The 109,846-nt window shown below is 66.5% G+C and carries 118 protein-coding genes, 4 tRNA genes and 1 pseudogene (2 of these 123 only partly in view); 64 read left to right on the plus strand and 59 right to left on the minus strand.

What is annotated here, in order from left to right:
• The 12 genes and pseudogenes from BM337_RS13970 to BM337_RS14025 all read left to right on the plus strand — a co-directional run.
• Positions 1 to 289, plus strand: the 3' end of a protein-coding gene (locus BM337_RS13970) for an isopentenyl phosphate kinase (RefSeq protein ID WP_089817268.1). Its footprint begins 485 nt before the window's first position; only the last 289 of its 774 coding nucleotides appear in the window; its start codon lies beyond the left edge, outside the window; the stop codon is at positions 287 to 289.
• 52 nt (positions 290 to 341) lie between these two features.
• Positions 342 to 1,649, plus strand: coding sequence for a midas domain-containing protein (locus tag BM337_RS13975; protein WP_143117724.1), 1,308 nt, complete (start codon positions 342 to 344; stop codon positions 1,647 to 1,649).
• Positions 1,650 to 1,999: 350 nt separating this feature from the next.
• Entirely contained in the window at positions 2,000 to 3,346 is a 1,347-nt protein-coding gene (locus BM337_RS13980; protein ID WP_089817270.1) for a ribonuclease J, read from the plus strand.
• Position 3,347: 1 nt separating this feature from the next.
• Positions 3,348 to 4,388: a geranylfarnesyl diphosphate synthase gene (idsA3, locus tag BM337_RS13985; protein WP_089817271.1), complete on the plus strand. Its 1,041-nt coding sequence runs from the start codon at positions 3,348 to 3,350 to the stop codon at positions 4,386 to 4,388.
• Positions 4,389 to 4,836: 448 nt separating this feature from the next.
• Positions 4,837 to 6,567: a glutamate--tRNA ligase gene (locus BM337_RS13990; RefSeq protein WP_089817272.1), complete on the plus strand. Its 1,731-nt coding sequence runs from the start codon at positions 4,837 to 4,839 to the stop codon at positions 6,565 to 6,567.
• Positions 6,549 to 7,361 (plus strand): annotated as a pseudogene (locus BM337_RS13995) (alpha/beta fold hydrolase); the annotation flags it as partial. The gene BM337_RS13990 and the pseudogene BM337_RS13995, both read left to right, overlap by 19 nt.
• A 123-nt stretch (positions 7,362 to 7,484) precedes the next feature.
• A complete protein-coding gene (locus BM337_RS14000) occupies positions 7,485 to 7,823 on the plus strand; it encodes a 4Fe-4S dicluster domain-containing protein (protein WP_089817274.1) in 339 nt (112 codons plus the stop codon).
• A gap of 145 nt (positions 7,824 to 7,968) precedes the next feature.
• Positions 7,969 to 8,850, plus strand: coding sequence for an electron transfer flavoprotein subunit beta/FixA family protein (locus tag BM337_RS14005; protein ID WP_089817275.1), 882 nt, complete (start codon positions 7,969 to 7,971; stop codon positions 8,848 to 8,850).
• A 2-nt stretch (positions 8,851 to 8,852) separates the two neighbouring features.
• Positions 8,853 to 10,514: an electron transfer flavoprotein subunit alpha/FixB family protein gene (locus BM337_RS14010; protein ID WP_089817276.1), complete on the plus strand. Its 1,662-nt coding sequence runs from the start codon at positions 8,853 to 8,855 to the stop codon at positions 10,512 to 10,514.
• On the plus strand, positions 10,507 to 12,177 hold the full coding sequence (locus BM337_RS14015) for an FAD-dependent monooxygenase (protein WP_089817277.1): 1,671 nt from the start codon (positions 10,507 to 10,509) through the stop codon (positions 12,175 to 12,177). Before BM337_RS14010 ends, BM337_RS14015 begins: the two co-directional genes overlap by 8 nt.
• Positions 12,178 to 12,207: 30 nt before the next feature.
• On the plus strand, positions 12,208 to 12,582 hold the full coding sequence (locus BM337_RS14020) for a DUF8055 family protein (RefSeq protein ID WP_089817278.1): 375 nt from the start codon (positions 12,208 to 12,210) through the stop codon (positions 12,580 to 12,582).
• A gap of 86 nt (positions 12,583 to 12,668) precedes the next feature.
• Positions 12,669 to 13,400, plus strand: a complete 732-nt coding sequence (locus tag BM337_RS14025; protein ID WP_089817279.1) for a GNAT family N-acetyltransferase — start codon at positions 12,669 to 12,671, stop codon at positions 13,398 to 13,400.
• Positions 13,401 to 13,472: 72 nt separating this feature from the next.
• Here BM337_RS14025 and BM337_RS21215 read toward each other — a convergent pair whose 3' ends face one another.
• Genes BM337_RS21215 through tmcA form a run of 3 tightly spaced genes read right to left on the minus strand, consistent with a single transcriptional unit; the run spans position 13,473 to position 16,409 of the window.
• Positions 13,473 to 13,634 carry a DUF8014 family protein gene (locus tag BM337_RS21215; protein WP_177227538.1) on the minus strand — a complete coding sequence of 54 codons (162 nt, stop codon included), beginning with the start codon at positions 13,632 to 13,634 and terminating at the stop codon, positions 13,473 to 13,475.
• A 34-nt stretch (positions 13,635 to 13,668) separates the two neighbouring features.
• The gene (locus BM337_RS14030) at positions 13,669 to 14,160 is read right to left on the minus strand and encodes a DUF456 family protein (protein WP_089817280.1); all 492 of its coding nucleotides are present in this window, start codon (positions 14,158 to 14,160) and stop codon (positions 13,669 to 13,671) included.
• Positions 14,157 to 16,409, minus strand: a complete 2,253-nt coding sequence (tmcA, locus tag BM337_RS14035; protein WP_089818142.1) for a tRNA(Met) cytidine acetyltransferase TmcA — start codon at positions 16,407 to 16,409, stop codon at positions 14,157 to 14,159. The genes BM337_RS14030 and tmcA overlap by 4 nt, the downstream gene beginning before the upstream one ends.
• 329 nt (positions 16,410 to 16,738) lie before the next feature.
• On the opposite strand from tmcA, the gene rpl7ae reads away from it, so the two are divergent.
• The 5 genes from rpl7ae (at position 16,739) to BM337_RS14060 (ending at position 19,047) form a co-directional block, all read left to right on the plus strand.
• Positions 16,739 to 17,101 (plus strand): 50S ribosomal protein L7Ae, encoded by a 363-nt coding sequence (rpl7ae, locus tag BM337_RS14040; protein ID WP_089817281.1) that lies wholly within the window; start codon positions 16,739 to 16,741, stop codon positions 17,099 to 17,101.
• Between the two features lie 10 nt (positions 17,102 to 17,111).
• Positions 17,112 to 17,339, plus strand: coding sequence for a 30S ribosomal protein S28e (locus BM337_RS14045; RefSeq protein ID WP_089817282.1), 228 nt, complete (start codon positions 17,112 to 17,114; stop codon positions 17,337 to 17,339).
• A 2-nt stretch (positions 17,340 to 17,341) separates the two neighbouring features.
• On the plus strand, positions 17,342 to 17,821 hold the full coding sequence (locus BM337_RS14050; RefSeq protein WP_089817283.1) for a 50S ribosomal protein L24e: 480 nt from the start codon (positions 17,342 to 17,344) through the stop codon (positions 17,819 to 17,821).
• Positions 17,821 to 18,285 carry a nucleoside-diphosphate kinase gene (ndk, locus tag BM337_RS14055; protein ID WP_089817284.1) on the plus strand — a complete coding sequence of 155 codons (465 nt, stop codon included), beginning with the start codon at positions 17,821 to 17,823 and terminating at the stop codon, positions 18,283 to 18,285. The genes BM337_RS14050 and ndk overlap by 1 nt, the downstream gene beginning before the upstream one ends.
• Positions 18,286 to 18,807: 522 nt before the next feature.
• Positions 18,808 to 19,047: a glutathione S-transferase N-terminal domain-containing protein gene (locus BM337_RS14060; protein ID WP_089817285.1), complete on the plus strand. Its 240-nt coding sequence runs from the start codon at positions 18,808 to 18,810 to the stop codon at positions 19,045 to 19,047.
• Between the two features lie 24 nt (positions 19,048 to 19,071).
• Here BM337_RS14060 and msrB read toward each other — a convergent pair whose 3' ends face one another.
• From msrB to BM337_RS14110, 10 genes are all read right to left on the minus strand, one after another.
• On the minus strand, positions 19,072 to 19,482 hold the full coding sequence (gene msrB, locus BM337_RS14065; protein WP_089817286.1) for a peptide-methionine (R)-S-oxide reductase MsrB: 411 nt from the start codon (positions 19,480 to 19,482) through the stop codon (positions 19,072 to 19,074).
• Between the two features lie 46 nt (positions 19,483 to 19,528).
• Positions 19,529 to 19,717 carry a Trm112 family protein gene (locus BM337_RS14070; protein ID WP_089817287.1) on the minus strand — a complete coding sequence of 63 codons (189 nt, stop codon included), beginning with the start codon at positions 19,715 to 19,717 and terminating at the stop codon, positions 19,529 to 19,531.
• 743 nt (positions 19,718 to 20,460) lie between these two features.
• Positions 20,461 to 20,534 (minus strand) — tRNA-Thr (locus tag BM337_RS14075).
• Positions 20,535 to 20,560: 26 nt separating this feature from the next.
• A complete protein-coding gene (locus tag BM337_RS14080; protein WP_089817288.1) occupies positions 20,561 to 21,028 on the minus strand; it encodes a GNAT family N-acetyltransferase in 468 nt (155 codons plus the stop codon).
• 102 nt (positions 21,029 to 21,130) lie between these two features.
• The gene (locus BM337_RS14085; RefSeq protein WP_089817289.1) at positions 21,131 to 21,718 is read right to left on the minus strand and encodes a CBS domain-containing protein; all 588 of its coding nucleotides are present in this window, start codon (positions 21,716 to 21,718) and stop codon (positions 21,131 to 21,133) included.
• An 81-nt stretch (positions 21,719 to 21,799) separates the two neighbouring features.
• Positions 21,800 to 22,561, minus strand: coding sequence for a GTP cyclohydrolase III (locus BM337_RS14090; RefSeq protein ID WP_089818144.1), 762 nt, complete (start codon positions 22,559 to 22,561; stop codon positions 21,800 to 21,802).
• Between the two features lie 217 nt (positions 22,562 to 22,778).
• Positions 22,779 to 23,078 carry a DUF5785 family protein gene (locus BM337_RS14095; RefSeq protein WP_089817290.1) on the minus strand — a complete coding sequence of 100 codons (300 nt, stop codon included), beginning with the start codon at positions 23,076 to 23,078 and terminating at the stop codon, positions 22,779 to 22,781.
• 43 nt (positions 23,079 to 23,121) lie between these two features.
• Positions 23,122 to 24,438 carry a CARDB domain-containing protein gene (locus BM337_RS14100; protein WP_089817291.1) on the minus strand — a complete coding sequence of 439 codons (1,317 nt, stop codon included), beginning with the start codon at positions 24,436 to 24,438 and terminating at the stop codon, positions 23,122 to 23,124.
• Positions 24,439 to 25,066: 628 nt separating this feature from the next.
• A tRNA-Ser gene (locus BM337_RS14105) sits at positions 25,067 to 25,149 on the minus strand.
• A 77-nt stretch (positions 25,150 to 25,226) separates the two neighbouring features.
• Entirely contained in the window at positions 25,227 to 25,949 is a 723-nt protein-coding gene (locus tag BM337_RS14110; RefSeq protein WP_089817292.1) for a glycosyltransferase family protein, read from the minus strand.
• A gap of 96 nt (positions 25,950 to 26,045) precedes the next feature.
• On the opposite strand from BM337_RS14110, the gene BM337_RS14115 reads away from it, so the two are divergent.
• The gene (locus BM337_RS14115; protein ID WP_089817293.1) at positions 26,046 to 26,480 is read left to right on the plus strand and encodes a CBS domain-containing protein; all 435 of its coding nucleotides are present in this window, start codon (positions 26,046 to 26,048) and stop codon (positions 26,478 to 26,480) included.
• Position 26,481: 1 nt separating this feature from the next.
• Here the strand turns inward: BM337_RS14115 and BM337_RS14120 are convergent, their stop codons facing one another.
• The 5 genes from BM337_RS14120 to BM337_RS14140 all read right to left on the minus strand — a co-directional run bounded on the left by BM337_RS14120 (position 26,482) and on the right by BM337_RS14140 (position 31,792).
• Positions 26,482 to 27,108, minus strand: coding sequence for a uracil-DNA glycosylase (locus tag BM337_RS14120; RefSeq protein ID WP_089817294.1), 627 nt, complete (start codon positions 27,106 to 27,108; stop codon positions 26,482 to 26,484).
• A gap of 79 nt (positions 27,109 to 27,187) precedes the next feature.
• Entirely contained in the window at positions 27,188 to 28,387 is a 1,200-nt protein-coding gene (aroC, locus tag BM337_RS14125; protein ID WP_089817295.1) for a chorismate synthase, read from the minus strand.
• 182 nt (positions 28,388 to 28,569) lie between these two features.
• Positions 28,570 to 29,862: a 3-phosphoshikimate 1-carboxyvinyltransferase gene (aroA, locus tag BM337_RS14130; protein ID WP_089817296.1), complete on the minus strand. Its 1,293-nt coding sequence runs from the start codon at positions 29,860 to 29,862 to the stop codon at positions 28,570 to 28,572.
• Between the two features lie 62 nt (positions 29,863 to 29,924).
• A complete protein-coding gene (locus BM337_RS14135; RefSeq protein ID WP_089817297.1) occupies positions 29,925 to 30,794 on the minus strand; it encodes an ABC transporter permease in 870 nt (289 codons plus the stop codon).
• The gene (locus BM337_RS14140; protein ID WP_218155572.1) at positions 30,791 to 31,792 is read right to left on the minus strand and encodes an ABC transporter ATP-binding protein; all 1,002 of its coding nucleotides are present in this window, start codon (positions 31,790 to 31,792) and stop codon (positions 30,791 to 30,793) included. The genes BM337_RS14135 and BM337_RS14140 overlap by 4 nt, the downstream gene beginning before the upstream one ends.
• Before the next feature lie 239 nt (positions 31,793 to 32,031).
• On the opposite strand from BM337_RS14140, the gene BM337_RS14145 reads away from it, so the two are divergent.
• From BM337_RS14145 to BM337_RS14155, 3 genes are all read left to right on the plus strand, one after another.
• Positions 32,032 to 32,418 carry a CBS domain-containing protein gene (locus tag BM337_RS14145; RefSeq protein WP_089817299.1) on the plus strand — a complete coding sequence of 129 codons (387 nt, stop codon included), beginning with the start codon at positions 32,032 to 32,034 and terminating at the stop codon, positions 32,416 to 32,418.
• Between the two features lie 60 nt (positions 32,419 to 32,478).
• Positions 32,479 to 33,654: a M24 family metallopeptidase gene (locus tag BM337_RS14150; RefSeq protein ID WP_089817300.1), complete on the plus strand. Its 1,176-nt coding sequence runs from the start codon at positions 32,479 to 32,481 to the stop codon at positions 33,652 to 33,654.
• A 73-nt stretch (positions 33,655 to 33,727) separates the two neighbouring features.
• Positions 33,728 to 33,940 carry a ribbon-helix-helix domain-containing protein gene (locus tag BM337_RS14155; protein ID WP_089817301.1) on the plus strand — a complete coding sequence of 71 codons (213 nt, stop codon included), beginning with the start codon at positions 33,728 to 33,730 and terminating at the stop codon, positions 33,938 to 33,940.
• 14 nt (positions 33,941 to 33,954) lie between these two features.
• Here BM337_RS14155 and BM337_RS14160 read toward each other — a convergent pair whose 3' ends face one another.
• Together BM337_RS14160 and BM337_RS14165 are read right to left on the minus strand one after the other, a co-directional pair.
• A complete protein-coding gene (locus BM337_RS14160; protein WP_089818146.1) occupies positions 33,955 to 34,365 on the minus strand; it encodes a JAB/MPN domain protein-containing protein in 411 nt (136 codons plus the stop codon).
• A 36-nt stretch (positions 34,366 to 34,401) separates the two neighbouring features.
• Positions 34,402 to 35,082 carry a hypothetical protein gene (locus BM337_RS14165; protein WP_089817302.1) on the minus strand — a complete coding sequence of 227 codons (681 nt, stop codon included), beginning with the start codon at positions 35,080 to 35,082 and terminating at the stop codon, positions 34,402 to 34,404.
• A 131-nt stretch (positions 35,083 to 35,213) separates the two neighbouring features.
• Between BM337_RS14165 and BM337_RS14170 the strand changes: the two genes are divergently transcribed.
• On the plus strand, positions 35,214 to 35,900 hold the full coding sequence (locus BM337_RS14170) for a VOC family protein (protein ID WP_089817303.1): 687 nt from the start codon (positions 35,214 to 35,216) through the stop codon (positions 35,898 to 35,900).
• A 27-nt stretch (positions 35,901 to 35,927) separates the two neighbouring features.
• On the opposite strand, the gene BM337_RS14175 is transcribed toward BM337_RS14170, so the two are convergent.
• Positions 35,928 to 36,233 (minus strand): DUF5779 family protein, encoded by a 306-nt coding sequence (locus BM337_RS14175; RefSeq protein WP_089817304.1) that lies wholly within the window; start codon positions 36,231 to 36,233, stop codon positions 35,928 to 35,930.
• A 96-nt stretch (positions 36,234 to 36,329) separates the two neighbouring features.
• Positions 36,330 to 36,653, minus strand: a complete 324-nt coding sequence (locus BM337_RS14180) for a hypothetical protein (protein ID WP_089817305.1) — start codon at positions 36,651 to 36,653, stop codon at positions 36,330 to 36,332.
• A gap of 199 nt (positions 36,654 to 36,852) precedes the next feature.
• Here BM337_RS14180 and BM337_RS14185 point away from each other — a divergent pair, with 199 nt between their 5' ends.
• The 7 genes from BM337_RS14185 to leuD all read left to right on the plus strand — a co-directional run bounded on the left by BM337_RS14185 (position 36,853) and on the right by leuD (position 44,117).
• Positions 36,853 to 38,064 (plus strand): LeuA family protein, encoded by a 1,212-nt coding sequence (locus BM337_RS14185; protein WP_089817306.1) that lies wholly within the window; start codon positions 36,853 to 36,855, stop codon positions 38,062 to 38,064.
• Positions 38,065 to 38,439: 375 nt separating this feature from the next.
• A complete protein-coding gene (ilvB, locus tag BM337_RS14190; protein WP_089817307.1) occupies positions 38,440 to 40,203 on the plus strand; it encodes a biosynthetic-type acetolactate synthase large subunit in 1,764 nt (587 codons plus the stop codon).
• A gap of 11 nt (positions 40,204 to 40,214) precedes the next feature.
• The gene (gene ilvN, locus BM337_RS14195) at positions 40,215 to 40,802 is read left to right on the plus strand and encodes an acetolactate synthase small subunit (protein ID WP_089818148.1); all 588 of its coding nucleotides are present in this window, start codon (positions 40,215 to 40,217) and stop codon (positions 40,800 to 40,802) included.
• Complete coding sequence (ilvC, locus tag BM337_RS14200) at positions 40,795 to 41,844, plus strand: ketol-acid reductoisomerase (RefSeq protein ID WP_089817308.1); 1,050 nt, start codon at positions 40,795 to 40,797, stop codon at positions 41,842 to 41,844. Before ilvN ends, ilvC begins: the two co-directional genes overlap by 8 nt.
• Positions 41,845 to 41,848: 4 nt before the next feature.
• A complete protein-coding gene (locus BM337_RS14205) occupies positions 41,849 to 42,085 on the plus strand; it encodes a DUF7989 family protein (RefSeq protein ID WP_089817309.1) in 237 nt (78 codons plus the stop codon).
• Complete coding sequence (leuC, locus tag BM337_RS14210; RefSeq protein WP_089817310.1) at positions 42,082 to 43,503, plus strand: 3-isopropylmalate dehydratase large subunit; 1,422 nt, start codon at positions 42,082 to 42,084, stop codon at positions 43,501 to 43,503. The genes BM337_RS14205 and leuC overlap by 4 nt, the downstream gene beginning before the upstream one ends.
• On the plus strand, positions 43,500 to 44,117 hold the full coding sequence (gene leuD / locus BM337_RS14215) for a 3-isopropylmalate dehydratase small subunit (RefSeq protein ID WP_089817311.1): 618 nt from the start codon (positions 43,500 to 43,502) through the stop codon (positions 44,115 to 44,117). Before leuC ends, leuD begins: the two co-directional genes overlap by 4 nt.
• Before the next feature lie 53 nt (positions 44,118 to 44,170).
• Here the strand turns inward: leuD and BM337_RS14220 are convergent, their stop codons facing one another.
• Positions 44,171 to 45,127 (minus strand): hypothetical protein, encoded by a 957-nt coding sequence (locus BM337_RS14220; RefSeq protein WP_089817312.1) that lies wholly within the window; start codon positions 45,125 to 45,127, stop codon positions 44,171 to 44,173.
• Positions 45,128 to 45,450: 323 nt separating this feature from the next.
• On the opposite strand from BM337_RS14220, the gene BM337_RS14225 reads away from it, so the two are divergent.
• The 4 genes from BM337_RS14225 to pfkB all read left to right on the plus strand — a co-directional run bounded on the left by BM337_RS14225 (position 45,451) and on the right by pfkB (position 51,411).
• Positions 45,451 to 47,352: an ABC transporter ATP-binding protein gene (locus tag BM337_RS14225; protein WP_089817313.1), complete on the plus strand. Its 1,902-nt coding sequence runs from the start codon at positions 45,451 to 45,453 to the stop codon at positions 47,350 to 47,352.
• On the plus strand, positions 47,349 to 49,307 hold the full coding sequence (locus BM337_RS14230; protein ID WP_089817314.1) for an ABC transporter ATP-binding protein: 1,959 nt from the start codon (positions 47,349 to 47,351) through the stop codon (positions 49,305 to 49,307). Before BM337_RS14225 ends, BM337_RS14230 begins: the two co-directional genes overlap by 4 nt.
• A 97-nt stretch (positions 49,308 to 49,404) precedes the next feature.
• Positions 49,405 to 50,385, plus strand: coding sequence for an isocitrate/isopropylmalate dehydrogenase family protein (locus BM337_RS14235; protein WP_089817315.1), 981 nt, complete (start codon positions 49,405 to 49,407; stop codon positions 50,383 to 50,385).
• Positions 50,386 to 50,502: 117 nt separating this feature from the next.
• Positions 50,503 to 51,411 carry a 1-phosphofructokinase gene (gene pfkB / locus BM337_RS14240; protein WP_089817316.1) on the plus strand — a complete coding sequence of 303 codons (909 nt, stop codon included), beginning with the start codon at positions 50,503 to 50,505 and terminating at the stop codon, positions 51,409 to 51,411.
• 18 nt (positions 51,412 to 51,429) lie between these two features.
• Here pfkB and BM337_RS14245 read toward each other — a convergent pair whose 3' ends face one another.
• A complete protein-coding gene (locus BM337_RS14245) occupies positions 51,430 to 52,554 on the minus strand; it encodes a carbohydrate kinase family protein (RefSeq protein ID WP_089817317.1) in 1,125 nt (374 codons plus the stop codon).
• A 119-nt stretch (positions 52,555 to 52,673) separates the two neighbouring features.
• Between BM337_RS14245 and BM337_RS21220 the strand changes: the two genes are divergently transcribed.
• Positions 52,674 to 52,823, plus strand: a complete 150-nt coding sequence (locus tag BM337_RS21220) for a DUF7557 family protein (protein WP_177227541.1) — start codon at positions 52,674 to 52,676, stop codon at positions 52,821 to 52,823.
• On the opposite strand, the gene BM337_RS14250 is transcribed toward BM337_RS21220, so the two are convergent.
• Positions 52,820 to 53,263, minus strand: a complete 444-nt coding sequence (locus BM337_RS14250; RefSeq protein ID WP_089817318.1) for a DUF5799 family protein — start codon at positions 53,261 to 53,263, stop codon at positions 52,820 to 52,822. The genes BM337_RS21220 and BM337_RS14250 overlap by 4 nt on opposite strands.
• A gap of 94 nt (positions 53,264 to 53,357) precedes the next feature.
• On the minus strand, positions 53,358 to 53,753 hold the full coding sequence (locus tag BM337_RS14255; protein ID WP_089818150.1) for an OsmC family protein: 396 nt from the start codon (positions 53,751 to 53,753) through the stop codon (positions 53,358 to 53,360).
• A 192-nt stretch (positions 53,754 to 53,945) separates the two neighbouring features.
• Here BM337_RS14255 and BM337_RS14260 point away from each other — a divergent pair, with 192 nt between their 5' ends.
• On the plus strand, positions 53,946 to 54,662 hold the full coding sequence (locus BM337_RS14260; protein ID WP_089817319.1) for a TMEM165/GDT1 family protein: 717 nt from the start codon (positions 53,946 to 53,948) through the stop codon (positions 54,660 to 54,662).
• A 58-nt stretch (positions 54,663 to 54,720) separates the two neighbouring features.
• Positions 54,721 to 55,620, plus strand: a complete 900-nt coding sequence (locus BM337_RS14265; RefSeq protein WP_089817320.1) for an NAD(P)-dependent oxidoreductase — start codon at positions 54,721 to 54,723, stop codon at positions 55,618 to 55,620.
• 72 nt (positions 55,621 to 55,692) lie between these two features.
• Here BM337_RS14265 and BM337_RS14270 read toward each other — a convergent pair whose 3' ends face one another.
• A complete protein-coding gene (locus BM337_RS14270) occupies positions 55,693 to 56,409 on the minus strand; it encodes a metal-dependent hydrolase (protein WP_089817321.1) in 717 nt (238 codons plus the stop codon).
• Between the two features lie 65 nt (positions 56,410 to 56,474).
• Positions 56,475 to 56,762 carry a hypothetical protein gene (locus BM337_RS14275; protein WP_089817322.1) on the minus strand — a complete coding sequence of 96 codons (288 nt, stop codon included), beginning with the start codon at positions 56,760 to 56,762 and terminating at the stop codon, positions 56,475 to 56,477.
• Positions 56,763 to 56,847: 85 nt separating this feature from the next.
• Between BM337_RS14275 and BM337_RS14280 the strand changes: the two genes are divergently transcribed.
• On the plus strand, positions 56,848 to 57,969 hold the full coding sequence (locus tag BM337_RS14280; RefSeq protein ID WP_089817323.1) for a S1C family serine protease: 1,122 nt from the start codon (positions 56,848 to 56,850) through the stop codon (positions 57,967 to 57,969).
• A gap of 42 nt (positions 57,970 to 58,011) precedes the next feature.
• Here the strand turns inward: BM337_RS14280 and BM337_RS14285 are convergent, their stop codons facing one another.
• The 3 genes from BM337_RS14285 to BM337_RS14295 form a co-directional block, all read right to left on the minus strand.
• On the minus strand, positions 58,012 to 58,815 hold the full coding sequence (locus tag BM337_RS14285; protein WP_089817324.1) for a hypothetical protein: 804 nt from the start codon (positions 58,813 to 58,815) through the stop codon (positions 58,012 to 58,014).
• A complete protein-coding gene (gene priS / locus BM337_RS14290; RefSeq protein ID WP_089817325.1) occupies positions 58,812 to 59,978 on the minus strand; it encodes a DNA primase small subunit PriS in 1,167 nt (388 codons plus the stop codon). The genes BM337_RS14285 and priS overlap by 4 nt, the downstream gene beginning before the upstream one ends.
• Positions 59,979 to 60,640: 662 nt before the next feature.
• Positions 60,641 to 61,120 (minus strand): GNAT family N-acetyltransferase, encoded by a 480-nt coding sequence (locus BM337_RS14295; RefSeq protein WP_089817326.1) that lies wholly within the window; start codon positions 61,118 to 61,120, stop codon positions 60,641 to 60,643.
• Positions 61,121 to 61,366: 246 nt separating this feature from the next.
• Between BM337_RS14295 and BM337_RS14300 the strand changes: the two genes are divergently transcribed.
• Both BM337_RS14300 and BM337_RS14305 read left to right on the plus strand, forming a co-directional pair.
• Entirely contained in the window at positions 61,367 to 62,464 is a 1,098-nt protein-coding gene (locus BM337_RS14300) for a DoxX family protein (RefSeq protein WP_089817327.1), read from the plus strand.
• An 82-nt stretch (positions 62,465 to 62,546) separates the two neighbouring features.
• A complete protein-coding gene (locus tag BM337_RS14305; protein ID WP_089817328.1) occupies positions 62,547 to 64,007 on the plus strand; it encodes an RtcB family protein in 1,461 nt (486 codons plus the stop codon).
• On the opposite strand, the gene BM337_RS20700 is transcribed toward BM337_RS14305, so the two are convergent.
• The gene (locus BM337_RS20700) at positions 63,911 to 64,468 is read right to left on the minus strand and encodes a type IV pilin N-terminal domain-containing protein (RefSeq protein ID WP_177227543.1); all 558 of its coding nucleotides are present in this window, start codon (positions 64,466 to 64,468) and stop codon (positions 63,911 to 63,913) included. The two genes, BM337_RS14305 and BM337_RS20700, sit on opposite strands and share 97 nt — an antisense overlap.
• Positions 64,469 to 64,559: 91 nt before the next feature.
• Here BM337_RS20700 and BM337_RS14315 point away from each other — a divergent pair, with 91 nt between their 5' ends.
• On the plus strand, positions 64,560 to 65,411 hold the full coding sequence (locus tag BM337_RS14315) for an eIF2B alpha/beta/delta subunit family protein (protein WP_089817330.1): 852 nt from the start codon (positions 64,560 to 64,562) through the stop codon (positions 65,409 to 65,411).
• Position 65,412: 1 nt separating this feature from the next.
• On the opposite strand, the gene BM337_RS14320 is transcribed toward BM337_RS14315, so the two are convergent.
• Entirely contained in the window at positions 65,413 to 65,610 is a 198-nt protein-coding gene (locus BM337_RS14320) for a DUF8106 domain-containing protein (protein ID WP_089817331.1), read from the minus strand.
• Between the two features lie 202 nt (positions 65,611 to 65,812).
• Here BM337_RS14320 and BM337_RS14325 point away from each other — a divergent pair, with 202 nt between their 5' ends.
• On the plus strand, positions 65,813 to 66,898 hold the full coding sequence (locus tag BM337_RS14325) for a mechanosensitive ion channel family protein (protein WP_089817332.1): 1,086 nt from the start codon (positions 65,813 to 65,815) through the stop codon (positions 66,896 to 66,898).
• Positions 66,899 to 66,971: 73 nt separating this feature from the next.
• Here the strand turns inward: BM337_RS14325 and BM337_RS14330 are convergent, their stop codons facing one another.
• Together BM337_RS14330 and BM337_RS14335 are read right to left on the minus strand one after the other, a co-directional pair.
• Positions 66,972 to 67,376: a universal stress protein gene (locus BM337_RS14330; protein ID WP_089817333.1), complete on the minus strand. Its 405-nt coding sequence runs from the start codon at positions 67,374 to 67,376 to the stop codon at positions 66,972 to 66,974.
• A gap of 37 nt (positions 67,377 to 67,413) precedes the next feature.
• A complete protein-coding gene (locus BM337_RS14335; RefSeq protein ID WP_089817334.1) occupies positions 67,414 to 68,769 on the minus strand; it encodes a bifunctional metallophosphatase/5'-nucleotidase in 1,356 nt (451 codons plus the stop codon).
• 96 nt (positions 68,770 to 68,865) lie between these two features.
• Here BM337_RS14335 and BM337_RS14340 point away from each other — a divergent pair, with 96 nt between their 5' ends.
• The 7 genes from BM337_RS14340 to BM337_RS14370 all read left to right on the plus strand — a co-directional run bounded on the left by BM337_RS14340 (position 68,866) and on the right by BM337_RS14370 (position 72,601).
• Positions 68,866 to 69,105 carry a DUF5816 domain-containing protein gene (locus tag BM337_RS14340; protein ID WP_089817335.1) on the plus strand — a complete coding sequence of 80 codons (240 nt, stop codon included), beginning with the start codon at positions 68,866 to 68,868 and terminating at the stop codon, positions 69,103 to 69,105.
• Between the two features lie 88 nt (positions 69,106 to 69,193).
• Positions 69,194 to 69,499: a DUF7116 family protein gene (locus tag BM337_RS14345; RefSeq protein WP_089817336.1), complete on the plus strand. Its 306-nt coding sequence runs from the start codon at positions 69,194 to 69,196 to the stop codon at positions 69,497 to 69,499.
• Positions 69,500 to 69,531: 32 nt separating this feature from the next.
• Positions 69,532 to 70,068: a mechanosensitive ion channel domain-containing protein gene (locus BM337_RS14350; RefSeq protein WP_089817337.1), complete on the plus strand. Its 537-nt coding sequence runs from the start codon at positions 69,532 to 69,534 to the stop codon at positions 70,066 to 70,068.
• Between the two features lie 59 nt (positions 70,069 to 70,127).
• Positions 70,128 to 71,042, plus strand: coding sequence for a metal-dependent hydrolase (locus tag BM337_RS14355; RefSeq protein ID WP_089817338.1), 915 nt, complete (start codon positions 70,128 to 70,130; stop codon positions 71,040 to 71,042).
• 41 nt (positions 71,043 to 71,083) lie between these two features.
• Positions 71,084 to 71,701, plus strand: a complete 618-nt coding sequence (locus tag BM337_RS14360; RefSeq protein WP_089817339.1) for a hypothetical protein — start codon at positions 71,084 to 71,086, stop codon at positions 71,699 to 71,701.
• Positions 71,698 to 72,357 (plus strand): DUF2238 domain-containing protein, encoded by a 660-nt coding sequence (locus BM337_RS14365; RefSeq protein WP_089817340.1) that lies wholly within the window; start codon positions 71,698 to 71,700, stop codon positions 72,355 to 72,357. The genes BM337_RS14360 and BM337_RS14365 overlap by 4 nt, the downstream gene beginning before the upstream one ends.
• 40 nt (positions 72,358 to 72,397) lie before the next feature.
• The gene (locus BM337_RS14370) at positions 72,398 to 72,601 is read left to right on the plus strand and encodes a dodecin (RefSeq protein ID WP_089817341.1); all 204 of its coding nucleotides are present in this window, start codon (positions 72,398 to 72,400) and stop codon (positions 72,599 to 72,601) included.
• Positions 72,602 to 72,644: 43 nt separating this feature from the next.
• Here the strand turns inward: BM337_RS14370 and BM337_RS14375 are convergent, their stop codons facing one another.
• From BM337_RS14375 to BM337_RS14385, 3 genes are all read right to left on the minus strand, one after another.
• A complete protein-coding gene (locus tag BM337_RS14375; RefSeq protein WP_089817342.1) occupies positions 72,645 to 73,010 on the minus strand; it encodes a HesB/IscA family protein in 366 nt (121 codons plus the stop codon).
• Between the two features lie 64 nt (positions 73,011 to 73,074).
• Positions 73,075 to 74,346 carry a histidinol dehydrogenase gene (gene hisD, locus BM337_RS14380; protein ID WP_089817343.1) on the minus strand — a complete coding sequence of 424 codons (1,272 nt, stop codon included), beginning with the start codon at positions 74,344 to 74,346 and terminating at the stop codon, positions 73,075 to 73,077.
• Between the two features lie 67 nt (positions 74,347 to 74,413).
• Positions 74,414 to 75,079 (minus strand): DnaJ domain-containing protein, encoded by a 666-nt coding sequence (locus BM337_RS14385; protein ID WP_089817344.1) that lies wholly within the window; start codon positions 75,077 to 75,079, stop codon positions 74,414 to 74,416.
• Positions 75,080 to 75,203: 124 nt separating this feature from the next.
• Between BM337_RS14385 and BM337_RS14390 the strand changes: the two genes are divergently transcribed.
• The gene (locus tag BM337_RS14390; RefSeq protein ID WP_089817345.1) at positions 75,204 to 76,034 is read left to right on the plus strand and encodes a CPBP family intramembrane glutamic endopeptidase; all 831 of its coding nucleotides are present in this window, start codon (positions 75,204 to 75,206) and stop codon (positions 76,032 to 76,034) included.
• A gap of 80 nt (positions 76,035 to 76,114) precedes the next feature.
• Here BM337_RS14390 and BM337_RS14395 read toward each other — a convergent pair whose 3' ends face one another.
• From BM337_RS14395 to asd, 3 genes are all read right to left on the minus strand, one after another.
• The gene (locus BM337_RS14395; protein WP_089817346.1) at positions 76,115 to 77,266 is read right to left on the minus strand and encodes a hypothetical protein; all 1,152 of its coding nucleotides are present in this window, start codon (positions 77,264 to 77,266) and stop codon (positions 76,115 to 76,117) included.
• Between the two features lie 399 nt (positions 77,267 to 77,665).
• Positions 77,666 to 79,027, minus strand: a complete 1,362-nt coding sequence (locus BM337_RS14400; RefSeq protein WP_089817347.1) for an NAD(P)/FAD-dependent oxidoreductase — start codon at positions 79,025 to 79,027, stop codon at positions 77,666 to 77,668.
• Positions 79,028 to 79,137: 110 nt separating this feature from the next.
• Complete coding sequence (asd, locus tag BM337_RS14405; protein ID WP_089817348.1) at positions 79,138 to 80,175, minus strand: aspartate-semialdehyde dehydrogenase; 1,038 nt, start codon at positions 80,173 to 80,175, stop codon at positions 79,138 to 79,140.
• 185 nt (positions 80,176 to 80,360) lie between these two features.
• Between asd and BM337_RS14410 the strand changes: the two genes are divergently transcribed.
• The 3 genes from BM337_RS14410 (at position 80,361) to BM337_RS14420 (ending at position 82,320) form a co-directional block, all read left to right on the plus strand.
• Positions 80,361 to 81,404: a tyrosine--tRNA ligase gene (locus BM337_RS14410; protein WP_089817349.1), complete on the plus strand. Its 1,044-nt coding sequence runs from the start codon at positions 80,361 to 80,363 to the stop codon at positions 81,402 to 81,404.
• A 6-nt stretch (positions 81,405 to 81,410) separates the two neighbouring features.
• Entirely contained in the window at positions 81,411 to 82,082 is a 672-nt protein-coding gene (locus tag BM337_RS14415; protein ID WP_089817350.1) for a class I SAM-dependent methyltransferase, read from the plus strand.
• Positions 82,083 to 82,249: 167 nt separating this feature from the next.
• Positions 82,250 to 82,320: transfer RNA gene (locus BM337_RS14420), tRNA-Gly, on the plus strand.
• A 43-nt stretch (positions 82,321 to 82,363) separates the two neighbouring features.
• Here BM337_RS14420 and BM337_RS20705 read toward each other — a convergent pair.
• Together BM337_RS20705 and BM337_RS14425 are read right to left on the minus strand one after the other, a co-directional pair.
• Positions 82,364 to 82,786 (minus strand): hypothetical protein, encoded by a 423-nt coding sequence (locus BM337_RS20705; RefSeq protein WP_143117726.1) that lies wholly within the window; start codon positions 82,784 to 82,786, stop codon positions 82,364 to 82,366.
• Positions 82,787 to 82,929: 143 nt separating this feature from the next.
• Complete coding sequence (locus BM337_RS14425) at positions 82,930 to 83,748, minus strand: HD domain-containing protein (RefSeq protein ID WP_089817351.1); 819 nt, start codon at positions 83,746 to 83,748, stop codon at positions 82,930 to 82,932.
• 692 nt (positions 83,749 to 84,440) lie between these two features.
• Between BM337_RS14425 and BM337_RS14430 the strand changes: the two genes are divergently transcribed.
• Entirely contained in the window at positions 84,441 to 84,686 is a 246-nt protein-coding gene (locus tag BM337_RS14430) for a twin-arginine translocase TatA/TatE family subunit (protein ID WP_281244914.1), read from the plus strand.
• 77 nt (positions 84,687 to 84,763) lie between these two features.
• A tRNA-Arg gene (locus BM337_RS14435) sits at positions 84,764 to 84,837 on the plus strand.
• A gap of 339 nt (positions 84,838 to 85,176) precedes the next feature.
• Here BM337_RS14435 and BM337_RS14440 read toward each other — a convergent pair.
• Complete coding sequence (locus tag BM337_RS14440) at positions 85,177 to 86,073, minus strand: halocyanin domain-containing protein (RefSeq protein WP_089817353.1); 897 nt, start codon at positions 86,071 to 86,073, stop codon at positions 85,177 to 85,179.
• A gap of 267 nt (positions 86,074 to 86,340) precedes the next feature.
• On the opposite strand from BM337_RS14440, the gene BM337_RS14445 reads away from it, so the two are divergent.
• Both BM337_RS14445 and BM337_RS14450 read left to right on the plus strand, forming a co-directional pair.
• On the plus strand, positions 86,341 to 86,703 hold the full coding sequence (locus BM337_RS14445) for a winged helix-turn-helix domain-containing protein (protein ID WP_089817354.1): 363 nt from the start codon (positions 86,341 to 86,343) through the stop codon (positions 86,701 to 86,703).
• Positions 86,700 to 87,002 carry a DUF7521 family protein gene (locus BM337_RS14450; protein ID WP_089817355.1) on the plus strand — a complete coding sequence of 101 codons (303 nt, stop codon included), beginning with the start codon at positions 86,700 to 86,702 and terminating at the stop codon, positions 87,000 to 87,002. Before BM337_RS14445 ends, BM337_RS14450 begins: the two co-directional genes overlap by 4 nt.
• A gap of 42 nt (positions 87,003 to 87,044) precedes the next feature.
• Here BM337_RS14450 and BM337_RS14455 read toward each other — a convergent pair whose 3' ends face one another.
• A complete protein-coding gene (locus BM337_RS14455) occupies positions 87,045 to 87,716 on the minus strand; it encodes a metal-dependent transcriptional regulator (protein ID WP_089817356.1) in 672 nt (223 codons plus the stop codon).
• 129 nt (positions 87,717 to 87,845) lie between these two features.
• On the opposite strand from BM337_RS14455, the gene BM337_RS14460 reads away from it, so the two are divergent.
• Complete coding sequence (locus tag BM337_RS14460; RefSeq protein WP_089817357.1) at positions 87,846 to 88,334, plus strand: metal-dependent hydrolase; 489 nt, start codon at positions 87,846 to 87,848, stop codon at positions 88,332 to 88,334.
• Positions 88,335 to 88,339: 5 nt separating this feature from the next.
• Here the strand turns inward: BM337_RS14460 and BM337_RS14465 are convergent, their stop codons facing one another.
• The gene (locus BM337_RS14465; RefSeq protein WP_089817358.1) at positions 88,340 to 88,588 is read right to left on the minus strand and encodes an MTH865 family protein; all 249 of its coding nucleotides are present in this window, start codon (positions 88,586 to 88,588) and stop codon (positions 88,340 to 88,342) included.
• A gap of 127 nt (positions 88,589 to 88,715) precedes the next feature.
• Between BM337_RS14465 and BM337_RS14470 the strand changes: the two genes are divergently transcribed.
• On the plus strand, positions 88,716 to 90,059 hold the full coding sequence (locus tag BM337_RS14470; RefSeq protein ID WP_089817359.1) for a PQQ-dependent sugar dehydrogenase: 1,344 nt from the start codon (positions 88,716 to 88,718) through the stop codon (positions 90,057 to 90,059).
• 9 nt (positions 90,060 to 90,068) lie between these two features.
• Here BM337_RS14470 and BM337_RS14475 read toward each other — a convergent pair whose 3' ends face one another.
• The 4 genes from BM337_RS14475 to BM337_RS14490 all read right to left on the minus strand — a co-directional run bounded on the left by BM337_RS14475 (position 90,069) and on the right by BM337_RS14490 (position 92,042).
• On the minus strand, positions 90,069 to 90,290 hold the full coding sequence (locus BM337_RS14475) for a DUF8143 family protein (protein WP_089817360.1): 222 nt from the start codon (positions 90,288 to 90,290) through the stop codon (positions 90,069 to 90,071).
• Positions 90,291 to 90,293: 3 nt separating this feature from the next.
• Positions 90,294 to 90,512, minus strand: a complete 219-nt coding sequence (locus tag BM337_RS14480; RefSeq protein ID WP_089817361.1) for a zinc ribbon domain-containing protein — start codon at positions 90,510 to 90,512, stop codon at positions 90,294 to 90,296.
• 75 nt (positions 90,513 to 90,587) lie between these two features.
• Positions 90,588 to 91,178 carry a DJ-1/PfpI family protein gene (locus tag BM337_RS14485; protein ID WP_177227546.1) on the minus strand — a complete coding sequence of 197 codons (591 nt, stop codon included), beginning with the start codon at positions 91,176 to 91,178 and terminating at the stop codon, positions 90,588 to 90,590.
• Positions 91,179 to 91,250: 72 nt separating this feature from the next.
• A complete protein-coding gene (locus BM337_RS14490) occupies positions 91,251 to 92,042 on the minus strand; it encodes an HAD-IIA family hydrolase (RefSeq protein WP_089817362.1) in 792 nt (263 codons plus the stop codon).
• A 133-nt stretch (positions 92,043 to 92,175) separates the two neighbouring features.
• On the opposite strand from BM337_RS14490, the gene BM337_RS14495 reads away from it, so the two are divergent.
• Positions 92,176 to 93,813 carry a potassium channel family protein gene (locus tag BM337_RS14495; protein WP_089817363.1) on the plus strand — a complete coding sequence of 546 codons (1,638 nt, stop codon included), beginning with the start codon at positions 92,176 to 92,178 and terminating at the stop codon, positions 93,811 to 93,813.
• 51 nt (positions 93,814 to 93,864) lie between these two features.
• Here BM337_RS14495 and BM337_RS14500 read toward each other — a convergent pair whose 3' ends face one another.
• The 3 genes from BM337_RS14500 to BM337_RS14510 are packed head-to-tail and all read right to left on the minus strand — an operon-like array spanning position 93,865 to position 97,669.
• Positions 93,865 to 94,953 (minus strand): ABC transporter permease, encoded by a 1,089-nt coding sequence (locus tag BM337_RS14500; RefSeq protein ID WP_089817364.1) that lies wholly within the window; start codon positions 94,951 to 94,953, stop codon positions 93,865 to 93,867.
• Positions 94,946 to 96,772, minus strand: coding sequence for an ABC transporter permease family protein (locus BM337_RS14505; protein WP_089817365.1), 1,827 nt, complete (start codon positions 96,770 to 96,772; stop codon positions 94,946 to 94,948). The genes BM337_RS14500 and BM337_RS14505 overlap by 8 nt, the downstream gene beginning before the upstream one ends.
• Complete coding sequence (locus tag BM337_RS14510) at positions 96,773 to 97,669, minus strand: ABC transporter ATP-binding protein (protein ID WP_089817366.1); 897 nt, start codon at positions 97,667 to 97,669, stop codon at positions 96,773 to 96,775.
• Between the two features lie 167 nt (positions 97,670 to 97,836).
• On the opposite strand from BM337_RS14510, the gene BM337_RS21415 reads away from it, so the two are divergent.
• Positions 97,837 to 97,980 (plus strand): DUF8011 family protein, encoded by a 144-nt coding sequence (locus BM337_RS21415; protein ID WP_218155573.1) that lies wholly within the window; start codon positions 97,837 to 97,839, stop codon positions 97,978 to 97,980.
• A 220-nt stretch (positions 97,981 to 98,200) separates the two neighbouring features.
• On the opposite strand, the gene BM337_RS14520 is transcribed toward BM337_RS21415, so the two are convergent.
• The 4 genes from BM337_RS14520 to BM337_RS14535 form a co-directional block, all read right to left on the minus strand.
• On the minus strand, positions 98,201 to 98,443 hold the full coding sequence (locus tag BM337_RS14520) for an HVO_2901 family zinc finger protein (protein WP_089817367.1): 243 nt from the start codon (positions 98,441 to 98,443) through the stop codon (positions 98,201 to 98,203).
• 284 nt (positions 98,444 to 98,727) lie between these two features.
• Positions 98,728 to 99,597 carry a succinate--CoA ligase subunit alpha gene (sucD, locus tag BM337_RS14525; RefSeq protein WP_089817368.1) on the minus strand — a complete coding sequence of 290 codons (870 nt, stop codon included), beginning with the start codon at positions 99,595 to 99,597 and terminating at the stop codon, positions 98,728 to 98,730.
• Positions 99,594 to 100,745, minus strand: coding sequence for an ADP-forming succinate--CoA ligase subunit beta (gene sucC / locus BM337_RS14530; RefSeq protein ID WP_089817369.1), 1,152 nt, complete (start codon positions 100,743 to 100,745; stop codon positions 99,594 to 99,596). Before sucC ends, sucD begins: the two co-directional genes overlap by 4 nt.
• A gap of 152 nt (positions 100,746 to 100,897) precedes the next feature.
• On the minus strand, positions 100,898 to 101,368 hold the full coding sequence (locus tag BM337_RS14535) for a DUF5793 family protein (RefSeq protein WP_089817370.1): 471 nt from the start codon (positions 101,366 to 101,368) through the stop codon (positions 100,898 to 100,900).
• A 107-nt stretch (positions 101,369 to 101,475) separates the two neighbouring features.
• Between BM337_RS14535 and BM337_RS14540 the strand changes: the two genes are divergently transcribed.
• The 4 genes from BM337_RS14540 (at position 101,476) to BM337_RS14555 (ending at position 106,974) form a co-directional block, all read left to right on the plus strand.
• A complete protein-coding gene (locus BM337_RS14540; protein ID WP_089817371.1) occupies positions 101,476 to 101,985 on the plus strand; it encodes a DUF7549 family protein in 510 nt (169 codons plus the stop codon).
• 111 nt (positions 101,986 to 102,096) lie between these two features.
• Entirely contained in the window at positions 102,097 to 103,728 is a 1,632-nt protein-coding gene (locus tag BM337_RS14545) for a type II/IV secretion system ATPase subunit (protein ID WP_089818155.1), read from the plus strand.
• Between the two features lies 1 nt (position 103,729).
• A complete protein-coding gene (locus tag BM337_RS14550) occupies positions 103,730 to 106,165 on the plus strand; it encodes a type II secretion system F family protein (protein WP_089817372.1) in 2,436 nt (811 codons plus the stop codon).
• A 62-nt stretch (positions 106,166 to 106,227) separates the two neighbouring features.
• Positions 106,228 to 106,974, plus strand: coding sequence for an MBL fold metallo-hydrolase (locus BM337_RS14555; protein ID WP_089817373.1), 747 nt, complete (start codon positions 106,228 to 106,230; stop codon positions 106,972 to 106,974).
• Positions 106,975 to 107,023: 49 nt separating this feature from the next.
• On the opposite strand, the gene BM337_RS14560 is transcribed toward BM337_RS14555, so the two are convergent.
• Both BM337_RS14560 and BM337_RS14565 read right to left on the minus strand, forming a co-directional pair.
• Positions 107,024 to 108,130: a DNA topoisomerase IV subunit A gene (locus tag BM337_RS14560; RefSeq protein ID WP_089817374.1), complete on the minus strand. Its 1,107-nt coding sequence runs from the start codon at positions 108,128 to 108,130 to the stop codon at positions 107,024 to 107,026.
• Between the two features lie 2 nt (positions 108,131 to 108,132).
• Positions 108,133 to 109,846: the 3' portion of a DNA topoisomerase VI subunit B gene (locus BM337_RS14565; RefSeq protein ID WP_089817375.1), read on the minus strand. Its footprint extends 710 nt past the window's final position; only the last 1,714 of its 2,424 coding nucleotides appear in the window; the start codon falls outside the window, past its right edge — the gene reads right to left on this strand; the stop codon is at positions 108,133 to 108,135.

The following is a 109,846-nucleotide window of genomic DNA, read 5'->3' on the forward strand; positions in this document are numbered from 1 at the left end:
CGAACTCGTCGTCGAACTCGCTCCAGCAGTGGGGGCAACCCGGGTGGGCGTCTGTTCGACCGTCCCCGGCGTGCTTGACGGTGAGGACGCCGTCGTCGACCGGATCGGGTCCTTCGACGAGGTCGCCGACGTCCTCGGTGCGAGTGACGCGACGGACGTCACCGGGGGGATGGCGGGGAAGGTCCGCGCCCTCCTGGAGCTGGGGGTCCCGGCCCAGATTTTCGCTCCCGACGCCCTGGACGCCTTCGTCGCCGGCGAGTCGCCGGGAACGACCATCGAGACACGGTAAGTCGGTCGAGCGGGCGTAACATATTTGACCGACGTTGGTGATTGTCACAGACATGGTAGCTGTAGGGCTCCCCGGCGTGTTCACGTACGGGGCCAAATTTCTGGGATACCTCGTCGCCGTCGTCGTGGCGGCCGGCGTTCTCGTCGCCGCCGGTGTGGCGCTGGCGGCGACTGCCGGCCTGAATCTGGCGGCTCCGTCACTCGGGTCTCTCGCGACGGGAAGCGCCATCGCGGGTGCGGTACTCGCACTGCTCGGTGTCGTCGTCGGCCTCTCGGGGCTGTTCGGCCTCGTGCACAAACTGCTCGCGGACGCGGTGGCCGTCGCCGTCGCGTCGAGTGCAGCGTCGACGGCGTCGACCAGCGAGGACGCGACCAGCGAGGACGCGGCCGACGAGAACGATACCGACGAGGAAACGGCGACCGGCGAGGACGCGGAATCCATCGACGCTGACCAGCCCGCGGTCGCCGCGGATGCCGAAGAGACGCCCCTCGACGGCGGAGACAGTACCGGGACTGTCGCCGATGATCCGGCGACGGACCGACCCGTCGACGACGGCGTCGCTGGAAATCGCCCGGCTGCAGAGTCGAACGCTCCTGCAGCGCCCGGTGCACAGCCTGGTATCGACGAACCGTCTACCGCTGACGATTCGGGCCAGCAGCCCGCTGACGACGCTGTGTCGTCCCCGTCGCGCGCGGACGTCGAGAGCCACCCTCACGCCGACGATTTCGTCGACGAGTCCTCCCCCTCCGGTGACTGGACTGACTCGAAGTACGCGACCGGGACTCGTCAGGAGGGGATTCCGGCGGAGCAAGCGGCGTCCGCCGACACCGCGGCCGGTGACGACGGCGTCTCTACTGGTGAGGGTTCTACCGGTGTCGAAGACCAGGACCGCGCCGAGTGGACGCCGCCAGACCCGGCAGAGTTCGAACAGTCGACAGACGAGACGCCGGCCGACGGAACGGCGCACACGCCAGAGGACGAAACCGCAGTCGCCGACGTCGAGTCCCAGCCCGAAGACGAGGTCAGAACGTGGGACGACGTCCAGAGCGCTTCCGACGGGAACGGCATCGAGACGGAACGGGAGACGACGGACGTCGGCCAGACCGAACCCGCCGCCAGTGAGCCGACGGACGCTGTCGACCTCCCGGACGACGACGGCTCTGACGGTCTATTCGCGCAGGACGAACCCAACGTTGCCGAACCGGAGCCGGACGAAACCGGCGACGACGACGGTGCGACTCCTGCAGTCGACGAAGATGACGAAGACGACGACCTGACCCTCGCCGACGAGGGCGTGTCGTCGTTCGAAGTCGATGGCGACGACGACCCGCTCGGAGATCGGCTCTCGGGCGGCGACTGAACCACGCGACGGTTCGCTGTTTTCCGGATCTGTCCCGTCGAATCTGGCCGCTCCTGGCCGGTGGAAATTTCCGTCGCCGGAACCACCAGCGTTTTTATCACCCGCCCACGTAGCCCTTCGTAACCGAGCGCACGGCCGTCCGTGGATGCGGGAGACGGCCGGCGGACGACGGACGCTTCCGTCACGGGGATCACCGGATCCCCGGCCCAAGCGAACGACTCGGGGGCTACGGGTCGACCCGGACGGCCTCCGAGTTCGGTGGACGCGTCGCGTGCAACGCGCACCGACCCGTCCACTGTCGTAGCGTCGGACTCCCCCGCAGGCGGACGGCTTCCCTCGGACCTACAACCATGGAAGTCGAAATCGCGACAATCGGCGGTTACGAAGAGGTCGGCCGACAGATGACGGCAGTCCGTGCCGGAGACGACGTGGTCGTCTTCGACATGGGCCTGAACCTCTCGAAGGTACTGATTCACGACAACGTCGAGACCGAGCGGATGCACTCGCTCGACCTCATCGACATGGGCGCCATCCCGGACGACCGCGTCATGTCCGAACTGGAGGGCGACGTCAAGGCCATCGTGCCGACCCACGGTCACCTCGACCACATCGGCGCCATCTCCAAGCTGGCACACCGCTACGACGCGCCCATCGTCGCCACGCCGTTCACCATCGAACTCGTCAAACAGCAGATCAAGGGCGAGGAGAAGTTCGGCGTCCAGAACGACCTCCAGAAGATGTCCGCCGGCGAGACGATGCAGATCGGCGAGCGGACGGAACTGGAGTTCGTCAACGTCACGCACTCGATCATCGACGCGATCAACCCCGTACTCCACACGCCCGAGGGCGCGGTCGTCTACGGCCTGGACAAGCGCATGGACCACACGCCGGTCATCGGCGACCCTATCGACATGAAGCGCTTCCGCGAGATCGGTCGCGAGGGCGAAGGCGTCCTCTGTTACATCGAGGACTGTACCAACGCCGGCCGGAAGGGCCGCACCCCCTCCGAGTCCGTCGCCCGTCGCCACCTCAAGGACGTCATGACGAGCGTCGAGGACTACGACGGCGGTATCGTCGCTACCACGTTCTCCTCCCACATCGCCCGCGTGAAGTCCCTCGTCGAGTTCGCCGACGACATCGGCCGCCAGCCGGTGCTGCTCGGCCGCTCGATGGAGAAGTACTCCGGCACCGCCGAGCGACTCGACTTCGTCGAGTTCCCGGAGGACCTGGGCATGTACGGCCACCGCAAGTCCGTCGACCGGACGTTCAAGCGGATCATGAACGACGGGAAGGAGAACTTCCTGCCCATCGTCACCGGCCACCAGGGCGAACCGCGCGCCATGCTCACCCGGATGGGCCGTGGCGAGACGCCGTACGAACTCGAGAACGGCGACAAGGTCATCTTCTCCGCCCGGGTCATCCCGGAGCCCACGAACGAGGGCCAGCGCTACCAGTCCGAGAAACTGCTCGGCATGCAGGGCGCGCGTATCTACGACGACATCCACGTCTCCGGGCACCTCCGCGAGGAGGGCCACTACGAGATGATCGACGCGCTCCAGCCACAGAACATCATCCCGGCCCACCAGGACATGAAAGGGTTCGCGCCGTACGTGGACCTCTGTTCCAGCCAGGGCTACGAACTCGGCCGTGACCTCCACGTGACCCAGAACGGGAACATGATCAAGCTCACCGAGTAGGATGACAGAACTTCAACAGCAGGTCGAAGACGCCATCGTCGCCCGTCGCGAGCGGGTCAACGACGCGATACCGGAGGAGCTCCCGGTCACGCGACCGGAGAAGCTCTACGAAGCGGCGCGCTACCTGCTGGACGCGGGTGGGAAGCGGCTCCGACCGACGATGTTCCTGCTCGTCGCCGAGGCGCTGGCCGATGTCGAACCACTCTCCGAGGACTACCGCTCGTTCCCGACGCTGGACGGGGACGACGTGGACGTGATGGCCGCGGCCGTCGCCGTCGAGACCATCCAGTCGTTCACGCTGATCCACGACGACATCATGGACGACGACGACCTGCGCCGGGGCGTTCCGTCTGTCCACCGCGAGTACGACCTCTCGACGGCCATCCTCGCCGGCGACACGCTGTACTCGAAGGCCTTCGAGAACATCCTGGAGACCGGGGCGGAGGCCGAACGCTCCGTAGCTGCGGTCTCGGAACTCGCCTCTTCGTGTACCAAGATCTGCGAGGGCCAGTCCTTCGACATCGCGTTCGAACAGGCCGACGAGGTGACGACCGAGGAGTACCTGGAGATGGTCGAACTGAAGACCGCCGTGTTGTACGGCGCTTCGGCGGCCATCCCTGCAATGTTGCTCGGCGCCGACGACGAGACGGTCGAGGCGGTCCACGGCTACGGCCTCGACGTCGGCCGCGCGTTCCAGATCCAGGACGACCTGCTCGACCTGACGACGCCCTCTGAGAAACTCGGCAAGCAGCGCGGCTCCGACCTCGTCGAGAACAAGCAGACGATCATCACACTCCACGCGCGCCAGCAGGGCGTCGACGTGGACTCGCTGGTCGACGCCGACTCCGTCGAGACGGTCTCGGAGGAGGCAGTCGAGGCCGCCGTCGGAGAGCTCGAGGACGCAGGCAGCATCGAATTCGCCCGCGAGACGGCTCACGACCTCATCGACAGCGGGAAGGGGCGGCTGAAAGTGCTCCCCGACAACGAATCGCGACGGCTGCTCGAAGGTATCGCGGACTACCTGGTCGAGCGCGAGTACTGAATCACCCGGTCGTTCCGTTCTCTCCCGTTTTCTGCGGGTCCGTCGTGTTCGTCAGTGGTCACGCTGGCTTCGTCAGGCAGCGTCCGTACCCGTTGCGAGCGAGATCACTCACCCCTGCGTCGATGGAGGGTCGATGTCGTCAGCGGTGGTCGATCCGCTCTCACGTGCGTCCAGCAGGGTGGCCCAGGGTGGGAAGGCCACCGCCGGACGCATCCTAACAGACACGCTGCGACGAGATAAACGGGGGACGTCGTTGCATCAGTTCACTGCGTTCGTTTCGTTTCTCCACTACAGTTTCGACTGTTTCACGGACGGCTCGGCGACCGTTTCGATCGTTACGGGGATGCTAAGGCCGTTCACGGCCGTCGGTTTCCGGAGATTTGACGGATCGTTCGACCCGCGTCGGAACCCGAACCCGTTTTCACTCCGGCAGGCGACGGTTCCGCTAATGGACGACGATCTCAAAGACCGCGTGCGCGAAGCCGCCGAGGCCGACGCGCTCCTCAACGCGGTCAAACACGACAGCGAGGCGCAGGTCGGGGCGATCATGGGGCCGCTGATGGGCCAGAACCCCGAGTTCCGCGAGCACGGCGACCAGATTCCGGGGATCGTCGCGCCCGTCATCGAACGCGTCAACGGGATGTCCGCCGAGGAACGCCGCGACCGCCTCGCCGAACTCGCACCCGAACGTCTCGAAGAACTCGAGAGCGAGGACGAGGGCGAGGACCACCCGCTCCCCGACCTCCCGGACGTCGAGGCGTACGACGAGATCAAGATGCGCGTCGCCCCGAACCCGAACGGTCCGTGGCACGTCGGCCACGCCCGGATGCCGGCGGTCATCGGCACCTACGCCGAGTGCTACGACGGTTCGTTCGTCTGTCGATTCGACGACACCGACCCGGAGACCAAGCGGCCGGACCTCGACGCCTACGACCAGATCCTCGACGCCATCGACTACCTCGGCTTCGAACCGAGCGAGGTCATCAAGGCGAGCGACCGCGTCGAGACGTATTACGAGCACGCGCGGGAACTTATCGAACTCGGCGGCGCGTACACGTGTTCCTGTTCGGGCGAGACCTTCTCCGATCTGAAGAACTCGGCCGAGCCCTGTCCCCACCGGGACAAGGACCAGGAGACGATCCGCGAGGAGTTCGAGGCCATGGTCGATGGCGAGTACAGCTCCGGCGAGATGGTGCTCAGGGTGAAGACCGACATCGAGCACAAGAACCCGGCGCTACGGGACTGGGTCGCCTTCCGGATGATCGACACGCCCCACCCGCGCGAGGAAGCCAGCGACTACCGCTGCTGGCCGATGCTCGACTTCCAGAGCGGCGTCGACGACCACCTCACTGGCGTCACCCACATCATCCGTGGCATCGACTTGCAGGACTCGGCCAAGCGCCAGGGGTTCGTCTACGACTACTTCGACTGGGAGTACCCCGAGGTCATGCACTGGGGCCACGTCCAGATCGACGCCTACGACGTGCCGATGTCGACCTCTTCCATCATCGAACTGATAGAGGCCGGCGACCTGACGGGCTGGGACGACCCGCGCGCGCCCACCATCGCCAGCCTCCGTCGGCGTGGCATCCGCGGCGAGGCCATCGTCGACGCGATGGTCGAACTCGGCACCTCCACGTCGAACGTCGACCTGGCGATGTCATCCATCTACGCGAACAACCGGGAGCTCGTCGACGACGGCGCTCCGCGGGCGTTCTTCGTCCGTGACGACCCCGACTCCGGTGGCCTCGTCGAACGGCAGGTCGTCGGCGGTCCCGACGTCGCCGAACCGCCGGTCCACCCGGACCACGAGAACCGTGGCACTCGCGAAATTCCGGTTTCGGGTGCTGTCGTGCTGGAGGGCGACGACCTGCCGGCTCACGACGAGCGCGTCTGGCTGAAAGGGTTCGGTTGCGTCCGCCACACCCGCGACGCCCTGGAGTTCACCGGCGACGACATCGACGTCGTCCGCGACGGTGACGTCGACGTCGTCCACTGGGCACCGGCCGACGGCCCCCGACTTCGGCTCAGGACGATGGAGGGGGACGTCGACGGCGTGGCCGAACCCGGAATCGTCGACGCGGACGTCGACGACGTGGTCCAGTTCGTCCGGATCGGTTTCGCACGGCTCGACGACCTCGAGAGCGACCCCGCCGTCGCCTACTACGCACATCCCTGATCCCACAGATGAGTCCGCCACCAGACGAAATCACGGTTCATCGTGACCTCCCGTTCCACGAGACGCCAGAGCGGACGCTCCACGTCGACCTGTTCGAGCCCGTCGAATCGGGACCAAGTCCGACGATACTGTTCGTCCACGGCGGCGCGTTCGTGGAGGGAGACAAGGACCAGCTAGAGCGGTACGCGCGCGAGTTCGCCGGACGCGGGTACGTCACCGCCACGTGCCAGTATCGGCTGGCCGACGAGGCGACGTTCCCGGCGGCGCTCGTCGACGTGAAGGCCGCCATCGAGTGGCTCCGGTCGGAGGGCGAGGGCCACGGCGTGGACGGACGTCGAATCGGTGCCGTGGGCTGGTCGGCAGGCGCCAACCTGGCGTCGCTGGCCGCGGTGACGGCGGACGAACCGGGCTTCGAGCCGGAGGTGTACCCCGGCGTCTCCTCTGAGCTCCAGGCCGTCGTCGGCTACGCCGGCGTCTACGACTTCGAGTGGTGGGACGACGACCCGGAACCCCATCTGAACTATCTCGGTGGGGCTCGCGAGGAGCGGCCGACGGCCTACGATCTCGCCTCGCCGGTCGGGCAGGCCACCTTCGAGACGCCCCCGACGCTCCTGGTTCACGGAACCGAGGACGACGTGCTCCCGATCGAACAGGCCGACCTGTTCTACCGGGACCTCGATTCGGTCACTGAGGCGCGCTTCGAACCACTCGAGGACGCTGGCCACGGCTTTCCGACGGACGCCTTCGACGAGACCGTCGAACTCACCGCCGAGTTCCTGGGCGCGCACCTCTGACGGCGCCAGGGCTGTGACCGACGCTACGACGATGGCGACCGACACTGTGACCGATGCCACGACGACCAGCGACACCCCCTGTCAAAAGCTTAAGTAGGCTCCCGTCTCTGTGTCTAGATATCAATGGCCATAGATCCGGAGTTCGAGGACAACTACGAGGAAGTCGAGCGCCACGAGGGGCATCGGGTGTGGACGCCCGACGGTGAGGACCCGACCGAGGAGAAACAGGGCATCCACGGCACCCACGTCGCCGTCGACTTCGACATCTGCATTGCCGACGGCGCGTGCCTGGAGGACTGTCCGGTCGACGTCTTCGAGTGGGTCGACACGCCCGGCCACCCCGAGTCGGAGATCAAGGCCGACCCGACCCACGAGGACCAGTGCATCGACTGCATGCTCTGTGTCGACGTCTGTCCCGTCGACGCCATCGACGTCGACCCGAGCCGCGCTGGCCGGATCTGACGCGGATCTGTTTCTCGCCGTTCGCCGCTCGGTAGCTACTGCTACCCGTCCGCCGGGACGATTCGAGGGCCTCTCAGCGGAAAACGAGCACAAAAGACTATTACCGAGCCGTTAGTCACCACTCCCCACGAGGCATTTGATATCGATGCGCACGGTAGTACTGACGAAAGGCGTTCCCGACTTCCGCGAGGGGCAGGTCTCCTTCGACGAGGACGGCCACCTCGAGCGCGGGAAGACGCCGACGGTGATGAATCCGAACGACAAACAGGCGCTCCGCGCAGCGCTCCAGACCAGGGTCCGCCACGGTGGGACCGTCTCGCTGATGAGCATGGGGCCACCGGGGTACAAGGAGGTTCTCGAGGAGGGGATGCGCGACGTCTACGCGGACGACCTCTACCTGTTCTCGGACCGCGAGATGGGGGCGGCCGACACCTGGGCGACGGCGATGACCATCGCCACCGGCATCGAACACCTCGGCGAGGAGCCGGACCTGATAGTCGCCGGGTTCAAGACCGCTGACGGGGAGACCGGACACACCGGTCCACAGACCAACTGGTGTTTCGACATCAACGAGAACCTCGCCGACCGACCGCTGATCACCCACGTCATCGCCATGGACGTCGACGAGGAGGCCGGCACCGTGCGGGCGAAACGACTCGTCGAAGGTGACGTCTCGGAGATCGAGACCGTCGAGGCCGACCTCCCGGCGTTCGTCGTGACCGACGGCGAGTTCGAGCCGAGCTACCGGACGGCCAGCCAGCGCCTGACGTACAAGGACTTGCGCGAGGAGACCCAGGCGCGGGCGGACGATCTAGACCTCGAGGAGGACGTCACGGTCTGGAACCACGAGGACCTCAACCTGGACCCGGACTTCATCGGTCTCGACGGCTCTCCGACCATCGTCTCCGGCGTCGATCCCATCCCGAAGGCCCCGTCCGAACGGGAGGCCCAGGTGGTCGAACCCGGCGACGAGGAGGGGATGAACGACGTACTCGAGGCGGTCACGCCGTACGCAGGGGGTGACTGACCGTGGTCGACATCGACCCGACCGAACACGAGATCGCGGACCTCGGACCGGAGGTCAACCAGATCGACGACGTCGACGAACTCGAGGCGATGCTCGCCCTGGAGCAAGACGGCGAGGACCGCCAGCCTGTCAAGACGCTCATCGAGAGCCGGATCGAGACGCTCGAGGCGGACGACGAGGCGGTGGACCCGGAGACCGTCGACCTCACCGACCTGACCATCGCCGACGTCGCGAACCTCGTCCGCGACGTCGACGACGTCGACGTGCTCGAGGACATGCTCGAGCGCGAGGCGGGCGGCAACGACCGGAAAGGCGCGAAACAGCAGATCGAGAACCGCATCGACGCACTCGAGGGGAGCGGCGACGAGGAGCCGACCGAAGTCGAGTACGTCCCGCCGGAGGAGAAGTACCCCGACCTCGACCATCCGACCGCTGACAAGCAGTACGTCGAGGGCGTTTCGGGAGAGACCTACCGGGACATGTGGGTCTACTGCGAGACCCAGCAGGGCGAACTGATCGACGTCTCGAAGGAGATGCTCGGGAAGGCCCGCGAGTTGATGGACGAGTACAACAGCGACTCGGACGCCGAGGGGGCCTACGGCGGCGACGAGGACGGCGAGCCCGAGGACGTCGTCGCCGTCGTCATCGGTAGCGACGTCGAGGGCCTGGCCGAGGAGGCCGTCGCCTACGGCGCCGACCGCGTCGTCTACCACGACGACGAGCGCCTCGAACGCTTCCGGCACAAGCCCTACACCGAGATATACGCGCACATGTGCCGGGACTTCGAGACCGATTGGCGCGACTACCACGAACCCCGGTACAACGTCTTCCCGGCGACGAACAACGGCCGCGACCTCTCGGCACTCGTCCAGGGGGAACTCGACTCGGGGCTCGCCTCCGACTGCTCGGACCTGTACATCGAGAACGCGATGATTTCGAACCCGGCCAAGACCGGGACGCCGGGCGAGTCCAGAGAGTTCGAGCGCGTCCTCCACATGCCACGGCCCGACTTCTCCGGGTTCGAGTACTCGACGATCCTCTGTATCGACAAGCCACACCGGGACTTCCACCCGCAGGGCGCCAGCGTCATCCCCGGTGCGTTCGACCTGCCCGAGCCGGACCCCGACCGCGAGGGCGAGCTCGTCGAACACGACATCGACCTGCCCGAGGAGTGGTTCCAGGTCGAGATTCTCGAGGCCGACCAGCTAGACGAGGGCGTCGACCTGACTGGTAACGACGTCGTCGTCGCACTCGGCCGCGGTATCGGGGACGACCCGACGGCGGGTATCGAACTCGGGGTCGACCTCGTCGACCAGTTCGAGAACGCCGACCTGGGCTTTTCACGCGGCGTCCTCACGGCCTCGTACCAGTTCGCCGGCCACGTCGAACAGTACGTGACCATGGATCGCCAGATCGGCGAGTCCGGCCAGGTCGTCGAACCGGACGTCTACATCGCCGCCGGCATCTCGGGTGCGATACAGCACAAGGTCGGGATGGACGAGTCGGACACGATCATCGCCATCAACAACGACCCGGACGCCGACATCAGGGACTTCTCGGACTACTTCGTCCAGGGTGACCTGTTCGAAGTGTTGCCCCGCCTCACCGAGGCCGTCGAGGCGGGAGAACTGAGCGCGGTAGCGCAGGAGGCGAGTGATGACTGAGACAGACGACTACGAACACTACGAGGCCGTCGTCGTCGGGTGCGGACCCGGCGGCGCGGCGGCGGCAGCGGCACTGGCCAACAACGACGTCGAGACCCTGGTCCTGGAGCGGGGCGTCGACGCCGGGTCGAAGAACGTATCGGGTGGACTCGTCTACGCCGAGGAGTCCTCGCCGTACACCATCGACGACCTGTTCCCCGACTTCCGCGAGGAGGCGACGGAGCGACCCACCACGGAGAACTACATCCACAACGTCGCTGGCGACCAGGTGGCGAGCTTCGACATCTCCTCGCTGCACCACCGCGACACGGAGTGGGCCGACGCCGTCCTTCGCCGGAAAATGGACTCCTGGCTGGCGGAGCAGGTCCACGAGATGACCCGGGAGACCGGCGGTGGTCTGCTGACCGAGGTCCGCGTGAACGGACTCCTGCGAGAGAATGGGGAGATCGTCGGCGTCACGACGTCGGAACTCGACCCGATCAAGGCGGACCTCGTCGTGGCCGCCGACGGCGTCAACTCCGAACTCGCCCGGGACGCGGGACTGATGGACTGGGAGGACCCCGACGAGTGGTTCCAGGGGGTCAAGGCCGTCGTCGAGATGGATCCGGCCGAGATCAACGAGCGCTTCGGTATCGAGGACGACGAGGGCCACGCCCACCTCTTCTCCGGCGACCTGTTCGAGGGCGTCCGCGGCGGCGGCTTCCTCTACACGAACGAGGACTCGCTGTCCATCGGGACCGTCTTCCACCTCGACTCCATCGCGGAGGAGGAAGCCGAACCACACGAACTGCTCGACAACCTGCTCACGCACCCGCTGCTGGCCCAGTGGCTCGGCGACGACTACGAGGAACTGGAGTACTCCGCGAAACTCGTCCCGGACTCGAAGAAGGCGGCCCACCCCTCGCCACACCAGGACCGGCTCGTCCTGGTCGGCGACGCCGCCGGCCAGATGCAGGCCCAGGGGCCGATCATCAAAGGGATGAACCACGCCGTCACGGCGGGCGCGCTGGCTGCGGAGGCGTTCGTCGACGCGAAAGCCAGGAACGACCCCCACGCCGCCGGGCAACTGTACGAACAGAAGCTCCGCGACGAGGGCGTGATGGAGAAGCTCCGACCGCGGAGCTACCGCACGCTCGGCAGACTCGCTGAGGCCGGTCCCATCTCGAAGGTGACCGACGCCGTGGCGGACTCCGCCATCGGCCGCGCCGGCGTCAACCTCCTCGGACCGGGTATCCTCGAACGCCTGTTCTCCTCGCCGCGGATGATGGCGGTGATGCCGGACACCCGGACGCCGTACGTCACCATCCCGACGATCATCGCGGAGGAGCTCGGCGAGCGCGTCGACGCCCACAGCGCGGTCGAGCCGCCGGAGCTCGACGACCGCATCGGCGACCTGACCTACGACGTCGGTGACCCGCACATCCTGTTGCAGGACAACAGCTTCGAGGCGTCGGGAACGGCCGTCACCGCCTGTCCGGTCAGCGCGAAGGACTTCGGCGGCGGCTGCTACCGCGACGAGCACGTCAAGACCAACGGGAGCGAGGAACACCTCGTTAGTCTCGACACCCAGCCCTGCGTCGAGTGTGGCACCTGTGCCGTCGTCGCCGACACGCACTGGGAACACCCCGACGGCGGCAAGGGCGTCGAGTACAAACAGGGCTGATCGCGGCGAACGCGCCCCGGAGCACGCTTCATGGAAACCGACGATGCAGTCGAGGAACGTATCGACGAGCTCGCGGCCGCCGCCAGCGACGCCCGCGAACGGTTCGACTCGCCCGCCGACCCGCCGGACGAGGACGAGGCGATGCGTCTGGTCCGGGAGGGGTTCGGTCCGACGGCGTCGCTGTTCGTCGAGATCAGAACCGGTGGGCGGTCGGTGCACCTTCCACCGGCACCGTACGACCGGCTGGAGGGCGCGATGAACGACTGGCTGGCGCTGTACGCGCGCTGTTACGGCGTCGACCTGGACGCGGACTACGAGTTACGGAACGCTGCGCAACTGCTGGTCGACACGCACAACGCCCGTGACGTCGCCCAGATTCTCACGGGCGTCCCGGAACGAGCGTGACGGCCGCGTTCGAGTCACTCCGAACCACCCGGACCGCGAGTCGATCGTGACAAACAGTTAAGTATAGTCGAGTGTTACCTAATGTCATGGAGCTCGCCGAGCCACCGCAGTTCGACCACAGGGACCGCAAGGACGTCTACGAGTACGTGGAGAGCCACGGCTCCGTCGACCCCGAGGAGATGCGGACGTCGTTGCACATGGAGCCGCGACCGTTCGGCCACCACGTGGCGATCCTCAAACGCGACGGCGTGCTCGCGGAGGTCGACGGGGAGTTACGGATCGCCTACGAGGAGACGGCCGAGGAGGAGTTCGACGAGGACGGCGTCGAGTTCGTCATCCGGCAGGCCCGCCAGGAAGACCTCACTGGGCTAGTGGGCGCCATCCGGGAGGCCATCGGCGGGAAAACCTACGTCGACGCCGAGACGGTCGCCGACGTCGTCGACAACGAGGGGGTGCTCCTCCGGCACAACGAACTGGAGTCGCGCATCTTCTTCGTCGCCTCCGTCGAGGACGAGGTCGTCGGCTGGGTCCACCTCAAACACCCGGAGATCGACAAACTCTCCCACACCGCGGAACTGACGCTGGGCGTCCTCGAACGCTATCGCGGCCACAGCATCGGGAGCCACCTGCTCGAACGCGGCCTGGAGTGGGCCGGGTCGCAGGGCTACGAGAAGATATACAACTCCGTCCCCTCGACGAACGAGGAGGGCATCGAGTTCCTCGAGAGCCACGGCTGGGAGACGGAGGCCGTCCGCCCGGACCACTACAAACTGGAGGGCGAGTACATCGACGAAGTGATGCTGGCCAAACAGCTGTAAAACCGCCAGCGCTGGACGGGTCAGTCGGCGAGTCCCTCGTTTTCCGCGGATGTCACTGCTTCCGAGCGACCGTTACGGCCAGGCATCTTCGTGACCGTCCATCGGTTCCGGGACGACGCCGTCCTTCTGGGCCCACGTCCGTGCGTGCCCGGGACAGACGCGGACGTTCGCGTCCCACGGAATGTGCAACTCGACAGCGGCCTCGGCATCGCAACCCTCCTCTTCGCACTCCATGGGTCAGTTTCGAACGCGCGACCCTTATCGCTTCTCAGAACGCCCAGACGGCGACCATCGCGAGGAGGATGCTCCCGGTGAGGAGCGCCTGGACGACGGCCGAGCCGAGCATCGCAGCGGTCGTGATGGCCGCCGCCTTCGCGCTGGCACGGGCGTCCTGCTGGCGGTAGAACTCCAGTGCGAACACGGTGCCGGCGACGCCCAGCACCAGCCCGATGGGGCCGAGTCCGGTCGCGAAGAACAGGATCAACCCGACGAGACCGGCCGCGATAGCGGTCTTCGTCGACGCGCCGCCGACCTTCGCACCGACGACGCCGCCCAGCCAGTCGACGGCCCACGTCACGAACCCCGCGACGACGAGCAGCGCGAGGACGAGGGTACCGGGTTCGGAGAAGCCGCTGCCCCACCAGTAGACGAGCACGCCGGCGATAGAGAACGGTGCGCCCGGTAGCTGTGGGGTGACGCTCCCGACGACGCCGGCGATCAACAAGACGAACGCGGCGGCGAGGACGAGCAGATCCATCATCGGTCGTCGAGTTCCTCCATTGTCAGGTCGTCGGCGTACAGGCGTACCAATCTTTCGACGGTTCGGGCCACGGACCGCATACACTCCGCGGTGGAGACGAACTCGAACTCCTCACCGACCCTCTCCCACTCGTGGCCCTGGAGGACTTTCCGGACGAGGGCGCGCTCCTCGTCGGGCGACAGGGCGCTCGGGTCGGCGGGGTCGACGAGGTGACGGAGCGTCAGCCGACGGAACGGCGACGGGTTCGTGTCGAACGTCGTGGCGCCGCCGGGGACGCCCGCGACGACGCGCCACTCCCACGCCGAGAGGTCGAGCGACGGCGTCCCGCCCGCCGACGCGAGCACGGCACGCGCGACGTCGGGGTCCAGGTCGTCGACCGGGTCCGAGAGGACGCTCGCGACGCGGTCCAGGAACCACCCGCCGTGGCGTTCGGCCAGGTCGGCCCCTGCTTCCGAACACGGGTCGAGCATGATGGCCGAGTACTCGCCGCTGGCGTCGTTGCGAGTCGTCGAGAGGTGAACCGTTCGAAAGCCGTTCGCGTCCCAGAACCGGACGAGTTCGGGCGTCGCGCCGTAGCCGACGCCGAGCCAGTCGACCGACTCGGCGACCTCCCCCCTGATCTCCGTGAGCAGTCTCGACCCGATCCCCCGCGACTGGACGGCGGGATGGGTTGCGATACGGAGGACGCGCTGGCCGACCGGGACGGCCGCCGCTTCGTCGCGGAGCTGGGTAGTCAGGACGTCGGGGATCATGTTGCCTCGCACGCGCCTCCCCTCGTACATCTCCGCGCGTAAATCGGTCGGCAGGTCCCCCTCGCGGGCGAGCAGGGCGACGGAGACGACGTGGCCGTCGTGAGTGAGCGCCCGGGCGCTGACGTTCGGCGCGTCGAGCAACCGGGCCAGGTCGTCGGGTTCGGTCCGGTAGTGGGCGAGGACGAGCAGGCCGAACGCCTCGCGGAGGAGGTGTTCGTCGGCCAGCAGGTCTGCTGGCGAGAGTCGTCGATAGTCGACGGACGCCGGCGCCGCGTCTTCGACCAGCGGATCGACCGCCGGTCGCGCGTCGAGCATGAGCGCCCGGAACGCCCAGGACTCGACCGGGTCCCCGGCGGCGTACCTGATCGGTGTGGTCATCGCGACGTCGGTAACGACGTGGTCGCTATCGGTCAGTCGATCACGGAAACGAACCGAGAAGCCCCGGCCCGCGCCCTCGTACCCGTGGACGGTCGTCGTGAACGCCACGTTCGGCGCGTCGAGGAACCGCTCCAGGACCCGGACGGGCAAGGCCGCTGCTTCGTCGACGATTACGACGTCGGGGTCCTCCGGCAGGGCCGTCGCTTCGTCCGGCAATTCGAATCTGACTCGTCCCGCCGGGGTCTGGAGGTGCTGTGGCGCGTCCTCGTGGTCGACTCCCCGGAGCGCTCCCTGGTCCTCCAGCAGTTCGACGGCCCTGGCGAATACCTCACTGGCGCTCTTGTACTGGGGGGCCGTCACCAGCACGTCTTTACCGTCCAGGGCGAGACTCGCAGCGGCGAGGCCGGCAGCGCTCGATTTCCCCCGGCCCCGGTCGGCTTCGACGACGAGGGCCTGTTCGTCGGCAGTCGACTCTCCGTCGCCTCGAAACCGCTCGAACGCGCGAACGGTGTCGACCTGGTCCTCGGTGAGGCAGGCGTCGTAGGCGGCCGCGGGGAATTCGTGGTCCGCAGGCGGGGCGGGCGGACCGGGTCGGACCCGTGGGGCAGGGTCCGTCAGCCCGTCCGTCTCGACGGACCCGGTGTCGGCGTCGACGAGTGCGATGCCGGGGTGAGCGCGGACCGTCTCGACGACGCGTCGCCGGAAGTTCCCGGTGACGTCGTCGACGTCGAAGGGCGGGACGGCCAGCGTCTCGTCGAACTCGTCCCGGCGCTCCGGCCAGCTATCGAGCGGTGGCGTGAGAAGTATCAGGAGTCCGCCGCCGCCCACCGCACCGACCGACGCCCCGAGCGCGTTCGGCCGGAACGAGTCGTGTGCGTCGAGGACGACCGCGGTTCGCGTCCGTCCGAGCAGTGTTCCCGCGTGGACAGGATCGAGGCGTTCGCAGTTCAGGAACGCCTCGGAGCCGACGAGCGACGTCTCGGCGAGGGGAACCTCGGCGGCCGAGAGCGCGCTTCGGGCCGCCTCGCGCGTCGCGTCCGGGGACCCGGCCAGGACGAGCACCCTGCGCTCGCCCGTCCGCCGTGCCTCGTCCCGTACCGCGCGTGCGAGGTCGTTCATGCTGGTGATTCCAGCGTGGAGCGCCATGGGCGTGACGGTCCGCTGTACGACCGGTACTGATCAGATCGTATCCGGGCGCTTCCCTGGCGTGTCCCGTCGTGACACGCCGTACGGCGTTTGAAAGCGCTTTTAAGGAGTGATGTGCAACCGTGGTATACAGCCTGCGCCGGGTTGATGAAGCTCCCAGCCTTCTCAAGGACTATGCCGTCCGTCGCGGACGGAGGCGGGAACGCGCCCCGGTCTCCGCACGCCTCACGTGGAGGTCCCGGACAACCGCGCTCTCGCACTGGCGGGGGAGCCCGAGCCCGTGTGCAGGAGGTGATCCACCAATGCCAGTATACGTAGATTTCGACGTTCCGGCCGACCTCGCAGAGGACGCCCTCGAGGCCCTCGAGGTCGCACGGGACACAGGGACGGTAAAGAAAGGTACCAACGAATCGACCAAGGCCATCGAGCGCGGCAACGCCGAGCTCGTCGTCGTCGCCGAGGACGTCCAGCCCGAGGAGATCGTCATGCACATCCCCGAGCTGGCCGACGAGAAGGGCGTCCCCTTCCTCTTCGTCGAGTCCCAGGACGACGTCGGTCACGCCGCCGGCCTGGAAGTCGGCAGCGCCGCCGCGGCCGTCACCGACGCCGGTGAGGCCGAGGAGGACATCGAGGACATCGCCGGCAAGGTCGAGGAACTCCGGTAAGTGATAAACGATGAGTGCTGAGGAATCCGAAGACGGAGGGTCCACGCCCGCCGAGGTCATCGAGGTCGTGGGCCGCACCGGGATGCACGGCGAGGCCATGCAGGTCAAGTGCCGCATCCAGGAGGGCTCGAACCAGGGCCGTATCATCACGCGCAACGTCCTCGGGCCGGTTCGCGAGGGCGACGTGCTCCAGCTTCGCGAGACGGCTCGCGAGGCCGACACCATCGGAGGACAGTAACGATGCCGCGATCCAGAGAATGTGACTACTGCGGCGCCGACATCGAGCCCGGCACCGGGACGATGTTCGTCCGCACGGACGGGACGACCGTCCACTTCTGCTCCTCGAAGTGCGAGAAGAACGCCGACCTCGGCCGCGAGGCGCGCAACCTCGAGTGGACCGAGGCCGGACAGGCCGAAGGCGGTGCCGCCGAGACCGAGACAGCGGCAGTCGCCGACTCCGAGGCCGACGCGGCCGTCGAGGACGAGGAAGCAGCGTCGGACGAAGCCGAATCCGAGGATGACATCACCGAGGACGTCGACTCGGACGAACCCGAGGAGGACGTCACCGAGGACGAGGCCGACGAAGACTCCGACGAGGCCGAAGCTGACGAGGCCGATGCGGACGCCGACGAGGCCGAAGCTGACGAGGCCGACGAAGACTCCGACGAAGCGGCTTCCGACGAGGAAGACGAAGAGGAGACCGAGGAGGCCGAAGCCTGATGGCCGACCGCGAGCGAACCTTCGTGATGGTCAAGCCCGACGGCGTCCAGCGCGGCCTCATCGGCGAGGTCGTCGGCCGTCTCGAGGACCGCGGCCTGAAGATGGTCGGCGGGAAGTTCATGCAGATCGACCAGGATCTGGCCGAGGACCACTACGGTGAACACGAGGGCAAGCCCTTCTTCGAGGGCCTCGTGGACTTCATCACCTCCGGTCCGGTGTTCGCGATGGTCTGGGAGGGCCAGGACGCCATCCGCCAGGTCCGCCGTATGATGGGTGAGACCGACCCCGCCGAGTCCGCGCCCGGTACTATCCGTGGCGACTTCGGCCTCGACCTGGGTCGCAACGTCATCCACGGCTCGGACCACGAGGACGAAGGCTCCAACGAGCGAGAGATCGGCCTGTTCTTCGACGAGGACGAACTCGTCGACTGGGAACAGGCCGACGAGACCTGGCTGTACGAGTAGTCCGGTCTCGAACCCGTTTTTCGCGGTTTTCATCTTTCGGTGCCGAACGGACTCCAGCAGTGGCGTCTCTCTCTGGACGATGAGTCCTTCAGGTCGTCGCGTGCGGTCGTACGTGTCCGAGCGACAGCGAGGACCGCACGGCGAACCCGCGCGAGGTCTTCGCGAGCGCAGCGAGTCTTTCAGTGGATGACCGAAGGAACGGAGTGACTGAGAGAATCGGCTGGGGAGGCCCGTGGATGTGGTAGTTCGTTTCCTGGCGGACCTCGCCCTTTCAGTCCACCAGGAGAGCAAGCTCTCCTGAACCCTCGTTCGCTTCGCTCACGAGGACACCAGGACAGTACCGCACGACGGCCACGCACCTCCCCAGCCGATTGCGGTGCTCACTTCGTTCCGCTCCTCATCCCTCGCGCGGATCCGACGTGCGGCCTCCACTGACGTTCCGGCACGCACGACCGCACGCGCCACCCCGGGTGTTGACGGATCGCCGAAAACCCCTTTCCACCCCCGTTCGATGGTATCACCATGAGCTTCACGCTCTACGAGCTAGACGGCTGTCCGTACTGCGAGAAGGTCCACGAACGCATGCAGGAACTCGACCTCAACTACGAGAGCGAGTGGGTCGAGGGGCTCCACTCGAAGCGCGACGAGGTCAAGCGCGTCTCCGGCCAGCGCGGCGTGCCGGTCCTCGTCGACGAGGACGCGGGCGTCACGATGGCGGAGTCCGAGAAAATTCTGGAGTATCTGGAGCAGAGTTACGCCTGAAAGAGCAGCTCGCGCGACTACGAGTTACTCTTCCGGGTCGAAGTCGAGCGCGGCTCCGTTGATGCAGTAGCGCTTGCCCGTCGGTTCGGGGCCGTCGTCGAAGACGTGGCCGAGGTGGCCACCGCAGTTGGCACAGACGACTTCGGTCCGGTCCATTCCGTGGCTGGTGTCGCGGCGCGTCTCGACGTTGCCTTCGTCGTAGACGTCCGAGAAGCTGGGCCAGCCGGTACCCGACTCGAACTTCTCGTCGCTCTCGAAGAGCACCGTGTCGCAGGCGGCACAGGTGAACGTGCCCTCGTCTTTCACGTCGATGAGGTCGCTGCTGAACTTCGGCTCCGTCCCGGCTTCCCGGAGGATGCGGTACTCCTCGTCGGTGAGTCGTTCGCGCCACTCCGCGTCGTCCGTCGGCAGGTCGTCCGCGTCTGTTTCGCTCATGGGCCAGCGTACGTTCTGGAGGAGTATATACTGCGGGCTCTTCTGGTCACGGGTCCCTGCCAGCGTCGTCCCAGCGCTGGTCGACCAGTTCTTCGAACGGGTAGGATCGACCGCAGGCCCGACAGTACGCCGTCTCGGTCGTCTCGGCGGCCGAGAGGCTCGTGTGCCCGCTGGGGCAGACGATGCGGTACTCCGAGTCGAGTTTCTCCCGGATCCGGTAGCCGTTATTCGACATCGAGTGTACCTCCGCACGAGAGCGTCGTCACCGGTTCGTACCGACCGATGGCCTGGCATCGCGGACACGGGGTCGACGGATGCGCGAGCGGGGAGCGAAGGCGATCGCGAGCAATCGTGTGCAGCACGAACTCGAATCCGCTCACACAGCAGCGGTGCCGCACTCGCGGCACCTTTCGACGAGCGTCACACATTGGCCGCCGCCACGCGTCGGCAGTTATCCGCGGCGGCCAGGGCGGCCGTCTCTCACCGGTCGACGGCGTCCACGCCGTCCTGCGTCGCCCGCCAGCCGCCGTCTCCAGCGCTATCGTCGTCCGCCCGCGGACCTGCCGTCGTTCGGCCGTGGTCGCAGCTGCGTCGATACTGGTGCCCATCCGTACGGAAGTGGATGGCGAGTAGCGACTAAGTGGCCAGCCTAGGGCGGAGCGGAAGTGAAACTAACAGACGGCGGGGAACTGGTCACTCGTTCGGGACGTTTTCCGGCCGTCGTCGTGTCCGCTCGCCGACGGCGGCTGGTCCCGTCGCGAGCACTGTCGCTCAGCGACGTATCGAAAACTCCACGCGGCCAAGGAGGAGGCACGGCCGCGTAGGGTGTGGGGGTGGGGTGGTTTGTCGGGCGGATCGAATCCGCCAACGACACGTTGGGGCTCCGGACTGATACGAAGCAAGCCAAACTGTTTTGGGTCTGTTCGGACGCCGCCGACAGACCCACGGATAGCTCTCCGATTCGTATTCGGCGAGAGAAGCCAGGGGTGGGATTTGAACCCACGAACTCTCGATTACAAGTCGAGTGCTTGAACCACCCAAGCTCCCCTGGCGCACTCGACGATAGCACACACTCCGTTTAGAGGGTATCGCTTTCGACCGGCTTCTCCAGTTCGACGCGGTGGGGTTCGTACCCGTGGCGACGATAGAACCGACGGGCGTCCTCGTTGGCGGCCATCACGTTGAGCGCGACGCGGTCGACACCGCTGTCGGCGAAGCGCTCCTCGGTCGCGGCGAGCAGGCGCGTCCCGATTCCCTGTCGCCGGTAAGGCGGAGCGACGTAGAGGTTCTGGACGACGCCACGCTGGACGTCCTGTTCGTACTGCCCGGACTCGACGGTGAACATGACGAAACCGGCCAGTTCCCCGTCCTCGCGGGCCACCAGCAGTTCGTCGGCGACGATCCGCCGGAGCGTCGCCTCCCTGACCGTGGCCCGGTTGCGCTCGGGGGCAATGTGGGAGTCGTACTCGCGCTGCCCACGCGCGAGCGAGACCCACTGGTCGACGACGGCGTCGACGTCGTCGACCGTACCCGTGGTTATCTCCATCGGCCCGTATCGCTCCGGGATTCGACCGGACCCGTCAAAGGCGTTGTCCCGCGGACGACACGCGGCTTCGTTCGGGTCGGCCCATCCGGAAGCCGCAGTCGCTCAGATGTCGCGACAGTCGGCACAGAGGAGCTGGCCGTTGAACGCCGAGAGGTCGCGGCTGAGCGATCCGCACTTCTCACAGATCCCCTGGTCTTCGAACCCGCCGGCTTCGGCAGCACCCGCGTCAGAGGCTGTCGTGCTGGTGCTGGCGTCGACGAGGTGGGAGTCCTCCTCGCTCGCCCCGTTGGCGGCGTCGATCTCGGTGCCGATGGTCGAACTGCTGAGGACGTCGTGCTCGGTGACGATGCCGTCCGGCTTTCCCCCGCTGGAGACGACGAGCCACTTCGTCGACCGGGCCGCCATCCGGTCGCGCGCCTCGGCGAGCGTGTACTCGGGAGTGATGGTCGGCACCGACTCCGTCATCGCGTCGCCGACGTTGACCGTCGTCGGATTCGTGTCGTCGTCGACCACAACTTCGAGGACGTCGCGGTCGGAGAGGACGCCGACCGGCTCCGACCCGCGGAGGACGATGGCCGGTTCGGCCTCTTCGCGGATCATCAGTTCGACTGTTTCGAGCGCGTTGTCTGATTCGCTGGCGGCGACGAACTCCCGGTCCATCACCTCCTGCACTGTCACGTCCCTGTTCATGTCACGTGCTACCAGTGGAACAGTCTAAAAATTACCTGCACCACGCTTATGCCGGTACGCGGCGAAGATCAGGGGCTTCGCTCAGTCGCCGATTTCCACGTCCGCGCCCGTCGCGCGGCACCGTTCGAGCGCGTGTTTGGCGACCATCCCCGCGTCCGACGCGACCCGACCGCGTCCGACGCCGACCTTGAGGTCGACGTCGACCTCGTCCCGGACGTGGTCGATGGCGTCCTGATAGTCGGGCGCCGCGAGGTCCGGGCAGACTGCGATGACATTGTCGCCGCCGACGAAGAAGGACAGCGAGTCGTGGGCCTGGCGCATGTAGCGCATCAGCTCTGCGTACCCCTGTTCGATGTGGATGAACGTGTCGAACTCGTTGAGCTGGTCGGTGTACTCCCCGGTCGCGTCGTTGACGTCGAAGTGGGCGATCTGGAGGTCATCGACCGTTCTGAACTCCTCTTCGATGTGTCGACCGCGGAGTATCTCCCGGCGGTGTTCGTCCTGGGCGCTCCCCGCGTCCTGGAGTTGCTCTGTCGCCGTTCCGAGCGCGCTGACGGGGTCGGTTCCCGTGGCGACGCTGAGGCTCATCGTCACCGGATACCGGTTCCCGACGGACTCCTGGATGAGGGCGTGGTCGTCCATATCGAGCCCGTTCGAGACGGCGATCATGTTGTCGAACCTGGTGAAGAAGACGTAGCCGTCGCGGTTCCCGAACAGCTGCGAGAGGTCGGCGAAGAGCCGGGACTGTAGCGTCTGGAGGTCGACTTCCCGCCGCGGTTCCGGCGTGACGGTCCAGGGGCCGTAGTTGTCGATCTGTATGTGCGTCACCTGCGTGTTCGTCACAGTTGTCTCCGCGTTCGACACGGCCCGGTATTGTTCTGTCGAAACGTCCAACCGGAGGCCACCCCTCGCCGAGGGCGTGCCTCGGTACGAATCCAGCAGGTCGTCGACGACACCATCCGTGGACAGTCCCGATTCGAACTGCAGCCGCTGGTGAACACTCACACTCTGAGCTCACGATCGGCTGATAAACGTAACTGACGCGACTTTGTGGAACTGTTCAGGCGTGTTCGAGTTCGTACGGCCAGTAGCCGGCCTCCCGAAGCGCGCGGCCGACCGCCTTGTGGAAGTCCGGAAAGTCCTCGAACTCCTCCTGGTCGACGTAGTCGAAGATCTCGGAGACGCTGACGACGCGCTCGAAGTCGATGCGGACGGGGTCGTCGCCGAACTCGTCGACGTACCCCGCCGCCGACAGCGGGAAGTCCTCCTCCTCGTCGATTTTCTTCGCCAGAACGGCGTGTCCGTACTTGCGACGCCCTTCGCTGCCCTGCTCGCCGTCGGGGTCGTGGGGCCAGTCCATACTTCAGCGTTGCCCAGGTGACGCAAAAGGGTTTCTCTCCTGACTACCGGCGGACGAACAGGAGCAGGCCGCCGCCGAGGAGGACGATGCCCGCGCCGATACCGACTTCCAGCGTTCCGACGTCACCGATTGCCGGGAGCGACGGGAGGGACGGCTCCGCGTCGAGCAGGCCGCCGTCCGTGGATTCCGTGTCGTCTGCCGTGGTGTCCGAACTGTCCGACTGGTCCGAGCCGGATATCGCGTCGCTCGTGAGGATGACGGAACTCACTCGCTCGGCCCCGAGACCGACATCGTACTCGCCCTTGCTCGTGACGACGTGGTCCAGTTCGACCGTCTTCGATTCGCCGGGCTGGAGCGTCACGTTCTGCCGGTCGACGGTCACCCCGTCGACGCGCATCTCGGCCTCGTAGTCGCCGGCGACCTGTCCCTCGTTCGCGACGGTGGCCTTCAGCACGACCCGCTGGCCGTCGCTCGCGTCCTCGGTGTCGACGTCCGCTGACCGGACCGCGAACTCGGGGGTCAGCGCGCCGAGGACGAACTGATTCCCGCCGTCGGTCGACGCCTCGTAGACGATGGCGTCTTCAGTCGTGGCGGCCTGCTCGGTCGTCAGCGGTGTGAAACTATCGCCGGTTTTCCGGTAGACGGTGACGCCGTTCGACTCCAGTCCGTGTTCGTTCAGCGCGTCGCGGTCGACGGCGACCCGGAGCGATGTCGTGTTGACCCCCGAGATGGCGTCCATCTCGACCGCTCCGACGAGCGACGCACCCTGACCGCTAGGGACAGAGAACGACGCGCCGTCGGCCGGTGCGTAGGTCGCAACGCTGCGGTTGAACGACGACCCCGGCCCGGTCATGGTCACTCGCTGGAGGGCGAACGGTTGACCGTCCTGGGCGGGGAGGTTCGCGGTCATCGATTCACCGGCCGCGACGCCACCGGCGCGGACGATTGCCGTCTGGCCGTCGTCACGTTCGGTGACCGACGCGACCCGGAGCCGCGTCACGGTGAGCGTTCCCGCTGTTTTGTCGTTGGCCTTGATCCTGTACGTCCCCGGTTCGTCGAAGGAGACGTTGATCACGGCCTTCCTGTCGGAGTCCGACTCGACGTGGATGCGTTCGGACGCCACGTCGGATCCGTTTGCCAGGACGTCGATGCCGATGACGCCGCCGTCACCGCGGTTGTGAAGCTGAACCTGTACGCCGACCGGTTCGCCGACCAGCGTCGCGTCGCGTTCGAGGCTCGCGCTCGACATCCAGATACGCGGTTCCGCGACGGCCGTGCCAGCGAAGGCGGCGTTGGCTAGCAGTATAGCCAGGAGGGGGAGGGCGATGAGCCGTTTCTTCGATGTTGTTTGGGACCACATTGTTGACCAGGTGCCTACGTTTCGAATGTTAGTACCGGAATATAAATGTGCGTGTTATCTCCGTGATCACTTCACTGAATCGACTCCAGTCTCGCGTTTTTCGATCGGATCCGCCGCGGCCGGTTACCACGCTTCAGAACTGTCCTTTCCACGCGTCTTCACTGCATATAGATTCGTGCCGTTCGCGAGTCGGTGGTCTCGGTGGACTGTTTCACTCACGTCCGTTCGTTCAGAAGCGGTGGGGCTGGGATGTGAACCACGCCGAGACATTCCTGCTCGGTCGCTTCGCTCCCTGTGCGGGCTGTGACTCGTCTACTTCGAATCCCAGCATGATGCATTTGCTGCTCACGAATTGTTCGCAGCAAAATGCGGTGGGGCTGGGATTTGAACCGGAGCCAGATGGTCGCTCTCACTCCGTTCGAGCGCTGCAACTGGCAGGGCTCAAATCCCAGCGTGTTGCATTTGCTGCTCACGATTTGTTCGCAGCAAAATGCGGTGGGGCTGGGATGTGAACCGGAGGAAGACGTTCCGGGCTGTGGCCTCACTCCGTTCGGCCATTCCGGGGCTGCGACTTCCAGGGTTCAAATCCAGTTGCACCGCTCTTCACTCACGTCCGTTCGTTCAGAAGCGGTGGGGCTGGGATTTGAACCCAGGAGGCATAACGCCACCTGCTTTCAAGGCAGGCGCAATGGGCCGCTCTGCCACCCCACCAGCCGGCGTCGAAGTGTACTGTCGGGCCCTTCTAAGGCCTGTCGGTTGTCCGCAATCCGGGCGGCGGACTGACTCACCTATCGGTCACGGGGTTCGTCGAACCCGAGGTCGAACAGCACGCCGGCCGTCCGGAGCGGGACTCGTAGCCCGGCGTCGGCGCGCGCACGAAGTAGCGGTAACGCGGTACCGAGGTCGGTGGCGGACTCGAGCACGGGGAGCATCGGCAAGAAGTCGGCGTCGAGGGTGGCTTCGTCGGCGGCCGCGACCAGCGACTCGACGGCCGGGGCGTCGTACGCACCGTCGAAATCGACCGGTTCGGAGAAGCCGGCGTAGTAGACGCGGCCGTCGGTCGTCGGCCCGAGGACCACTTCGCTCCGCCGGAGCTTCATCGCGGCGCTGTCGACGTGCTGGCGGCCGAGAAACGCCGCGGTCGGCGTGACGGCCGCGGCGGTCTGGACTTCCTCGCGCTCCAGGAGGTGCGTGACGGTGTTTCCGACTCTGGCGGCGAACGTCGACCCGACCTGCACCTCGTAGCGGATATCGCCCGTGTCGTCGAGTTCGTCCTCCACGACGGAGCGGAGCGCGTCCTCCGGGTCCTCAACGTCGACGGAGAGTTGGTCGGCGGGCCGGTAGTTCACGAGCAGTTCGGCGCCGCTCGACTGGACGGCTTCGCAGACGTCCGCGACCATCGCCCGATAGAGCGTCGCTGCCTCTGCCTCGGACACGACTCCGTCGTCGACCAAGCTCTGGGGGACGGCGCCTTCTTCGGGTGGATTCGCCAGCACGGCGACTGTGGTCATACCAGTCCCTGCGGGCAGTAGCGCCTTGTGAGTTGTCACTCCCGGCTGCGCGTCGGTGGCAGATGATTTATCCCGGTCGGCAGCGAGGCGTCGGGTATGCTCGTCGCGGAACTGATGACCGCCGACGTGGTCACAGTCGACCACGAGGCGACGCTCGACGACGCCGTCGAACGGCTCGTCGGCAACGGGGTGGGATCGGTCGTCGTCGTGAAGAGCGGCTATCCGTCGGGAATTATTACCGAATCCGACGCCCTCGAAGCGGCGTTACGGTCTGGCCGGGCGCTGTCGGCGATTCCGGTCGACGAGGTGAGTCACAGTCCGATCGTCACGACGTCGCCGGACGCGACCGTACAGGGAGTCGCCCGGCAGATGGCCGACGAGGACGTCAAGAAGGTCCCCGTCGTCGACGACCTGGATCTCGTGGGCATCGTCACCCACTCCGACATCGTCTGGCACCTCTCGGACATCGAGGACGAGGCGACGCGACTCGACCAGGTCAGGGACCGGTGGGAGTCCCGGAAGGGACTCTAACCTATCGCCCGCGGCGGCCCTTTGTCTGTCGGTAATCGCGTCCGAGCGTCTCGCTGAAGTGTTCGAGAAAGGCAGTCCGCTGGTCGTCGGTCTGCTCGGCTGGATCGATCATCGGCATGATCTCGAACCCGCGTCCGCGGATGGTCGTCGCGTGACGTTCCTCGACGTCGAGTTCGTCCGCGGAGAAGGTCGTGTACTCGAAGGCCAGTTCGTTCAGCGGTCGCTGGCCGACGGGGACGATGATCTCGGGGTTGATCATCCGTATCTCGCTGTTGAGGTACGGCTCGCAGTTCTGGACCTCCCGGTCGGTCGGCTCGCGTTCGGGATGACGACACCGTGCGGTGTAGGTGAGAAAGACGTTCGAGAGCTCGGGCTCCATCGCGTCGGGGTCCTCGCACATGTCGACCGCGGCGAGCACGTCCAGCACGCCCCGCTCCTCGTCACCGAGGAACGGAATCCCGGTCTCGTCGGCGGCCTCGCTGGGTGAATCGCCGAGAACGACGAACTCGGCACCGACGTCGCCGTAGCCGTGCGCGATGGTCGTCCGCGTCTCGCAGAGCTCGGGACAGTTCTCGCACTCCTCGTCCATCCCGAAGGGGTTCGACGCCGATTCCTGTCTCGCGTCCATTTGCTCCGAAAAGGAGTTCGTCGCGTAAAACCGCGGCGACTGGCGGCCGGCCTGGGTCGCCGACACCGATCCGTGCCGGCTACTCCTCGTCGACTGACCGGGCGACCGTGTCCGCGTCGTCGGGGTCGTTCTGGGGGCTCGACGGGTGGTAGTCGGTGTCGTACTCGCCCGGCTTCCCGTCCAGCCGGTCTGGGTTGATCCGACCGCCGAGGAGCATGAAGTCCAGAATCGTGCAGTAGAGCATCGCCTCGACGACCGGGACGCCACGGGGCGGGAGCACGGGGTCGTGCCGACCGACGACCTGGATTTCCTTCTTCTCGCCCGTCTCCCAGTCGACGGTCTGCTGCTTCGACGGAATCGACGTGGGTGCGTGGAGGGTTACCTCGCCATAGATGGGGTCACCCGTCGTGATGCCACCCTGGAGGCCGCCGTGGTCGTTGCCGACCGGCGTCGGGTCGCCGTCCTCGTCGAACTCCCAGTCCTCGTTCCGGTCGAGCCCGGACACCTCGCGGGCTTCCTTTCCGAGGCCGAACTCGAAGGCCGTCACGGCCGGAATCGCGAACATCGCCTGACCGAGACGGGCCGGGACCTGGTCGAACCGTGGCGCGCCGAGGCCGCGCGGGACCCCCTGGCACTCGAAGTAGATGGACCCGCCGATGGAGTTGCCCTCCTGCTGGTACTGGTCGGCCAGGTCGCGCATCTCCTCGGCCGTCTCGGGGTGGGCACAGCGGACGTCGTTCTCCTCGCTGTGTTCGAGCATCTCGTCGAAGCTGACTTCCGGTGCCTCGATGTCGCCCAGCTGGTTGACGTGAGCCTTGATCTGGATATCGAACTCGGACTGTTCGAGAACCTGCTTCGCGATGGCACCAGCCGCCACCCAGTTGACCGTCTCGCGGGCCGAGGACCGACCGCCGCCGCCCCAGTTGCGCGTCCCGAACTTTGCGGAGTAGGTGAAGTCACCGTGCGAGGGTCGCGGCGCCGTGATGAACGGCTCGTACTTCCCCGAGCGGGCGTCCTTGTTCTCGATGACCATGCCGATGGGCATCCCCGAGGTGTAGCCGTCCTGGACGCCGGACTTGATGGAGACGGCGTCGGGTTCGCCCCGCGAGGTCGTGATCATCGACTGGCCGGGCTTCCGGCGGTCCAGATCGCGCTGGATGTCCTCTTCGGAGAGTTCCACGCCGGCTGGCACACCGGAGACGGTACAGCCCATCGCCTCGCCGTGGCTCTCGCCGAAGGTGGTAAAGCGGAAGAGACGACCGAACTCGTTTCCGTTCATTACGAACGTGTGCGGTGCGGGGGCATTTCAAGCTTACAGTCCGGGCGAGGGTTCAAATACCGGAACGGGACCAGACCGCCTGTGGTCTGACCGTCACCCCGCGTCGGGCAGCGGTAGCACGGCACGTCGGCGTGGGTCGGGGAGTGCCGTCTGTTCGCAATCTCGGCCCGACGTGACCGGCGCTACCGGTCGACAGTCGCTCCCAGGTCGTACAGCACGTCGAAGAAGTTCGGGAAGGAGACGTCGACGTGTTCCGCTCCCTCGACGGTCGTCTCGCCGTCGGCGACCAGGCCGGCAATGGCGAGCGACATGATGATCCGGTGGTCAGCGCGCCCGTCGACGGTCGCGCCCTGGAGGTCACTCGCGCTGCCGTGGATGGTCAGCGTGTCCTGCGCCTCGTCGACGCTGGCGCCCATCGCGGTGAGTTCCTCGGCCATCGCGCTCACGCGGTCCGTCTCCTTGTACCGCACGTGCTCGCAGTCGACGATGCGGGTCGTCCCGTCGGCGACGGCCCCGAGCGTCGCGATGGTTGGCAGGAGGTCGGGCGTGTCGGCGACGCTCACCTCGACGCCGGTGAGGTCGGACCGCCTCGCGGTGATGACGCCGTCGTCCTGATTCCAGTCGACGTCGCCGCCCATCCGGTCGACGACGTCGACGATCGCCGTGTCGCCCTGGGCGCTCGGGTACGCGGACGTGATAGTCAGTTCGTCCTCCGCGGCGAGGACGCCCGCCGCGAGCAGGTAGGAGATCGAGGAGAAGTCGCCGGGAACGTGGTACTCGCCATCGACTGGTTCGTAGTGCTGCCCGCCGGAGACGGTGAACCCGTCCGCCGTCTGCTCGGCCTCGACGCCGAAGGCGTCGAGCACTTCGAGCGTGATGTCCACGTAGGGCGCGCTCTTGAGTTCGGTTTCGAGGTAGACGTCGATTCCTTCGTCGGTAACCGCACCGGCCATCAACAGCGCGGTGATGTACTGCGAGGAGACGTCGCCCGGGATGGAGACGTCACCGCCGGTGACGCCGCCGCCGACGACGAGCGGTGCCTGACCGTTGGATCGCGTGCTCTCCGCACGCCCGCCGAGGTCGTCCTCGATAGCGTCGAGCAGCGGCCCCTGCGGTCGCGAACGAAGCGAGTCGTCGCCGGTGAGGACGGTGAGTCCGTCCTGTAGCGCGGCGGTCGCGGTGACCAGGCGCATCGTCGTCCCGCTGTTGGCGCAGTCGATCACGTCGCCGGGCGTCTCCGGCTGGCCGCCGAAGCCTGCCACGTCGAGGACGGACTCGTCGTCACGGAGGCCGACGCTGCCGCCGTAGGCGGTGACGGCGCGCATCGTCGCTTTCGTGTCGGCGCTCACGAGCGGATCGTGGACGAGGGCGCCGTCGGCGTAGCCCGCGGCGAGGATCGCACGGTGCGTGTAGCTCTTCGACGGGGGGGCCTGCGCGGTCCCCCGGACCGTCGATTGCGAAAGTCGGACGTTCATGATGCGTCGGTCGTCGGGGCCCGACAAGAGGCTACCGGACCCATCGGAGTCGGAGTGACGGATTACTGGACGGCCGACTTCGCCGCGCGGTTGAGCATTACGACGGCAGCGCCGACCATGACGAGGTCCAGTGCGAGGAGGATGGCCAGTGCCGGGACCAGCGTGTCCCAGACGCCGCCGAATTGCGTCACCTCGATCACCGTCATGACGTCCTCACCGAGCGTCAGCGCGCGGGCGGCGTCGACGCCGTAAGTGATCGGGTTGAACATCGCGACGGTCTGGATCCACCCGGGCATCACGGAGAGCGGGAGGAACGCGCTGGAGACGAACAGCAACGGGAACTGGAGGATGTTCGCGCCGATTATCGTCGACTCCTGGTCCCTGGTCACGAGCGCGACGATGTTCGAGAACGCCGTGAACCACAGCGAGAAGACGACCCCGATGGCGAGGATGCCGAGGATGCCCGGGATGCCGGTCGCGTAGCGGGCGCCCAGCAGCCAGCCGAGGCCGACGATGATGACGATCTGAGCGACGATCCGGCTGATCTCGGCGAGGCTCTTGCCGAGGAAGACGCCGGTCCGGCTCATCGGCGAGACGAGGATCTTGTCGAACATCCCTTCCTCGATGTCGTTGACGAGCCCGATTCCCGACGCCGCGGCGGCCGCGAGTGCAGTCTGGACGGCGATGGCCGGGACGAGGTAGGTCTCGTAGCTGATGGCCGCGCCGTTGCCGCCGATCGCGCTCGTCGCGACCTGGCCGAAGACCTGGGTGAACAGTACCAGGAAGATGACCGGCTGGAGGAGCGAGCCGGTGAGGATGAACGGGTTCCGGACGGACTTGATCATCCAGCGCTTGTAGTTGACCCAGACGTCACCGACGAACGAGTTGCCGGTCGCCTGCTGGGACCGCTGTGATGGGTTTTCGGTGCTCATCGGGACGCCTCCAGTGGTTCGGATCCGTCGCCGGCGTCCTCGACGTCGTCGACGTGTTCCCCGGTGACGGCGAGAAAGACGTCGTCCAGCGTCGGCGACCGGACGTTGAACCCGAGCACCGGGATGTCGGCGTCCCTGAGTGCGAGCAGGACGTCGGTGCCGATCTCGCGGGCCTGGGGCGACGTGATGCTCAGGCCGTCCTCCGTGACGTCGATGGCGCTCCTGTCGACGGCGTCGGCGCTGGCGACGGCGTCACGGGCGCGTTCGACGTCCGGGCCGTCCTCGGCCAGTTCGACGTCGAGCACTTCGCCGCCGACCTCGCGTTTGAGTTCCTCCGGCGAGCCGGTGACGACGATCTCGCCGTCGTGGATGACCGAGATGCGGTCACAGAGCTGGTCGGCCTCTTCGAGGTACTGGGTAGTGAGCACGATGGTCGTGCCCTCCTCGTTGATCCGTTCGAAGTACTCCCAGAGGCGGTTCCGCGCGGCAGGGTCGAGCCCGGTGGTGGGCTCGTCGAGGAAGACGAGCGGCGGGCGGTGGACGAGCGCGGTGGCGGCGTCGAGTCGTTTCTTCATGCCGCCGGAGAAGTCGTTGGCGCGCTTGTCCGCGACGTCGGCCAGGTCGGCCAGTTCGAGCAGTTCGTCGATGCGTTCGGCGCGCTCGCTCCGGGGGACGCCGTAGGCCTCGCAGGCGAATCGGATGTTCTCCCTCGCCGTGAGGTCGTTGTCGATGCTCGTTTCCTGGGCCATGTAGCCGATGGTCCGGCGGACGTCGCGGGGTCGGTCGACGACGTCGAACCCGTTGACGCGGACGGACCCGCCGGTGGGTTGCAACAGTGTGGATAGCACCTTGATCGTCGTCGTTTTCCCGGCGCCGTTCGGTCCGAGGAACCCGAACAGTTCGCCTTCGGGAACCTGCAGGTCGACGTCACGGACGGCCCGCGTGCCGTCGCTGTAGGTCAGTTCCAGCCCATCGACGTCGATGGCGAGCTCACCCACGATACCCCCTCCGTGGCCCGGTGCGATCTCCGTTCACGGCTCCACTCTCGAACGCGACCGACAAATACTGTCGTGCTCTCTCAGCGAGTGATTCGGGCCCGGGTCGTTTCGGTTCCCGCAACTATCGTCCCGGCCCACAGGCGTTCGTGCTGGCGCCGGAACCCCGGAATTCGTCCGAAGGAGCGGTCACGTTCGCCCGTACGCGAACCCCTATAAAGGAGAGAGCGATACGAACTGTCATGGACGATATTTACGTCGCACGACTCATGTCCACCTCGCTCGTAACGGTCACGCCCGAGACGCTCGTCGAAGAGGCTGCCACGCTCATGCTCAGCGAAGACATCAGTTCGCTCCTCGTCACGAACGACGACGGGGAACTGGCGGGAATCCTGACGACGACCGACTTCGTCGACATCGTCTCGAAGAGCCACCCGAAGGCCGAGACGGCCGTCTCGCGGTACATGACGACCGACCTGTACACGACGACGGCCCAGACTCCTGTCCAGGAGGTCGCCGAGGAGATGGTCGACCGGGGAATCCACCACGTGCCCGTCGTCGACCCCGAGGAGGGTACTATCGGCATCGTCACTACCTCGGACCTGGCCGCGTACGTCTCCAGCCTCTAGGTGTCTGCTGGACGTCCCGGTGACGCCAGAGCCAAGGCACTGGCAAGCGGATCCGTCTGCATGGACCCGGACTTTTCGCGACTCGACGCGTCGCTGGCTGACCGTGACCTCGACGGCTATCTGATCGACGCCGACTCGGAGAACGCCGACCAGTACTACCTCTCTGGGTTCGACGCCCCCGACCCGTTCGTGACGCTGTACGACGGCGAGGTGCACCTCCTGTTCGGCCGGAGTCTGGAATACGGGCGAGCGAAGCGCGAGGCTCGCGCCGCCACGGTCGAACGGAACGTGGACTTCGGCTATCGCGAGAAGGTCGCCGAGCACGGGGCCGACGAGGCGCCGTTCCACGTTCTCGCCGAGTTCCTGCGTTCCTATGGCGTCGAGTCGGTCGCGGTGCCACCCCGATTCCCCGTCTCGGTCGCGGACGCGCTCCGCGACCTGGGAATCACCGTCGAACCGGACCGTGACAGCGTCGTGACGGACGTCCGAGCGACCAAGACCGAGGCCGAGATCGAATTCATCCGCGACGCCCAGGCCGCCAACGAGAAGGCCATGGCCGCCGCAGAACGGTTGTTCCGTGAGGCCGGCGTCGACGGCGACGGGCGACTTACCTGCGAGGGCGACGTGCTCACCAGCGAGCGCGTCAAGGAGGAGATCGAGGTGACGCTGTTGCGCAACGGCTGTGCCCTCGACCAGACCATCGTCGCCGGTGGGGCGGACGCGGCGGACCCACACGACCGGGGAAGCGGGCCGTTCCGGGCCGACGAGCCCATCATCGTCGACATCTTCCCGCGGAACAAGGCCACGAAGTACAACGGCGACATGACGCGGACGTTCCTCGTCGGCGAAGCGAGCGAGACGGTCCGCGAGTGGTACGACCTCACCGAGCGCGCCTACGAGGCGGCCCTCGACGCGGTCGAGCCCGGCGCGACCGGTGCTGCCGTCCACGACGCGGTCTGTGACGTCTACGAAGAGGCCGGCGAACCGACGCTCCGGAGCGACGAGTCGGCCGAGACGGGGTTCATCCACAGCACGGGCCACGGCGTCGGACTCGACGTCCACGAACAGCCCAGTGTCGGGCCCAACGGCGGCGAACTCGAACCCGGCCACGTCATCACTATCGAACCCGGACTCTACGACCCCGACGTCGGCGGCGTCAGGCTGGAGGACCTCGTCGTCGTCACCGAGGACGGCTACGAGAATCTGACGGACTACCCGATGGAACTTGTCGTCTAGAGCGGGGCCAAGCGCGCTCCGTCCGGACGAACGACCCCACAACGCCTATCCGGACCGACGGCAAAGCCGGGGTATGGCCGACTACACCACGGTTTCGATCCCGAAGGACCTCGCCGAGCGGGTCGACGAGACCATCGAGGGGACCAGCTTCTCCAGCACGAGCGACCTCGTCAGGTTCCTGCTGCGGAGCATCGTCATCCAGCACCAGCGCGAGGGCGAACTCACGGAGGCGCAGTTCCAGGACATTGCCGACCAGCTCAGGGACCTGGGATACATCGAGGACTGAGTGGGACCAGCGGATCACTCCAGCACTTCTTCCGGCGGTTCCGCGTCGAGCAGTTCCAGCTCCTGCTGGTCTCCCCGCCGGTCGAAGGCGGCCAGGGACGCCTCCTCCCACGGTGGGACGGCGACGAACACCACCTCGTGGAGGTCGTCCTCCTTCGTCAGCGAGAGGTTCCCGTCCGGGTGGGAGACGAACCGGCCCTGGGTCTGGCCGACGGGGGTCCCAAGATCCACGCCGAAGACGGCGTTGACCGACCCACCGGCGCTGGGCATGTAGAAGTGCGTGAAGACGGGCGTCTCGGGCGGCAGGTCGGTCTCCGGGAGCTCGCTGGCTTGCGTGACGGCGACGGAGATCGTCACCGAGTCGGGACCGGCCTCCTCGGCCATCCGCAGGAGCGTGTCGATCAGGCCACGAGTCGCGTAGATCACGTCCGTCATTGCGGGTCTGTGGACATAATGCCGTCGTTACACGGGGAGGAACTCGCGGACGGTCTTCGCGTACAGCGACGGCGCGCGGGACCTGGACCCACCGAGCGCGTCGACGAGCGCGTCGGTCGCGTCGTCCAGGACGCCCTTCCCGTGACCGACGAGGATCCGCTCGGGCGAGAGTCGACCGAGTTTCTTCGGCGGGAACAGCCGAAGCATGGGGTGGACACCGAGGCGCTCGGTTCCGCTCAGGAAGAAGTCGGCGGTGCCCAGCGCCTCGGGGACGACGAGCGTTCCGGTGTCTTCACCGTAGAGAGCCGCCTCCTGCCAGAACGGGAGGTCGACGACCTGGTGGACGCCGTACTCGGTGTCGCCCAGCTGGGCGTGGAGTGGTTCGATCGGTGCGTCGATCTTCTCCTCGACGCCGGACATCCACCGCGGGACGTGGACCGAGACGTCGTGGCGGTTCGCGACGACGTCGGCGTCACGCGTGTGGCGGTCGAGCAGGACGACGACGCCGGCGACGTCACCGAACTCGTCGAACAGGTCGTCGATCCCGTCGGCGTCGACCGGGTCCACGACCCAGACCTCGCCGTCGGCTTCCAGTGCGTGGCTGGCGCGTTGCATCTCCTCTTCCGGATGGGCCAGCCAGCCGACGCCGTGGTCCCAGCGGTCGATCTCGCGCCACGCCGTCGCGGGTCCGGACGCTTTCATCGTCATGGGCGGACGTAGGCGCGTGAGACGTATAAAAACGGCGAGCGGAGCGGCACTGCGGCGGATGTCGCAACGGACGGAACCCGTACACGACCGTTCGGCCGAACGTCTTTCCGCCGACCAGTCGAAGGACACGTATGCTCTCGACGCCGCGGTGGCTGGCGCTGGAGGTGAAATACCTCGACCGGGCCAGGTCGTTCTACGAGTCCGCACTCGGCCTTTCCGTCGTTCGCGAGGCCGAACAGGAGGTCGCCTACGACGTCGGTGGGCCCGAACTCCGGTTGCGGGCGCCCGGCGACGTCCCGCGGGGTGGCCTCCACACCCACTACGCGCTATCGATACCGAGTGGGGAGTACGACGACTGGTACGACCGCCTGGACGAGCGTTTCGACCTGGTCGAACACCGGTTCGGCGACGCCCGGTCGCTGTACTTCGACGATCCAGACGGTCACTGCGTGGAACTCGCGGAGTCCGACGTCGACGGCCCCGGCGTCGTCGGACTGTTCGAGGTCGTCCTGGAGGTCGAGGAACTGGAACCGGCTCGCGTCTTCTACCAGCGCCTCGGCTTCGAACCGATCGACTACGGCGACGAGCGCCGGCGTGTGCGGATGACGGGCGGCGACGTCGACCTGGAGCTGTGGGAACCGCAACTCGGCCTCGCCGACGGCCGCGGCGGCGTCCACGTCGACTGGGGCATCACCGCCGAAGACCCGACGATGACGGCGGACAGAGTGACCCGCGACGCGCAGTCTATCGACGAAACGGAAGCGGGGATCCGAATCCGGGACCCCGATGGCCACTACCTCACGCTCTGTGAAGAGTAGATAACGGAACCGGCCAGTCGGATCGGTTCACTCCAGTCGGTCCCGGTCGATGACGACGCCGGGCGGCGTGACGACGAGGAATCCCCGGAAGTGCATCAGTTCGCCGCCGGCTTCCTTGACGTCGCGGGCGAACGTCGACGCGAGTTCGTTCAGGTCGCCGTCGACGTCGAGCACGAGCACCGAGCCGTCGTCTATCATGTCTAGCCACTCTTCCGGCGGTGTGGAGTCGTCCAGCACCGCCAGGACGACGCGGTTGCTCCCCTCTTCTCCCTCGTCTCCCTCGTCCATCTGGTCCTCCACGGCCTGCAGGTCCAGTCCCTCGAAGTCGCTCATGGAAGGGTGGTAGCGGTGGACCGAGAAAAATCCTCCCCTGGCGAACCGAACTCGTCGATCCCGAGCGGACATCCGGGTCGTCGCGAACTCGTCCGGTCAGTCGACCTTCCGCCAGGTGGGGTTCGTTTCGAGCCGAGACGCGTCGGGTTCGAAGTCTCTCAGGGCAGCGCCGTAGAACCGCTCTCTCCCGACCGGTGTGTGTAGCCTGAGGAGAACGGTCGCGCTCGTGACTCGGTAGACGGACAGTCTCCAGGGCGTTTCGACGTGCGACCAGGTGCCGTAACGGGTCGACTCGTCGTCGTCCACGATGCGGGAGCCGAGTTCCCAGCTCAACCGACTCAGATGCGGGATATCGAAGGGCACGACCGCCGGGAGGTCGGCCGCGTCGCCGCGTTCTCCCCGGGAGATATGGGCAGCCATACCACGACTGTAGACCGTCCCTCCTGAAAAACGTCGCTGTTTCCAGTCGGTGTGTCCGGAGTGACGTCCGAACGCTCTGCAGTCCGTGAGCGGCCCCAGGACTGTCCCGTTCCACGCCACCCCCTCTCACGCCCGGCGGTTCATGGGTAACTTTAAATACGGCGAGGGGCCTGTACTCAAACGATTATGTCCAATCATAATGAGGGCACGTCGGGATCCCCGGCGGATCGAGTTCTTCCAGGGCACACTGGATTCCACTTCTGAGATTACAGAAGCAAGACTTTTCGATACGACGCTGCGCGACGGCGAGCAATCGCCACGCACGTCGTTTAGCTACGAAGACAAACGCGAGATCGCGGCCATCCTGGACGAGATGGGCACCCACGTCATCGAGGCCGGGTTCCCCGTCAACTCGGACGCGGAGTTCGAGGCCGTCCGGGACATCGCCGACGCTAGCTCCGTGACCGTCTGTGGGCTGGCCCGCGTGGTCGACAAGGACATCGAGGCGGCACTCGACGCGGGCGTCGACCTGGTGCACACGTTCGTCTCCACCAGCGACGTCCAGCTCGAAGATTCCATGCACGCGACGCGCGAGGAGGCGCTCCAGAGCGCGGTGGAGTCCGTCGAGCGCGTCAAGGATGCCGGCGTAGAGTGCATGTTCTCCCCGATGGACGCCACGCGGACCGACAGCGAGTTCCTGATCGACGTCATCGAGGCCGTCACCGAGGCCGACGTCGACTGGATCAACATCCCCGACACCTGCGGGGTGGCCACGCCGCGTCGCTTCTACGACCTCATCGAGGAGGTCGTCAGTCACACCGACGCCCGGGTCGACGTCCACACGCACGACGACTTCGGCCTGGCGGCGGCAAACGCCATCTCCGGCTACGAAGCCGGGGCGGCACAGGCCCAGGTCAGCGTCAACGGCATCGGCGAGCGCGCCGGCAACGCGGCCTACGAGGAGGTCGTGATGGCGCTGGAGAGCCTCTACGACGTCGACACGGGCATCGACACGACCCGGATCACCGAGCTCTCGAACGTCATCGAGGAGAAGTCGGGCATCGACACGCCCGCCAACAAGCCCATCGTGGGGACGAACGCCTTCTCCCACGAGAGCGGCATCCACGCCGCCGGGGTCATCGAGAACTCCGACACGTTCGAGCCGGGCGTCATGACCCCCGAGATGGTCGGGGCCAAGCGCCAGCTCGTCCTGGGCAAGCACACGGGGCAACACTCCGTGCGCGAACGGCTCGTCGAGGCGGGCTACGACCCGACCGACGACCAGGTCCGGGAGGTCACCCGCCGCGTCAAGGACTTCGGCGCCGAGAAGAAGCGCGTCACCGTCGAGGAACTGACGCGCTTCGCCGACGACGTCGGCGTCGAGGAGACCGAAGAGGAGGTCAGGCTGTAGGATGACCTCCGTCGCGGATCCGACCGCCGGCCAGCCACTGGTGTGGGCGGTCGTGGTGAACGGACGGGACGCACCGCGGGGCGCGGTCCGGAGGCCCCGTCGAGCATCGGCTCGTCACGGCCTGTCACAGAAGCCTTATTACGGGTGCGGAACAGAAATTCGTACTGATGACGGCGCACGCTGCACGAAGGGGTCGCCCCGCCGGCAGCGGCGCACTCGTTCTCCTCGCGGGTATTGTAGGGGCGCTCTAGCCCCGCACACACCACTCTCTCCGCGACGTCGTACCGGCCTTTCACGAACACAGGAGGATCTAGCAATGAACGGACACAGCACGGCACCGAGGTATCGAGGACAGACCAGACGGGGTGAGCGCCGATGAGCGAAGGCGCGCCCGTCCAGCAAGAGGACGAGACGGAAGCCGAGGAATCGGCGACCGGGGACAAGCCGGTCGAGACCGGCGCAGAGTCCGTCGTCCGCGCGCTCGAGAACGCCGGCGCCGAGTACGTCTTCGGCGTCCAGGGCGGGGCGATCATGCCCGTCTACGACGCGCTGTACGACTCAGACATGACGCACGTGACGATGGCCCACGAACAGGGCGCCTCGCACGCCGCGGACGCCTACGGCATCGTCTCCGGTGAACCCGGCGTCTGCTTCGCGACGTCCGGGCCGGGGGCGACGAACCTGATCACCGGCATCGCGGACGCGAACATGGACTCGGACCCCATGATCGCGCTGACCGGCCAGGTCCCGACGGACTTCGTCGGGAACGACGCCTTCCAGGAGACGGACACGGTGGGAATCTCCCAGCCCGTCACGAAACACAGCTACTTCGCAAACGACGCCGACACCGTCGGCTTCGACGTCAGCGAGGCGTTCGCGCTCGCCGACGAGGGCCGCCAGGGTCCGACGCTCGTCGACCTGCCGAAGGACGTCACGCAGGGCGAGACCGACGTCCAGCCGGGCGAACCGAAAGCGCCCGACACGTACCACCCGCCCGAGGAGGCCGACGACGCGGACGTCCAGGAGGCCGCCGACGCGCTTGCGGCCGCGGACCGCCCGGTCATCCTCTCTGGCGGCGGCGTGATCAAGGCGAACGCCTCGAACGCGCTCCGGGACTTCGCCATCGACTACGAGATTCCGGTGATGACGACGATGCCCGGCATCGGGAGCTTCCCAGAGGACCACGAGCTCTCTCTGGAGTGGGCGGGCATGCACGGCACCGGCTACGCCAACATGGCCGTCACCAACACCGACTGCCTGCTGGCCATCGGGACGCGCTTCGACGACCGCCTGACCGGCGGCGTCGACTCGTTCGCGCCCGACGCCGAGGTCATCCACGTCGACATCGACCCGGCCGAGATATCGAAGAACATCCACGCCGACTACCCGCTGATCGGCGACGCGAAGGCAGTGCTCAGGCAGCTGTACGACGCGATGCCGAGCGCGCCCGACTGTGACGAGTGGCGCGAGCAGTGCCAGACCTGGAAGGCCGAGTACCCGATGGAGTACGAGACGCCCGACGACGAGCCCCTCAAACCGCAGTACGTCGTCGAGAAGTTCTCCGAGGTGACGCCGGACGACACCATCGTCACCACCGGCGTCGGCCAGCACCAGATGTGGGCCAGCCAGTTCTGGACCTACAGCGAGCCCCGGACCTGGGTCTCCAGCCACGGGCTGGGGACGATGGGCTACGGCGTGCCTTCGGCCATCGGTGCCAAGCTCGCCGCGCCCGACCAGGAGGTCGTCTGCTTCGACGGCGACGGTTCCTTCCTGATGACGGTCCAGGGCCTCTCCGTCGCCGTCCGGGAGAACCTGGACATCACCTACGTCGTCCTCAACAACGAGGCCGTCGGGATGGTGCGCCAGTGGCAGGACGGGTTCTACGAGGGTCGCCGCATGGCCTCGGAGTACCCGTGGATCCCCGAGTTCGACAAGCTCGCGGAGGCCTTCGGCGCCCAGGGCTTCCGGCTCGAGGACTACGACGACGTCGAGGAGACCATCGAGGCCGCCCGCGAGTACGACGGCCCGTCGGTCATCGACGCCATCATCGACCCCGCGGAGAACGTCTACCCGATGGTTCCCAGCGGCGGAGACAACGGACTGTTCGCGCTGAACGAAGACCACTTGGATCAACTATGAGCGGCGGAGGAATGCCAGGGCCGGCCCCGGACGAACGGATGCGTCCGGAGGGCCGGCGCAACACGCAAGGTATCAGGATCGACCCCGAAGCCGAGGCGACCCACCAGCCCCGACAGGCGGTGCTCTCGGCGCTCGTGAGACACGAACCCGGCGTCCTCTCGGAGGTATCGAGCCTCTTCAGCCGGCGCCAGTTCAACATCGAGAGCCTCACCGTCGGACCGACGGTGGACCGCGACGTCGCCCGGATGACCATCGTCATCGAGGAGCCCGACCCGGGCGTCCAGCAGGCCAAGAAGCAACTGGAGAAGCTGGTGCCGACCGTCTCGGTCGAAGAGCTCGAACCCGAGGCCACCCGGCGGGAGCTCGCCCTCATCAAGGTGAACGGCGAGAAGCCCGACGACGTCCAGGCCGTCGCCGACATGTACGGCGGCCAGGCCGTCGACGTGACGACCGACACGGTGACCGTGGAGCTGACCGGCAGCCAGCAGAAGATAGACGCGGCCGTCGACGCCTTCCAGCAGTTCGACGTGCAGGAAGTCGTCCGGACCGGAACCGCAGCACTTGAGAGAGGGGCGGACACACTCGAAACTGATGACTGACGAATTCACTACCGAAGTCTACTACGACGACGACGCGGACGAAGCACAGCTGGCCGACAAGACGGTCGCGGTACTTGGCTACGGCAGCCAGGGCCACGCCCACGCGCTCAACCTCCACGACAGCGGGGTCGACGTGGTCGTCGGCCTGCGAGAGAGCTCCTCGTCGCGCGCGGCGGCCGAGGACGAGGGCCTGACCGTGGCGACGCCGAGCGAGGCGGCCGCCCAGGCGGACATCGTCTCCGTGCTGGTCCCCGACACGGTCCAGCCCGCCGTCTTCGAGGAGATCGTCGACGAACTCGACGAGGGCGACACGCTGCAGTTCGCCCACGGGTTCAACATCCAGTACAACCAGATCCAGCCCCCGGAGCACGTCGACGTGACGATGGTCGCGCCGAAGTCGCCAGGTCACCTCGTCCGCCGGAACTACGAGAAGGACCAGGGGACGCCCGGCCTCATCGCCGTCTACCAGAACGTCTCCGGCGACGCCAAGGACGAGGCGCTGGCCTACGCGAAGGGCATCGGCTGCACCCGCGCGGGCGTCATCGAGACGACGTTCCAGGAGGAGGTCGAGACCGACCTGTTCGGCGAACAGGCCGTCCTCTGTGGCGGCGTCACGAGCCTGGTCAAGCACGGCTACGAGACGCTCGTCGACGCCGGCTACAGCCCGGAGATGGCCTACTTCGAGTGCATGAACGAGCTCAAGCTCATCGTCGACCTGATGTACGAGGGCGGGCTCGGCGAGATGTGGGACTCCGTCTCCGACACGGCCGAATACGGCGGCCTCACCAAGGGCGACGACATCGTCGACGACCACGCACGGGAGAAGATGGAGGAGGCTCTCGAAGACGTCCAGTCCGGCCGTTTCGCCCAGGAGTGGATCACCGAGAACCAGGCCGGCCGCCCGAGCTACACGCAGCTCCGCCAGGCCGAGAAGAACCACGAGATCGAGGACGTCGGCGAGAAGCTGCGAGACCTGTTCGCGTGGGCCGAGGAGGACAGCGAGTCCGAGGACGACGAACAGACGAGAGTGAACGCGGACTGAGACTATGAGCAACATGCAAGACGTGGACCACACCCATCCACACACGGACGAACCGTTCGGCGCGGCGTTCCGGCGCGGCCCGGACGTGGCCGCTGACGGTGGCGAGCGTACCGGTTCGGAATCGACAGACGAACAGCAGACGGACGACGAGGCCATGGAAGACGTCGACCACGAGTCCCCGACCGAAGGCGCCAATCGCACCTTCGAGCGCGGGACAGAGGGTCGGGACGAGTCAGTATGAGTTCGGGAACCCTCTACGACAAGGTCTGGGACCGGCACAAGGTGACGACCCTGCCCAACGGCCAGGACCAGCTGTTCGTGGGGCTGCACCTCATCCACGAGGTCACCAGCCCGCAGGCCTTCGGCATGCTCCGGGAGCGCGACATCGAGGTCGCCCGACCGGACCTGACGCTGGCGACGGTGGACCACATCGTGCCCACCGCCGACCAGTCCCGGCCCTACTCGGACGACGCCGCGGAGAACATGATGTCCGAACTCGAGGAGAACGTCCGCGACGCGGGCATCGAGTTCCTGGACCCGCCGTCGGGCGAACAGGGCATCGTCCACGTCGTCGGCCCGGAGCAGGGGATCACCCAGCCCGGCAAGACCATCGTCTGCGGCGACAGCCACACCTCCACCCACGGCGCCTTCGGCGCGCTTGCGTTCGGGATCGGGACGAGCCAGATCCGCGACGTCCTGGCCACCCAGACCATCGCGATGGAGAAACAGAAAGTGCGAAAGATCCAGGTCGACGGCGAACTCGGCGAGGGCGTCGAGGCCAAGGACGTCATCCTGGAGATCATCCGCCGCCTCGGCACCGAGGGCGGCGTCGGCTACGTCTACGAGTACGCCGGCGAGGCCATCGAGACCCTCGACATGGAAGGGCGGATGTCCATCTGCAACATGTCCATCGAGGGCGGCGCTCGCGCGGGCTACGTCAACCCCGACGAGACTACTTACGAGTGGATGAAGCAGACGGACTTCTTCCAGGAGAACCCCGAGAAGTTCGACGAGCTCGAGCCCTACTGGGAGTCCATCCGGAGCGACGAGGACGCCGAGTACGACGACGTCGTCCACATCGACGCCGCCGAACTGGACCCGGTCGTCACCTGGGGCACCACCCCGGGCCAGGGCATCGGCATCCACGACCCCATCCCCGCGCCGGAGGACCTTCCCGAGGACAAGCAGGACACGGCACGGCGCGCGCAGAAGCACATGCGCGTCGAACCCGGCGAGTCGATGGAGGGCTACGACATCGACGTCGCGTTCCTCGGCTCGTGTACGAACGCGCGCCTGCCCGACCTGCGACGCGCCGCGCGCATCGTCGAGGGCCGCGAGGTCCACGACGACGTCCGCGCGCTGGTCGTCCCCGGCAGCCAGCGCGTCCAGAGACAGGCCGAGGAGGAAGGCCTCAAGGACGTCTTCGAGGCGGCCGGCTTCGACTGGCGCAACGCCGGCTGTTCGATGTGTCTCGGCATGAACGAGGACCAGCTGGAGGGCGACGAGGCGTGTGCCTCCTCGTCGAACCGCAACTTCGTCGGCCGCCAGGGGAGCAAGGACGGCCGCACCGTCCTGATGAACCCCCGGATGGTCGCTGCCGCGGCGATCACCGGCGAGGTCTCTGACGTGCGCGACCTGGAGGAGGTGCAAGTAGCATGACGGACCCGACTGAAGAGATTCCGGAGGTCGACTACGTCGAGGGGACGGGCGTCCCCGTCCGCGGGAACGACATCGACACGGACCAGATCATCCCGGCGCGGTTCATGAAGGTCGTCACCTTCGACGGCCTGGGCGAGTTCGCCTTCTTCGACCTGCGGTTCGACGACGACGACCAGGAGAAAGAACACACGTTCAACGAGGAGCGCTTCCAGGACGCCAACGTGATGGTCGTCAACGCGAACTTCGGCTGTGGCTCCTCGCGCGAGCACGCGCCCCAGGCCCTGATGCGCTGGGGCATCGACGCCATCATCGGTGAGTCCTTCGCCGAAATCTTCGCGGGCAACTGCCTCGCGCTCGGTATCCCGACCGTCACTGCCGACCACGAGACCATCAACGAACTCCAGCAGTGGGTCGACGACAACCCGGACGGGAAACTCGAAGTCGACGTCGCCGAGGAGACCGTCCGCTACGGCGACGAGTCGGTCAGCGTCTCTGTCGACGACGCCCAGCGCCAGGCCCTCGTCGAGGGCATCTGGGACACGACGGCGCTGATGAAGGCCAACCGGAACGCCATCGACGAGACGGCCGGGTCGCTGCCGTACGTCGACTCCTGATCTGATCGCCGTCGCTCGCGGGATCTCGTTTTGTGGACCGTCGCAGTTCGCAGCTAGGGAATCGGCTCGAACCCGGACAGGTCCCGGTTCCCGTCGCGATGCTGTTCGAGGTAGTAGGTGACCCCTGGCTGGTGAGCGGCGCCGACGACCAGGTGGACCTCGTCGGCGTCGTCGGCGTGGTACAGCGCGTAGTCGGCCATCCGCTCGTTGCGCGCGTGCGTGACCAGTTCGAGTTCGGGGTCGTGGCGGCGCAACCACTCGCGTTCGACCGGCTGGGGGAGGAATCGTCGCTCGTAGTAGCGCTGCAGGTCGGGGAGGTACGCGGGGTTCGCCGCAGCGAGCCGCCGCTTGCGGAACGACTCGAAGTCCTCGCCGGTGGCCATCGATTCCTTGTTCGTCAGGAGCGAGGACGCGACGTCGCCGAGCGCGCGGCGAACGGCGTTCTGTTCGACCGCCGCGTCTGATTCGATGAGTGAGAACACGCGAGTGCGAAGGCGGTCGGTGAACGACTCCACGTCTTCCGAGAGGCTATCGAAACCCGGCGTGAGCACGTCGGCGACGCGGCTGCTTTCCTCGAGGGCCTCGCGTTCGGCCATGGCCCACCGGTAGTCGTCCATCTCGCACACCGCGTCGAAGTCAGCGAAGTACATCGAACGCACGCCCTGTTCGCAGAACACCGCTGCGTCGTCGGCGACGAGGCGGGCCACGTGGGCACGGAGAAAGCGGCGCTCTGCGTCGGTATCGGCGTGCGTGATGCCGTGGACGTGGAACTCGGTGTCGTCGATGGCGACGGAGTTGCCCGGGAGTCCGCTGTCGCTGCCTCCGCTCGCGGCCAGTTCTTTCGTGCGGAGTTCGTTCCAGATTCGCTTGGCAGCGAAGTAGGCGGCGTGCTCGGAATCGACGCCCGTGAGCGGAACGAGATCGGCCAGCGACCCGGCCCGTCGGAGGGCTCTGAGCCGATACTGCTCGGCGTTCGTGAGCCGCCGTCGTTCGCCCCGCTCGACTGTCATCGGTGCCTGTTGTGTCTGTGGAATTATAAATCGTCTGGCCACAGAACGGGAAAGGCCCGGAAGACGCCGTAAGAGGGGGCATTTTAGTCCGAACTGGATGTAATAGATGTATCAGTGAGGACTAGTTGGAGAGGATGGAATTCGCTGCGTGTCGGGACGCGCGTGCGGGTCTCTGCCACTCCCTCGCAATTACTAAATCCCAGGTGCGACCACAACGAATCGAAAGGTCGATGCCGAGATGAGTACGTATCGTTTCACGTCTGTGCTGGCTGGACAGGGGGACGTAGCCGCCGCGCTGCGACGGCAGCGGAGGGCGCCCTAGCATGTCGGGCGACGGAGGGGTGACGCAGCGGGAACGCGACGTGGGCAACCCGCTTGGCTATCTCGTCGAGCGCTACGCCCGGCCCCACGCCGGTCGCTTCGTCCTCGGGCTCGGCGCGCTCACGCTCGCGCGAATCCCCCAGCGGATCCCCGCGCTCATGATCGGTGTCGCGCTCGACGGGTTACTGTTCGCCAGCGAGCCGTACGCGATTCCGCTGGTTCCCCAGTCGTTCACGTCGACGATGACGACGACCGAACAGCTCTGGTTCACCGTCGTCGTCCTCGGGCTGGCCGTCGTGGCCGAGAGCGGTCTCGACTGGCTCGCCCAGTTGCTGTACGACCGGGCGACGCTGGACACGCTCCACGACGTGCGGACGACCACCTACGAGGCCGTCGTCGGCCTGGAGATGGGCTACTTCGACGACCGCCAGAGCGGCGAGATCATGAGCGTACTCAACAACGACGTCGCCAACATGGAGGACCTGGCGACGGGAACCTACAACGGCGTCACGTACGTCACGGAGCTGGTCGTCGCCCTCGCGTTCATGGCGCTGCTCAACTGGCAACTCGCCATCGTCGTCGCCCTGACACCCCTCGCCCTGGGGATCACGAGCCGCCTCTACGCGAACCTCCTCGAACCTCGCTACGACATCGTCCGCGAGAGCGTCGGCTCGGTCAACGCCCGGCTGGAGGACGCTATCGACGGGATCAGCACGGTCAAGGCGTTCACCAGAGAGGACGAAGAGCGAGCGCGCGTCGAGGACGCCTCGGCCGCGTACAAGGAATCGAAGTGGTCGGCGATCCGGCTCCGCATCGGTTACGACTTCACGACGTGGCTGCTCGGGCGAGCGGGCGAACGGGGGCTCTTCCTGCTCGGTGGCTACTGGGTGCTGTTCGGCCCGCCTGCCTTCTTCACGACGACGCTCACGGCCGGGACGCTCGTCACCTTCCTGATGTACGCCCGGTCGTTCCTCCACCCCGTCCGGAACCTCGCGGTGCGAGTCATCGACAACTACGAGAACGCGCTGGCGTCGGGCAAGCGCGTCGTCGCGGTGCTCGCCAGCCCAGCGGTCGCCGAGGAGGACGACGACGCGCCGGCCATCGAGGTGACCGAGGGCCGCGTCGAGTACGACGACGTCTCCTTCGCCTACGACGGGGCCGACGAACCGGCTATCCGGGACGTCCACTGCACTGTCGAGCCCGGCGAACTCGTCGGTATCGTCGGCTCGACCGGCGCGGGCAAGTCCACGCTGATCAAGCTCCTGTTTCGGTTCTACGACCCCGACGAAGGAACGATTCGAGTCGACGGGCAGGACGTCGCCGACGTCGACCTCCGGAGCCTCCGCGACCACGTCGGCTACGTCAGCCAGGACCCGTTCCTCTTCTACGGCACGGTCCGGGAGAACGTCGCCTACGCGCGACCGGCCGCCGACCACGAGGAGGTCGTCGCGGCGGCGAAACTTGCGGGCGCCCACGAGTTCGTCTCGGACCTGCCCGCGGGCTACGACACGACCGTCGGGGAGCGCGGCGTCAAGCTCTCGGGCGGCCAGCGCCAGCGCATCGCCGTCGCCCGCGCCATCCTCCGGGATCCCGAGATTCTGGTGCTCGACGAGGCGACGAGCCACGTCGACAACGAGACCGAACTGCAGATCCAGCAGAGCCTCGGCGCCCTCGCCGGTGACCGGACGACGTTCGTCATCGCCCACCGCCTCTCGACGGTCAGAGACGCCGACCGGATTCTCGTAATGGACGAGGGTGAACTCGTCGAGGACGGCGGCCACGACGAACTGTTAGACGCCGACGGGCTGTACGCCGACCTCTGGCGAGTGCAGGTCGGCGACGTGGGGTCGGTCTCCGACGAGTTCGTCGACCGTGCCGTCGACCGCGAGGAGGTGGCGCGATGAGTGACGACGGCGAGTCGGGCGAGCGGCCAGACGACATCGCCGACGCCGCGGAGACCGGCTGGCCGCTGGTGAACCTGATCTGGTCTCAGGGACGGACGCAACTACCGTACCTGGGTGTGAGCGTCTCGTCGCTGGCCGTTTCGACCGCGCTGGACATGGCCGACATCTTCGTCCTCGGCATCGCTATCGACGCGATGTTCAACGGGCAGGTGTACGCGCTCCCCCTGGTTCCCGACGCCTTGATTCCCCCGGAAAGTGACCGGATCGGACAGCTCTGGTTCACTTTCTACCTGCTGCTCGGGATGAAGGTGGCCGACATCCTCGCGGCGAACCTGAGCCAGGTCACCCGGAACATCTTCGCCCAGCGGTTCCTCCACGGGCTCCGGATCGACGCGTTCGACACCGCGACGGGGCTCGAACTGGGCTTCTTCGAGGACAGCCGCACGGGCGACGTGATGAGCGTGCTCAACAACGACGTCAACACGCTCGAACGGTTCCTCACCCGCGGCATCACCGGCACGACGCGGGTGGTCGTGGTGCTCGTCACGTCGATGGGCCTGATGGTCCTGCTGAACTGGCAGCTGGCGCTGTTCGTGCTCGCGGCGGCCCCGCTCATCGCCGGCGTCAACTGGTGGTTCTCACGGGTACTCGAACGCCTCCAGGACGTCGTCCGGTCGGAAGTGGGCGACCTGAACGCGCGCCTGGAGACGACGCTCAGCGGCATCGACGTGATCAAGGCCTTCGCGGCCGAGCCGTTCGAGAGCGAGCGCGTCGCCGAAAGCTCCCGTGAACACAGGGACGCGCGGTGGGGCGTCAAACGCATCTCGGCCCGGCACCGCCCGTCGATGCGACTCATCTCCGGCGCGTCGCTCCTCGTCACGTTCGTCGTCGGTTCGGTCTGGGTTATCGACGGCGCGCCGCTCTGGTTCACCGGGACGCTCACGGCCGGCGAGCTGATCCCGTTCCTGTTCTACATGCAGCAGCTGACGGGCCCAATGCGTTGGGTGGCCGGCGTCATCGAGACGTTCAAGAGCGCCAAGGCGGCCGCCAAGCGCATCGTCGGCCTCCGGGACGTCGACCGACGGATCGACGACGCTGGCAAAGCGGAACTCGGGGTCGTCGACGGCGCCGTCGAGTACGACGACGTCGTGTTCAGCTATCCCGGAAGCAGTGGGGGAGGTGATGCCGACGATGAACCCGAGCGCGTCCTCGACGAAATCTCGTTCGACGTCGACGCCGGCCGGACGGTCGGCATCGTGGGCTCGACCGGCGCAGGAAAGTCCACCCTGATCAAACTCCTGCTCAGGTTCTACGACGTTGACTCGGGGGCGGTCCGCGTCGACGGCACGGACGTCCGCGAGGTGACCCCCGAGCGCCTCCGGCGGTCCATCGGCTACGTCAACCAGGACCCGTTCCTGTTCAACGGGACCGTGGCTGAGAACGTCGCCTACGGGCTGCACGTGGACGGGCTGTCTGACGAGGAGACCCGGGCGGCCGTCGAACGCGCCGCGAAGGAAGCTGGCGCTCACGAGTTCGTCGAGCGACTCCCCGAAGGGTACGACACCGAGGTCGGCGAGCGGGGGACGAAGCTCTCCGGCGGCCAGCGACAGCGCATCGCTATCGCCCGCGCTGTCGTCGGCGATCCCTCCATCCTCGTCTTCGACGAGGCGACGAGTCACGTCGACAACGAGACGGAGGTGCTCATCCAGGAGAACCTGGACGACCTGACGGCCGACCGGACGACGTTCGTCATCGCACACCGCCTCTCGACTGTCCGCGAGGCCGACCGCATCCTCGTCCTCGACGACGGCGAACTGGTCGAAGACGGGACCCACGACGAACTACTGGCGGCCGACGGCACGTACGCCAACCTCTGGCGGGTGCAGGTCGGCAACGTCGAGGCGCTTCCCGACGACTTCGTCGAGCAGGCCCGCGTCGGCGGTGACGACGACTGACGCCGCTGGCGTCGGGGCCGGCCGAACGCGCAGGCCCGACGAACGTCGCGGCTCCCACATCGATACCCTCTTTTCACGTCCCGGTCGACTCTGGAACATGACTCACGAGATCGCCGTGATCCCCGGCGACGGCATCGGACAGGAAGTGACGCCCGCCGCCGTCGAGGTACTGGAGGCACTGGACGTCGACTTCGACTTCGTGGAGGGCGACGCCGGCGACGCGGTAAAGGCCGAGACCGGCGAGGCGCTCCCCCAGGCAACCCGCAAGATGGCTGCCGATGCCGACGCGACGCTGTTCGGCGCGGCCGGCGAGACCGCCGCCGACGTCATCCTCCCGCTCCGGGAGGTCGTCGGCTCGTTCGCCAACGTCCGGCCGGCCGTCTCCTACCCCGGCCTCGACGCCGTCCAGCCGGACACCGACATCGTCTTCGTCCGCGAGAACACCGAGGGCGTCTACTCCGGTATCGAGGACGAGATCACCGAGGGCGTGCGGACGCTCACCCGCGTCGTCACCGAGGAGGCCTCCCGCGACATCGCCGAGTTCGGCTTCGACTACGCCAAGCAGAACGGCTTCGACGACGTCACCATCGCGCACAAGGCCAACGTCATGCGCGAGACGGACGGTCTCTTCCTGGAGACGGCCGAAGCAGTCGCCGAAGAGCGAGGCGCGGACTACGACACCGCGCTGATGGACGCGCTCGCGATGCACCTCGTCATGCATCCCGAGGACTACGGCGTCGTCATCTGCCCGAACCTCGCCGGTGACATGCTCTCGGACCTGGCTGCCGGCCTCGTCGGCGGCCTGGGCCTGCTCCCCAGCGCCAACGTCGGCGAGGAGAACGCGCTGTTCGAACCGGTCCACGGTAGCGCGCCGGACATCGCCGGCCAGGGCGTCGCCAACCCGTCCGCGATGATCCTCTCGGCCGCGATGTTGCTCGACCACCTGGGCTACGACGACGAGGGCGACCGCGTCCGAGCGGCCGTGGAAGGGGTTCTCGACGAGGGCCCGCGAACGCCGGACCTCGGCGGCGACGCGAGCACGGACGAGGTGACCTCGGCGGTTCTCGACCGGCTCTGACGCCGGGACAACCCGATCTCTCGGCCCGACTGCTGGACCGAACCGACGGCAAACCGTATACCGGGGCCGGACGAAGCAACGCGCGATGGCCATCCCGCGTTCCACGGAGGGACCACCGTGATTCTGACCGTCACCTACAACCCCGCCGTCGACCAGACGCTCCACTTCGACGGTGAACTGGCGCCGGGAACCGTCAGCCGCGCCGCGGACGCCCGGTACGACCCCGGCGGCAAGGGAATCAACGTCTCGCAGTACCTCGACGCGCTGAACACAGAGACGGTAGCGACTGGACTCCTCGGTGGGTTCACCGGGCGGTTCGTCGCCGATGCCCTGGCCCGCGACGGGATCGAGGCCGACTTCGTCGACGTCGAGGAGCGGACGCGTCTCAATACGACGGCCCTCGCCGCCGACGGGGAGTACAAGCTCAACCAGGACGGGCCACGGGTTCCGGCGTCGGCCGTCGACGACCTGCTGGCGATCCTCGACGAACACGACCCGGAACGGGTTCACGTCGCCGGGAGCCTGCCGCCCGGACTCGGTGTCGACGCTATCGACGCCGTCGCGACAGCGGGCGCGTGGGAGACGTCCGTCGACGTCTACGGCGACCTGCTCGCCGCCGTGGACGGCGAACACGAACTGTGCACGCCGAACCGGTCGGAACTCGGGGAGGCGACTGGAAGGGACGTTTCGACCCTCGACGGCTGTGTGACCGCTGCGGAGCGGCTCCGAGACCGCGGGTTCGAACGCGTGCTGGCCTCGCTGGGGGCCGAGGGCGCGTTCTATTCCGGCCCCGACGGCGTACTCGTCGCGGACGCCCTCGACGCCGACGTGGTCGACACTGTCGGGGCGGGCGACTCGCTCGCCGCCGGCTACCTGGCCGCTATCGACGCGGGAGAATCGACGGAGAGCGCCCTCCGGAACGGGATCGCCGTCGCGTCGGCAGTGGTCGAACGGTCGGGCACGAGCGTGCCGACCTTCGAGAGAGTCGCCACGCGCAGGAAGGCACTCGAACTCCGGCGGTACTAGACCGCTTCGCGTGGTGGGTTAGAACTTCTCCCCGTACCCATCGAGGAACGACCGGACGTCCGTCAGCGACGGTGGCTCGCCAGTCCGGACGAAGTGGCCGGCCACGGCATTTCCGACGGCCGCGGCCGCGCCGGGGTCCATCCCCTCGACGAGGGCGAGCGCGAGACCGGCGTTGAAGTGGTCGCCCGAACTCGTCGTCAGTTCCGGGTCGTCGACGACGGGCACGGACACCTGGTGCGTTCCGTCCTCGCTCACGACGACCGACACTTCCAGTCCGTGGCAGACGACCATCGCGACGTCGAGGGCGTCGAAGACGGCTTCGGCGTCGCCCGCGGGGCCCGGGTCAGATTCCTCTCGCTCACCGTAGGTGTCGGCGAGGACCTCGGTCTCGGCTCGATTCGCGGTGAGGACGACCCGGGCGACGTCGTGCAGCTCGCCGAGCGCGTCGCGGCCGGCCCGGAGTCGCCCGGGGTCGAGTTTCCTGACGTCGCCCGGGTCGACGACGACCGTCTCGGGTGGGTCCCCCAGTTCCGGCCAGAGTTCCCTGAGGCCAGCGACCAGGTCGGGGAGGTTCGGCGTCTCCGCCCAGTAACCGGCGCCGAAGAGTCGCGCGCCGTCGAGCCGGTTCGCCAGCGTCTCGCGACCGACGCGGTCACGGAGGCGGCCCCAGTCGAGTTCCATCGAGTCGCCGTTCTCGATGAGCAGCAGCTTCCCGTCGTCGAACTCGACGGCGTCGGTGTATCCAGGTTCGCCGAGCGTGTGGAGCTCGTAGTCGGCGAACTCCCGCTCGAACGGTTCCAGGATGGGGTCGCCGTACATTCCGACGAGGACGGGGTCGAAGCCCCACTTCCCGAAGGCGCGGCCGAGGTGGCAGGTGTGGCCGCCCGTCCGCGTTCCGCGCTGGATCCACTCGAAGGAGAGCGAGCTGTCCGCGGCGACGGAGGCCGCGACGCGGTCACTGAACCCCGCAAGTTCGTCGAGTCGGTCGTGCGTGTCGGGGTCCCGACGGTCGGCGACGATCTCGCGGACCTGGTCGACGAAGCCGTCGAAGCCGAACACGACGCGACCGCCCGGGAGCGTGGCGGGGAACTGCTCGACCGCGTCGGCGACCGCACCGGCGGTATCCTCGTCGAACGTCGTCATATCCTGTGCATCTCGTGGACTCCATTAGAGCGCTTCGCTGCCGGACGGACCGAGGGGAGCAGGCGCCGTGGGCACGTCGGCCACGCGATTAAGTGAGTCCGGCCCGTCGTTCCACACGTATGCCAACCGTCGAACTCGACGAGGAGACGGTCGAGCGGCTCGAACAGCTCCGTGTCGAAGACGAGTCCTACGACGAGATAGTCACTGAACTGATCAACATCTACGAGGCCGAGGAGCTGACGATGTTCCACGCCGGGGACGAGTACTAGCCCTGCGCGCGCTTGCAGACGCTCTCCCAGCGACCGCTGGATTCCAGTCGTTCCTGGAGGCGGTCGCAGTAGTCGGTCGCCAGGTCGGTGGCCTCGTCGAGGCGCTCCTGGTCGCTTCCGCCACTACCACCGCCGAGCCCGAGCGCGCCTTTCACCGAATCCATCAGTCCGCCGCTGGAGTCCGATGACTGTGACCCGCCGCCCATGGCGCCTGGCTGTTCGAGGTTGTCCAGTTCGGGGATGATCGTCGGCACGCTGGACGTGTCGGGGACGAGCGTGGCCTGGTCCGGCGTCTCAGGGTCCTCTATTTCGAAATCGAGCGCCGTCATCACGAGCCCCCACTGCTGGCGGTTGAACGACGAGGCCTCGACTCTGTCGGCGAACTCCTGGTCGAGTTGCATCCGCTCGCCGGCGATCATGCCGGTCCAGTCGTCTGACATGGGCAGACCTTGGCCTGGCGGCCCTATCAGCGTTTCCCGAAGATCCAACGCTCAGTTGACGTGAACCGCGAAAAAGACAGTGCGTCGAACCGACCTAGACGCCGCTCTCGATCGAGATGTCGGCGTGGAGTTCCTCGCGTAGCGCGTCGTGGACGTGGCAGATCTCCTCGCCCAGTTCGACGACCTCCTGCTCGTCGTCGCCCAGGTCCTCCTCGACGCGGAGGTCGAAGCGGATGGCGGAGACGTCGTCGTCCTCGTCGAGGTCGGCCTCGACGTCGATCTCGATCTCGCCGATGTCGTCGTAGCCGGTCTGGTCCGCGGCGACGCGGAGCGCCGGGAGGTAACAGGAGGCGTAGTCGGCGACGAGTACTTGCTGTGCCGACGGTCCGTCCTCCCCGAGGGCGTCGACGGTGAGTTCCCACTCGTCGTCGATGACGTTGTTGGCGGTGTAGCCCTCCTCGCACGTGCTGGTGACTTCGATGTCTGTCATTGCGTCCGGGTGGACGACCCCCTCCCCCCTAAACGTTGTCAGATCCGACGCGAGGTGGACGACCATACGTCTGCCGGACCGCCCAATTTCGGGGAACAGGATTATTTGTTTAGAACCCTCTAATCCGATCCATAGTCGTATGATGGTTCCCACCAGAGTGTCCGTCGGAAACCAGCGGCGGGGTAGGTCGGCGTGACTGGCTGGCTGGAAGTCGCGACTATCGCATTCGTCACCCAGTTGCTGGTGTTACCCGGCGAGAAGGTCCAGTTCATCGTCGCGGCCTTGTCGACCCGGTACCATCCCCTCCTCGTGGTCAGCGCCGCCGCCAGCGCCTTCGCCGGCTGGACTGCCCTGGAAGTCGTGTTCGGGAGCCACCTTCAGTCGGCGCTGTCGCCGTTCGTCCTCGACCTGTTTACCGGTCTCCTGTTCTGCCTGTTCGCCGTCCTCCTGTACCGCTCCGCGCCGGGGCCGGACGAGGCGTCGTTCCAGACCGACGGCGGCGCGGTCGTCGGGAGCGACGGCGAACTCGACGTCCAGGTCCCCCTCCTGAACTGGGACGTCCCGAACGTTCTCGGCGGATTCGTCCCCATCTTCGCGTTGATGGCCTTCGGCGAGTTCGGGGACAAGACCCAGCTCGTGACCATCGGTCTCGCCGCCCAGTACTCTCAGGCATCGGCCATCTGGGCCGGCGAGATGGCGGCCATCGTCCCCGTCACGCTCGTCAACGCGTACTTCTTCCACCGCTTCGCCGCTCGCTTCGACCTCCGGAAGGCCCACTACGCCGGTGCTGCCCTGTTCTCGTTCTTCGGCTTCGACACGCTCCAGGCGACCCTGACCGGCGTCTCCCTCTGGGAACGACTCGTCGAGGCAGTCGCCGCTCTGGTCCTCTCGCTCGTACCGTTCGTCTGAGGGCCGGCAGGCCGCCGCCGGGCGGACATTCAAGTCCCGGCCGTGCAAATTCCAGCGTATGACAGCAGTCGGATTCGTCGGACTCGGAGCGATGGGCGCGCCGATGGCGTGGAACCTGGTCGACAGCGGGTTCGACCTGACGGTGTACAACCGCACCACCGAGCGCGAGCGACCGTTCGCCGAAGCGGGCGTCAGCGTCGCCGACTCACCGAAGCACCTCACGGAGCGAGTCGACGTCGTCTGCCTGATAGTCTCGGACGGCGACGCGGTCGCGGAGGTACTCGACCGCGACCTGGGCATCCTCGCCGGCGTCGACGAGGAGACGACCGTCGTCCAGATGAGCACCATCGGCCACGACGAGACGGCGGCCGCAGCGGACGCTGTCACCGACCGCGGCGGCCGGTTCGTCGACTGCCCGGTCTCCGGTACCGTCGGACCGGCGGAGGAGGGCACGCTCGTGGGCCTGGCCAGTGGCGACGAGGACGAGGTGGAATCCGTCCGACCGGTCCTCGAGACGACGTGCGACCCGGTCGTCTACTGCGGCGACGTCGGCCAGGGGACGAACATGAAGCTCTTTATCAACCTCCTGCTGGGCGACGCGATGAGCGCCTTCGCCGAGGCGCTGACCTTCGGCGCGAACCGGGACCTCTCCGTCGAGGACATGCTCACCGTCGTCGAGAACGGGGCGCTCGACTCGCCGCTGTTCTCGGCGAAGGGCGAGCAGATCGCAGACGGCGACTTCGCACCCAGGTTCCCCGCCGACTACCAGTTCAAGGACCTGAACCTGGCGCTCGACGCCGCCGGCGAGGACGGCGTTCCGATGGGCGTTACCGCTGCTGCGCGGGAACTGTTCAGCGCGGCGCGCGGGCGTGGGCACGGTGACGAGGACATGGCCGCCGTCGTCAGGCACCTGGAAGAAACGACCGGGGTCGAGGTTCGTTCCGACGACGAGGAGTGAACCCCGCCACTGCATGCCGCGAAACGCGTCGTCGATTTCGTCCCTGCTAGCGACGCGAGAACGGGTGAGTCGCTACAGTTCGAAGGACTCGTCGGGGTCGAGTACGTGCACCTCGGCGTCGCTTCCGGTCGCTTTCACCTCGCGGACGAAGTCCTGCGGCTCGACTTCGACCGGCGGGAAGGTGTCGTAGTGCATCGGGAACGCGTGGTCGACGTCGAGCCAGTCGACGGCGACGGCGGCCTGCCAGGGACCCATCGTGAAGTGGTCGCCGATGGGGAGCGCGGCCGCGTCGGGTTCGAGGAACGGGCCGATGACCTCGCGCATCTCCGTCATGAGGCCGGTGTCGCCGGCGTGATAGAACGACGTCGACTCCTCGTCGCTCATCTGCGTCGGTTTCGTGTCGCTGATGACGAACCCGGCAGGCATGCCGCCCGAGCCCGCTTCGTAGGTGGTTCCGAGGCCGTTGGTGTGGTCTGCCCGGTGCATCGTCACGAAGGCGTCGCCGAGTTCGATCGTTCCGCCGAGGTTGAAGCCGATCGTCTCCTCGGCTCCGTGTTCGTCCTCGACGTACGCCGCGAGTTCGGGCGTGGCAACGATGGCTGCGTCCGTGAACGCCCCGACGTTCGCGATGTGGTCGGCGTGCCCGTGCGTGAGGAGGACGTAGTCGGGCGTCTCGACGTCGTCGGCGCTCGTCTCCGTGACGTCGTGGTCGAAGAACGGGTCGATCAGGAGCGACGTTCCGTCGACCTGTACGTGCCACGTCGAATGTCCGTGCCAGGTGAGTTCCATGAGTCGCCAGTGGCTACTCGGGGCTGGCACTTAATCGTTTGAGGCCGAGCGGAGTGTTTCGCGGGTTAGAACGGGCCGGAGTTCCCGCCGTCGGTCAGCGTCGGCTTCCCCTGTGCCCGGCGCACCCACTCGGCGATGTGGTGATTGAGCGCCCAGAACAGCACGACGACCATCGACACCGTCATCGCGATCAACACGACGCCGAGGTGGAGCGCGCTCGAGGCCGGCAGTCCGATCAGTCCGACGATGCTCCCGACGATGATCATCTCGAGCGCACACCGAATGCCGGGAACGACGAAATCCGGGGCGGGGACTTCCCGCCGTTCTCCCTGCAGTTCGTCTCGATTCGCCATGACCCCCACTTTGTGAAGGACCACCGTGTACTTTACCCCTTACCCGGGACGGTGGTTTATTCCGCTCGCGCGGAAAACGGTGGCTGTGAAACCTTCCCAGTCGCGCCGCGCGTTTCTCGGGTCGCTCGCCGCCGGGGCCACGGCTGGCATCGCCGGATGCAACTCCATCGGGTCGACCGGGGGCGCCGGGACTGCTGGTCAGTCCAGCGAGACGACCACGACGACCACCGACCAGTCAGCGGACGACGCTAACACTGCCTCGCGTGGCCGATACGCCGGCGTGTACGAGGCAGTCTCGCCGTCCATCGCCAGCGTCGCCGTCTACACCGACGGCGGGCAGTCGGCCCAGGGGAGCGCCTTCGCCTACGACGAGACGCATCTCGTGACGAACGAGCACGTCGTCACCGACAGCGACGACGTCTACCTGCGATTCGAAGACACGGGCTGGCGCTCGGCGTCGGTCGTCGCCACGGACGTCTACAGCGACCTCGCGGTTCTGGAGGCCTCGAACCGTCCGGATGACGCGACGCCCCTCTCGCTCGTCGACGCGGACCCCTCGGTGGGAACCGAGGTCGTCGCCATCGGGAACCCCTTCGGTTACTCGGGGTCCGTCTCGGCTGGCATCGTCAGCGGCGTCGACAGGACGCTTCCCGCCGCGAACGGCTTCTCCATCGCCGACGCCATCCAGACCGACGCCGCCGTCAACCCGGGCAACAGCGGCGGTCCGCTCGTCACGCTGGACGGCGACGTAGTCGGCGTCGTCAACTCCGGCGGCGGGGACAACATAGGATTCGCCATCTCCGCCGCACTGGCCCACCGGGTCGTCCCGGCACTGACCGAGGACCGTGGCTACGAGCACTCCTACCTCGGCGTCACGTTGACGCCAGTGACGCCGACCATCGTCGAGGCCAACGAGCTATCGCACTCGGAGGGCGTCTACATCGACCAGGTGCTCGACGGCACGCCCGCCGACGGCGTACTCCGGGGCAGTACGGGAACCGAGCGCGTCAACGGCGTCGAGACACCCGTCGGGGGCGACGTCGTCGTCGGCCTCGACGGGACCGGAATCCCGACCCGGCAGGCGCTGTCGACCTATCTCGCACTGGAAACCAGTCCCGGTGACTCGCTCGACGTGGCCGTCCTCCGCGAGGGGGAACGCCGGACCGTCACGCTCGAACTTGGTTCGAGACCGGATCCTGGCCGGTAGTTCTCGCGAGAAGTAGAATTCGAAACTTCTGGAAGCGAGCCGCTATTCGAGCGGTTCGGCGGCGTCGCGTTCGACGAGCGGGTCGGCGTTGGCGGCGGGGAGCGTCACGACGTCGTCCGTCGAGAGGTCGTACTCGCGCTCGTCGACGCCGAAGATGGCGCCGACGTCGTCCGTGATGCGGACGGTGCGCCGGTCGACGTCTGTCTCCGTGTCGCCTTCCGCTTCGTTCCCGCCGGCGGCAGCGTCGGTAGAGTCGTCGGCCCCCTCCGCAGGCACGCCGTCGTTACCCGACGGGGGTGCGTCCGGCGGTACGTCCGCGGGCACGTCGTCGCTGTCCGGACTCCCCATGACGTCTGCAGCGCCGACCCCGGTCGAGTCCTCGTCCGCCGTCGCCGGCTCGCCCTGTCGGCCGCCCGACTGGGGCGCATCGGTCGGGGTGTTGACCGCGCCGGGCGAGGCTTCGCCCGCGAGGACGTCGAGGACGTGGTCCCGGTTCTCCTCGATGGCATGCAGGAGCGTGTCGAAGAGGTCGCGTTCCTCGCGCGTGAGACCCTCCTCTTCGGTCGGCATGTCGGCGGCGGCGAGCGACGCCATCTTCACGACCTTGCCGACGCGGCGCTCGTACAGCGCCTCGACGGTCTGTTCGGCGGTCTTGATGTCGTCGCTCAGCCGGTTCACCTCCGGGGAGTCGAACGGGTCCGCGGCGCGCTCGGCGGCCTGGTCGCGCTCCTCGCGCAACTGCTGGATGTACTCGCCGGCGTCCTCGTAGAACGACTCACGGAGTTGCTGGAGGCTGTCGGTCTGTCGCTCCCTGGACTGTACCGATTGCAGTTCGTCTAAGTTCATTCTGGACCCTTCTCGGCCTGCCCACGGGCCATCAGGAAGATGCCCACGTGTTCTGGTACGGATCGTGCACCTGCCTGGAATGTAAAGGTATCCCCACCGAGTTCGACCTCGACGTCTTCGTCGATCTCGACCGCGATCTCGTGGCCCGTGAACGTCTCCGGGACGGCGTCGACGAGCGGGTCGAACTCCTCGATCGAGTCGCGGTCGATCCGCTGGACGGCGAGGCCGCTCCCGCCGTGGAGGCTCCCCGGGAGCCTGATGAGGCGGTTCGTGTCGGTGGTGACCGGTTCGTCGATGGGAGCGATGTCCTCCTCGACGACCTGGTCCAGCAGCGTCTCGACGAGCGTCCGGATGCCGACGCCGCCGGCTTCGAGGTTGCCGCTCTCGATGGCCTCGCGGTTGGCCTGGATGGCGCCGTAGACTGTCTTCGCGCGCCCCTCGCCGATGCCGTCGAGTTCCTGCAACTCCTCGAGGGCCGCCTCCTCGTCCATCGCCTCGAGTTCGCCGACGAACGCGAGGAGGCTGTCGTGGACGCGCTGGCCCCAGCCACCCTCGGTCTGGAGCACGCGCGACGCCGCCGTGTTCCCGGGTCTGATCTCCTTCGTCTGGATGCCGTCCGGTTCGAGACCGACGGCGCGGACGTAGTCGACGATTTCCCGCCGGGAGTCCCGGGAGAGCTGCTGGATGCCCTCGTCGCGGACGTGGACGTGATAGCCGCGCCCGCCGGAGAAGACGACGGTGAGGTCGTCGAACCCGAAGTCGTTCTCCAGGAAGTCCAGCAGGCAGAGTAGCGCATCCTTGCACTTTTCGAGCATCTCCGCGTAGCTGTCCTCGCCGAGTTCGACCGCCGGCAGGTGGTCGGCGTCGAGGTCGAACACCAGGTCGGATGACAGCCAGGTCTTCTCGTCCATCGATGGCGCGCTTGGGTCCTGATATCGGCCCGCGGAGAAGTAGACGTGCCTGGGTCGCTTCCGTTCGAGGAAATCGCCGATCTCGCCCAGGTCGAGCAGTGAACGGTGGCGGACCATCGTCTCACCGGGACCGTCGGTCCACGGGATGAAACCCCACTCCCGGGCGTCGGCGTCCGGCGGAAGGGTGATGTCTGCCCGCCGGTAGTGGTCGCCGAAGCGCCCCCGGAGGTACAGACGAGTCCGCTCTTCCATGGGATAGATGATTGGGGGAGGTGGTCATAGGAGTTGTGGATAGGGTGGCGCGAACGAAGTGAGCGCCACCTAAAAGCGAGCGGGGAGCGGAGCGATCCGTGAGCAGGAAGGTATGAGCGAAGCGGACACCTTCTAAATGCGAGCGGGGAGCGAAGCGACCCGCGAGCAACGGTTAGCGCGAACGAAGTGACCACCTCGAGAAAGCGAGCGGGATTCGAGCAACCCCGAGCGTCCAAAACGAATGGAAAACTGGGAGCATCGAACTGGTAAGGAAGCTGGACCCGCCGCGCTCGATTCGGTCCGCTCGGTCCGAAAGAGTGGGATTTCCCCGAAACAGGGATGTGTGACCCCCTGAACCGTTCGACCGGTGTGTGACTGCCTCGCTGCCAGGTAGACGGGCTCGTTTCGGTCGCTGCTCGGCCACCGGCGGCCGGCGTGGGTCGACACGATGGCCTGGGTAGCTGCTGGGGCACCCACGGGCTCGTGGCTGGACTTGACGACGTTTCTGAATGTCGACCCGGTAAAACGATCGGGGTGTAGCTGGTTAGTAGATGTGCCTAAATGGATAGGTACTGTCCGCCCAACAATTACAGTCGAACCTCCTGGGCACCGGAGTCGGCCCTGACAGACCGAGCAGTTGGGAGTGGGGATGGAATCGCCGGTCAGCTGCCGAGCAGCTTCGACAGTTTCGCGCGGATGGAGTCGTCGCCGAGCGAGAGGTAGAACGCGTCGCCGCCGTCCTCGTAGTAGTTGTCGATGCGACGACGGACGTCGAACCCGAGGTGTTCGTAGAACCCGATGGCGTCGTCGTTCGTCGTCCGGGCGTGGCAGGTGACGCTCCCGAAGTCCTCGGAGACCCGGGCGATGAGTCGCTTCCCGAAACCGTGGCCGCGGTATTCCGGGTCGACGGCCAGGAAGAGCACGTAGCCGTCGGAGCGAACCGCGGCGAATCCGACGAGCGTGTTGGTCGTGCGGTCGACGTAGACGTAGACGCGCGAGCGCCGGTAGGCGTCACGGAAGAAGCCGCGGCGCTGACGGAGGACGCCGTCTTCCTGGCGGATCTGCTCTTTGAGCTGCCAGGCGGCGTCCACGAACCCGTCGTCGCCGCGGTCGACGACCCTCGATTCGACGTTGACGCTCACTACACCCATCTTACCGGCTAGAGATTATAATTCCACCGGCGTCCGGCCGCTCCGTGAGTGGCCGGGCTCGGCAGACTCACTCCGTTCGTCTGCCGGTGGTCGTTCCTGCTACTCGTGCTCTTCCGGTGACTGGTTCCTCCGCTGTCGTCGTGACCGCCGTCCTGACCGGGGAGGCGGCCAAACGACGAAAGCAGCATCGGTGTGAAAGACGAATAGCGTAAACGCGCCGACCGGTAAGACGTTACCATGAGTACCCGCCGCTCGTCGCTCGTGACCGCTATCGCTGCACTCGTTGCGTGCGCGTTCGCGCCGCCTGCGGCGGCACACGTCGACTACGTCACTGACCCGGTCGGGCAGACGCGCGACGCGTTCACGTTCGCGTTCGACGTCCTCTCGGACCCGGTCAACGCCGCGATGGTGGCCGGCGCCTCGCTGGTCGGCGTCGTCACGCTCGCGGCGTATCTCCGGTACCGGCCGACCGTCCCCGACGTCGAGATCCTGCGGGAGACGCTCGCGACGTACTACGACCTCGTCCCGTGGATGCTCCGGTTGAGTCTCGGTCTGCCGCTCGTCGGCGCGGGGTTCCAGGGATACCTCTTCGCCCCGACGGTGACGTTCGACCCTGGGGCCAATCCGCTGTTACGTCTCACGCTGATCGGCGTCGGCTTTTTCATCCTCTTCGGCCTGGCGACGCGCATCGTCACCGCGGTCGGGCTGTCGCTCTACCTGTTGGCGCTCGCGACCAACCCGGACGTCATTCTGGCCGTCGAGTACCTCCCCGGGTTCCTCGCCATCTTCGTCCTGGGCGGCGGCCGCCCGAGCGCGGACGACATGCTCCAGGACGTCGCAGCGAGCGACGCGACCCTGTACGGCCGCGTCGACCCGGTCCACCATCTGAAGGCGCGGCTCGACGACCTGACCGCACCGTACCGACGGTTCGTCCCGACGATTCTCCGCGTCGGGATGGGCGTATCGTTCGTCTACCTGGGGCTGGTCGAGAAGCTCGCGTCATCGGACCGGGCGCTCCAGGTCGTGGCGAAGTACGACCTGACTGCCGTCGTCCCCGTCGACCCGGGGATGTGGGTACTGGGTGCCGGACTGATGGAGATCGTCGTCGGTCTCGCGCTAATCGTGGGACTGCTGACTCGCGCCAGCGCCGCGACGGCGTTCCTCCTGTTCACGCTGACGCTGTTCGGCCTGCCGGACGACCCGGTGCTCGCCCACGTCACGCTGTTCGGGATGGCCTCTGCCATCTTCACGCTCGGTGCCGGACCGTTCTCGCTGGACGAACGACTCGCGCGGACTGCCGCGACCGAGGCGACGGCGGCCCCGGGCGACGACTGAGCTGGGGCGATGGCCGACGCCGCTTCCGACTCGACGCCGGACTACCGGACGACATTTCACTTTGCCGCGACCAGTAACGACTATGACCACGTACGAGGCGGGCGACGTCACGCTGGAGCAGGTCCGCGAATTCGTCTGGGAGATTCCCAAGTCCGGGGGGATGAACGTCCCGGCGCGGATCCTCGCCAGCGAATCGTTGCTCGACGAGATCAGCGAGGACAAGACGCTCGAACAGCTGCGCAACTCGACGTACCTCCCCGGCGTCAGGAAGTACGCGCTCTGTATGCCCGACGGTCACCAGGGGTATGGCTTCCCCGTGGGCGGCGTCGCCGGCATCGACGCAGAAAACGGCTGTATATCGCCCGGAGCAGTCGGCTACGACATCAATTGCGGCGTCCGGATGATGCGGACGAACCTGACCTACGACGACGTCCGGGGCCACGAGGAGGAACTGGTCGACGCGCTGTTCGAGGCCGTCCCCTCCGGGCTCGGCGGTGGCGGCGTCCACGAGGGGACCGTCGACGACGTCGACGCCATCCTCTCGCGCGGGATGGACTGGGCGCTCGAAAATGGCTACGCCGTGCGGGACGACCTGGAACACTGTGAGGACGAGGGCTACCGGCCGGAAGGCAATCCCGACAAGGTCTCCGAAAAGGCCAGAAATCGTGGGAAGAACCAGGTCGGCTCGCTCGGTTCGGGCAATCACTTCCTCGAAGTCCAGCGCGTCACCGACGTGTTCCGCGAGGACGTGGCAGCCGACTTCGGATTGAGCGAGGACCAGATCGTCGTCCTCATCCACTGTGGCTCCCGCGGCCTGGGCCACCAGGTGTGTACGGACTACCTGCGGAAGATCGAACAGGCGCACTCGGGACTGCTGAACCAGCTTCCGGACAGGGAACTCGCCGCGGCGCCCGCGGGCTCGCAGCTCGCCGAGGATTATTACGAGGCGATGTGCGCCGCTATCAACTACGCATGGGTTAACCGACAGCTGATCATGCACCGGACGCGCGAAGTGTTCGCGGACGTCTTCGACCGGGACTGGGAAGCGATGGAGATGGACCTGCTGTACGACGTGGCCCACAACATCGCCAAACGGGAGACGCACACGGTCGACGGGGAGGAGACGGACCTGTTCGTCCACCGGAAGGGCGCGACGCGGGCCTTCCCGGCTAGTCACCCGGAGGTGCCCGCCGCGTACCGCGACGTCGGCCAGCCGATCATCATCCCCGGGAGCATGGGCGCGGGGAGCTACGTGCTCCGCGGCGGCGACCGGAGCCTGGAGGAGACGTTCGGGTCGACGGCCCACGGCGCGGGGCGGCTGATGAGCCGGACGCAGGCGAAAAACGAGTACTGGGGCGAAGACGTTCGCGACGACCTGCGGGACCAGCAGCAGGTCTACGTGAAAGCCCAGTCCGGCGCCACGGTGGCCGAGGAGGCGCCCGGCGTCTACAAGGACGTCGACGAGGTGGTCCGCGTCTCGGACGCGCTCGGCATCGGCGACAAGGTCGCCTGGACGTTCCCCGTCTGCAACATCAAGGGTTGAAGCCGCTGAAGCCGGAATCCGGACGTCTCCGCGTCGCGCCCGACCCACTCGCTCAGTTGCGTGCGGTTCTCCCCCTGTTCGTAGAAGATGCGGACGGTCGACCGCTCGGTCACGGGTTCGCCGTAGCTGTTGCCTTCGCTCACCTGCACGGTGGTGCCCGGGCCGACCTCCTCAGATTCGTCGACGCTGGCGGCGTCGGCCCAGGTCGTCTCGGCGTCGTCCCCCGCGATGACGATGTCGCCGGCGGGGAACGCGTCACCCTCGACGTGGGTGACGATGAGCACGCCGCTGCCCTCTGGGTGGTCGTAGCTGAAGTTGGCGTGGGGACCGCTCGGCTCCTCGCTCGGACCGATCAGCACGTTGAGACCGACCAGTCCCGTCACGACGATGGTTATCCCGACGAGGATCACGACTCCCGTCGACTCGGTGATTGCTCGGTCGTCGCGGCGGAATCCCTCCATTCCCTCGGTGGTTGTGCGGGCATCGAATATAGGTGATTCGGCTGACGGGGACAGGGGAAAACCCTTGTCGATCCGGGGCACAGAGTGGGACATGATAGACGAGACCGTCGAGCAAATCGAGGAGATGCAGACCCACAGCTCCTCGGTCGTCGCGGTGCGGGCGGCCCGTGCCCTCCAGTCGCTGACTGACAGGGAGTTCCCCGCCGTCGAGGAGTACCTGCGCTCGCTCGAACGCAACAGCAACGCCCTCCGGCGGGCGAACCCGTCCCACGCGTCGCTCCACACGACGCAACGCCAGATCGTCCAGCGCGTCACCGACGCGGACCCCGACAGCGTGGAGGACGCCCAGCACGAGACCCACGTCGCCATCGAAGAGGTCGTCGAGCAGGTCGAGACCGCGAAGCTCAGCGCCGCCAAGCGCTGTGCCGACCAGATCGCCGATCACGACGTCCTCCTCACCCACGACTACTCATCGACGGTCCTGAGCGCCATCCGCCTGGCGACGGAGCAGGGATCGGAGTTCGAGGTGTACGTCACCGAGGCCCGTCCCCGGTTCCTCGGGCGGCGGATGACCCGCAAGCTCGCCGAAATCGACGCCGTCGACACCCACCACATCGTCGACAGCGCCGCGGGGCACTACCTGTCGGCCTGCGAGCGTGTCCTCGTCGGCATGGACTGCGTCGTCGACGACGTGCTGTACAACCGCGTCGGCACCTACCCCATCGCTGCGACGGCGAACGACGTCGGAGTGCCGGTCAGCGTCGTCGGGTCGGCGGCCAAGCTCATCGAGGGCGGTTTCGCCTTCGAGAACGAGTTCCGCTCGACTGCGGAGGTCATGCGGGAACCGGCGGACAACTTCACCATCGACAACCCCGCGTACGACGCGACGCCGATGCGTCTCGTCGACTCGGTGATCACGGACGAATCGCTCGTCGAATACTAGCTTACCGGATCGCGACGACCTGGTCGCACTCCGGACAGCGGTACTCCTGCTGGGCCTCGGCGGTGGTGACGTTCCACGACCCGTCGACGGGGCTCTCGTGCCCGCAGACGGGACAGAACAGGACGTCCTTGCGTCGCCGACCGTCGGTTGGCGGCTTCTTCCTCTCTTTCGGTTCCGTGCGAACGTTGGCGCTCGTCATTATCGGTGGCTAACGTACGGTCCGTGATATACCTGTCGAGCGTTTGTTTGATTGTTACTGACAAACGTTGCTATCCCGCGATTTCGACCGTGTAGGATCGACGTCGTCCGTGATAGTTGGTGTCAGCGACCCAGGATAGGCGGTGAATTTCGCGATAACCGGGTCACAACGTTTTTCGCACGTGGCGAGAGAGGACTGGAGTATGCCACCGGGACGGAGTATCGGGGCCTTCCTCGGACAGGTGACCGCGACGCCGACGGGGACGCCGACCGGCACGTCCAACGGGACGGCGACCGAAACCCCGGAGTCGCCCGTCCCGGTCGAACTGTTCCCGGACTGGTTTCCGGTCTGGGGCCAGAATCTGGTATCTGCAATCGTCGTCATCGCGCTCGCGTACCTGGTCAGCAGGTTAATCGTAAGACTGTTCGGTCGTCGGATCGCCCGCCGGTTCGAACGTCCCAGTCTCACCCGGACTGTAATCCGCGGTATTCGGTTCGCGGTCTTCCTCTTCGCGTTCCTGACGATACTCCGCATCTACGGGCTGGGACTCGGCAACATCGCCATCCAGGTTGGGGTGTTCACCGCCGTGCTCGGTGTCGTGCTCGCTCCCATCGTGGGCTCTGTCATCAGCGGATTCTTCCTGCTGGCCGACCAGCCCTACGAGATCGGTGACATGATCGAACTGAGCGACACGGGCCAGACGGGATTCGTCGAGGACATCACGCTCCGGTACACCAAGATATTCACGCTCGACAACACCTTCCTGGTGATCCCGAACGGAACGATGCGCGAGCGGGACGTGATCAACTACTCCGCCGAGGACGCCCGCACGCGACTCGAGTTACCGGTGCTGGTCACCTACGAGAGCGACATCCCCCAGGCGAGGAAGCTGATCCAGACCGCCGCGCGGCAGGTCGACGTGGTCATCGAGGGCGGGCCTGACATCCGCGTCGGCGCGGCGCGTTACCCGGCGGCGCCGACCTGCTACATCGACGAGTTCGGCGACCACGGCATCCTCCTCACGCTCCGGTACTGGATCGAACAGCCCTACAAACTGCTGGCGACGCGCTCGAAGGTCCAGACGAACGTCTGGGAGGCCCTCGCCGACGCCAACGTCGAGATCGCCTACCCCCACTCGCACCTCTACTTCGACGAGACGAGCGGGCAACTCGGTCTCGGGATGGACGAACTGTCGCGCAACGGCCCGACCGGCTCCTCGACGATGGCCCACGACGTCGACGGGATCGACACACCGGACGGGGACGAGGGAACGGACGACGCGAGCTGACGATACGATCTGGCGATACCATCTGACGATACGAGCTGACGACGCGGACTGACGAGAACGACGACGACGCCGGCTAGTCGGCGGACGCGGTGACGACCTCACAGTCGACTTCCTCGTGGAGGAACCGCTCGACGTCGGCGTCGTCGACGAGACGGCGGATCATCGCGCGCCACCGACCGGCCTGCTTCTTCCCGATGACGACGACGTCGGCCTTCTGGGCGGCGATCTCTTCGAGGATGGTCTCCTCGACGAGCAGCCCGGATCGGACGACGTAGCGGGTCCTGGGGAGGTGGCCGAACGCCTCCTGGACGGCTTCTTTCAGTTGCCGACGCGTGATACCCCGGCCCTCCTGGTAGAGGTTGACGTGGAGAATAGAGAGGTTGGCCTCGCGCTCCTCGGCCACGCGGATGCCCTCTGCGAGCGTCGCGCGCGAGTGCTTAGTCAGTGGATACCGGACGGGAACGACCACCTGTGTCATCGGTCGTAATTCTCCGTCCCACGGTACAAGGGTTCCGCTACCGGTAGACGATTCGGTCCTCGACCTCGGGGTCGATCCCCTGGGCGCGGGCGTACTCCGCCATGACCCGGAACTGGGTGTCGAGCGTCCCGGTCCGGTGGGTCTCGTCGAGGACGGGGAACTCCTCGCTGGTGTGAAAGAGGAAGTCGGCGGTGGCGACGGAGTACGTCGCGTCGTCCTCGACGGGTGACCCGTCGACGTTGAGAGACGATATCTCGCCGTCGGACCGGTCCCAGACGACCGATAGCCCGCTCAGGTGACCGTTCCACCAGTCGGACTCACCGAAGCTGATGTTCGCCCCGCTGCACTGCCGGATCACCGTCCGAAGCTCCGTGCCCGTCAGCTCCGCGACGGCGACGGGTTCGTCGAAGGGGACGACGGAGACGAGGTCGGCCACGGTGACGTCCCCAGCCAGGGGTGGGCCTTCCCTGATTCCGCCGCTGTTCTGTAGCCCGACGTCCGCCTCCGCGGCCCACCGGTACGCGTCGGCGACGAAGTTTCCGATGCGACTCTCGCCGCGAAACGCCGTCGACTCGGTTCGCAGGATCGGGTCGCTGACGTGATCGACGACCTCGTCCAGATCGGCCTCCTCGCGCAGTTCGGCCATCGTCTCGGCGACGCCGTCGTGCCGCGGACCGTCCTCGACCTCGTGACGGGTGACGGTCGGCGACTCGCCGAGATCGATCTCGTAGACGATTTCTCCGTTGACACCGGGACGGGTGAGCAGCGTCTCGTCGAGGCGTTCGACGATTTCGCTGTGGACGTGGCCCCCGAGGATGACGTCGACGTCCGTCTCGGCCGCGAGCGTCTCGTCGAGTCTGCCGAGGTGGGAGAGGACGACGACCCACTCGGCGCCGCGTTCCCTGAGCGCCTCGGCGGCCTGCTGGACGGGGACGGTCGGGTCGAGAAATTCGAGGGATCCAGTCTCGGGGACGTAGGCGGTCGTCTTCGGGTCGGTGACGCCGACGAACCCGACCGTCGTGCCGTCGACGGCCTGGAGCGCCCAGGGCGCTGTCTCGTCAGCGAGGAACCGCGTGCCGTCGCCGTCGACGACGTTCGCGGTCAACCACGTCTGTGGCGAATCGGCGACGATTTCCCGGATAGCGTCGACGCCGTGGTCGAAGTCGTGATTCCCGAACGTCTCGAAATCGGGCCCCACGGCGTCGTAGAACGGGAGCGACTGGCGACCCTCGGTGACCATGGAGAGGACGCCCGGTGCGGTGTTGTCGCCCGTCCCGCAGACGACGGTGGCGTCGCCGCGGAGGGCGTCGATGGTGCCGGCGAGGCGGCCCGCGTTCCCCGGGTCGTCGTAGGCGTTCTCGACGTCGGAGTAGTGGACGAGGGAGGGCGGCATCTACTCCCGTCCACGCCACAGGCGGACTAATCCTCTTCGGCTCCGTCCGTTGCCCGGAGAGTCAACCCTAAACCGTTCGACGCCCCAGAACCGGGCATGGAGGAACGCGACGGCCCAGACGGCCGGCAACTCTACGTCGACCGGGAGCAACGCGAACGCGGATCCAAGGGGCCGTTCTTCGTCGCCTTCGGCGACCCGGACCGGGAATCGCGCTGGGGATACTTCTGCGACAACTGTCAGACGTTCAATAACGCCATGGACGCCATGGGCCGCATCCAGTGTAACGTCTGTAGCAACGTCCGCAAGCCCGACGAGTGGGACGCCGCCCACGAGTAGCTCACGAGTAGGTCACCGTCGGTCGGTTCACGTCAACGTTCGGGACAGTCCGAACGCTTAATACCTGTCCCTTGGTACTCTGTGTCAGATGGGGGCTGTTACCACCTCACTGGCGTCGCAGGCCGAGTCGATCTTCGACGACCTCGGGTACAGCGTGTCTCACCACGATACGGAACTTCTCGCCGAGCGCAAGTGGCGCGTCGTCCACGTGACTCTCTCTTATCCGGAGGAGGTCCCCTCCGACGGCGACTTCCGGTGTTTCGTCACCCGGTCCGAGGAGGCCACGTCCACCAGCAGACGGGTCGCGATGGCCGATCCCGACTACGAGTGGGCCGTCATCGGCGTCGACGACGACGGCGAGTACGAGGTGCGAGAGCGGTCCCACGCCACGTGAGCTTTTAGGCGGCGCCGTCGCATCAATACGTAATGGTCAAGTCCGCCGTCACGCAGGCGTTCGAGACGTTCGTCGCCGACGTCGTCGCGGCTATCCCGCGACTTCTCACCGGCCTCGTCTTCCTCGTCCTCGGCGCGATAGCGATCAAGGTCCTGATGACCGTCGTGCGGTACTTCCTGCGGCGGGCCTTCCCCGGCGAGTCGCCCGTCTATCGGCAGTTCGTCGCGACCGTCGTCGCGGCGTTCCTCTGGTTCGCCGTCGGCCTCTCGTTCCTCTCGCTCGTCGGCCTCACCGTCATCGCCGGGGCGCTGGGGACGGCGACCGGATTCCTGGCGCTGGGCGTCTCCTACGCGCTCTCCGGGATGCTCGCCGACGCCGTCGCCGGCGTCTACCTCCTGCGAGACCCGGACTTCGAACCGGGCGACACCGTCACCGTCGACGACGTCACCGGCGAGGTGGTCGCCATCGAACTCCGGAAGACGCGACTCCTCGTCGAGGGCGACACGGTCGTCCGCGCGAACGAGGCCATCGAACAGGAGTGGCGCAAGGACGGCCACCCGGCGGGCTAAACGGTACCACGATACACGCTGCACAAGAAGCTTATAAGCGTCGACAGTGAACAACGGGTATGTTCGTGGGGCACGCGCTCCTCGCGTTCGCCCTCGTCGCGACGGTCGCTCGATGGCGGGGCTGGGAGCCAGAACGGGCGATACAGGTCGGCGTCGTAGCCGGTCTCTTCGCGACGGCCCCCGACCTCGACATTCTCTACGGCCCCGTCGGCCTCGTCGGCGGCGTCTCCGGCGTCATGAGCGCTGCCGAGACGTTCTGGTCGACCGGCAACGTCACGCACCGCGGACCGACCCACTCGATGGTCGTCGGGCTGTTTGCGGCAGGTGCGTTCGCGGTGTGGGCTCGTGGGTCCGTTCCGGCACGCGCGGTCGCGATCGTCGTCCTCGGTGGTATCGTCACCACGGTTGGGGCCTTCAGCGGCGGCCTGGCGGCGATCGTGACTGCCCTGTTCCTCGCCGGCGGCCTCCTCGTCTGCGTTCTCGGCGACCGCTGGGAGTTCGGTCCCAGGTCCGTGGGGCTCGCGGCGCTCGCGGGCTTGCTAACCCATCCCCTCGGGGACCTCTTCACCGGCGAACCGCCGCAGTTACTGTACCCGCTCGACGTCACGCTCCTTAGTGAGCGGATCGTCTTGCACCCCGACCCGACGCTCAACCTGCTCGCCGCCTTCGCCGTCGAACTGGCCGTCGTCTGGCTCGCCATCTACGTCGCCTTCTCACTGCAAAACAGGGACGTCCGGACGTACGTCGACCGGCGCGCCGTGCTCGGCCTGGCGTACGGGGGCCTCGCTCTGTTGCTCCCCGCGCCGACGCTGGAGACGTCGTATCACTTCGTCTTCACGGTGCTCGCGTTCGGCTTCGTGGCCTTCCCCCGACGGCGCGTCCGCCGAGTCGACGCGCCGCGCGTCTTCTGTACGGCACTCGCCGTCGTGACCTGTGCCGGGCTCGCGTACGCGAGCGCCTACGTCGTGTTCTGACTCCCGACAGCCTTTCAACGGAGGGCGTCATGGTCGGGGATATGAGTTCGAACGTCGGGCAACTGCTGAGCGGGGCGCGTCGGAACGCCGCCCTCTCGTGGGCCCTCGTGGGGTTTCTCGCGCTCGCCGTCGCGACGAGCCTGTTTCGTGGCGACCTGATCTGGGCCGGCTTCGCGCTGGTGGTCGCCGTTCTCACGGTCCTGCCGCCGCTGTTGCTCCGGAATCCGACCGCGACGTTGCCGTGGGAAGTGACAGCGCTCTGTGCGCTCCCGATCCTCGGCCGGGCGCTGTCGACGGTGACGCTCACCGGGCAACTCGCCACCTACCTCTCCGTCGCTGGCATCGCGCTCGTCGTCGCCGTCGAACTCCACCTGTTCACGCCCGTCCGGATGACCGACACCTTCGCCGTCGGCTTCGTCGTCGTCGCAACGCTCGCGATGGCCGGACTGTGGGCCGTGGTTCGCTGGGCGGCAGACCTCACGCTCGGCACGACGCTCCTGCTGGACCCGGCGCTCTCCGAACCCGTGATCGAACGACAGCTGATGTGGGAGTTCGTCGCGTCGACGGCGGCGGGCGTCATCGCGGCACTGGTGTTCACCCTGTACGTCCGCCGACGTATCGAACCTGACCTGCGATTCCCCGAGGAGGTGCCGCGGTGAGGGTCCGCGACCGGGTCGGCGTCAGCCAGCTCTGGCAGCGGCGCATCGTGTGGGTGATGGAGGCGTCCCTCGTAGGCATGTTCTTCATCGGCATCGACCGCGGTAACACCGGGATCATCGTCAACACGGCCATCGCCCTCGCCATCTCCCAGCTCCCCGCGGTCCTCGAGCGCGACTACGACATCGCGCTCGACGCGGGCCTGACGCTGTGGATAACCGCTGCAGTGTGGTTACACGCGGTCGGGACGGTCGGGATGCCCGGCGCAGACCAGAACTTCTACGCGACGATCTGGTGGTGGGACCACCTGACCCACGCGCTGTCCTCGTCGGTCGTCGCCGCCGTGGGCTACACCACCGTCCGCGCCATCGACCTCCACTCCGAGGACATCTACCTCCCGCCGCGGTTCATGTTCGTGTTCATCCTGCTGTTCGTCCTGGCCTTCGGCGTCCTCTGGGAAGTGATCGAGTTCACGCTCGGCGAATTCGCGGCGCTGGCCGGCGCCACGTCGGTCCTCACCCAGTACGGCCTGGAGGACACCATGCTCGACCTGGTGTTCAACACGATCGGCGCGGTCGTCGTCGCCGTCTGGGGGACGGCCCACCTCACTGACGTCGTCGGCATCGTCACGAACGTCATCGAGAACCGCCAGCGCTGACCGGAGCTTTTTGCCGTCGCCGACCGAACGGACACGTGGAATGGTCTTCAAGAAGATATCACTCACCGGCACGAGTCCCGACAGCTTCGACGACGCGGTCGACGACGCCGTCTCGCGGGCCGAAGAGACCCTCGACAACCTGAAGTGGGCCGAAGTCGAGGAGATGGGCGTCGAGATCGCCAACGCCGAACAGGGTCGTCAGTACCAGGCGGAAGTGATGGTCGCGTTCGAACTGGAAGAGTAGAAGACGCAGGGACGCTGGGTTGCCACCCGGATCGCGCGGTGACTCAGGTCCGGAACGACTCGCCGCAACCGCACTCGCTCTCGACGTTCGGGTTGCGCACGTGGAACCCCTCGCCCTGGAGCCCGCCCTCGAAGTCGAGGACCGAGCCCCCGATGTATTTGAGACTCGACTGGTCGACGAACACGCGCAGCCCCTTGTGTTCGAACACCTGGTCGTCGTCTTCCGGTTCGAGTTCGAATCGCATGCCGTAGGAGAGCCCGGCACAGCCCCCCTGCTGGACGAACAGGCGGAGCCCGGCCTCCTCGAGGTCCATCTCCTCGCCCTCCATCAGGTCGATGGCCTCGTCGGCGGCGGGTTCGGTCACGTCGATCCGCGTCGCGTCCGGATCCGGTTCGGCGGTACTGCTCATGGAAGTTCAAACGTGACGGGGCGTGTTAACGGTGACGCCCGCCTCGGGTCCGCGTCGGACGTCGCTACTCCTCGAAGCGCTTGCGGACGCTCTCGGCGTGGGCTTCGAGGCCCTCGGCCTCGGCGAGCGTGGTGATGGTGTCGCTGAGGTCGGCGAGACCGTCTTCGGAGATGCGCTGGACCGTCGTCGACCGGAGGAAGGTGTCGACGGAGAGCCCACCGACGACGCGGGCGCCGCCGCCGGTCGGGAGGACGTGATTCGGGCCGCTGGCGTAGTCGCCCGCGGCGACGGGGCTGTAGGGACCGAGGAACGCGGAGCCGGCAGACGGGATGCGGTCGAGCAGTTCCTCGTCGTCCTCGGCGAGGATCGAGAGGTGCTCTGGGGCGTACTCCTCGGCGAAGAGGACGGCCTCACTCATCGATCGAGCCACCAGGACGCCGGAGACGTCGCCGTCGAGCGCGGCGCGGATCACGTCCTCGCGCTCGCGCCCGGTCGCCTGCTCCTCGACGGCGGCGGCGATGGCGTCGGCCTGTGACTCGTCGTCGGTCACCGCGACGACGGAGGCGGCCTCGTCGTGTTCGGCCTGGGCGACCAGGTCCGCCGCCGCGAGTTCCGGGTCGGCCGTCTCGTCGGCGACGACGAGAATCTCGGAGGGACCGGCGAGGAAGTCGATGGCGACGTCGCCTCGAACCTCGGCTTTCGCCGCGGTCACCCACCGGTTGCCCGGGCCGACGACCTTGTCGACTGCTGTGACCGTCTCGGTGCCGTACGCCAGCGCCGCGATCGCCTGGGCGCCGCCGACCTGGTAGACGGCGTCCGCGTCGGCGACGTGGATGGCGGCCAGCGTGACTGGATTGATCTTCTCGGCCGGCGGCGTCGCGACGGCGACGTGTTCGACGCCCGCGACCCTGGCCGGGACGACGCCCATCAGTACGCTCGAGGGGTAGGCGGCAGTCCCGCCGGGTGCGTAGATGCCGGCGCTCTCGATGGGGGCGAAGCGTCGCCCGAGCGTGCGCCCGTCGAACTCGTCTCGCCAGTCTTCGGGGAGTTGCGCCTCGTGGAAGTCCCGGATGTTCTCCGCGGCGGTCTCGATGGCCCGTCGCGTCTCCCCGTCTATCTGCTCGTACGAGCGTTCGGCGGCGTCGCTCACGTCGAGGTTCCCGACGGTGACGCCGTCGAACTCCTCGGAGAACTCGCGCAGGGCGACGTCGCCCTCCTGGCGGACGCGCTCGACGATGTCGCGGACGTCGTCGCGGACGGCCTCGACCCCGGCGTCGCGTTCGAACAGCGCGCTCCGCTCGTCGGGCCCCAGATCGGCGACGCTTCGGACGTTCATAGGCGTCGTTCGCGGTGGCGCGAAAAACCGTTTGCTATCTGGGCCGCGTCGGTCACGCGCGTGCGAATCAGGCGTAGGCCCGGACGGACAGGTGGAGCGACGTCGCCGCGAGCGCGACGACACAGAGGACCACTGCGAGGACGACGCTCAGCGCCGACTGCGACCCCCAGGACACGATGACCCAGGCCGTGGCCAGCGCGCTCGCCAGCAGGATGACGTCGAGCAAGAGCCACGGGCCGACCGACTGGAACCGGGACAGCAGGCCGCCGGCCCTCGCTGGGGCGCGGCCGGGGTTCATTCGCTGACCAGGGCGATAGTACGCGGTCGCAGTGCCACCGCTGGCCGCTCTCGTCGGGTTCTCGCGCGGCGTCGCGTCGGTCGTCCCGCCGCCGTCGGTGTACGCCTCCGCCGCCTTTGCTGCCGCAGATCTCGTCTCACTGGCGTCGCTCGTTCCCGTAGCGGCACTCTCTGGTCCCGATTCTGCTTCGACGGCCCACCCACAGCCCCCGTGGCGCCGGAGGTACGCTTCGTGGCCGAGCCGGTCGTACTCCGACCGTTTCGACTCGTCTGCGAGCACTTCCTTCGCCGTCGTCAGGCGTTTGAACGTCTCTGTCGCGTCCGATCGGTCGGACACGTCCGGATGGTGCGACTTCGCCTCGTCGCGATACGCACGGACTATCGTCTGTCTGTCTGCGTCCCGGCCCACACCGAGGACGCTGTAGAACGTCTCCACAGTACACACCCTTACTATCTGACCAAATTCGGCCACAAGCTTAATAAACTACCTACAATTTCGGGCGTCGACATCGCTCCAGGAGGGAATTGTTTTCACTCACACCATTCTTTGTGCGGACGAAATGGATACGGATCTCCGCAGCACTGTGATTCACGTCCTGCGTTCGATACTCGCGCTCGTTTCGTCGGTCTTCCTCGGGGCGGGTGGACTTTTACTCGGTGCCCTCCTCTTCACCGCGACAATCTTCCTCGCGGGGGTCGAGTCGCCGGCGGTTGTCATCGTCCTCAGTCTCGTATTCGTCCAGGGTGTTGGCTGTATCGGCGTCGCGCTGACCTATATCAGGCTTCGTCCGGTGGTCACCAGCGTTATCGGAGACGTACTTGGCTATCCGGAGTACGTCCGCGACTTCTCCGTCGACGCTACCGTTCCGGACTTCGAGGGGTGGGCGATAATCGTCGCTGGCTACGTCGTCGCGCTCGGGTCAGCGTTCGCGGGAGCCACAATCGTCTCACAGTTCCAGGTCGAAACCGGACAGAACGCCGCCGCGGAGATCGGAATGGAGAACCCCGAGGTACTCCTGCTCCTCATCCCGGCCTCGATATTGTTGATCGGCCCCGGTGAAGAGCTCCTCTTCCGCGGTATCGTCCAGGGGCGACTTCGCGAAGTTTTCAGTCCCATCTCGGCGATTCTGGTCGCGAGCTTCGTGTTCGCGATGCTCCACTGGTTCGCCCTCAGCGGTGGGTCACCCACCGGCAACCTCGTCGCAGCTGGACTCTTGATCGGTCCCGCGATCGTCCTCGGCACTGCCTACGAGTACACTGACAACATCGTCGTCCCGTCGCTAATCCACGGAATATACAACGCAACGCTGTTCACACTGCTATACGTGGTCATCGCGTTCAGCGACGTCCTCGACGAAGCGGCGCCGCAGATGCTGGTCGTCCTCGCGTAGACGCCCTCGTCGCGTAACCCCGGCCGACTTTTGCGTCCCGTCTCGTGGCGGGGAGTTCGATATGGAATTCTCAGCGATCCTCAGGGGAGGAACTGAACCAGCGACAGGAGCAGGTGGTTGTCGCCGACGACGTAGAAGGAGACGAACGCGAGCGCGGGTATCCACACCGTACGCGACCGTTCGTACGCGACGCAGGCGACGGCGGCGACGATAGTCAGCGCGAAGCCAGCGGCCGCGACCCCTGGCGCAGGTCCATGGATCGCGGCCAGTCCCGCGAGCGGGATGGCGACGACAGTAACGCCGATGGACGCTCCGACGACGGGCGTCGCTTCGACGTCGAGACGCCGAGCGACCGGCCGAACGCCCCAGGCACCGATGGCAGCCCAGAGTAGCGACAGGAGGACGACCGTGGCGAATCCGCCGACGATCGCTACAGCGCTGTTCGTCAGCCCGACGGCGACGAACGCCCACCCGAGTACCCCGACGAGCGCCGGGACTGCTGCGGTTGCGCAGACAGGATCCAGCCGCTGGCGGAGACGCTCCTGCACCGCGCCGTTGTACAGTAGCCCCATTCCGACACCGATGCAAACCCCTGGCACGACCACTCGCCAGGCCAGCATTCCGGCCGAGAGCTGCGGGGCGAACGCTCCGACGATACGGTCGGTGAGAAGCGGGTGTCCGGGCGCCGTCGATGCGGCGAACTGTGCGACCCCTGCGGTCGCGCCCAGGGTCACCGTCACTCCCGCGAGCGGAAGAGACTCACGTTCCGGAAAGCCGAGGCGCACCTCGAACTCGCCCGCCCTCGCGTAGGCGAACCCGAGCAGCCCCATCGCGACACCACCGGTCAGGAGCGAGGTGAGCACGTCGCCGGGGAACACGGGGAGGTCGAGGACGCCGTGGAGGAGGTAGGATGCCACCAGGAGCAGCATCGTTGCGACGCCACCAACCTGGACGACCACGTACCGTTCCGCTGTAACTCCAGCGGGCCGTCGAGCCCGGATCAGCCCGTACGCCGTCGCCAGGGCCACCATTCCGAGCAGGGCGTAGACCACTGCCCCCGCGACCTGCGGGTCGAACACGTCCGGGACCAGCATGGATACCGTATCGACTCCCCAGACGAACAGAAACTCTAGTAGTAACGATGCGAACAGCAGAACGAACAGCGACCCGTACGTGCGGGCCGCGGGGCTATCCTGGACGACTGGGAGTTTTCGGAGGGATTTGGGGACCATCTGGTGAGAACCATCGACCAATCGTCAAATAAGATTGTTCGTCCCCGGTTCTGCCGGTCGCTGGACCGCCGCGAGTGATACCGAACGCCGCGGAGATGGCTCTCGACGGAACGTGAATGTCGCCCGCGACACTAACGACCGACCTCATCCTCGGCTGCGTGCCGCGTTAGTCGGATAACCCTCGTGGCGGGCGGCCGGTCCTACGGACCGGCGAATGGCGAAGCGGCGTCAGCCGCTGAGCCGGTCGTTCCGCAAGGAACGACGAACTGCTGTAACCGCTTACTATAGCGCACCCGGGTTCGCCGCGCTGTCATCGTCCCGATGTCGGGTCTCGGGCGGGGACAAAAGGCACGCAGTGAAGATAGCGACTCGAGCGGATTAAGCCCTCCGCTCGGCCCGTCAGACGGAGTACTCGGACTCGGCAAGCTGTACGTATGCGCCGTCGCGATAGTGGCGTTTGGTCCACTTGTATCGGCCCAGCAGCCGCAGCCCGTCGACGCCGGCGGCCAGCGCCTGGCGCCACCGGACGCCCTCGACGTGTTCCATCCGGGTCACGGTCTCGAACGTACGGTCCCAGTCGTCCGGGCCGAAGTCGTGGACGACCTCGGCCATGGCGACGTTGCGCAGGACCTCCTCGCCGATGGCGGCCTTCCACTCGTCGTTGTATCGCCCTATCTGATCCTGGGCGGCGAGGGTGCCGGCTATCTTGCCGGTTCGCACGGCGACGTGGTCCCCGCCCTCGTGGAAGGCCGACGTCGCGCCCATCGCGCCGCCGACGACGGCGATGTCTGCGCCCGTCGGCGAGTCGATCGGTCGCGTCGAGGAGATCGGGTACGTCTCTGTGCCACCGGTCTTGCCCCGGTCCTCGACGAGCGGGAAGTCTTCGAGGTCGTAGTCGGGGAACTCCCGTTCGAGGAGGCGCTCGACGTACTCCGCGCCGCGGGGGATCTGGTCGTCGTCCTCGCGGAGCAGCGCCCACTCGCTCGCGTCGTAGTCGTCGATATCGAGCCCGATGGGCATCGTCAGGCCGATGCGAGCGACGTTGCCGTCGTTCGGGAAGATCCACGGGTAGGCGGTGTGGCCGGGCATCACGCCCCACCAGAAGTCGATGGTGTCCTCGGGGAACAGCTCCTCGGGCATCCGCCGGTGTTCCTGGTAGGCGATGTGGTTCGCCTTGGTCGAGGGAAGCCGGTCGCTGAGCGTCTCCTCGCCGGGGAGGAACTGGCCGACGGCGCCGGCGGTGATCGTCCGCTGTGGCCCGTCGGCGAGTATCAGGAACTTCGCTTCGAGGTCCTCGCCGTCGGCGAGCGAGACGCGGTGGGAGTAGTCGTTCGACAGGTCGGTCTCGACGCCGGTGACGCTGACGCCGACGCGGTACTCGGCCCCGGCGTCCTCTGCCCGGTCACGGAGCCAGTCGTCGAACTTCGCCCGGTGGAAGGTGAACCCGAAGTTCGGATAGCTGGCGTCGATACCCGTCGAGCGGAGCGTCACGGACTCGTTGGGGCCGATGAACGACGCCCCGTTCAGCTCCGCGAGGATGACGTCCTCGGGGAACTCCTCGTCCGACTCGAAGTCCATCAGGTCGACCCAGTAGTCCAGCATCCCCGCCGCGTCCGTCGAGTCGGGGCCCAGGCGGTCCCTGTCGGCCCTGGGCACCCCCTTCTCGAGGACGACGGCGTCGGCGCCGTGGCGGGCCGCGGCGTGGGCGGCCGAGGTCCCACCCGGACCGCCACCGACGATAGCGACGTCTACGCGTTCCATACCCGTCCCGTGTGTCCCGGGGGCTTAAATTCCCTGTTCGGCGGAGAACGAGGCCCGACGCCGTTGACACGACGTCGAGCGAAAAAGCCGAATCGCGAAAAATCGACCGGTTAGATGTAGCCGTGTTCGGCCAGCAGTTCGCCGTTGAGGACGCTCGCGCCCGCGGCGCCGCGCATCGTGTTGTGGGAGAGGCAGTTGAACTGGACGCCGTCGTCAGTCTCGCGGAAGCCGCCGGCGGAGACGGTCATCCCGTTGCCCAGCGACCGGTCAAGACGCGGCTGCGGGCGTTCGGGTTCCTCGAACACCTCGATGAGCGTCTCGGGCGAGGATGGCAGGTCGATGCTCGGGAGTTCGGCCATCGTCTCGGCGGCGTCCTCGGCGGTCACGTCGTCGGCGGTGTCGGCCCAGACGTTCTCCAGGTGGCCGTCGATGGTCGCGATGCGGTTACAGGACGCGGCGACGCCCATGTCGTGGAGGTGGACCTCCGCGCCGTCGAAGGAGCCCAGCAGTTTGCGGGATTCGCTCTCCATCTTCTGTTCCTCGCCGCCGATGTGGGGGATGGCGTTGTCGATAATCTCCATCGACGTGACGCCGGAGTACCCCGCGCCGGAGACGGCCTGGAGCGTCGAGACGGTGACGTCCGTCAGCGTGTACGCCTCGTCGAGGGCCTTCAGCGGCGGCACCATCGTGATGGTCGAGCAGTTGGGGTTCTTGAGCAGCGCGCCGTCCCAGCCCCGCTCGTCGCGCTGGACTTCGAGCACGTCGAGGTGGTCGGCGTTGACCTCGGGGATGACGAGCGGCACGTCTTCGTCCATCCGCCCGTTCGAGGAGTTCGAGGAGACGACGTAGCCGGCTTCGCAGAACTCCGGTTCGACCTCCGCGCCCACGCTGGAGGGGAGCGACGAGAAGATGAGGTCGACGTCGTCCGGCACCTCGTCGGCGTCAGTCGCGACGACCTCCATCTCCGCGATGTGGTCCGGGATGGGCGCGTCGATGCGCCACTTGGCCGCCTCGCGGTAGCTCTTTCCCGCGCTCGATTCACTCGCCGTGACCGCTGCCAGTTCGAAGTCGGGATGCGGGTCGATCAGCTGGATGAGACGCTGACCGACGGCCCCCGTCGCACCCAGAACGCCTACGCGTACAGTCATCGTCTGACATAGAGCCACCGCACCTCAAAACAGTTTGGATACTCCGGGAGCGAGGCGTCCTCCCGTAATTTTCGACGGTCGTTCGTGAGAGTTCAGCGGGCCCGCCAGAACGGTCCCTGACGGCCTGGCCCGAAGCTCCAGTTTCGAACGGAACGGTTTAACCGGCGCGGCGGGGAAGCGACGGTATGGACACCGCCGAGCGTTTCGACCTGGCGACCCGGTACACGCAGGAGGTCGTCACCGAGGAGGAACTGGAGACGCTGTTCGCGGACGAGGACGAGCCGACGGCGTACATCGGCTACGCCCCCACCGGCGAGATGCACATCGGCCACTTCACGACGATGCGGAAGCTCGCCGACTTCCTGCAGGCCGGCGTCGACGTCACCGTGCTCATCGCCGACCTGCACGCCCACCTCGACGACGAGAAGAGCCCGTTCGACCTGCTCGACGCGCGCTCGGCGTACTACCAGGAGGCCATCGAGGGGATGATCGAGGCGGCCGGCGCCGACCCCGCCGATATCTCGTTCGTGCGCGGGACGGACTACCAGCTCGACGAGGAGTACACGCTGGAGATGTACCGCATGGCCGCGGAGACGACGCTCGCCCGCTCGCAACGCGCCGGCAGCGAGGTCGTCCGGGAGGCCGAGAGCCCGAACCTCGGTGGCCTGCTCTACCCGCTGATGCAGGCGCTCGACGTTGACGCGCTTGACGCCGACATCGCCTACGGCGGCGTCGACCAGCGCGGCATCTACATGCTCGCCCGGGAGATCCTGCCGGACCACGGCGGCGAGGCCCCCATCTGTATCTTCGCGCCGCTCCTGTCGGGGCTCTCCGGCGGCAAGATGAGCGCCTCGGACGAGTCTTCGAAGGTGAACCTCAACGACTCGCCCGACGACGTCGTCGACAAGATCCAGGAGGCCTACTGCCCGATGGGAGAGGTCGAAGACAACGGCGTCCTGGAGTACCTCGAGTACCTCGTCTTCCCCGTCCTCGACGAGCGCGGCGAGGAGTTCGTCGTCGAACGCCCCGACGAGTACGGTGGCGACCTCGTCTACGGGACCTACCAGGACCTCGAGGACGACTTCGTCAGCGAGGAACTCCACCCGGCGGACCTCAAGCCCGCTGCGGGCGAGTACATCTCCGAAGTCATCGACCCCGTCCGCGAGCGACTCGACGCCCAGCCGGACCTCCTCGCCGAGGCCTACCCCGAGAAGTACGCCGACGAGTGAGCGGGCATGGCTGACGACCAGGCGACCCGCCGTGACGTCCGGGACACCTACGAGGAGATAGCTGACCACTTCTCGAAGACGCGCGAGTACGCCTGGCCGGAAGTCGAGTCCTTCGTCGAGAGTGCGGGCAACGTCGATCTCGCACTCGACGTCGGCTGTGGTAACGGGCGGCACGCCGAACTGCTCGCGACCGGTGCGGCCGAAGTCCTCGCGCTGGATGCCAGCCGCGGCCTGCTATTGGAATCGAGGGAGCGTCTCGCCTCGCTCGGTGATCGGGTCGCACTCGTCCAGGGTGACGCCGCGAGCCTTCCCCTCGACGACGACTCCGTCGGTCTCGCCGTCTACGTCGCCACGCTCCACCACCTCCCGAGGCGCGAGGACAGGCGCCGGAGCCTCGACGAACTGGCTCGCGTCCTCGCGCCGGACGGACGCGCACTCGTCAGTGCGTGGTCAACCGCTCACGACCGCTTCGACGCGTCGGCCGACGACGCCGTCGGGTTCGACACGACCATCGACTGGACGCGCCCCGGCGACGAAGTCGTCCCCCGGTTCTACCACATCTACGCGCCCGACGAGTTCCGCGAGGACGTCGCCGCCAGCGGTCTCGCCCTCGTGGACTTCGAGATCTCCAGCGGCAACTGCTACGCCGTCGTGCGACCGGAAGGGAAACGCCCTTAAACTACGACGGGATACGCTGGAGTACAGGCTTCGCTCCAACGAAGCGAGCACCGGTGGTGAGCGATTCCGGAGGAATCGCGAACCTCGGTGCGAATGAGCGGAGCGAATTCGCACCGGTGTTGAGACGGACGAAGTCCGTCGATGCACGGTGCACGAACGAAGTGAGTGCACCGGTGGTCTAATGGCATGACTTTGGCCTTCCAAGCCAACGATCCGGGTTCAACTCCCGGCCGGTGCATCCTGCGGAGACGACAACCGAGCAGCGACAGTAGTGTTCGCGGTCAGGGGTCGACGGTCGTCCAGACGTCGGAGGTGAGGACCGCGTCGGGGTTCTCGGGAACGGAGAGTCGGAGCCCTTGGTCCGTCTCGATACTCACGACGTCGGGGGCGTTGATGCCCGGCGAATTGCGAGCGGGATGCGTGAGTGGTTCATCCCGGCTGGGGAATCCTTGAACGGCCGGGCAATCGACCGGTGAAACTGGTTCTGGGTTCTGTTCGCTTCCGGTTTCACCCCGTCCACAGGCTCCCTCGGTATCGCTGGCATCGCCATCCCTGTCGGCGTGGACCGTCACACTGGAGACTCGACCGCTGAGCCACGAGAAGACTCGCCCGACGTACTCGCGCAGGGACCAGGAGCGGTCCGACAGTGCCTCGTCCGGCGTTTCGTCACCATCGGGGGGCTTGTCAACCGGTGTGATACTCATACGCAATATTCGCCGGGACGACACAAAGCCATGGGGTCAATAACTGACTCAGTCGTTCGTAAACCCGTCCAAAACCGCGAGTAAGCACTTGTTGCAACCGTACACGTCAGCCTAAAACCGATCTGATCCGCGACTGGCGTCACTCAGAGTTCGATTCGTTCGACGAGCGGCTCGGTCTCCTCCCGGATGTTGAGTGCGACGATTCGGACGTGTTCTTCCAGTCCGGAGCCGTGGAGTTTCGCCTTCAACAGGTTGTCGACCTGGTAGACACCGGCGGCGTTGGTCATCTCGATCTCGACGAGGACTGCCTTGTCGTCGCCCGGTTCGAGGAAGACGCGCTTGATAGCCTGGCTCGACACCGTATTGATGCCCCGGCCGCCCTGTTCGTAGGGAATACGGGACCGGCCCTGTTCCATGTCCAGTGCGTCAGCGACGCGGACGACGCCCGCTTCGAGCGTCAGCGGGTCCTCCGGAGTGTGGTGACAGAGGATGGCGTGGAGTATCTCGCCCTTGACGCGCACCTCGTCCGCGACGTCGTAGAACTCCGGGAGGACGCGGTCCAGCAGGTCCGCGGCCAGCGGGATGGAGTAGTAGGGGTGCTCGTCCCGGTGAACGACGTGACCGATGTCGTGCAGCGTCGCCGCGAGAGCGACGATAACCGGTTCGTCCGCTTCGTCGAGCCCCTGTTCGAGCGCGCCGTTGAACGCGACGTCGCCCCGCTTGAGCAGGTCGTAGAGGCAGAGGGCCCGATGCCGGACGATGCTGACGTGTTTGCTCCCGTGGTCGTTGTACCCCTTTCGCGCGACTGGATTGACGTTCTGGGCCTCGAGATAGGCCTGTATCTCCTCGTCAGTTTCGACGTATTCGAGCACGTCGTTGACGCGTTCGTCGGGGAACGCGTGGTCTGCCGACGGGTCGTAACGGTGCCCGTCGCTATCGGCGTCTGTCTCGGTGTCACTCATCGAACGGATATTCGAAAGCCACGGAGAAAAGAACTCGGCTCTTCGGGTCGGTCATCTTCAGCGGTGTGAGCGAATGACGAGTTGCCGAGCAGATCTCCACACCTCACCTGTAGAGCAAAGGCCACCGGCGAGAGACCAAGGGGGGTGGGGGTCTTGGCTATCGAGGGCCGGGTGGCACAGGCTGGTATAATCGAACCAGCAACTAGTTTAAATATTTCTCGTAGACATAATACTATCATCGATATCGACGCTCGAAATCGAACCGTGTGAACGGGTTTCAATCGAATCGGGCGAACGGGTTTCGAGGACGCCAGTGATGGCGTCCACCGTCGAGTCGGCTCTGCACCGGCTGGTATGCACACGCCTGCGATTTTCGCCGAATTTCCTTCTAGCAATCGTCTCCTATACGTGCCAGTAACGCGTTATTCGAGTACCACATATGTCGAATCGCCGCGATGAACACCCGACTGGACACTCGCTCGCACGAAGTGATGCCATCGTCGAACTGACGTTCGTACCGCCTCAACCGACGGTAACGTGGCGAATACGGACCCAGCGCGCTCACACGACCGCCGACGCCCCGCTATCCCAACGCATTCGTGTAGTCAGGCTCCGCTGAGACGAGCAAAAAGCCTATAATAACGACAGCGTAAATTCCGCTTACGATGGTAGCACCCGTCCTTCAAATCGGACTGCCCGGAACCCAGGAGATGATGATCATTCTCCTGATCGCAGTCCTGCTGTTCGGCGCGAACAAAATCCCCAAGCTCGCCCGCTCGACCGGCGAGGCGATGGGTGAATTCCAGAAAGGCCGCGAAGAAGTGGAGCAGGAACTCCAGGAGATCAGGGAAGGCGAGACCAAATCCAGCACGTCTGCCGACACCACGGTCGAATCGGACGCCACCGAATCCACCACGACCGAGACGTCCACCGAGTAATTCGCGCGATTTCTGCTATTTTCACTCCCCGGAGTGGAACGGAAAGCGTTTTTCACTAACCTGCGTTGTACCGAACAGGGCGTGTGGCCTAGTGGATCAGGGTGAGGGGTTCCTAACCCCTAGATCGCGGGTTCGAATCCCGCCACGCCCGTGCAGGGAGGAGCGAAGCGACGACCGAACCGGCATGGCGGGATTCCTGAACCCTGCGAGTCACAGCCCGCGCAGGGCGAAGCCCGAGCAGGAATGTCTCGCTCCGGTTCGAATCCCGCCACGCCCGCTTCGTGGTTTCTCGCGTCCGCTCGAAACACACTCGCGGGCGTGGCGTAGCTCGCAAACGCTACGCGTTTGCTCACTCCCGCCACGCCCGTGCAAGGAGGAGCGTAGCGGCGACTGAACCGGCATGGCGGGATGCGCAACCCTGGAAGTCGCAGTGCGCGTAGCGAACGAAGTGAGCGAGCGCAACCGTCTTGCTCCAGTTCGAATCCGGTCTCTACTCGACGACGACGGCGCCTTTCATCCCGATGCCCTCGTGGGGTCTGCAAGCGTACCGATAGACGCCGGACTGCTCGAACGTGTGCTCGAAGTGGACGCCGGGCTCGGCGCTGATGTCGTCAGTCCGGATATCGGCGTCCTCGAACACGACGTCGTGACCGCCCCCCTCACCAGTCCACTCCCACGAGACCGTCGTCCCGGCTGCAATCTTCACCGCGGGCGGCGAGAAGGCGAAGGCGCCGCGGAGGGCTTCGGCGCCGACCATCACCGTCGTCGTCTCCACGTCAGTTTCGTCGGCGATGGTGCCGTCCCAGCTACTGCCGTTCGCGAGCCACTCGTTGACGACGGGATAGTCGGTCGACGGCGGCGTGGCGACGACGACAGCGCCTTTCATTCCCTCGTCCTCGTGTGCTTCGCAAACGTAGCGGTACGTTCCGGTCTCGTCGAAGGTATGTTCGAAGATAGTACCGGTGTTACCCTCGAACGGTTCGCCGCTCTCGAAGGCGCCGTCGACGGAGACGACGTTGTGCTCGCCGCCGTGGCCAGTCCACTCCCAGTAGACTGTCGTGCCGGGCGTGACCTTGACAGCCGGCGGGCCGAACGCCAGATGGTTGCCATCGCCCGTGACGTCGTCGCCGACCCAGATGGAGACGGAATCGTCCAGACCGGCGCCCGGTATCGTTCCGTCGTAGCCGTTGGCGTCGGCGAGCCACGCGTCGAGGTCGGTTTCGGATTGCTCGCTCGCGTCCGGCGATGGCTCTGTAGTGGAGGTCTGAGTTGCGTCGTTCTCGGCCGTGTCCGGTGAGCGGGTCGTTCCGCTGCTTACGCATCCGGCAGTGGCCGTCAGTGCTGCTGCGGTACTGAGGAGGTGGCGTCTGGTAAGCGGGGAGCGCATACCTGACTCTACGTTCGACCCGCTTCGACGTAATGCGACGCTCTGGTTTCCAGATTCTGGAAATCGGTATTCGATACTTTACTCCGTCATCGAATACGTTCGGACGCGGCCGTCACCCTGAATTCCACACGCCGACCGACGAACCGGTACGTTGAGGGGCCTCCCCCTCAATCGGCCCGCTGAAGCGACGACCCTCCGCGGCGGCAGACGAGACCCACAACGACGACCCCTGTGATTCGACCGACGGATCGCGACGGATCGATAGCCATGACGACAGACGAACACCACGCGAACCAGTCACTGTTCGACGCCCTCGCGGACCCCGATTGTCGTCAGATAGTCGTCTCCCTCGAGTCGCCCGCCTCCGCCAAGGAGGTCGCAGAGCAGTGTGATCTTCCCCAGACGAGCACGTACCGCAAGCTCGAACTCCTGAGCGAGGCAGGCCTCGTCGAGGAACGGACGCGGATCCGCTCCGATGGGCACCACGCCACCTGTTACGTCAGGGACTTCGACGGCGTGTTCGTCGCGGTCGACGGAGACCAGTCCTTTGATGTCGACGTGGTGAGTGGGTCCGAATCACCCGACGAACGGCTCGCACGCTTCTGGTCACGCATCAGTGAGGAACTATGAACGGGACTATTCCAATCGTCGTCATCGCATTCAAGACCGTCACGCTCTGCCTGGGCGGCCTGATCACGTATCTCGCCGCCAAGGCCGCTCGCAAGACCGGTTCTCCCGGGCTTACGTATCTCGCCGTGGGGTTCGGTATCGTCACCTTCGGTTCGCTGCTCGCGGGGATCGTCGACCAGTTACTCGTGTTCGACGGGGCTCAGGCGCTCGTCCTGGAGAACGGGCTGACCATGGTCGGCTTCGGAATCATCGCTTACTCACTGTACGTCACCCGTCGGGACTCTGCGCCCGCCAGGTAGACGCGAGTCGCTCGGACCAGTTCTGCGGGCGGGGCCGCGACCTCAGAGTTCCGCTTCTTCGACGGTGATAACCTGGATCATCTCCGTCACGCGGTCGGGCAGCGACACCTCGTCGCCGTCCACGCGGACGGTCATCATGCCGATGGGCGCCACGTCGAGGACTTCCACCCGCTGGTCCGGCGTAATTCCCTGCTTCGAAAGGTACGACAGTTCCTCGGGGTCCCGGTCGCTGACCCGTTCGACCACGACCACGTCTCCGGGTTCCTGTTCCGCGAGCGTGATGCCAGGGGTCCCGTCCAGGGGCTCCAGCGTCTCGCTGGGGATGGGGTCTCCGTGGGGGTCGACCACAGGGTCGTCGAGCGCTGCGGCGACGCGGCGTTCGAACTCCTCGCTGATGTGGTGCTCGAGTCGGTCGGCCTCGTCGTGGACCTCCGTCCAGTCGAACCCCAGTTGCTCCGTGAGGTACGTCTCGAGCAACCGGTGGTGGCGGATGACCTCGAGCGCCACCGTCTCGCCGTCCCGCGTGAGCCTCGTCCCCTGGTACTTCTCCCGTTCGACGAATCCCCGTTCCTCGAGGGTATCGAGCATACTCGAGGCCGTCGGCGGTGTCACGTCGAGCGCGTCGGCAAGCGCCGAGGTCGTCACCGGGCCGTCGCCGTCGCGCTGGAGGCGGTAGATGGCTTTCAGATAGTCCTCCATCTTTGCGCTCAGCATTAGGGCCAACTAACGCCAAGAACAGGAAATAACTGTCGTTGGTCGGAGCGCCACAGACCGGCACCGGTGACGCAGCGCGAACCGGCGCTCACTCCGCAGGATTTTAGGGCAGAACGCAGTAGGGCGCCTATGAAGCAGCTGGGTCACTACGGGACAGCCCTCCTCCTGTACTCGCCGGTCGCACTCTTTCTCCTCGCCAGCGGTGAGGACGCCCTCGCACTCGGCGGTGGCGCGCTCGCCATCACACTGGCGATGGCGCCGGACTGCGACCGCCCCATTCCGTTCGTGGACCACCGCGGACCGACTCACACGTTCGGGTTCGCGATTCTCGTCGGACTCCTCGTGGGCGCGGCTGGGTGGGTCGTCGGGTCGCAGGTCGATGCTGCGGCGGCGCAAACGTTCGGCCGGTTCGCGTTCGCCGTCGGCGCGCTGACGGTCGTTTCGCACCTGCTGGCCGACGTCATCACGCCGATGGGGATTCGGCCGTTCTGGCCGCTCTCCGACCGCCACTTCACGCTCGACCTGGTGTACGCGAAGAACTGGGCCGCGAACGTCCTGCTGTTCGTCCTCGGTGCCGTCGCGACGCTACTGGTCGTGTTCGCGAGTCGCGGAGCCTGAGGTACCTATATGAGGTCCTGGTCTTCGAGATCGGTCATCACGTCGTCGACGAACGACTCGACGTCGTCGTATGGGAAATCGCCGGAGAGTTTCGTGTTCAGTTCCATCGCCGTCATGGAGAAATCGCCCGATTCGAACTTCGTCGACGGGCCGTTCGGAAGCGCCGGCACGAGGTCCATCGGACTTGAGATGGGGTAGTCTGCGCCCTCGAACGCCTCGGTGAACTGCTCTCTGAGATCCGCTTTGTCGACCATTGTGGTGAGAAGTTCGCTCACTGGTCCCAAAAGTGGTTCGACTACGAGACACTCTCCCGTTGTTCCGAGTTTATCTTCGGCAGTCCGCCGGCAAAACAGTTAATCGGCCTCCCCGAGGCCATCCGTTGTGCTAACGAATCCCGTCACTCGTCGTCGCGCCCTCCAGTCGGGAACGCTCCTCCTCGGGACACTGGCCGGCTGTTCCACCGACCAGGACCCGCAGTCGCCGACGGAGAGCGAGCCAGCGGACGGCGGCGACGACCCGTTCGCTGACCTCCAGTTGCGCGGTGAGTTACTCGCAGAGGGCTTCACCTCTCCCGTCGCGGCGGTCGTCCCGGAGCCGGACCGCGTGTTCGTCGCCGACCAGACCGGGCAGGTCCACCTGGTCGACGACGGCGATCAGCAGCCCGAGCCGTTCATCGACGTCTCCGACCGACTCGTCGAACTCTCCGGCGTCACCGAGCAGGGGTTGCTGGGTATCGTCTTCCATCCGGACTATCCCGACGACGATCGCGTCTTCGTCCGCTACAGTGCACCGCCCCGGTCGAACACGCCCGATGACTTCTCTCACACCTTCGTCCTCTCGTCGTTCAGGACGGATGCCGACGGCGGCGCTGCCGACCCCGACTCCGAAACCACACTGCTGGAGATTCCCGAACCCCAGGCGAACCACAACGCCGGCGCCATCACCTTCGGTCCCGACGGCTACCTCTACGTCTCCGTCGGCGACGGTGGTGGCGGCAGTGACCAGGGGACCGGCCACGTCGAGGACTGGTACGACGCTACCGCGGGCGGCAACGGCCAGGACGTCACCGAAAATCTCCTCGGGAGCATCTTGCGAATCGACGTTGACGTCGACGCCGATGACAACGGCGGCGGTGAGGACCGGAACTACGCAATTCCCGACGACAATCCGCTCGTCGGCGCCGACGGACTCGACGAGCACTACGCATGGGGATTCCGCAATCCCTGGCGCATGTCGTTCGGCCCCGACGGACGACTGTTCGCGGCGGACGTGGGCCAGAACGCCTACGAGGAAGTCGACGTCGTCGAGCGTGGCGGCAACTACGGCTGGAACGTTCGGGAGGGAACGCACTGCTTCGAAGCGGATAGCTGTCCTGACGAGACGCCCGACGGCGACCCGCTGGTCGATCCGATCGTCGAGTACCCCCACGACGGTGGGGGAGTCTCTGGCGTCTCGGTCACCGGCGGCTACCTGTACGACGGCGACGCCATCCCCTCGCTCCAGGGGACCTACGTCTTCGCCGACTGGCAGGCGGACGGAGAACTGTTCGTCGCCCGGGAGCGTTCGGAGGGGCTCTGGCCGGTGACTGCCGTGCCAGTCGAGGACGTGGGACCGTTCGTGCCCACGTTCGGGCGGGACGCGGCCGGCGAACTCCTCGTCTGTACCAGTGAGGAAGCCGGAGTTAGCGGCTCGTCGGGTGCGGTGTATCGACTCCAGTCGGCCTGAGGCTGGGAATCACCCCCAGTGGTTCCCTTCGACCGAACCGTTACCGTCTCGGGTCTGCTCCGCCCCTTCGTCCTCGTCACGCATGTCACGCCGAGCCAGCTGCTCGGCGGTCTCACGGTCTGTGGTCGTTCGCTGGTTCCGTTCGCCGCGTACCAGCGCGTAGAGTGCCAGTCCACCGCCGACGGTGAGGACGAGCGCGAGCAGCGCGAACAGCAGGCTGACGCCGGGCACGGCTCAGCCCAGGAATACGTCGACGATGTCGCTGCCGGCCGAGCCGGTGTCGCGGTACAGTTCCGAGTACCCGCAGTTGAGGCAGGAGACGACGCTGAACTGATTGGTTTGAATGTCGAACATCTTGCTCAGTCCGCCGCCGGTCGTGGAGATGGTGCCGACATCGGTTTCGGTGTGACCGCACTTCGGACAGCCGGAGTCGGTCGCGTCTTCGGAGACCATAGCGGGGGTATCCGAACCCGGAACCAAAAGCGTTGGTGAGGTTGAAAAATCGTCCGAGCGACCGGAATTGTGGTCTCAGTCGTCTGCCGCGACAGGCTCCCCGTGGCTCACTTCGGTTCCGAGCAGGTCGAGGAACTGCGCGATCCACTCCGGGTGGTCGGGCCAGGCCTGCCCCGTCACCAGGTTCCCGTCCGTGACGACGCCGTCGACCCAGGAACAGCCCGCGGCCTCGCACTCGGCGCGGACGGCCGGGTAGGACGTCATCTCGTAGCCATCCAGCACGCCAGCCGCGGCGAGTATCTGCGGGCCGTGACACAGCGACGCGACGGGTTTGTCCGCCTCGAAGAAGTGCTGGACCGTCTCGATGACCTCGTCGTAGGTCCGGAGGTACTCCGGGGCCCGTCCACCCGGGACGACGAGCGCGTCGTAGTCGGCGGGGTCGACGTCCGCCATCGTCGCGTTCAGTTCGAAGTCGTGGCCCCGCTCTTCGAGGTACGTCTGGTCGCCGCGGAAGTCGTGGACCGCTGTCTTGACAGACTCGCCCGCCTCCCTGTCCGGACACACCGCGTCGACGTCGTGGCCGACGGCCTGGAGCGCCTGGAAGGGGACCATTATCTCTAAGTCTTCACCGAAGTCGCCGACGATCATGAGGATCTCCGTTCCCATTGGTGACACCGTGCTCGCACGAGCACACTAGGTGGTAACGATTGACACGACGATAAAAGCGCCGGCGGGACGTCAGTCGGGCAGGTCGTCGAGGACGGTTCTGATGGCCGCCAGCGAGTCGAGAACGTAGTCGGGTTCCACGGCCGCCGTCTCGACGTCCGACCGGTCGCAGACGCCCGTTAGCACGAGAGCTGTCGTCATTCCCGCACGGTCACCCATCGCCAGTTCGGTGTTCAGGCGGTCGCCCACGACGAGGCACGCTTCCGCCGGCGCACCGATCCGCTCCAGTGCGTAGTCCAGCGCCGTCGGCGACGGTTTGCCGAGCACGCGGTCGGGTTCCCTGCCGGCTGCGGCAGCCATCGCGCCGGAGATGGCCCCCGTCCCGGGGACGAACTGGCCGCTATCGACTGGGTAGGTCCGATCCGGGTCGGTCGCCAGGAACGCCGTCTCCTCGTCGAGGCCATCTAGCGCGTCCTGGAGGTGCTCGTACGCGAACGCCTCCGTCCACGACGCGAGGACGACGTCGGCACCAGCCGGGTCGCCGGTGAGCGTGACGCCCTCGTCGCGGAGGACGTCCGCCAGCGAGTCGCTACCGACGAGATAGACGGACGCTCCTGCGTGCTCCTCGCGCAGGTACGCCGCCGTCACGTCCGCGGCGGAGCAGGCGTCGCCGGGCCGGGCGTCGACGCCCATCTCCACGAGTCGCTCGACGAACGCGTCGCCGGTCCGAGTCGGGTTGTTGGAGAAGAACAGCGGCGTCACGCCGGCGGCACGGAGGTCGTCGACGCCGTCGTCTGCACCGTCGACCAACGTCTCACCCGTGTACACCGTCCCGTCGAGGTCGACTATCGCGCCGCGTAGCATCAGCCGATGGCACGGTCCTCGGGCGGAAAACCGTTCGCCTTCCGTCGCGGAACCGGGTACAGCGGTCTGACCCAGCCTCACGGTTGCGAGCGTCTGACGGAACCCTTAATGGGCGGCTGCAGAGTCATGACGTATGAAGCGTCGTCAGCGCCGGGCGCTGTACTACCTCGGGACGTTCTTCGCAGTCATCGTCGTCTACGCGCTGGCCTACGAGTGGGGGATGGCGACCTTCGAGGGCAAAGAACGGGGCTTCTTCCAGTCGCTCCTGGTCGTCGTCGAGACGTTCACGACGACGGGGTTCGGCGAGGACGCAGTATGGGAGAGTCCGCAGATGATCCTGCTGGTCATCTCGATGATGTTCACGGGCGTGTTCTTCATCTTCATGGCCCTCCCGCTGTTCGTCGTCCCGTGGATCGAGGACCGCCTCTCGACGAGTCCCCCAACGAGTGTCGCCGACCTCGAGGACCACGTCGTCATCTGCACGTACACCGACCGGAGCCAGACGCTCGTCGACGAGCTCGACGTCCTCGACGTTGACTACGTCGTCGTGGAGCCCGACCGAGAACTGGCGACGGAACTGTTCGAGAGCGGAATCTCCGTCGTCCACGGCGACCCGGAATCGGTCGAGGACCTGGCGGCTGCGAACCTCCAGGCGGCGCGGGCGCTGGTGGTCGACGTCGACGACGAAACCAACGCGAGCGTCGTGCTCGCGGCAGGCCAGATCGTCGAAGGCGACGGCGTCCAGGTCATCACGTTCGCGGAGAACCCGGAGATGGCAGATTACCACCGCTACGCGGGCGCTGACACCGTTTTCTCACCGCGACAGCTCATCGGCGAGAGCATCGCGACGAAGGTGACGACCGGTCTCACGAGCGAGGTGGCAGACGCCGTCGAGGTCGCCGACGACTTCGAGATCGCCGAACTACCGGTGCAGGCGGGAAGTCGAATCGCCGGCGTCACCGTCGAGGACAGCGGGATCCGGGAACGGACGGGTGCCAACATCATCGGCGCGTGGTTCCGCGGCGAGTTCGTGACGCCGCCCTCGCCGAGTGCCCGCATCGACGAGCGGACGATTCTGCTCGTCGCGGGCCGGGAACACCAGCTCGAGACGCTCAAAGAGTGGACACGCTCGGAGACCAGACGGAACGGTCGCGGCGCCGTGATCGTCGGCGGCTACGGGGAGGTCGGCTCGACCGTCAAACAGTCGGTCACTGCCGCCGGCTTCTCCTGTCACGCCATCGACGTCGAGGAGAAGACCGGCGTCGACGTTGTCGGCGACGTGACCGATGCGGACACGCTCAGGGCGGCCGGCGTCGACTCGGCGTCGACGGTCATCCTCACGCTCGCCGACGACACGCTCGCCGTCTTCGCGACCCTGGTCGTCCGCGAACTCAGCGAGGACGTCGAGGTCATCGCTCGCGCGAACGAGCGGGAGAACGTCACGAAGCTCTACCGCGCCGGCGCCGACTACGTCCTCGCCCTGTCGACCGTGAGCGGTCGGATGCTCGCCTCGACGATTCTCAACGAGGACGTCATCTCCTTCGACCAGCAGGTCGAGGTCGTCCGCGTCGAGGCCGGTCGACTCGCCGGCCACAGCCTCGAGGAGTCCGACGTCCGCGCGCGGACCTCCTGTACAGTCATCGCCGTCGAGCGCGACGACGAGGTGCTCACCGACCTGTCGCCCTCGTTCACGTTCCGGGCGGGCGATTCCGTCATCGCGGCCGGGCCGGACGGCGGGATCAACGAACTGACCGCACTCGCCAGCGAGTGACGGCCAGTCGACGCCTTCAGGAAGACGACGTCGGTGAGCTGGCGAGACGGTCTACAGCGACTCCGGTTCGATCCGGTCGACGTAGCGCCGCGTGAGCGCGTACAGCACTACGGCGACGAGCACGTAGCCGAGAACGTGGCCGTACGTCGTCGGCGTCGGGCTGTCGATGGCGAGTTTCGCCGCCGTCGTCGCCGGGTGTTCGGGGAGCAGCACGGCGCCGCCGAAGACGACGAGCGTCACGACGGAGTACAGCAACTGGGCGGGCCGACGGCGACCGAGGTGGAGTCCCAGCACGACGCCGAGGATGACGACGACGGTCGCGATGGCCGTGACGAGCGTCAGCGTCCACAGCGGGTTCGCCACCGCCGTCCCGTTGACGGCCAGCAGCAGTATCCACAGCGCGGCCTGGGCCGGCGCGAGCAGTATCATTCCCAGCGCCTTCCCGTCGACGACGTCGACGAGCGATATCGGCGCGACGCGGAGCAGTTCGAGCGTTCCGCGCTCTATCTCCTCGGTGACGCTGTCGACGGCGACCGACCCACTGATGAACGGTGGGAGGAAGAGCAGGAGAGGAATGAGGACCGTGTAGGTGAACCCGAAGTAGGGGCTGGCGTTCGCCTCGGGCGGCAGGGGAATGGGCTTCTGTTCGAGGTTGCCCCGCCGCTCGACGCGCTCCTGGCGCTCCAGCGTCTTCAGGACCTGTCGAACCTGGACGACGACCACCGTGGTCCGGATGCTCCCGTCCGGCACCGTGGCCGACACCTGTATCACCGACCCGCCACCCTCGGCCGCGGGCGCGCTAGTCGCCGTCAGTACGGCGTCGACCTCACCCCTGTGGAAGGCCTGCATGGCGCCCGCTGGCTCCTCGTAGCCGACCGGCGTCGCGCCGGACTGGCGCTGGACGGCCTCGAAGAGCGCCGATTGCTGGTCGCCCGAGACGCCGATTTCGATCTGGCCGGCCTCGACCGACCCAGGGTCGTACAGCGACGTGAGACCGACGACGAGGAACGACGAGAACGCCGCGACGAACAGCTGGATCAACAGCGCGAGCACGATGGTCTTCTCCCGCGACAGCGACGACAGGTCGCGCCTGGCGACGACGAGCCGCGGATCCCACGACCGACCGGGTCCATCAGACAAGGGTGGTCACCACCGCGTAGTTGTAGGCGAAGTGTATCGCCATCGCCGCGAGGACGGCGACGGCGTACTGCTGTTTGCCCTTGCGCGCGCCGAGCGACGAGACGCTCGCCGTCACGACGTGGAGAGCGAGCGGGGCGAGTAACAGCGCCGCGACGAGCAACGGACCGAGACCCTCTGGGACGTTGCTCCCGACGAACGCCGCCTCGCCGGTCGATACTTTCTGCAGGTCGGCCAGTTGCGCGATGAGCGCGAATTTCTCCGCCAGGAAGAATCCGACGCCGCTCAGCGCCCCCACCACCAGCGCCGGGCGAAGGCTCCGCGAGTACCGACCGCTCGAAAAGCCCGCGTAGAGGTGGAGGCTCTTGGCCACCTCCTCGATGACGACGACGGCGAGGAGCACCAGCGGGATCGAGATCTCCTGTAGCGCGAACAGCATCGCGACCGCCGCGAGTTCGGCGACGAAGACGAACGGGAGGAGCAGCGCCGACAGCTTCAGCGCGCTCCACTTCGAGAATATGCGGCCAGAGAGCGAGTCGAGCACCTTCAGCGGGATGGGTCGCTGGGTGAACATGTCCTCCTCGCGATAGAGCCCGGCGCCGAGGCCGAAGAGGACGGCAGCGGTCAGCGTCGGCGGCGTCACCGAGAACGCGAAGTTCAGCAGCGATATCGACTGTCCCTGCAGGTCCCGGACCACGATGGTCAGCGGCGAGATGAGCGCGATGGGGTTCACCTGGGTGAAGATGGCGGGGACGAAGGCGTAGCTCGTCAGCGAGACGGTGATGGTCACGGTGACGAAGGTGAGTTCCTTGAACGAGCGGGCGAACATCGCCCCGCAGAACGTCGCCGCCAGGAACAGCGCCGCGAGGGGCAATACGGCGAGTACCGCGACGTGACTCCCGCTCGGTGCGATGCCGCTGAACCTTAGCGCGAGCGTGATGGCCGTGACGACACCGACGGCGCCGAGGAAGTACGGCAGCGTCTTGCCCGCGATTATCTCGGCGCGACTCGCCGGCGAGACGAGCAGCAGTTCACCGCGGCGCTTGAGCCGCTCGGAGAGCATCGTCGACCCGTAGGCCTGGATGACGAAGTTCAGCGGGACGACGAAGAGGAAGGCGAGCACCAGCGACTCGAAGGGGAACGGCGGCTGGATGTCTGCCGGCGTCCCGCTCGTCGCGCCGCCGGTCAGCCCGGCGCCGAGACCGCCGAGCGTTCCGGCGGCGTCCTGGTCTGTAGCGGACGTTCCGGTCCCGCTGGAACCGGAACCGGATCCGCCGCCCGAGTCCCCTCCGTCGCCACCCGAGCCGTCACTGCCACCGCCGCTGCCATCGGCGGTCCCATCGTCCCCAGTCGCGAGGCTCTCCTCGACGCCGCTCTGCTCGACGTACAGCAGATCGACCGAGACCGGGTACGCCGCACTCGCGTTGTCTTCCTCGGCCATCCGGCCCTCGTTGTAGCCGTCGACGGTGTCCCGGAACTCCGACTGAGCGGCGGACCCCTTCGGCGTCCGCGAGCGGTCGACGAGTGCGGTATCGACGAACAGCAGTTCTTGCTCGCCCCGATAGATGGCCGGTTGGCTCGGCGGTACCGTGGCGAACGTCGGGTCGTCGGCCGCCGGGCCGTAGTACGGGCTCGAGTGGTCGACGCCGACGCGGTAGATTCCCGAGTCGAGTCCGGCACCCGCACCGCTGACCGCCAGCGCCGCGACCAGTCCCATCCCGACGACGGCCAGCACCATCACGGCGACGGTTCGCCTGTCGACGCCGCCAGCGTTCTTCGTGACCTCCCAGCGCGCGATCCGCAGGAGTCGTCGCCCGTCCATCTAGACCTCCTCGACGGTGCGTGCGTTCGGCGTCGCCGACTCGGCGACGTTGAGGAACACCTCTTCGAGGCTCGACTCTTCGGTCCGGATGTCGATGACTTCGCCGCCGCGGTCGTTCGCGACCGCTCGCGTCGCGTCGACGCCGTCCATGCTGTCCACGACGCGACACCAGGTGCCGCTCTCCTCGACGGCGTCGGGAACTTCGACCGTCGTGTAGACGCGGTACCGTCGCTCGCCGTACTGGTCCTGGAGTTCCTCAAGGTCGCCGCGCGCGACGATCTGGCCGTCGTTCATGATAGCGACGCGGTCGCAGATAGACTCGACGTGGAAGAGATTGTGGGCAGAGAAGACGATGGTCTTGCCCTCCTCGGCCAGCTGTTCGGTGAACTCGATGACGTAGTTCGTCGTCAGCGGGTCCAGCCCGCTGGCCGGTTCGTCGTAGATCAGGACGTCCGGGTCGTTGATCAGCGACCGCGCTATGGCGACCTTCCGCTTCATCCCCTTCGACATGTCGCCGAGCTTCCGGTCGTGGTGTTCGAGATCCAGCTTTTCGAGCGTGTCGAGCATCCGCTCCTCGGCGACGTCGCCCGGTACCTCGTAGAGGTCGGCGAAGAACTGCAGGTAGGATATCGGCGTCATCTCCTCGTACAGCGGGGATTCCTCCGGCAGAAAACCCAGTTGTTTGCGCATCTCCGGATCAGACGCGTCGAAGCCGGCCACGGTAGCTTCCCCGTCGGTCGGTTCGAGCAGGCCGGCGAGCATCTTCAGCGTCGTCGTCTTCCCCGCGCCGTTGGGACCGATGACGCCGAACACCTCTCCCCTGTCCACCGAAAACGTGCTCCCCTCCACCGCCACGAAGTTCCCGTACTCCTTGCGTAGTTCCCGCGCGTCGATCATCTTGTGGCGGCTTTCGAACGGACGACCGTATAGCTTCGGACCCGATTATCGCCGGCCGAAACCATCTGATGGTTCCCAATTCGTCAACGTTCCACCGCGGCCGGTCCGTCTCGAACGTCTGGGTTCGGACACCCAGATTTTTGTTCGACCCAATACTCACCGATATTATGACGATGCGACTCGGTCTGCTCTTTTCCGAACCGAGCGGGTGGCAGAACGCTCGCGTCTCCATTCTCGGTTCGCTCGCGTTTTTCGGGATCTACGCGTTCTTCGAGTTCCTGGCAACGGCGGATCCGTCGAGGTACTCGTGATCGGGGTCGCCGCCGGAATCAGTGGCGTCGCCGAAACACTGCCTGAGGGTCGGTGGCGCGCAGCGAGCGTCCCGCGATTGCTGGCGCTCGGACTGCTCGTGGCCGTGTTAGTAACTAGTCTGTTCTCGTTGGTCTCGTAACGAGCGAACTGAGTACGGACTGTGCGAGAGAAACCTATCGACCGAAACCCGACGCTCCGCGAACGCAGTTTTCCGCAGAATTACTTCGTCGCTGTTTCGAGTCGAACGTTCGATACCTGGTGGATGTCGTCGCCGATTCCCTCGCCGTCGCAGTCGTCGCTGGGGCAGCGATAGTGCCAGCCGTCCTCGGTGGCCCGGCGCTCCGCGAACCGCTCGCCGCACTCGTCGCAGAACAGCTCGCCGGCGTCGCACGTGTCGCGGTGGAGCTCGAGTTCGAGCTCCGTGTTGAACGTGCGCTTGCAGTCCCGGCAAATGTGGGGCATAATCGAAAGTTCCCGGGCGTGGTATTTAGAGACACCGGAACGTTTACGTACTGACCCTGGTTGGCACAGGACTCTCACTTTCTCCGGAATCGAGTGGACGTTCGTCGATAGATATCCATCGTTACTACCCCGTCGGCAGGCTCTCACTGCGACACCTCGTCGCTCTCCCTGGGGTTTCGAACGTGTAGGGTTGTAGGCCAGTGTCCGGAGTTCGCCTGTCCCAGTCGCTGTTCCGACGTTCCTACCGCGAAGAAAAACGAACAGGTGCCGCTAGCGCGACCGACCTACAGCAGGTCTTCGACGTTGTCGGCGACTTCTTCGGGAGTGTCGCCGACCGGCACACCGTTGTTTTCGAGCGCGTTGATCTTCGACTCGGCGGTGCCGGTACCGGAGCCGGAGACGATGGCGCCGGCGTGGCCCATTCGCTTGCCCGGCGGCGCGGTGCGGCCGGCGATGAAGCCAGCGACTGGCGTGTCCATGTACTCGCCGATGTAGCGGGCGGCCTGCTCCTCGTCCTCGCCGCCGATTTCGCCGCACATGACGACGGCCTTGGTGTCCTGGTCGGCCTCGAACAGTTCGAGGGCGTCGACGAAGGACGTCCCGATGATGGGGTCGCCGCCGATGCCGATGGCGGTGGTCTGGCCGATACCGCGCTGGGTGAGGCTGTCGACGACCTGGTAGGTCAGCGTCCCCGAGCGGGAGACGAGGCCGACGTCGCCCGACGAGAAGATGTTGCCCGGCAGGATGCCGAGTTTGGCGACGTCCGGCGTGATGACGCCGGGGCAGTTGGGGCCGACGAGGTGGACGTCGGTCTCGTCCTGTTTGCGCTTGACGCGGGCCATGTCCTGGGTCGGGATTCCTTCCGTGATGGCGACGACGAGGTCCAGCGGCGCGTCGAGGGCCTCGAACAGCGCGTCGCCGGCGAACGCCGGCGGGACGAACACGACGGAGGCGTTGGCGTCCTCCTGGCGCGCGGCCTGCTCGACCGTGTCGTACACCGGGACGCCGGCGACCTCCTGGCCGCCTTTGCCGGGGACCGCACCGGCGACGACGTTCGTCCCGTACTCGATCATCTGTTCTGCGTGGAACTTGCCCTCGCCGCCAGTGATACCCTGGACGACGACGCGGGTGTCTTCGTCTACTAGAACGCTCATTGTGATCCCTCCTCTGCGTACGCGACGGAGCGCTGGACGGCGTCCTCCAGCGTCTCCTCGACCGTGACCAGGTCCTCGTTCAGAATCTCCATCCCCTCGGCGGCGTTCGTCCCCGCGAGGCGGACGACGACCGGCTTCGGAATCTCGTCGAACTGTTCGAGCGCCTGGTTGATGCCTTTCGCGACTTCGTCGCCGCGCGTGATGCCGCCGAAGATGTTGAACACGACGCTGTCGACGTTCTCGTCGGAGAACACCATGTCCAGCGCGTTCGCGATGCGCTGGGCCTTGGCGCCGCCCCCGACGTCGAGGAAGTTGGCGGGCTCGCCGCCGAAGTGGTCGACCAGATCCAGCGTCGTCATGACGAGGCCCGCGCCGTTGCCGATGATGCCGACGTTGCCGTCGAGGCGGACGTAGTCGAAGCCGTACTCGTCGGCCTTCTCCTCGAGTTCACTGCCCTCGAACTCGCCTTCCTCCTCCATCTCGACGAGGTCGGGGTGGCGGAACAGGGCGTCGTCGTCCGTGTTGAGGACGGCGTCCGCGGCGATGACCTCGTCGTCGGACGTGATCATCAGCGGGTTGATCTCGGCGTCGGAACCGTCCTTGTCGTCCCAGATCTGGTAGAGCGTCTGCAGGATGCTGGAGACGTCGCGGGCGAGTTCGCGGTCGACGCCCGCGTCGTAGACAGCCTTCCGGGCCTGGTAGGGGTGCATGCCGAAAGCGGGGTCTATGTGCTCCCGGGCGATTGCCTGGGGGTCCTCCTCGGCGACCTCCTCGATGTTGACGCCGCCCTTCGTCGACACCATGGCGACGGGTTCGCCTTCGCCCCGATCCATCGTGACGCCGACGTACAGCTCGTTGACGAAGTCGACGGCCTCCTCGACGAGCACGCGTTTGACCTCGTAGCCCTTGAGGTCCATCCCGAGGATGTCCTCGGCGTACTCCTCGGCCTCGTCTCGGTTCTCGGCCAGTTTGATACCGCCGGCCTTGCCGCGGCCGCCCACGTGGACCTGTGCCTTGATAGCCACCGGATACCCGATCTCTTCGGCCGCCGCGACCGCGTCGTCGACGGTATCGGCGAGCTGAGCCGCGGGCGTCGGGATTCCCGCGTCGGCGAAGACCTGCTTCGCCTGGTATTCGTGCAATCTCATGTCGTGCGAAAGCGGGGCTCGGGCCCGCTTAAATCCCGCTCATCTGGGTTTCGCCAGCGACGATTCATAACGATCGATTTCTGCCACTATCGGGCAATATCCTCCGCAACCGCGACGTGATTGATCGAAAAGCGAGTAAACAACTAGCCGTCCTACAACTCGACGCCGCCGGGGATGAGACTCCGCTGGCGCAACAGGCTCCCGTCGGCGTCGTAGACGAGCAGCGTTCCCTTGTCGTACACCGTCGAGTTGCCCTCGGCGTCGACGAGGCGCAACCGGTACCGACTCCCGTCCTCGCCGTCGGTCTCCTTGCTCGCGCGAACGAGGTCGGAGACAGCGCCCGGGTCGACTCGCACCTCCAGGACGAACTCCCCCGTCAGTCGGTTCGCCACCGAGAGGACGCCGCCGCGCGTCGTCTCGTCGTCGCCTGTCCCGTTCTCGTCCGTCCCGTTCTCGCCGTTCGTCAGTCGATACGTGACGTCGATTTCGCTCGATTCGAGCGGGCCGTCCTCGGTCTCCAGCCGTTCCGAGAGGAGGCCGTCGGGGCCGTCGAAAGCGATTGCTATCACTGGCCGGTCCTGCTCGTCGTCGTCGACGTTCGCGTCGAAGTAGTCGCGCCGCATCTGAGTACTCTCTCCTTGGGTACCCATGACAAAGAACGTAACGCCGCCGGGTACTCGTCGGCGCGTCGATGCCCACAATTTAAGCCCCGCGACACTCGCCTCAGTGCATGGCCTGGGTAAAGTCAGAGTACGCGGGGGAGTTCGCCGTGCTGTCGACGTGGCTCGTCGCGTTGCTCCCGTGGTCCGCGACGGTGATGAACGTGCAGTTCCGCGGTGCCGGCGCCACCGTCGTCGTCATCCGCTTTCTCTACTTCCGCCTGCAGTACATCTTCGGCATCTCCTTCGGGAACCAGGAGCGCCCCTTCCTGCTGTTCACCGACGCCGTCGCGTTCAACCCCGAATCGCTCGCGCTCGCCAGCTGGCTCTGGGTGGCCGGTGCGCTCGTCTCGCTTGTTCCCCTCGGCGTCAGTATCGCCTACTACGCGGCCGAGGACCGCGTCGACTCGCAGTTCCCCGCCGACCCGGTCAGGGTCCAGGGCGTCCTCCTCGGTCTCGTGGGCGCGGTCCTTCTCGCCTCGAGTATCCTGTTTGCGACCCAGCAGAGCGTGACCGCACCGGTAGGCGCGGTGTTCGCACTCGCGTTCGCCTATCTCCTTCTGACCGTCGAGCGGGCCTAGTTACCTACGATATGGCGTAGCGGCCGTTCCGTCTGCTGATAATCGGGACCCCTCATTTATGTGCGATGGTACGAAACCTCGGAGCAACTGGCCACGAGCGCCGGGAGACCGATGGCAGAACACGAGTACTCAGACGGAGACGACGCCTCGCGCGGAGCGCTGGCCGACGTCCGCGAGTGGCTGTCGCGAACGGCGAAGGTCCTCAGCGGGTCGGCAGTGCCCGTCTCCAACTACGACCCAAGTCGCCACGGCGACGTCGTCTCGTTCGACGGCCTCGACGGGTACGACGAGGTCGACCGTTACTGGCTCAACGCGCCCTTCGCTTTCGCCTCGATCAATCACGACCCGGAGGCCAACGAACACCGCTACCACGTCGTCGAGCCGAGTCTCGACGAGTTCGAGCGCGACCTGCTCGACAGGCTGTTCGACGACGTCCGCGACCCGCTCATCTACCGGGCAGACGTCGACGAGGATCCCGAGGACGCGCTCACAGAGGAGCTTCGCGCCCGCATCGAGGAGTACGGCGTCCTCGTCGAACCGGAGACGTTCTACCGCCTCTACTACTACCTCTATCGCTCGTTCCAGGGGTACGGCCGCATCGACCCGCTGATGCACGACCCCCACATCGAGGATCTGTCGTGTGACGGCGCGAACCTCCCCATCTTCGCCTACCACGACGACTACACCGACATCGAGACCAACGTCTCCTTCGCAGACGGCGAGCTGAGCGACTTTGTCGTCCAGCTCGCCCAGCGTTCGGGCCGCCACATCTCCGTCTCCGACCCCGTCGTTTCGACGACGCTGCCGGACGGCTCGCGTATCGAACTCGCCCTCGGTGAGGAGGTGACGCCTCGTGGGTCGGCGTTCACCATCCGGAAGTACGCCGACGAGCCGTTCACGCCCATCGACCTGCTGAACTACGGCACGTTCAGCCTAGAGATGCTGGCCTTCCTCTGGCTGGCCATCGAGTCCAACAAGTCGCTCATCTTCGCCGGCGGCACCGCGGCGGGCAAGACCACCTCGATGAACGCCGTCTCGATGTTCGTCCCGCCCCGCTCGAAGGTACTGACCATCGAGGACACCCGCGAACTCTCGCTGTATCACGACAACTGGCTCTCCTCGGTCACGCGCGAGCGCCTCGACGACTCCGATATCACGATGTACGACCTCCTCCGCTCGGCCCTGCGCCACCGCCCGGAGTACATCATCGTCGGCGAGGTCCGCGGCGAGGAGGCCATCACGCTGTTCCAGGCGATGAACACCGGCCACACGACGTTCTCGACGATGCACGCCGACTCGGTCCAGACCGTCATCAACCGGCTGGAGAACGAACCCATCAACGTGCCCCGTCCGATGGTCCAGTCGCTCGACGTCCTCTGCGTCCAGGTGCTGGGCCGCTCGGGCGACGAGCGCGTCCGCCGGGCGAAGACCATCGCCGAGATCGAGGGGATCGACCAGCGGACGGGCGAGCTCGACTACTCCAACTCCTACGCCTGGGACTCGGTCGACGACTCCTTCCGCAGTTCGAGCAGCGACCTGCTCGACGAGATCAGGCAGGAACGGGGCTGGACGCAGTCGGAACTCCGCCGGGAACTCGCCGACCGCCAGCGGTTCCTGCGATTCCTCCAGCAGAAGGGAATCTCCGACTACCGCCGATTCACCGCGATGGTGAACAAGTACTACGCGGACTCGGACGTGGTCATCGAGCAGATAGACGCCGCCGACGTCGACGTCCCGTCCTGACATGGCGCTGAATCCGCTCGGACTGGTCCCGCTGACCGTCGTCGTCGCGCTCGCCGCCGCCGTCTTCCTCGTCACCGTCGACGAGTCCTGGGACCGGGCGGCGACGCGGTACGCGCGGCGACTGTTCGGGCGCTACGTCCGCGAGTCGTCGGACCGCTCCCGACTCCTGCGAGCGGCGTTCGTCCCGCAGACCTACCGGGCCTACGCCTCCCGTACCTACCTCTACGTCGGCGTCGCCAGCCTCGGCGGGGCCATCGTCGGCGCGTACCTCTTCGGCGCGATACTGCTGTTCATCCCCGCTATCGTCGACCTCCTCATGGGTTTACCGAACGACATGGTGGCCGCCCTGCGGATCCGCGGGTTCGAACTCGTCCTCGCCCCGAACCAGACCCTGCTGGTCGTGGCATTCGGGGGCGTCTTCGGCGGGATTTCGGCTGCGCTCGGGACGTACGTCTTTCGATGGGAGCGGCTCAAGAGCCGGGCGGCCGTCCGCCAGCGAAACGTCGAGGAAGGGCTCCCGCGCGCCGTCGCGTTCATGTACGCGCTGTCTCGCGGCGGCGTCGCGTTCCCCGACGCGCTCCGGACCTTCTCCGAGAACGAGGAGATATACGGCGAGAGCGCACGGGAGACCACCGTCGCCGTCCGGGAGATGGATCTCTTCGGCCGCGACATGATCACCGCTATCCGCCGGATGGCCGGCCGGACGCCCAGCGAGGAGTTCAAGACGTTCTCGGAGAACCTCGCGAGCGTCCTCCAGAGCGGCCAGCGACTCTCGGCGTTCCTCCGGAACCAGTACGAGCGCTACCAGGAGGAAGCAGCGGACCGCCAGGAGGAGATTCTCGAACACCTGGCGACCATCGCCGAGGCGTACGTGACGGTCCTTGTCGCGGGCGTCCTCTTCCTCATCACGATTCTGCTCGTCTTCGGTCTGACGACGACGGACACACTCGGTTTCATCCAGCTGCTCGGCTACGTGCTGGTTCCGCTGGCGAACGTCGGGTTCATGGTCTACCTCTCACAGAAACTGGAGGCGCTGGGCATCGCCGCGAACCACACTACCTCCGTACTGGACTCGACGGAGACTCGCTCTCCCGACCGGTCGGTCACCCACGACGGCGTTCCGCAGACCGACGGCGGCGTCGCCGCGTCCAGCCGCGAGGGACTGTCACAGCTCGCGGTCTACGACGGCGTCGCGCGGATCACCAGGATTCTGCGCTCGCCGCTGCAGACGGTGCTCTGGAACCCCTCGCGGATCCTCTACGTGACGGTTCCCATCGCTGTCCTCTCCATCCTCCTCCGGGCACCGCCGGCGTTCGAGACCAGTGTCGTCAACGTCCGGTTGCTCGACGACGTCCTCGTCCAGGCTGCCCTGCTGGTGCTCGGGAGCTTCGCCATCACCCGTACCATCTACGCCTACCGCGTCCGCCGCATCGAGGCCGCGACGCCGGAGTTCCTCGAACGACTCGCGAGCCTCAACGAGGCGGGCATGACACTCGTCGAGAGCCTCGAACGGCTCCGGGGGAGTGACGTCGGCGCGCTCTCGCCGGAAGTCGAGCGCATCTGGGCCGACGTCAGGATGGGGTCGAACCTCGACGACGCGCTGGTCCGCTTCGGCCGGCGCGTCAGGACCACGTCCATCACTCGCGTCGTCACGCTGGTCACCAACGCGATGCGGGCCAGCGGCTCGCTCGGTCCGGTGTTGCGCATCGCCGCGACTCAGGCGCGGGCCGACCAGCGGCTCCGACGGCGCCGCCGCCAGCAGATGCTCTCCTATCTCGTCGTCATCTACGTCTCTTTCCTGGTCTTCCTGATCATCATCGTCGCCGTCCAGGAGGTGCTCGTCCCGGCGCTGCCGTCGCACGTCCCCACCCCCTCGGCCGAGGAGACCAGTCGACTGGGCGTCAACGCCGACCAGTTCGCCCGGTTCGGCAGCGTCGACAAGGCCGCCTACACCCTCGCCTTCTTCCACACCGCCCTCGTCCACGCCGTCTTCTCGGGCTTCATCGGCGGATTGCTCGGCGAGGGGACGCTCCGCGACGGCGCGAAACACGCCGCCGTCCTGCTCGGCGTCGCCTACGTCGCGTTCCTGGTGCTCTCCTCGCCCGTCGCGTCGATAACGATGGATGGTCCGGCCGCGGGCGCCGAGTCCGTGACCGTCGAGTCGGCGTCGCTGTCCGAGGGTGGCTACGTCGTCCTCTACCTGGACGACCGCGACGGACCGGTCGTCGGCCAGTCTGCGTACCTCGGGCCTGGTACCCACAGGGATGTCGAAATTCGGGTGGACCGGGAGTTGCCGGACGGTCACACGCTCGTCGCCGTCGCCTACCAGGACGGCGACGGGGACCGCGCGTTGACGCTCGACGCCGGAACCGACCAGCCGTACCCAGCTCCGGGACAGAGCGACGTCGTCCGCGTCCCGACCGAAATCGGCGGTTGAGCGCCGTCACTGATCGGCCCGGAACGGCCTCCTTATACCGGTGGATCACGAACCACTCTCCCATGACAGTCCGTCACGACGACCTCTCGGTCGACTGGCTCGGCTACGCGACCCTGCGGATCGAAGGCGACGACTCGGTCGTCTACGTGGACCCCGGACGATACGGCGTCCTCACAGGCGAGTGGGAACCCCACGCTGAGGGTATCCGGCATCCACCGGCCCGGGACTACGAGGCGAAGGACGGTGACGTCGTCTGCGTCACGCACGTCCACCACTACGATCCGGATGGGATACGCCGGGTCGCCAGCGACGACGCGACGGTGGTCCTCTTCGAGGGGATCAACGTCCACGACAGCGACCGGGACCTGGACCGACCGGCCGACCTCGACTACGACGTCGTCACCGTGAGCATGGAGGACGAACTGCTCGCCGGCGACGTTCCAATCTGGACCGTCCCGGCCTACAACGACCCCGAGGGCCCGAACGTGAACGCCGACGGCACGCCGGTCCACCCGAAGGGTATCGGCTGTGGCTTCCTCGTCGACGTCGACGGCACGCGCGTCTTCTGGCCCGGCGACTCCGACGTCATCCCCGGCCACGAGGAACTCGACGTCTCGCTGTTCGTCCCGACCATTTCGAAGAGCTTCACGATGGATCGCCACGACGCCGCCGACCTCGCCGAGGCGATGGACCCCGACCTGGTGCTCCCGATTCACTACAACACGTTCGAGGCGCTGGAGAGCGATTCGGCCGCGTTCGTCGACGACGTCGCGTCCAGGGGCGTTCCGGTCGTCCTGGACGAACGGTGAAAGTGAGTGGCCGGTGAAAACGGCCGAGCGCTAGAAACGGAACCGCCGATCAGAGCACGCCCATCTCGTCCAGTCGCTCCGGGAGGTAGGTGTCCGTCACGAAGTCCAGTCCGCGAGCGGCCAGTGACTGCTGCTCTGCCTTCTTTCCGATGTCGAGTTGCAGTTCGATCTGTTCCTCCCAGAACTCCGTCTGGAAGCGCGGGTCCTCGAGTTCGGACTCCAGGGCGTTGACGTCGGAGTCCGACAGCGGGTCCGTCGGCAGGTCGTACTCGACGATGTCCTCCGGGCGGATGCCGATGTACTGGGCGTCCGGCGTCGCGAGGTACTCCGAGAGGTGGGCGGACTTGATGGAACCGTAGGCGACGGAGCCGTAGATGCGGTAGGACCACGGGTCACCGTCGGCGAAGACCACGACGGGGAGGTCGAGTTCGTCGCGCATTCGCTTGATGAGCCGCCGGGTCGCTCGCGCTGGCTGGCCGCCGAGGTGGACGACGATGGAGTTGTAGTCGTCGTCGAAACCGTTCTCGACGAGCCGGTCGCGCATACCACCGGTCTCCACGGCGAGGACGAAGTCCGCGTCGTTGTCGAGGAATTCGATGGTGTCCGGGTTGTTCGGGATCTGGTAGCCGCCCTGGCCGACGTCGTCCTGGCAGTGGATCTCGCGGTCGCCGCGACGGGTCTGTTCTCGCAGCAGCAGCGGGCCCATCACCTTCGCGCCGGACTCCTCGGGGCGCATGTGGAAGTCCTCGCGCTTGACCTCGGAGACGATCTCCAGGTCCTCGATGAGGTTGTTCGACTCGTCCTGGCTGTTGAACTGGGCCTCGTCGAGGTCCCATGACTCGGAGAGGTAGTACAGCTCACGCAGGGTAGACGAGCGGTCCTGCTCGAGCTGGTCGGCCAGGAAGTCGATGGTGTAGGTCGCCTTCAGGAGTTTCTGGGCGCCGGAGACGGTCTTGGCGCTCCGCGTACTGGAGCGGTCACCGTACACCCAGACCTTCTCTTCTTCGTCGTACTCGATGTTCGTCTTCGTCCGGGTCGGAATCCGCATCCGGGGGACGTCGCCCTCGGCGAACTGGTCGTAGAAGTCCGCCGCGAGGTCCAGTAGCTGTTCGCGCGCTTCCGCTTCGTTGAGGTTGGAATCTGATTCTGTGCTCATCGTTATGCGTTGACCGTCAGCAGCTCGTCCTCGACGCCCTCGACCGAGATGTCGAACTCGGCGTCACCGTCGACGCTGTACTCCAGCGTGGCTTCCTCGCCGGAACTCACCGTCTCCGACCACTTGACGAACCACTCGCCGTCCATCTCGACCACCTGGGCGCCGTTCGTATCCTGGGGCTCGACGCTGACGATGTCGGTCACGTCGACGTCGGCGTTCGTGTCGGAGTTGTTCTCGACGACGACCTTCACCGTGCCGTCCTCGACTTCCCGCTCGACGAGGACGTTGTTCATGATGCGGGCGATGGAGTCGTCGATGACCAGTTCGTCCCGGCCCGTCACCTCGGTGAGCTTCTCGGCCATCTCGGGGAGGATGGTGGCGAGCTTGTTCTGCTTCTCGCGGCGTTGCTGCATCGAGCGGCGCTTGTTCAGGTACGATTTCAGGTCGCGGGCCGCTTCCCGGATGGCGAGTTCGATCTCCGATTCCATCTCGGGGACGTTCGCGACGGCGTCCTTGGACTCGCTCGTGAACGGCACGTTCGTCGAGGCGACGTGGACCATGATGACGACCGGGCCGTTCGGGATGCCGGAGCCGCCGGGCTGGTCGAGGCCGTAGTTGCGCCAGTTGATCGACTTGACGACGTCCGTCGTCGCACAGGCGCCGCGCTGGTAGACGAGGGGGACGCGGTTGGCGAAGCGCATCACCGTCGCCTTGTTCTCGGCCTCGACGTCGCCGCCGTAGGCGAGGCCGGCCTCGACGATGAACGGGTCGCCGCCGTGGACCGAGGCGTCCCGGGTCGAGGCGGCGTAGAAGTCCGCGTCGAACTCCTTTTTGAGCCCTGCCTCGACCAGTTCGTCGGTGATGGGCGCGAGGCAGTCCGTCGGCGGTGCGATGATGTCGGTCTCCCGCATCGCCTCCAGCAGTTCGCTCGCGGTGTCGCGGTCGCCGGCTATCTCCGAGACGTCGGGCGCGTCGTCGGGCACCGTCCGACCGATGGCCCAGAGCCGTTCGAGGACGTTCTCCCTGGCCGTCTCACCGAAGGTGACGTCGTCGTACTCCTCGGTGTCCTCGGCGGACTTCCGGACGAACTCGGCCAGTTCGTCGTAGGTGAACCGGTCGCGGTGGCCGTCCTCGCGGACGAGTTTGGCGGCGATGCGGTCGGCGAGGCCCTTGATGCCGGCGTCGTCCTTGCGGCTCGTGGTGGCCTCGTCGATCATCTGGTAGAGGTCCCTCGCGCGGTACTCCTGGGGCGCGTCTTCGTCCTCGCCCTCTGCGGTACCAGTGACGAGCCCCCAGACGGCGTCCACGGCGTTCTCGCGCACCGTCGAGCCGAAGGTGACGTCGTGGTCGTCCTCGACGCCGTCGGCGACGTTGTCGACGATTTCGACGACGTCCTGGTGGGAGACGCGCTCCCTGCCACTCACGACGTCGGCGACGTTCGTGGCGAACTGCGAGGTGGCGTCGGCTCCCTTGTTCGAGACGGCCTGTTCGAGGAACGCCTTGTAATCTCGCTTCTTCTTCTCCTCGGGGGGCTGCCAGGCGAGTTCGCGGCCGTAGTGACGGTCTTTGAGGCTGTCGATGACGTCATCGGCGGTCTTCTGCCCGACGCGTGTGAACTCTCCCTGCATGAAGCCGGAGACGGAGTACGAATCCGTGGCGTCGAGCATCTTGATCAGCGTCCCGAGTTCGACGCCGTGTGGATGGGGTCGGATCTCC

This window comes from Halomicrobium zhouii, from assembly GCF_900114435.1.
GTDB classification, from domain to species: Archaea; Halobacteriota; Halobacteria; order Halobacteriales; family Haloarculaceae; genus Halomicrobium; species Halomicrobium zhouii.

Coding starts and splice junctions, on each gene's coding strand:
- BM337_RS14020 (WP_089817278.1), top strand. CDS start 12,208: ATGGAAACCGACGATGCAGTCGAGGAACGTATCGACGAGCTCGCGGCC.
- ilvB (WP_089817307.1), top strand. CDS start 38,440: ATGAGCGAAGGCGCGCCCGTCCAGCAAGAGGACGAGACGGAAGCCGAG.
- BM337_RS14370 (WP_089817341.1), top strand. CDS start 72,398: ATGGTCTTCAAGAAGATATCACTCACCGGCACGAGTCCCGACAGCTTC.
- BM337_RS14235 (WP_089817315.1), top strand. CDS start 49,405: ATGACTCACGAGATCGCCGTGATCCCCGGCGACGGCATCGGACAGGAA.
- BM337_RS14510 (WP_089817366.1), bottom strand. CDS start 97,669: ATGATCGACGCGCGGGAACTACGCAAGGAGTACGGGAACTTCGTGGCG.
- ilvC (WP_089817308.1), top strand. CDS start 40,795: ATGACTGACGAATTCACTACCGAAGTCTACTACGACGACGACGCGGAC.
- aroC (WP_089817295.1), bottom strand. CDS start 28,387: ATGAACGGAAACGAGTTCGGTCGTCTCTTCCGCTTTACCACCTTCGGC.
- rpl7ae (WP_089817281.1), top strand. CDS start 16,739: ATGCCAGTATACGTAGATTTCGACGTTCCGGCCGACCTCGCAGAGGAC.
- BM337_RS14145 (WP_089817299.1), top strand. CDS start 32,032: ATGGACGATATTTACGTCGCACGACTCATGTCCACCTCGCTCGTAACG.
- BM337_RS14425 (WP_089817351.1), bottom strand. CDS start 83,748: ATGAGTGACACCGAGACAGACGCCGATAGCGACGGGCACCGTTACGAC.
- asd (WP_089817348.1), bottom strand. CDS start 80,175: ATGACTGTACGCGTAGGCGTTCTGGGTGCGACGGGGGCCGTCGGTCAG.
- BM337_RS14415 (WP_089817350.1), top strand. CDS start 81,411: ATGGCTGACGACCAGGCGACCCGCCGTGACGTCCGGGACACCTACGAG.
- BM337_RS14355 (WP_089817338.1), top strand. CDS start 70,128: ATGTTCGTGGGGCACGCGCTCCTCGCGTTCGCCCTCGTCGCGACGGTC.
- BM337_RS14115 (WP_089817293.1), top strand. CDS start 26,046: ATGCTCGTCGCGGAACTGATGACCGCCGACGTGGTCACAGTCGACCAC.
- BM337_RS14170 (WP_089817303.1), top strand. CDS start 35,214: ATGCTCTCGACGCCGCGGTGGCTGGCGCTGGAGGTGAAATACCTCGAC.
- BM337_RS14100 (WP_089817291.1), bottom strand. CDS start 24,438: ATGTGGTCCCAAACAACATCGAAGAAACGGCTCATCGCCCTCCCCCTC.
- BM337_RS14285 (WP_089817324.1), bottom strand. CDS start 58,815: ATGAACTTAGACGAACTGCAATCGGTACAGTCCAGGGAGCGACAGACC.
- BM337_RS14165 (WP_089817302.1), bottom strand. CDS start 35,082: ATGACGATGAAAGCGTCCGGACCCGCGACGGCGTGGCGCGAGATCGAC.
- BM337_RS14025 (WP_089817279.1), top strand. CDS start 12,669: ATGGAGCTCGCCGAGCCACCGCAGTTCGACCACAGGGACCGCAAGGAC.
- BM337_RS14255 (WP_089818150.1), bottom strand. CDS start 53,753: ATGACAGACATCGAAGTCACCAGCACGTGCGAGGAGGGCTACACCGCC.
- BM337_RS14400 (WP_089817347.1), bottom strand. CDS start 79,027: ATGGAACGCGTAGACGTCGCTATCGTCGGTGGCGGTCCGGGTGGGACC.
- BM337_RS14220 (WP_089817312.1), bottom strand. CDS start 45,127: ATGACAGTCGAGCGGGGCGAACGACGGCGGCTCACGAACGCCGAGCAG.
- BM337_RS21215 (WP_177227538.1), bottom strand. CDS start 13,634: ATGGAGTGCGAAGAGGAGGGTTGCGATGCCGAGGCCGCTGTCGAGTTG.
- ndk (WP_089817284.1), top strand. CDS start 17,821: ATGGCCGACCGCGAGCGAACCTTCGTGATGGTCAAGCCCGACGGCGTC.
- leuC (WP_089817310.1), top strand. CDS start 42,082: ATGAGTTCGGGAACCCTCTACGACAAGGTCTGGGACCGGCACAAGGTG.
- BM337_RS14155 (WP_089817301.1), top strand. CDS start 33,728: ATGGCCGACTACACCACGGTTTCGATCCCGAAGGACCTCGCCGAGCGG.
- BM337_RS14495 (WP_089817363.1), top strand. CDS start 92,176: ATGAAGCGTCGTCAGCGCCGGGCGCTGTACTACCTCGGGACGTTCTTC.
- tmcA (WP_089818142.1), bottom strand. CDS start 16,409: ATGAACGACCTCGCACGCGCGGTACGGGACGAGGCACGGCGGACGGGC.
- BM337_RS14340 (WP_089817335.1), top strand. CDS start 68,866: ATGGAGGAACGCGACGGCCCAGACGGCCGGCAACTCTACGTCGACCGG.
- BM337_RS14555 (WP_089817373.1), top strand. CDS start 106,228: ATGACAGTCCGTCACGACGACCTCTCGGTCGACTGGCTCGGCTACGCG.
- BM337_RS14005 (WP_089817275.1), top strand. CDS start 7,969: ATGCGCACGGTAGTACTGACGAAAGGCGTTCCCGACTTCCGCGAGGGG.
- BM337_RS14390 (WP_089817345.1), top strand. CDS start 75,204: ATGGATACGGATCTCCGCAGCACTGTGATTCACGTCCTGCGTTCGATA.
- BM337_RS14375 (WP_089817342.1), bottom strand. CDS start 73,010: ATGAGCAGTACCGCCGAACCGGATCCGGACGCGACGCGGATCGACGTG.
- BM337_RS13980 (WP_089817270.1), top strand. CDS start 2,000: ATGGAAGTCGAAATCGCGACAATCGGCGGTTACGAAGAGGTCGGCCGA.
- BM337_RS14395 (WP_089817346.1), bottom strand. CDS start 77,266: ATGGTCCCCAAATCCCTCCGAAAACTCCCAGTCGTCCAGGATAGCCCC.
- BM337_RS14230 (WP_089817314.1), top strand. CDS start 47,349: ATGAGTGACGACGGCGAGTCGGGCGAGCGGCCAGACGACATCGCCGAC.
- BM337_RS14120 (WP_089817294.1), bottom strand. CDS start 27,108: ATGGACGCGAGACAGGAATCGGCGTCGAACCCCTTCGGGATGGACGAG.
- msrB (WP_089817286.1), bottom strand. CDS start 19,482: ATGAGCGAAACAGACGCGGACGACCTGCCGACGGACGACGCGGAGTGG.
- BM337_RS14535 (WP_089817370.1), bottom strand. CDS start 101,368: ATGCGGCGCGACTACTTCGACGCGAACGTCGACGACGACGAGCAGGAC.
- BM337_RS14045 (WP_089817282.1), top strand. CDS start 17,112: ATGAGTGCTGAGGAATCCGAAGACGGAGGGTCCACGCCCGCCGAGGTC.
- BM337_RS14465 (WP_089817358.1), bottom strand. CDS start 88,588: ATGGTCGACAAAGCGGATCTCAGAGAGCAGTTCACCGAGGCGTTCGAG.
- BM337_RS14175 (WP_089817304.1), bottom strand. CDS start 36,233: ATGAGCGACTTCGAGGGACTGGACCTGCAGGCCGTGGAGGACCAGATG.
- BM337_RS14410 (WP_089817349.1), top strand. CDS start 80,361: ATGGACACCGCCGAGCGTTTCGACCTGGCGACCCGGTACACGCAGGAG.
- BM337_RS14085 (WP_089817289.1), bottom strand. CDS start 21,718: ATGAACAGGGACGTGACAGTGCAGGAGGTGATGGACCGGGAGTTCGTC.
- BM337_RS14460 (WP_089817357.1), top strand. CDS start 87,846: ATGAAGCAGCTGGGTCACTACGGGACAGCCCTCCTCCTGTACTCGCCG.
- BM337_RS14270 (WP_089817321.1), bottom strand. CDS start 56,409: ATGGAACTCACCTGGCACGGACATTCGACGTGGCACGTACAGGTCGAC.
- BM337_RS14185 (WP_089817306.1), top strand. CDS start 36,853: ATGAGGGCACGTCGGGATCCCCGGCGGATCGAGTTCTTCCAGGGCACA.
- BM337_RS14450 (WP_089817355.1), top strand. CDS start 86,700: ATGAACGGGACTATTCCAATCGTCGTCATCGCATTCAAGACCGTCACG.
- BM337_RS14480 (WP_089817361.1), bottom strand. CDS start 90,512: ATGGTCTCCGAAGACGCGACCGACTCCGGCTGTCCGAAGTGCGGTCAC.
- BM337_RS21220 (WP_177227541.1), top strand. CDS start 52,674: ATGCCAACCGTCGAACTCGACGAGGAGACGGTCGAGCGGCTCGAACAG.
- idsA3 (WP_089817271.1), top strand. CDS start 3,348: ATGACAGAACTTCAACAGCAGGTCGAAGACGCCATCGTCGCCCGTCGC.
- BM337_RS14330 (WP_089817333.1), bottom strand. CDS start 67,376: ATGACACAGGTGGTCGTTCCCGTCCGGTATCCACTGACTAAGCACTCG.
- BM337_RS14485 (WP_177227546.1), bottom strand. CDS start 91,178: ATGGGAACGGAGATCCTCATGATCGTCGGCGACTTCGGTGAAGACTTA.
- BM337_RS14520 (WP_089817367.1), bottom strand. CDS start 98,443: ATGCCCCACATTTGCCGGGACTGCAAGCGCACGTTCAACACGGAGCTC.
- aroA (WP_089817296.1), bottom strand. CDS start 29,862: ATGAACGTCCGACTTTCGCAATCGACGGTCCGGGGGACCGCGCAGGCC.
- BM337_RS14455 (WP_089817356.1), bottom strand. CDS start 87,716: ATGCTGAGCGCAAAGATGGAGGACTATCTGAAAGCCATCTACCGCCTC.
- BM337_RS14440 (WP_089817353.1), bottom strand. CDS start 86,073: ATGCGCTCCCCGCTTACCAGACGCCACCTCCTCAGTACCGCAGCAGCA.
- BM337_RS21415 (WP_218155573.1), top strand. CDS start 97,837: ATGACGATGCGACTCGGTCTGCTCTTTTCCGAACCGAGCGGGTGGCAG.
- BM337_RS14540 (WP_089817371.1), top strand. CDS start 101,476: ATGGCCTGGGTAAAGTCAGAGTACGCGGGGGAGTTCGCCGTGCTGTCG.
- BM337_RS14505 (WP_089817365.1), bottom strand. CDS start 96,772: ATGGACGGGCGACGACTCCTGCGGATCGCGCGCTGGGAGGTCACGAAG.
- BM337_RS14060 (WP_089817285.1), top strand. CDS start 18,808: ATGAGCTTCACGCTCTACGAGCTAGACGGCTGTCCGTACTGCGAGAAG.
- hisD (WP_089817343.1), bottom strand. CDS start 74,346: ATGAACGTCCGAAGCGTCGCCGATCTGGGGCCCGACGAGCGGAGCGCG.
- BM337_RS14335 (WP_089817334.1), bottom strand. CDS start 68,769: ATGCCGCCCTCCCTCGTCCACTACTCCGACGTCGAGAACGCCTACGAC.
- BM337_RS14315 (WP_089817330.1), top strand. CDS start 64,560: ATGATAGACGAGACCGTCGAGCAAATCGAGGAGATGCAGACCCACAGC.
- BM337_RS14325 (WP_089817332.1), top strand. CDS start 65,813: ATGCCACCGGGACGGAGTATCGGGGCCTTCCTCGGACAGGTGACCGCG.
- BM337_RS13975 (WP_143117724.1), top strand. CDS start 342: ATGGTAGCTGTAGGGCTCCCCGGCGTGTTCACGTACGGGGCCAAATTT.
- BM337_RS14150 (WP_089817300.1), top strand. CDS start 32,479: ATGGACCCGGACTTTTCGCGACTCGACGCGTCGCTGGCTGACCGTGAC.
- BM337_RS14560 (WP_089817374.1), bottom strand. CDS start 108,130: ATGAGCACAGAATCAGATTCCAACCTCAACGAAGCGGAAGCGCGCGAA.
- BM337_RS14225 (WP_089817313.1), top strand. CDS start 45,451: ATGTCGGGCGACGGAGGGGTGACGCAGCGGGAACGCGACGTGGGCAAC.
- BM337_RS14320 (WP_089817331.1), bottom strand. CDS start 65,610: ATGACGAGCGCCAACGTTCGCACGGAACCGAAAGAGAGGAAGAAGCCG.
- BM337_RS14180 (WP_089817305.1), bottom strand. CDS start 36,653: ATGGCTGCCCATATCTCCCGGGGAGAACGCGGCGACGCGGCCGACCTC.
- BM337_RS13990 (WP_089817272.1), top strand. CDS start 4,837: ATGGACGACGATCTCAAAGACCGCGTGCGCGAAGCCGCCGAGGCCGAC.
- priS (WP_089817325.1), bottom strand. CDS start 59,978: ATGGAAGAGCGGACTCGTCTGTACCTCCGGGGGCGCTTCGGCGACCAC.
- BM337_RS14030 (WP_089817280.1), bottom strand. CDS start 14,160: ATGATGGATCTGCTCGTCCTCGCCGCCGCGTTCGTCTTGTTGATCGCC.
- BM337_RS14360 (WP_089817339.1), top strand. CDS start 71,084: ATGAGTTCGAACGTCGGGCAACTGCTGAGCGGGGCGCGTCGGAACGCC.
- BM337_RS14490 (WP_089817362.1), bottom strand. CDS start 92,042: ATGCTACGCGGCGCGATAGTCGACCTCGACGGGACGGTGTACACGGGT.
- BM337_RS14070 (WP_089817287.1), bottom strand. CDS start 19,717: ATGTCGAATAACGGCTACCGGATCCGGGAGAAACTCGACTCGGAGTAC.
- BM337_RS14545 (WP_089818155.1), top strand. CDS start 102,097: ATGGCAGAACACGAGTACTCAGACGGAGACGACGCCTCGCGCGGAGCG.
- BM337_RS14080 (WP_089817288.1), bottom strand. CDS start 21,028: ATGGAGATAACCACGGGTACGGTCGACGACGTCGACGCCGTCGTCGAC.
- leuD (WP_089817311.1), top strand. CDS start 43,500: ATGACGGACCCGACTGAAGAGATTCCGGAGGTCGACTACGTCGAGGGG.
- BM337_RS14350 (WP_089817337.1), top strand. CDS start 69,532: ATGGTCAAGTCCGCCGTCACGCAGGCGTTCGAGACGTTCGTCGCCGAC.
- BM337_RS14300 (WP_089817327.1), top strand. CDS start 61,367: ATGAGTACCCGCCGCTCGTCGCTCGTGACCGCTATCGCTGCACTCGTT.
- BM337_RS14345 (WP_089817336.1), top strand. CDS start 69,194: ATGGGGGCTGTTACCACCTCACTGGCGTCGCAGGCCGAGTCGATCTTC.
- BM337_RS14245 (WP_089817317.1), bottom strand. CDS start 52,554: ATGACGACGTTCGACGAGGATACCGCCGGTGCGGTCGCCGACGCGGTC.
- BM337_RS14095 (WP_089817290.1), bottom strand. CDS start 23,078: ATGGACTGGCCCCACGACCCCGACGGCGAGCAGGGCAGCGAAGGGCGT.
- BM337_RS14305 (WP_089817328.1), top strand. CDS start 62,547: ATGACCACGTACGAGGCGGGCGACGTCACGCTGGAGCAGGTCCGCGAA.
- BM337_RS14050 (WP_089817283.1), top strand. CDS start 17,342: ATGCCGCGATCCAGAGAATGTGACTACTGCGGCGCCGACATCGAGCCC.
- BM337_RS20705 (WP_143117726.1), bottom strand. CDS start 82,786: ATGAGTATCACACCGGTTGACAAGCCCCCCGATGGTGACGAAACGCCG.
- BM337_RS14445 (WP_089817354.1), top strand. CDS start 86,341: ATGACGACAGACGAACACCACGCGAACCAGTCACTGTTCGACGCCCTC.
- BM337_RS14000 (WP_089817274.1), top strand. CDS start 7,485: ATGGCCATAGATCCGGAGTTCGAGGACAACTACGAGGAAGTCGAGCGC.
- BM337_RS14250 (WP_089817318.1), bottom strand. CDS start 53,263: ATGTCAGACGACTGGACCGGCATGATCGCCGGCGAGCGGATGCAACTC.
- BM337_RS14135 (WP_089817297.1), bottom strand. CDS start 30,794: ATGAGCACCGAAAACCCATCACAGCGGTCCCAGCAGGCGACCGGCAAC.
- ilvN (WP_089818148.1), top strand. CDS start 40,215: ATGCCAGGGCCGGCCCCGGACGAACGGATGCGTCCGGAGGGCCGGCGC.
- BM337_RS14550 (WP_089817372.1), top strand. CDS start 103,730: ATGGCGCTGAATCCGCTCGGACTGGTCCCGCTGACCGTCGTCGTCGCG.
- BM337_RS14275 (WP_089817322.1), bottom strand. CDS start 56,762: ATGGCGAATCGAGACGAACTGCAGGGAGAACGGCGGGAAGTCCCCGCC.
- BM337_RS14205 (WP_089817309.1), top strand. CDS start 41,849: ATGAGCAACATGCAAGACGTGGACCACACCCATCCACACACGGACGAA.
- sucD (WP_089817368.1), bottom strand. CDS start 99,597: ATGAGCGTTCTAGTAGACGAAGACACCCGCGTCGTCGTCCAGGGTATC.
- BM337_RS20700 (WP_177227543.1), bottom strand. CDS start 64,468: ATGGAGGGATTCCGCCGCGACGACCGAGCAATCACCGAGTCGACGGGA.
- BM337_RS14110 (WP_089817292.1), bottom strand. CDS start 25,949: ATGACCACAGTCGCCGTGCTGGCGAATCCACCCGAAGAAGGCGCCGTC.
- sucC (WP_089817369.1), bottom strand. CDS start 100,745: ATGAGATTGCACGAATACCAGGCGAAGCAGGTCTTCGCCGACGCGGGA.
- BM337_RS14265 (WP_089817320.1), top strand. CDS start 54,721: ATGACAGCAGTCGGATTCGTCGGACTCGGAGCGATGGGCGCGCCGATG.
- BM337_RS14015 (WP_089817277.1), top strand. CDS start 10,507: ATGACTGAGACAGACGACTACGAACACTACGAGGCCGTCGTCGTCGGG.